General features: G+C 42.5%; 108 protein-coding genes and 1 other RNA gene (1 of these 109 cut by a window edge). 23 read left to right on the forward strand and 86 right to left on the reverse strand.

Going from position 1 to position 115,343, the window contains the following annotated elements; all coding sequences use genetic code 11:
• Positions 1 to 21 precede the first annotated feature (21 nt).
• The 6 genes from aroF to IGI89_RS13350 form a co-directional block, all read right to left on the reverse strand.
• Positions 22 to 1,047, reverse strand: coding sequence for a 3-deoxy-7-phosphoheptulonate synthase (gene aroF / locus IGI89_RS13325; RefSeq protein ID WP_005226100.1), 1,026 nt, complete (start codon positions 1,045 to 1,047; stop codon positions 22 to 24).
• A gap of 40 nt (positions 1,048 to 1,087) precedes the next feature.
• Positions 1,088 to 1,957, reverse strand: coding sequence for a shikimate dehydrogenase (locus IGI89_RS13330; protein ID WP_438735731.1), 870 nt, complete (start codon positions 1,955 to 1,957; stop codon positions 1,088 to 1,090).
• Positions 1,958 to 2,371: 414 nt separating this feature from the next.
• On the reverse strand, positions 2,372 to 3,130 hold the full coding sequence (locus IGI89_RS13335) for an ABC transporter ATP-binding protein (protein WP_008379891.1): 759 nt from the start codon (positions 3,128 to 3,130) through the stop codon (positions 2,372 to 2,374).
• Positions 3,130 to 4,014, reverse strand: a complete 885-nt coding sequence (locus IGI89_RS13340; protein WP_008379889.1) for an ABC transporter permease — start codon at positions 4,012 to 4,014, stop codon at positions 3,130 to 3,132. The genes IGI89_RS13335 and IGI89_RS13340 overlap by 1 nt, the downstream gene beginning before the upstream one ends.
• A gap of 78 nt (positions 4,015 to 4,092) precedes the next feature.
• Positions 4,093 to 5,145, reverse strand: a complete 1,053-nt coding sequence (gene trpX, locus IGI89_RS13345; RefSeq protein ID WP_010748363.1) for a tryptophan ABC transporter substrate-binding protein — start codon at positions 5,143 to 5,145, stop codon at positions 4,093 to 4,095.
• Positions 5,146 to 5,522: 377 nt separating this feature from the next.
• Complete coding sequence (locus IGI89_RS13350; protein WP_005235969.1) at positions 5,523 to 6,098, reverse strand: hypothetical protein; 576 nt, start codon at positions 6,096 to 6,098, stop codon at positions 5,523 to 5,525.
• Positions 6,099 to 6,224: 126 nt separating this feature from the next.
• On the opposite strand from IGI89_RS13350, the gene IGI89_RS13355 reads away from it, so the two are divergent.
• Complete coding sequence (locus tag IGI89_RS13355; RefSeq protein ID WP_005235970.1) at positions 6,225 to 6,623, forward strand: DUF1622 domain-containing protein; 399 nt, start codon at positions 6,225 to 6,227, stop codon at positions 6,621 to 6,623.
• Positions 6,624 to 6,731: 108 nt separating this feature from the next.
• A complete protein-coding gene (efbA, locus tag IGI89_RS13360) occupies positions 6,732 to 8,432 on the forward strand; it encodes a fibronectin-binding protein EfbA (RefSeq protein WP_005235971.1) in 1,701 nt (566 codons plus the stop codon).
• A 254-nt stretch (positions 8,433 to 8,686) separates the two neighbouring features.
• Here efbA and IGI89_RS13365 read toward each other — a convergent pair whose 3' ends face one another.
• From IGI89_RS13365 to IGI89_RS13455, 19 genes are all read right to left on the reverse strand, one after another.
• A complete protein-coding gene (locus IGI89_RS13365) occupies positions 8,687 to 9,178 on the reverse strand; it encodes a pyridoxamine 5'-phosphate oxidase family protein (protein WP_005235973.1) in 492 nt (163 codons plus the stop codon).
• Positions 9,178 to 10,095, reverse strand: a complete 918-nt coding sequence (locus IGI89_RS13370; RefSeq protein ID WP_005235975.1) for a helix-turn-helix domain-containing protein — start codon at positions 10,093 to 10,095, stop codon at positions 9,178 to 9,180. The genes IGI89_RS13365 and IGI89_RS13370 overlap by 1 nt, the downstream gene beginning before the upstream one ends.
• Positions 10,096 to 10,418: 323 nt before the next feature.
• Complete coding sequence (locus tag IGI89_RS13375; protein WP_016620153.1) at positions 10,419 to 11,096, reverse strand: carbonic anhydrase family protein; 678 nt, start codon at positions 11,094 to 11,096, stop codon at positions 10,419 to 10,421.
• 157 nt (positions 11,097 to 11,253) lie between these two features.
• Positions 11,254 to 11,889: an orotate phosphoribosyltransferase gene (gene pyrE / locus IGI89_RS13380; RefSeq protein WP_005226111.1), complete on the reverse strand. Its 636-nt coding sequence runs from the start codon at positions 11,887 to 11,889 to the stop codon at positions 11,254 to 11,256.
• Entirely contained in the window at positions 11,886 to 12,605 is a 720-nt protein-coding gene (pyrF, locus tag IGI89_RS13385; RefSeq protein WP_005235979.1) for an orotidine-5'-phosphate decarboxylase, read from the reverse strand. The genes pyrE and pyrF overlap by 4 nt, the downstream gene beginning before the upstream one ends.
• The gene (locus IGI89_RS13390) at positions 12,605 to 13,528 is read right to left on the reverse strand and encodes a dihydroorotate dehydrogenase (RefSeq protein WP_438735732.1); all 924 of its coding nucleotides are present in this window, start codon (positions 13,526 to 13,528) and stop codon (positions 12,605 to 12,607) included. Before IGI89_RS13390 ends, pyrF begins: the two co-directional genes overlap by 1 nt.
• Complete coding sequence (locus IGI89_RS13395; protein ID WP_008379873.1) at positions 13,528 to 14,304, reverse strand: dihydroorotate dehydrogenase electron transfer subunit; 777 nt, start codon at positions 14,302 to 14,304, stop codon at positions 13,528 to 13,530. Before IGI89_RS13395 ends, IGI89_RS13390 begins: the two co-directional genes overlap by 1 nt.
• A gap of 21 nt (positions 14,305 to 14,325) precedes the next feature.
• Positions 14,326 to 17,511, reverse strand: a complete 3,186-nt coding sequence (gene carB, locus IGI89_RS13400; protein WP_438735733.1) for a carbamoyl-phosphate synthase large subunit — start codon at positions 17,509 to 17,511, stop codon at positions 14,326 to 14,328.
• 1 nt (position 17,512) lies between these two features.
• Positions 17,513 to 18,592, reverse strand: a complete 1,080-nt coding sequence (locus IGI89_RS13405; protein WP_438735734.1) for a carbamoyl phosphate synthase small subunit — start codon at positions 18,590 to 18,592, stop codon at positions 17,513 to 17,515.
• 1 nt (position 18,593) lies between these two features.
• The gene (locus tag IGI89_RS13410; protein ID WP_016611753.1) at positions 18,594 to 19,877 is read right to left on the reverse strand and encodes a dihydroorotase; all 1,284 of its coding nucleotides are present in this window, start codon (positions 19,875 to 19,877) and stop codon (positions 18,594 to 18,596) included.
• Between the two features lie 36 nt (positions 19,878 to 19,913).
• Complete coding sequence (locus tag IGI89_RS13415; protein WP_005235988.1) at positions 19,914 to 20,840, reverse strand: aspartate carbamoyltransferase catalytic subunit; 927 nt, start codon at positions 20,838 to 20,840, stop codon at positions 19,914 to 19,916.
• Positions 20,841 to 20,887: 47 nt separating this feature from the next.
• Positions 20,888 to 22,168 (reverse strand): solute carrier family 23 protein, encoded by a 1,281-nt coding sequence (locus IGI89_RS13420; RefSeq protein WP_438735735.1) that lies wholly within the window; start codon positions 22,166 to 22,168, stop codon positions 20,888 to 20,890.
• Between the two features lie 19 nt (positions 22,169 to 22,187).
• Positions 22,188 to 22,724 carry a bifunctional pyr operon transcriptional regulator/uracil phosphoribosyltransferase PyrR gene (gene pyrR / locus IGI89_RS13425; protein WP_005235992.1) on the reverse strand — a complete coding sequence of 179 codons (537 nt, stop codon included), beginning with the start codon at positions 22,722 to 22,724 and terminating at the stop codon, positions 22,188 to 22,190.
• Between the two features lie 243 nt (positions 22,725 to 22,967).
• On the reverse strand, positions 22,968 to 23,876 hold the full coding sequence (locus tag IGI89_RS13430; protein WP_061054170.1) for an RluA family pseudouridine synthase: 909 nt from the start codon (positions 23,874 to 23,876) through the stop codon (positions 22,968 to 22,970).
• Complete coding sequence (lspA, locus tag IGI89_RS13435; RefSeq protein WP_005226122.1) at positions 23,860 to 24,345, reverse strand: signal peptidase II; 486 nt, start codon at positions 24,343 to 24,345, stop codon at positions 23,860 to 23,862. The genes IGI89_RS13430 and lspA overlap by 17 nt, the downstream gene beginning before the upstream one ends.
• Positions 24,342 to 25,049: a CBS domain-containing protein gene (locus IGI89_RS13440; protein WP_005235996.1), complete on the reverse strand. Its 708-nt coding sequence runs from the start codon at positions 25,047 to 25,049 to the stop codon at positions 24,342 to 24,344. Before IGI89_RS13440 ends, lspA begins: the two co-directional genes overlap by 4 nt.
• The gene (locus tag IGI89_RS13445) at positions 25,042 to 25,449 is read right to left on the reverse strand and encodes a hypothetical protein (protein WP_005235998.1); all 408 of its coding nucleotides are present in this window, start codon (positions 25,447 to 25,449) and stop codon (positions 25,042 to 25,044) included. Before IGI89_RS13445 ends, IGI89_RS13440 begins: the two co-directional genes overlap by 8 nt.
• 228 nt (positions 25,450 to 25,677) lie before the next feature.
• The gene (locus tag IGI89_RS13450; protein ID WP_429960799.1) at positions 25,678 to 27,348 is read right to left on the reverse strand and encodes a formate--tetrahydrofolate ligase; all 1,671 of its coding nucleotides are present in this window, start codon (positions 27,346 to 27,348) and stop codon (positions 25,678 to 25,680) included.
• A gap of 208 nt (positions 27,349 to 27,556) precedes the next feature.
• Complete coding sequence (locus tag IGI89_RS13455) at positions 27,557 to 27,967, reverse strand: EbsA family protein (RefSeq protein ID WP_194199743.1); 411 nt, start codon at positions 27,965 to 27,967, stop codon at positions 27,557 to 27,559.
• Between the two features lie 65 nt (positions 27,968 to 28,032).
• Here IGI89_RS13455 and IGI89_RS13460 point away from each other — a divergent pair, with 65 nt between their 5' ends.
• Positions 28,033 to 28,449, forward strand: a complete 417-nt coding sequence (locus tag IGI89_RS13460; RefSeq protein WP_005236004.1) for a ribonuclease HI family protein — start codon at positions 28,033 to 28,035, stop codon at positions 28,447 to 28,449.
• Here IGI89_RS13460 and cls read toward each other — a convergent pair.
• The 4 genes from cls to IGI89_RS13480 all read right to left on the reverse strand — a co-directional run bounded on the left by cls (position 28,429) and on the right by IGI89_RS13480 (position 35,388).
• Positions 28,429 to 29,895, reverse strand: coding sequence for a cardiolipin synthase (gene cls, locus IGI89_RS13465; RefSeq protein WP_008379854.1), 1,467 nt, complete (start codon positions 29,893 to 29,895; stop codon positions 28,429 to 28,431). The genes IGI89_RS13460 and cls overlap by 21 nt on opposite strands.
• A gap of 24 nt (positions 29,896 to 29,919) precedes the next feature.
• Positions 29,920 to 31,062, reverse strand: a complete 1,143-nt coding sequence (locus tag IGI89_RS13470; protein WP_438735737.1) for a cation diffusion facilitator family transporter — start codon at positions 31,060 to 31,062, stop codon at positions 29,920 to 29,922.
• A gap of 279 nt (positions 31,063 to 31,341) precedes the next feature.
• Positions 31,342 to 33,984 carry an alanine--tRNA ligase gene (alaS, locus tag IGI89_RS13475; RefSeq protein ID WP_005236010.1) on the reverse strand — a complete coding sequence of 881 codons (2,643 nt, stop codon included), beginning with the start codon at positions 33,982 to 33,984 and terminating at the stop codon, positions 31,342 to 31,344.
• 351 nt (positions 33,985 to 34,335) lie between these two features.
• On the reverse strand, positions 34,336 to 35,388 hold the full coding sequence (locus tag IGI89_RS13480; RefSeq protein WP_005236012.1) for a DUF7278 family profilin-like fold-containing protein: 1,053 nt from the start codon (positions 35,386 to 35,388) through the stop codon (positions 34,336 to 34,338).
• Positions 35,389 to 35,458: 70 nt separating this feature from the next.
• On the opposite strand from IGI89_RS13480, the gene IGI89_RS13485 reads away from it, so the two are divergent.
• Positions 35,459 to 35,902, forward strand: coding sequence for a GNAT family N-acetyltransferase (locus tag IGI89_RS13485; RefSeq protein ID WP_008379848.1), 444 nt, complete (start codon positions 35,459 to 35,461; stop codon positions 35,900 to 35,902).
• A 31-nt stretch (positions 35,903 to 35,933) separates the two neighbouring features.
• Here the strand turns inward: IGI89_RS13485 and IGI89_RS13490 are convergent, their stop codons facing one another.
• Together IGI89_RS13490 and IGI89_RS13495 are read right to left on the reverse strand one after the other, a co-directional pair.
• Positions 35,934 to 37,280 carry a DEAD/DEAH box helicase gene (locus IGI89_RS13490; RefSeq protein ID WP_005236016.1) on the reverse strand — a complete coding sequence of 449 codons (1,347 nt, stop codon included), beginning with the start codon at positions 37,278 to 37,280 and terminating at the stop codon, positions 35,934 to 35,936.
• A 58-nt stretch (positions 37,281 to 37,338) separates the two neighbouring features.
• Complete coding sequence (locus tag IGI89_RS13495; protein ID WP_008379845.1) at positions 37,339 to 38,502, reverse strand: VanZ family protein; 1,164 nt, start codon at positions 38,500 to 38,502, stop codon at positions 37,339 to 37,341.
• A gap of 93 nt (positions 38,503 to 38,595) precedes the next feature.
• On the opposite strand from IGI89_RS13495, the gene IGI89_RS13500 reads away from it, so the two are divergent.
• Complete coding sequence (locus tag IGI89_RS13500; protein WP_005236019.1) at positions 38,596 to 38,922, forward strand: hypothetical protein; 327 nt, start codon at positions 38,596 to 38,598, stop codon at positions 38,920 to 38,922.
• Positions 38,923 to 39,080: 158 nt separating this feature from the next.
• Here IGI89_RS13500 and IGI89_RS13505 read toward each other — a convergent pair whose 3' ends face one another.
• The 8 genes from IGI89_RS13505 to IGI89_RS13540 all read right to left on the reverse strand — a co-directional run bounded on the left by IGI89_RS13505 (position 39,081) and on the right by IGI89_RS13540 (position 44,735).
• Complete coding sequence (locus tag IGI89_RS13505) at positions 39,081 to 39,314, reverse strand: hypothetical protein (protein ID WP_005236021.1); 234 nt, start codon at positions 39,312 to 39,314, stop codon at positions 39,081 to 39,083.
• On the reverse strand, positions 39,311 to 39,691 hold the full coding sequence (locus IGI89_RS13510) for a hypothetical protein (RefSeq protein ID WP_005236023.1): 381 nt from the start codon (positions 39,689 to 39,691) through the stop codon (positions 39,311 to 39,313). The genes IGI89_RS13505 and IGI89_RS13510 overlap by 4 nt, the downstream gene beginning before the upstream one ends.
• A gap of 83 nt (positions 39,692 to 39,774) precedes the next feature.
• Positions 39,775 to 40,434, reverse strand: a complete 660-nt coding sequence (locus IGI89_RS13515) for an HD domain-containing protein (protein ID WP_008379840.1) — start codon at positions 40,432 to 40,434, stop codon at positions 39,775 to 39,777.
• Positions 40,435 to 40,581: 147 nt separating this feature from the next.
• Positions 40,582 to 42,096, reverse strand: coding sequence for a carboxypeptidase M32 (locus IGI89_RS13520; protein WP_005236028.1), 1,515 nt, complete (start codon positions 42,094 to 42,096; stop codon positions 40,582 to 40,584).
• Complete coding sequence (locus IGI89_RS13525) at positions 42,093 to 43,256, reverse strand: THUMP domain-containing class I SAM-dependent RNA methyltransferase (RefSeq protein WP_005236030.1); 1,164 nt, start codon at positions 43,254 to 43,256, stop codon at positions 42,093 to 42,095. The genes IGI89_RS13520 and IGI89_RS13525 overlap by 4 nt, the downstream gene beginning before the upstream one ends.
• A gap of 66 nt (positions 43,257 to 43,322) precedes the next feature.
• Positions 43,323 to 43,688: RNase P RNA component class B (gene rnpB / locus IGI89_RS13530), an RNA gene on the reverse strand.
• A 19-nt stretch (positions 43,689 to 43,707) separates the two neighbouring features.
• Positions 43,708 to 44,118 carry a cell division regulator GpsB gene (gene gpsB / locus IGI89_RS13535; protein ID WP_005226142.1) on the reverse strand — a complete coding sequence of 137 codons (411 nt, stop codon included), beginning with the start codon at positions 44,116 to 44,118 and terminating at the stop codon, positions 43,708 to 43,710.
• A 71-nt stretch (positions 44,119 to 44,189) separates the two neighbouring features.
• Entirely contained in the window at positions 44,190 to 44,735 is a 546-nt protein-coding gene (locus IGI89_RS13540; protein ID WP_008379834.1) for a DUF1273 domain-containing protein, read from the reverse strand.
• A gap of 70 nt (positions 44,736 to 44,805) precedes the next feature.
• Here IGI89_RS13540 and recU point away from each other — a divergent pair, with 70 nt between their 5' ends.
• Positions 44,806 to 45,444 (forward strand): Holliday junction resolvase RecU, encoded by a 639-nt coding sequence (gene recU, locus IGI89_RS13545; RefSeq protein WP_008379833.1) that lies wholly within the window; start codon positions 44,806 to 44,808, stop codon positions 45,442 to 45,444.
• Positions 45,434 to 47,755, forward strand: coding sequence for a PBP1A family penicillin-binding protein (locus IGI89_RS13550; protein ID WP_438735738.1), 2,322 nt, complete (start codon positions 45,434 to 45,436; stop codon positions 47,753 to 47,755). The genes recU and IGI89_RS13550 overlap by 11 nt, the downstream gene beginning before the upstream one ends.
• A gap of 75 nt (positions 47,756 to 47,830) precedes the next feature.
• On the opposite strand, the gene IGI89_RS13555 is transcribed toward IGI89_RS13550, so the two are convergent.
• The 17 genes from IGI89_RS13555 to IGI89_RS13635 all read right to left on the reverse strand — a co-directional run bounded on the left by IGI89_RS13555 (position 47,831) and on the right by IGI89_RS13635 (position 66,884).
• Positions 47,831 to 49,030 (reverse strand): hypothetical protein, encoded by a 1,200-nt coding sequence (locus tag IGI89_RS13555; RefSeq protein ID WP_420658132.1) that lies wholly within the window; start codon positions 49,028 to 49,030, stop codon positions 47,831 to 47,833.
• Positions 49,030 to 49,881, reverse strand: coding sequence for a hypothetical protein (locus IGI89_RS13560; protein ID WP_429961233.1), 852 nt, complete (start codon positions 49,879 to 49,881; stop codon positions 49,030 to 49,032). The genes IGI89_RS13555 and IGI89_RS13560 overlap by 1 nt, the downstream gene beginning before the upstream one ends.
• A gap of 121 nt (positions 49,882 to 50,002) precedes the next feature.
• Positions 50,003 to 50,482 carry a signal peptidase I gene (lepB, locus tag IGI89_RS13565; protein ID WP_015509748.1) on the reverse strand — a complete coding sequence of 160 codons (480 nt, stop codon included), beginning with the start codon at positions 50,480 to 50,482 and terminating at the stop codon, positions 50,003 to 50,005.
• Positions 50,483 to 50,500: 18 nt separating this feature from the next.
• On the reverse strand, positions 50,501 to 52,552 hold the full coding sequence (locus IGI89_RS13570) for a glucosaminidase domain-containing protein (RefSeq protein ID WP_438735739.1): 2,052 nt from the start codon (positions 52,550 to 52,552) through the stop codon (positions 50,501 to 50,503).
• A gap of 299 nt (positions 52,553 to 52,851) precedes the next feature.
• Positions 52,852 to 55,905: a pectate lyase-like adhesive domain-containing protein gene (locus tag IGI89_RS13575; RefSeq protein WP_438735740.1), complete on the reverse strand. Its 3,054-nt coding sequence runs from the start codon at positions 55,903 to 55,905 to the stop codon at positions 52,852 to 52,854.
• A 1-nt stretch (position 55,906) separates the two neighbouring features.
• On the reverse strand, positions 55,907 to 57,034 hold the full coding sequence (locus tag IGI89_RS13580) for a DUF916 and DUF3324 domain-containing protein (protein ID WP_438735741.1): 1,128 nt from the start codon (positions 57,032 to 57,034) through the stop codon (positions 55,907 to 55,909).
• Positions 57,035 to 57,047: 13 nt separating this feature from the next.
• Positions 57,048 to 57,860: a WxL domain-containing protein gene (locus IGI89_RS13585; protein ID WP_061054154.1), complete on the reverse strand. Its 813-nt coding sequence runs from the start codon at positions 57,858 to 57,860 to the stop codon at positions 57,048 to 57,050.
• 42 nt (positions 57,861 to 57,902) lie between these two features.
• Positions 57,903 to 58,706, reverse strand: a complete 804-nt coding sequence (locus tag IGI89_RS13590) for a WxL domain-containing protein (RefSeq protein ID WP_438735742.1) — start codon at positions 58,704 to 58,706, stop codon at positions 57,903 to 57,905.
• Positions 58,707 to 58,720: 14 nt separating this feature from the next.
• Positions 58,721 to 59,095, reverse strand: coding sequence for an LPXTG cell wall anchor domain-containing protein (locus tag IGI89_RS13595; protein ID WP_005236050.1), 375 nt, complete (start codon positions 59,093 to 59,095; stop codon positions 58,721 to 58,723).
• Positions 59,096 to 59,689: 594 nt separating this feature from the next.
• Positions 59,690 to 60,346 carry an endonuclease III gene (gene nth / locus IGI89_RS13600; protein ID WP_005236053.1) on the reverse strand — a complete coding sequence of 219 codons (657 nt, stop codon included), beginning with the start codon at positions 60,344 to 60,346 and terminating at the stop codon, positions 59,690 to 59,692.
• A gap of 24 nt (positions 60,347 to 60,370) precedes the next feature.
• Positions 60,371 to 61,072 carry a DnaD domain protein gene (locus IGI89_RS13605; RefSeq protein WP_005236055.1) on the reverse strand — a complete coding sequence of 234 codons (702 nt, stop codon included), beginning with the start codon at positions 61,070 to 61,072 and terminating at the stop codon, positions 60,371 to 60,373.
• Between the two features lie 111 nt (positions 61,073 to 61,183).
• Positions 61,184 to 61,570: a RidA family protein gene (locus tag IGI89_RS13610; protein WP_005236057.1), complete on the reverse strand. Its 387-nt coding sequence runs from the start codon at positions 61,568 to 61,570 to the stop codon at positions 61,184 to 61,186.
• Positions 61,567 to 62,007, reverse strand: coding sequence for a Fur family transcriptional regulator (locus IGI89_RS13615; protein ID WP_005226158.1), 441 nt, complete (start codon positions 62,005 to 62,007; stop codon positions 61,567 to 61,569). Before IGI89_RS13615 ends, IGI89_RS13610 begins: the two co-directional genes overlap by 4 nt.
• Before the next feature lie 167 nt (positions 62,008 to 62,174).
• Complete coding sequence (gene cysK, locus IGI89_RS13620; protein WP_005236064.1) at positions 62,175 to 63,104, reverse strand: cysteine synthase A; 930 nt, start codon at positions 63,102 to 63,104, stop codon at positions 62,175 to 62,177.
• Positions 63,105 to 63,304: 200 nt separating this feature from the next.
• Positions 63,305 to 64,174 carry a glucosaminidase domain-containing protein gene (locus IGI89_RS13625; RefSeq protein ID WP_016611726.1) on the reverse strand — a complete coding sequence of 290 codons (870 nt, stop codon included), beginning with the start codon at positions 64,172 to 64,174 and terminating at the stop codon, positions 63,305 to 63,307.
• A 372-nt stretch (positions 64,175 to 64,546) separates the two neighbouring features.
• The gene (gene tkt / locus IGI89_RS13630) at positions 64,547 to 66,544 is read right to left on the reverse strand and encodes a transketolase (RefSeq protein ID WP_061054151.1); all 1,998 of its coding nucleotides are present in this window, start codon (positions 66,542 to 66,544) and stop codon (positions 64,547 to 64,549) included.
• Positions 66,545 to 66,644: 100 nt separating this feature from the next.
• Positions 66,645 to 66,884: a DUF896 family protein gene (locus IGI89_RS13635; protein ID WP_005236078.1), complete on the reverse strand. Its 240-nt coding sequence runs from the start codon at positions 66,882 to 66,884 to the stop codon at positions 66,645 to 66,647.
• A gap of 136 nt (positions 66,885 to 67,020) precedes the next feature.
• On the opposite strand from IGI89_RS13635, the gene lexA reads away from it, so the two are divergent.
• Positions 67,021 to 67,641 (forward strand): transcriptional repressor LexA, encoded by a 621-nt coding sequence (gene lexA, locus IGI89_RS13640; protein ID WP_005226165.1) that lies wholly within the window; start codon positions 67,021 to 67,023, stop codon positions 67,639 to 67,641.
• 129 nt (positions 67,642 to 67,770) lie between these two features.
• Positions 67,771 to 67,983, forward strand: a complete 213-nt coding sequence (locus tag IGI89_RS13645) for a hypothetical protein (RefSeq protein WP_005236082.1) — start codon at positions 67,771 to 67,773, stop codon at positions 67,981 to 67,983.
• A gap of 76 nt (positions 67,984 to 68,059) precedes the next feature.
• Here IGI89_RS13645 and IGI89_RS13650 read toward each other — a convergent pair whose 3' ends face one another.
• The 7 genes from IGI89_RS13650 to obgE all read right to left on the reverse strand — a co-directional run bounded on the left by IGI89_RS13650 (position 68,060) and on the right by obgE (position 75,351).
• Entirely contained in the window at positions 68,060 to 68,572 is a 513-nt protein-coding gene (locus IGI89_RS13650) for an adenine phosphoribosyltransferase (RefSeq protein WP_005226167.1), read from the reverse strand.
• Between the two features lie 11 nt (positions 68,573 to 68,583).
• Entirely contained in the window at positions 68,584 to 70,884 is a 2,301-nt protein-coding gene (gene recJ / locus IGI89_RS13655; RefSeq protein ID WP_218193561.1) for a single-stranded-DNA-specific exonuclease RecJ, read from the reverse strand.
• Positions 70,885 to 71,030: 146 nt separating this feature from the next.
• Complete coding sequence (locus IGI89_RS13660) at positions 71,031 to 71,468, reverse strand: lipopolysaccharide assembly protein LapA domain-containing protein (RefSeq protein ID WP_005236087.1); 438 nt, start codon at positions 71,466 to 71,468, stop codon at positions 71,031 to 71,033.
• A gap of 12 nt (positions 71,469 to 71,480) precedes the next feature.
• Complete coding sequence (locus IGI89_RS13665) at positions 71,481 to 72,269, reverse strand: SDR family NAD(P)-dependent oxidoreductase (RefSeq protein WP_016612306.1); 789 nt, start codon at positions 72,267 to 72,269, stop codon at positions 71,481 to 71,483.
• Positions 72,253 to 73,209, reverse strand: a complete 957-nt coding sequence (rnz, locus tag IGI89_RS13670; protein ID WP_034872611.1) for a ribonuclease Z — start codon at positions 73,207 to 73,209, stop codon at positions 72,253 to 72,255. The genes IGI89_RS13665 and rnz overlap by 17 nt, the downstream gene beginning before the upstream one ends.
• A 72-nt stretch (positions 73,210 to 73,281) precedes the next feature.
• Positions 73,282 to 73,857, reverse strand: a complete 576-nt coding sequence (locus IGI89_RS13675) for a DUF456 domain-containing protein (protein ID WP_005236092.1) — start codon at positions 73,855 to 73,857, stop codon at positions 73,282 to 73,284.
• A gap of 180 nt (positions 73,858 to 74,037) precedes the next feature.
• Positions 74,038 to 75,351, reverse strand: a complete 1,314-nt coding sequence (gene obgE / locus IGI89_RS13680) for a GTPase ObgE (RefSeq protein ID WP_042890376.1) — start codon at positions 75,349 to 75,351, stop codon at positions 74,038 to 74,040.
• A gap of 249 nt (positions 75,352 to 75,600) precedes the next feature.
• Here obgE and gap point away from each other — a divergent pair, with 249 nt between their 5' ends.
• A complete protein-coding gene (gap, locus tag IGI89_RS13685) occupies positions 75,601 to 76,611 on the forward strand; it encodes a type I glyceraldehyde-3-phosphate dehydrogenase (protein ID WP_042890377.1) in 1,011 nt (336 codons plus the stop codon).
• Positions 76,612 to 76,661: 50 nt separating this feature from the next.
• Here the strand turns inward: gap and IGI89_RS13690 are convergent, their stop codons facing one another.
• Both IGI89_RS13690 and IGI89_RS13695 read right to left on the reverse strand, forming a co-directional pair.
• Positions 76,662 to 77,612 (reverse strand): alpha/beta hydrolase, encoded by a 951-nt coding sequence (locus tag IGI89_RS13690; RefSeq protein ID WP_086317402.1) that lies wholly within the window; start codon positions 77,610 to 77,612, stop codon positions 76,662 to 76,664.
• Positions 77,613 to 77,789: 177 nt separating this feature from the next.
• Positions 77,790 to 78,881: a DUF871 domain-containing protein gene (locus IGI89_RS13695; RefSeq protein ID WP_005236098.1), complete on the reverse strand. Its 1,092-nt coding sequence runs from the start codon at positions 78,879 to 78,881 to the stop codon at positions 77,790 to 77,792.
• 182 nt (positions 78,882 to 79,063) lie between these two features.
• Between IGI89_RS13695 and IGI89_RS13700 the strand changes: the two genes are divergently transcribed.
• Entirely contained in the window at positions 79,064 to 79,813 is a 750-nt protein-coding gene (locus tag IGI89_RS13700) for a peptidylprolyl isomerase (protein WP_008381897.1), read from the forward strand.
• Positions 79,814 to 79,864: 51 nt separating this feature from the next.
• On the opposite strand, the gene fabZ is transcribed toward IGI89_RS13700, so the two are convergent.
• Complete coding sequence (gene fabZ / locus IGI89_RS13705; RefSeq protein ID WP_005226178.1) at positions 79,865 to 80,305, reverse strand: 3-hydroxyacyl-ACP dehydratase FabZ; 441 nt, start codon at positions 80,303 to 80,305, stop codon at positions 79,865 to 79,867.
• Positions 80,306 to 80,511: 206 nt separating this feature from the next.
• Between fabZ and fabI the strand changes: the two genes are divergently transcribed.
• Positions 80,512 to 81,267 (forward strand): enoyl-ACP reductase FabI, encoded by a 756-nt coding sequence (gene fabI / locus IGI89_RS13710; protein ID WP_005236100.1) that lies wholly within the window; start codon positions 80,512 to 80,514, stop codon positions 81,265 to 81,267.
• Between the two features lie 147 nt (positions 81,268 to 81,414).
• On the forward strand, positions 81,415 to 82,332 hold the full coding sequence (locus tag IGI89_RS13715; protein ID WP_061054089.1) for a mechanosensitive ion channel family protein: 918 nt from the start codon (positions 81,415 to 81,417) through the stop codon (positions 82,330 to 82,332).
• 35 nt (positions 82,333 to 82,367) lie between these two features.
• On the opposite strand, the gene cbpB is transcribed toward IGI89_RS13715, so the two are convergent.
• The 8 genes from cbpB to IGI89_RS13755 all read right to left on the reverse strand — a co-directional run bounded on the left by cbpB (position 82,368) and on the right by IGI89_RS13755 (position 88,788).
• Positions 82,368 to 82,871, reverse strand: coding sequence for a cyclic-di-AMP-binding protein CbpB (cbpB, locus tag IGI89_RS13720; protein ID WP_438735855.1), 504 nt, complete (start codon positions 82,869 to 82,871; stop codon positions 82,368 to 82,370).
• Positions 82,872 to 82,980: 109 nt separating this feature from the next.
• The gene (locus tag IGI89_RS13725) at positions 82,981 to 83,493 is read right to left on the reverse strand and encodes a metallophosphoesterase (RefSeq protein WP_005236103.1); all 513 of its coding nucleotides are present in this window, start codon (positions 83,491 to 83,493) and stop codon (positions 82,981 to 82,983) included.
• The gene (gene rph / locus IGI89_RS13730) at positions 83,490 to 84,842 is read right to left on the reverse strand and encodes a ribonuclease PH (RefSeq protein ID WP_061054088.1); all 1,353 of its coding nucleotides are present in this window, start codon (positions 84,840 to 84,842) and stop codon (positions 83,490 to 83,492) included. Before rph ends, IGI89_RS13725 begins: the two co-directional genes overlap by 4 nt.
• Positions 84,843 to 85,658 (reverse strand): glutamate racemase, encoded by an 816-nt coding sequence (racE, locus tag IGI89_RS13735; protein WP_008381904.1) that lies wholly within the window; start codon positions 85,656 to 85,658, stop codon positions 84,843 to 84,845. It lies immediately after the preceding gene.
• A gap of 231 nt (positions 85,659 to 85,889) precedes the next feature.
• Complete coding sequence (locus IGI89_RS13740; RefSeq protein WP_005236107.1) at positions 85,890 to 86,546, reverse strand: amino acid ABC transporter permease; 657 nt, start codon at positions 86,544 to 86,546, stop codon at positions 85,890 to 85,892.
• A 17-nt stretch (positions 86,547 to 86,563) separates the two neighbouring features.
• Positions 86,564 to 87,211: an amino acid ABC transporter permease gene (locus IGI89_RS13745; RefSeq protein ID WP_005226186.1), complete on the reverse strand. Its 648-nt coding sequence runs from the start codon at positions 87,209 to 87,211 to the stop codon at positions 86,564 to 86,566.
• 11 nt (positions 87,212 to 87,222) lie between these two features.
• Entirely contained in the window at positions 87,223 to 88,032 is an 810-nt protein-coding gene (locus IGI89_RS13750; RefSeq protein ID WP_008381907.1) for a transporter substrate-binding domain-containing protein, read from the reverse strand.
• Between the two features lie 18 nt (positions 88,033 to 88,050).
• Positions 88,051 to 88,788, reverse strand: coding sequence for an amino acid ABC transporter ATP-binding protein (locus tag IGI89_RS13755; RefSeq protein WP_008381909.1), 738 nt, complete (start codon positions 88,786 to 88,788; stop codon positions 88,051 to 88,053).
• A gap of 267 nt (positions 88,789 to 89,055) precedes the next feature.
• On the opposite strand from IGI89_RS13755, the gene trpS reads away from it, so the two are divergent.
• Positions 89,056 to 90,063, forward strand: coding sequence for a tryptophan--tRNA ligase (gene trpS, locus IGI89_RS13760; protein WP_438735743.1), 1,008 nt, complete (start codon positions 89,056 to 89,058; stop codon positions 90,061 to 90,063).
• 401 nt (positions 90,064 to 90,464) lie between these two features.
• On the opposite strand, the gene pheT is transcribed toward trpS, so the two are convergent.
• The 6 genes from pheT to lepB (IGI89_RS13790) form a co-directional block, all read right to left on the reverse strand.
• Positions 90,465 to 92,885: a phenylalanine--tRNA ligase subunit beta gene (pheT, locus tag IGI89_RS13765; RefSeq protein WP_438735744.1), complete on the reverse strand. Its 2,421-nt coding sequence runs from the start codon at positions 92,883 to 92,885 to the stop codon at positions 90,465 to 90,467.
• A complete protein-coding gene (gene pheS / locus IGI89_RS13770) occupies positions 92,886 to 93,932 on the reverse strand; it encodes a phenylalanine--tRNA ligase subunit alpha (RefSeq protein ID WP_005236117.1) in 1,047 nt (348 codons plus the stop codon). It lies immediately after the preceding gene.
• A 357-nt stretch (positions 93,933 to 94,289) separates the two neighbouring features.
• Positions 94,290 to 94,610, reverse strand: a complete 321-nt coding sequence (locus IGI89_RS13775; protein WP_005226192.1) for a winged helix-turn-helix transcriptional regulator — start codon at positions 94,608 to 94,610, stop codon at positions 94,290 to 94,292.
• A gap of 67 nt (positions 94,611 to 94,677) precedes the next feature.
• Positions 94,678 to 98,355, reverse strand: coding sequence for a helicase-exonuclease AddAB subunit AddA (gene addA, locus IGI89_RS13780; RefSeq protein WP_438735745.1), 3,678 nt, complete (start codon positions 98,353 to 98,355; stop codon positions 94,678 to 94,680).
• Entirely contained in the window at positions 98,348 to 101,965 is a 3,618-nt protein-coding gene (locus IGI89_RS13785) for a PD-(D/E)XK nuclease family protein (protein ID WP_008381921.1), read from the reverse strand. Before IGI89_RS13785 ends, addA begins: the two co-directional genes overlap by 8 nt.
• A 124-nt stretch (positions 101,966 to 102,089) precedes the next feature.
• The gene (gene lepB / locus IGI89_RS13790; RefSeq protein WP_005236123.1) at positions 102,090 to 102,638 is read right to left on the reverse strand and encodes a signal peptidase I; all 549 of its coding nucleotides are present in this window, start codon (positions 102,636 to 102,638) and stop codon (positions 102,090 to 102,092) included.
• Positions 102,639 to 102,853: 215 nt separating this feature from the next.
• Here lepB (IGI89_RS13790) and IGI89_RS13795 point away from each other — a divergent pair, with 215 nt between their 5' ends.
• Positions 102,854 to 104,305: an NAD-dependent succinate-semialdehyde dehydrogenase gene (locus tag IGI89_RS13795; protein ID WP_005236125.1), complete on the forward strand. Its 1,452-nt coding sequence runs from the start codon at positions 102,854 to 102,856 to the stop codon at positions 104,303 to 104,305.
• A gap of 113 nt (positions 104,306 to 104,418) precedes the next feature.
• On the forward strand, positions 104,419 to 105,015 hold the full coding sequence (locus IGI89_RS13800) for a nitroreductase family protein (protein WP_034872000.1): 597 nt from the start codon (positions 104,419 to 104,421) through the stop codon (positions 105,013 to 105,015).
• Between the two features lie 68 nt (positions 105,016 to 105,083).
• Here the strand turns inward: IGI89_RS13800 and IGI89_RS13805 are convergent, their stop codons facing one another.
• Entirely contained in the window at positions 105,084 to 105,578 is a 495-nt protein-coding gene (locus IGI89_RS13805) for a hypothetical protein (RefSeq protein ID WP_005236128.1), read from the reverse strand.
• Positions 105,579 to 105,715: 137 nt separating this feature from the next.
• Between IGI89_RS13805 and IGI89_RS13810 the strand changes: the two genes are divergently transcribed.
• Together IGI89_RS13810 and IGI89_RS13815 are read left to right on the forward strand one after the other, a co-directional pair.
• On the forward strand, positions 105,716 to 106,243 hold the full coding sequence (locus IGI89_RS13810) for an HdeD family acid-resistance protein (protein ID WP_008381929.1): 528 nt from the start codon (positions 105,716 to 105,718) through the stop codon (positions 106,241 to 106,243).
• 120 nt (positions 106,244 to 106,363) lie between these two features.
• Complete coding sequence (locus IGI89_RS13815; protein WP_008381931.1) at positions 106,364 to 106,807, forward strand: hypothetical protein; 444 nt, start codon at positions 106,364 to 106,366, stop codon at positions 106,805 to 106,807.
• Positions 106,808 to 106,838: 31 nt separating this feature from the next.
• On the opposite strand, the gene IGI89_RS13820 is transcribed toward IGI89_RS13815, so the two are convergent.
• Positions 106,839 to 108,773: a heavy metal translocating P-type ATPase gene (locus tag IGI89_RS13820; RefSeq protein ID WP_139960490.1), complete on the reverse strand. Its 1,935-nt coding sequence runs from the start codon at positions 108,771 to 108,773 to the stop codon at positions 106,839 to 106,841.
• A gap of 184 nt (positions 108,774 to 108,957) precedes the next feature.
• Between IGI89_RS13820 and rsxC the strand changes: the two genes are divergently transcribed.
• Genes rsxC through IGI89_RS13835 form a run of 3 tightly spaced genes read left to right on the forward strand, consistent with a single transcriptional unit; the run spans position 108,958 to position 111,954 of the window.
• Positions 108,958 to 110,295 carry an electron transport complex subunit RsxC gene (gene rsxC / locus IGI89_RS13825; RefSeq protein WP_438735746.1) on the forward strand — a complete coding sequence of 446 codons (1,338 nt, stop codon included), beginning with the start codon at positions 108,958 to 108,960 and terminating at the stop codon, positions 110,293 to 110,295.
• A complete protein-coding gene (locus IGI89_RS13830) occupies positions 110,288 to 111,358 on the forward strand; it encodes an RnfABCDGE type electron transport complex subunit D (protein WP_077453450.1) in 1,071 nt (356 codons plus the stop codon). The genes rsxC and IGI89_RS13830 overlap by 8 nt, the downstream gene beginning before the upstream one ends.
• A 23-nt stretch (positions 111,359 to 111,381) precedes the next feature.
• Positions 111,382 to 111,954, forward strand: coding sequence for a hypothetical protein (locus IGI89_RS13835; RefSeq protein WP_244733610.1), 573 nt, complete (start codon positions 111,382 to 111,384; stop codon positions 111,952 to 111,954).
• Positions 111,955 to 111,990: 36 nt separating this feature from the next.
• On the opposite strand, the gene IGI89_RS13840 is transcribed toward IGI89_RS13835, so the two are convergent.
• On the reverse strand, positions 111,991 to 112,188 hold the full coding sequence (locus tag IGI89_RS13840) for a hypothetical protein (RefSeq protein ID WP_438735747.1): 198 nt from the start codon (positions 112,186 to 112,188) through the stop codon (positions 111,991 to 111,993).
• A 135-nt stretch (positions 112,189 to 112,323) separates the two neighbouring features.
• On the opposite strand from IGI89_RS13840, the gene IGI89_RS13845 reads away from it, so the two are divergent.
• Positions 112,324 to 112,596, forward strand: coding sequence for a hypothetical protein (locus IGI89_RS13845; protein ID WP_005226206.1), 273 nt, complete (start codon positions 112,324 to 112,326; stop codon positions 112,594 to 112,596).
• An 89-nt stretch (positions 112,597 to 112,685) separates the two neighbouring features.
• Here IGI89_RS13845 and IGI89_RS13850 read toward each other — a convergent pair whose 3' ends face one another.
• From IGI89_RS13850 to IGI89_RS13860, 3 genes are all read right to left on the reverse strand, one after another.
• Positions 112,686 to 113,057: a hypothetical protein gene (locus IGI89_RS13850; protein ID WP_005236147.1), complete on the reverse strand. Its 372-nt coding sequence runs from the start codon at positions 113,055 to 113,057 to the stop codon at positions 112,686 to 112,688.
• 173 nt (positions 113,058 to 113,230) lie between these two features.
• Positions 113,231 to 113,776 carry an ECF transporter S component gene (locus IGI89_RS13855; RefSeq protein WP_016612116.1) on the reverse strand — a complete coding sequence of 182 codons (546 nt, stop codon included), beginning with the start codon at positions 113,774 to 113,776 and terminating at the stop codon, positions 113,231 to 113,233.
• Positions 113,760 to 114,179, reverse strand: a complete 420-nt coding sequence (locus IGI89_RS13860) for a DUF4430 domain-containing protein (protein WP_016612115.1) — start codon at positions 114,177 to 114,179, stop codon at positions 113,760 to 113,762. Before IGI89_RS13860 ends, IGI89_RS13855 begins: the two co-directional genes overlap by 17 nt.
• Positions 114,180 to 114,344: 165 nt before the next feature.
• Between IGI89_RS13860 and IGI89_RS13865 the strand changes: the two genes are divergently transcribed.
• Positions 114,345 to 115,343, forward strand: partial view of a C69 family dipeptidase gene (locus tag IGI89_RS13865; RefSeq protein ID WP_086317380.1) — the 5' portion only. 402 nt of this gene lie beyond the right edge of the window; the window shows 999 of its 1,401 coding nt (coding positions 1-999); the start codon lies at positions 114,345 to 114,347; its stop codon lies off the right edge, out of view.

Consider the following 115,343-nt stretch of genomic DNA (forward strand, 5'->3'; position numbering starts at 1 on the left):
TTTTATTGGTTGTCTTCACGCTTAGTCTTGCAATGCTTTGATTTCTTTCATCGCTTTTTCCATGATATGGACTTCTTTCATCATGTTCATGTACGTTTTTTCATTAAGTGATTGAGGGCCATCAGACCAAGCATTGGCTGGATCTGGATGGATCTCAACGATCATCCCATCGGCGCCAGCAGCAACACCCGCTCTTGCCATTGGTGGTACAAGATCCCAAATACCTGTTCCATGACTAGGATCAACGATGATTGGGAAGTGGCTCAATTTTTTGATGATTGGTACTGCACTTAGATCAAAGGTATTACGGGTTGCTGTTTCGTAAGTTCGGATCCCACGTTCAATGAAAATCACTTCACTTTTATCTTGAACGGCGATGTATTCCGCAGCATTCAACCATTCGTCGATCGTGCCTGAGATGCCTCGTTTAAGGCCAATTGGTTTCCCGGTTTTTCCAACGGCAGCTAGCAATTTGAAGTTTTGCATGTTCCGAGCACCAATCTGTAAAATATCACTGTATTCCGCCACCATATCGATATGCCCTTCGTCCATGACTTCTGTGATGACTTTCATGCCAGTTTCATCAGCTGCTTGGCGAATGTATTTTAGCCCTTCTTCTTCAAGCCCTTGGAATGCGTAAGGCGACGTGCGGGGTTTGAAGGCACCACCACGTAAGATTTGTGCACCACCAGCTTTGGCGATTCGGGCACATTCACGAATTTGGTCTAATCCTTCAATCGAACATGGACCAGCCATCGTAACAAAGTTGCCGTCACCGATTTTCACACCATCTACATCCACAACCGTATCTTGCGGATGGAACTCACGAGAGGTCAATTTGTAAGTATTTGAGATCCGAATGGCATCTTCGACACCTTCGTAGCTGCGAAAAGCAACATCTTGGATGCGGCGTGTATCCCCTTTTAACCCGATAACGACCTGTTCTTTTCCTTGGTTGACTTGAACATCTAAGCCTTCTTTTTTGATTCTAGTTACAACAACTTCAACTTGTTCTGGCGTAGCGCCTGGTTTCATAATTACGATCATTTTATCTTCCTACTTTCGTTTTTTCTAATTTTTTTATTTTTTACATGGATTCAATAAGTGCTTTTACTTTTTCAACAGGCATTTCTTGGCCTGTCCAAAGTTTAAATGCAGCTGCACCTTGATACAGCAACATGCTTAAGCCGTTTGCAGTTTTGGCACCGACTTCTTTCGCATCTTTCAAAAGCTGCGTTTCTCTTGGATTATAGATGACATCATAGACAGCTAATGATTCCCGCAAGAGTGTTTTGTCTTTTAGAGGACTTACCGTATCATTCGGCTTCATCCCCACGCCAGTAGCATTAACTAAAAGACTGCTTTGATCGATGGCTGTTTTTAGAGCCGTCTGATCTTCTAAATCCGTTAATGTGATCTCAGAGGCGGTCTTTTCTGCGATCTGTGTCAATTTTTCCTGGATGATTGGATAAAACTCATCCTTGCGGTTAAAGACACGGATCGTTTTGACACCATCTAGTGCAGCTTGACTAATGATTGCTGTCGCTGCTCCACCTGCACCGATCACAGTCATCGTTTTTCCAATGATCGACACTTGAATGTCTTCAAGTGCGCGCATAAAGCCGATACCATCTGTATTGTGACCAATCAATCGCCCCTCTTGATTGACGATTGTATTGATTGCGCCGATCAGCTCGGCTGCTGGTGAGCATTCATCCATCAACGGTACTGCTGCCATTTTATGGGGCATTGATAGATTGACACCTAAGAGATCCAACTGACGGATGCTTTGGATACTAGCGGCTAAATCATTCGGCTCAACATCAAAGGCCAGATACACGGCGTCGATCCCTTGTTCTTCAAAAGAAAGATTGTGCATCGCTGGAGAGATGCTGTGTTTGGCTGGTTTGGCAAATAGCGCCGCCAACCGTGTGTGACCGGTTATCATTTGTTTCATCTGGTTCATTCCTTTCAACAAAAAAAGATGTCCACCGTAAATTTAAGAATCTACAGTGAACACCTTCAAACATTACATATCGGCAAAGCTAGATATGTGAATATAAAAAATAGCCACTATAGATTTTACGATCTACGTGGCTGCGAATTCATTACGAAATGCTCTAGCCATCATAGATACAAACTTAGCGTTTGTACCCATGCCTTCATGAATACAAACCTATCTAAAATAGCTAAAGTAATATTTATTCAGTTGTGTGGGGTTCGTTAGCAATAATTTTTGCATAGTCCTTCGCTCCAAACTGATGTAAGATTGACCTAAGTATAGGTTTAACTTTGAAAGATGTCAATGATTTTTTCTTATTTTTTTCATTTATTTGATTATTTTTTTTGAAAACACTGTTCTATCAAGGGTTTATAAGTCGTCTTCAAAGAACAGTAACAGTTCTGGTAAACTTAAGCGAGCTTTTTCATCTGCTGAAAGATCCTTGACGATTTCCCCTTTTCTGAGCAGGATCAGGCGGTCTCCGTATTTTAATGCATCTTCCATCCGATGGGTGATCATGAGACAAGTTAGGTTTTGTTCTTCCACGCGTTTTGCTGTGATTTGCATCAGCTGTTTGGAGGTCTTTGGGTCTAACGCAGCCGTATGTTCATCTAGCAACAACAGTTTTGGTGTTTGAATCGTTGCCATCAATAAACTTAGTGCCTGTCGTTGACCACCAGATAAACTGCCCGTTGGCGTATCCAAATGATTTTCCAACCCATTGCCGATTTCTTTACAAAGGGCATAGAACGTTTCTCTTTGCCCTTGGAGTTGTCGAAGACCTAGTGACCGTTTTTCCCCTCTTTTTTGTGCTAATAGAAGATTTTCTGCCACTGTCATACGGGGAGCCGTCCCCATTTTCGGGTCTTGGAAGACACGTGCCAAAAAGCGGGCGCGTTTTTCTTCCGAAAGTGCGGTCACGTTTTGATCATCGATCATCACTTGCCCACTCGTCAAGGGCATGGTGCCTGAGATGCAGTTGAATAACGTACTTTTGCCGGCGCCATTTCCTCCGACGACCGTGACAAATTCTCCTGGTTTTAAAGAAAGATCGATTTTATTCAAGAGTACTTTTTTCTCATTCGGTCCGTTGCCGACAACTTTAAAGGCTTTTTTTAAGGCTAACATTATTCATCCTCCGTTTCAAAACCAGTGCGTAGATGCAAGGCTTGTTTAAATTGAGGGATCAACAGGCAGATCGTCAAGACGATTGCAGAGAAGATCTTCAAGTAAGTCGTATCAAATCCAGCTTTGATCACAAATAGGATCAATAATTGGTAGATAATGCTGCCGATTACGATAGCGATCAGACGTTCCAGCAAGGTCAATTCACCATATAATACCTCACCAATGATGATTGACGCCAGTCCGATAACGATCACACCGATTCCCTTGCTTATGTCGGCGTAGCCGTCGTTTTGAGCGATCAATGCGCCTGAGAGTGCGATCACGCCATTGGAGACGATCAGTCCAATGATTTTCATTCGATCCGTATTGATCCCCATTGACTTGGCCATGTGTTCATTATCCCCGGTAGCAATATAAGCTTGACCCAAGTTGGTATGGAAAAAGTAAACCAAGACGCCCCCAATCAACAAGACCATGATCAATCCGATAATCACCGTATCATAATAATTCGGTAAATTCATTCTAGTAAAAAAATCTTGAATTTTCGGTTGGTTTAATAAAGAGAGGTTTGGTGAGCGCATCACAAACAGCATGACCGAGTTCAATGAAGACATCACCAAAATACCTGCTAAAATCACGGGAATTTTGCCTTTTGTATAAAGAAGTCCTGTCACACAGCCCGCACACATCCCAGCCAATACTCCTAACAAAGTCGCTAAGACGGGCGACACCCCATGGGTGATCGCTGTCACACAGACAGCACCGCCTAACGGAAAGGACCCTTCCGTCGTCATATCCGGGAAATTCAAAATACGATAGGTCATAAAAATCCCTAATCCCAGGATTCCCCAAAGTAGCCCTTGCCCTATTGCTGAAACAATCATCATTCTTCCTCCATATTCTTACAAGTTTTCTCTTTCAAGACTCTCTCGGTGATCGCAGGTGATTGCTGTTCCTAATTGTTACTCATCACTTGCTTCACTTTCCGGTGTCGTTGTAATCAATTTTGCCTCGTCTTTGAGGTTTTCTGGGATAGTGATTCCCAATAACTGCGCTTGTGTTTCATTAATGATCGTTTCGCCATCGCTGAATGTATAGATCGGAGTTGTCGCAGGTTCGGCCGTCCCGTCAAGAATTGCTGCCACCATCTTCCCAGTTTCGACCCCAATCGTAAATTGATCTTGCCCAACCGTTGCTAAGCCGCCTTGTTCCACCATCGTATCAACAGACGTGATGATGGGCGTTTTTGATTTATTGGCTTCTTGTACTACCGTCTGCATTGCGTTTGCGATCGTGTTATCTAACGGAATATAGATAAAGTCGACTTCTCGTGCCATCACTTGCACCATTTGAGCAATTTCGTTACTTGAAGGAACGGCATACGATTTGCTGGTCAAGCCATTTTCTTCGGCAGCAGCTTCTGCTTCTGCCACTTGGTATTTCGAATTGTCTTCAGTCGAAGAATACAAAATGCCGACTGTTTTTGCCTCTGGCAGCAAATCTTTTGCTAGTTTGATTTGTGCAGCAACTGGTGCTTTATCGGAAACACCAGTGATATTGCCGCCGGGTTGATCCATATCTGCCACGAGATTTGCCCCAACTGGATCAGTGACCGCTCCTAAAACGATCGGTACATCCTGAGTGACATTCGCCAACGCTTGTGCCGCGGGTGTTGCTACCCCAACCAAAACGTCGGCATCTTTATTTAGCAGCTGCTGGCTCATCGTTGCCAATTTGCTTTGATCCGCTTGACCGTTCTGGAATTCGATCGTCAAGTTGTCCCCTTCGGTATAGCCTGATTCTTTAAGGCCTTCTTTGATCCCCTCGGTGATCGCATCTAACGCTTCATGACTGACAAACTGCAGGATCCCAACTGTTTTTTCAGCTTTTTCTACTGGTTCCGAAGTCTCACTGGCTTGATTGGTCCCACTTCTCATTCCTAACTGATAGACAAAGGTCGCTCCTAAAAATAATAAAATAACGGCAACCGATGCAATTAATCCCTTGTTTTTCATTTTTCATTCTCCTTTTTCTGCTTACGTTTTTCGTGTTTTCGTTTTTACGGTTTTTGAGAACAAAAAAAGCAACTGCCTATGTGACGGCAATTGCAAGTAAGCAAAAGCCGCATAGAAGGTTGTCCTATGCGGCGATAAATTCAACTACCAGCATAGATACAGCACTTTAGAAGGTTCTCTAAAAAGTTGTATCTATGGAATGAGGTCCCATCAATACAACTATCTACGCCAGTTTTGCCATGATTTCACTTGCAATGGAATAAATAGTTTCATGATTGTTCCTCCTTCTCAACTTGTTTTCTTTCTTGATTGAATTCAGTTTAGCCTATTGATAAAAAAACGTCAACAATTTTCTGTCAAATTGTCAGATTTTTTTATCAATCATTGGCAGAAGAACGAATCGTCCACATGGGTAAACGATTCAATTCTGGGATGAATTCCGTCGTTGGCTGCTCAAATGAATCAAAAGTAAAGCGATTTTTCTCGACTCCTTCTTCATAGAAGACAAAGGTCACTTTATCAGGATCAATGTCATATTCATTGGAGAAAAATGCCACGTCATAGACGATCGGATAATAAAAAAATGTTCGATTCATTTCGTCTTCCTGTGCTTGGATCAGATCAAACACTTGATCCAGCTGTGGGCCATTTGGTTTACTGTACATCACAGAAATCGCTCTTGTTTCGCGAATCGTCTTATCAGCTGTCAAATATGGTAATGGCTGTACTTTTTCCGAAGGTAACTTGTCGAAAGCGATTCGATCCACTAAAGAGGCGTTGATGCGATTTTGAGAAAAAACGATCAAGCCTGCAAAAACCAGCGCGAAAAGAATGCCTCCGATCAGCGTGAAAATCGTTTTTTTCTGATCTCGGTATAGATCATCTAACAAAGCCTGCCAGCTTTCCACTGTTTTTTCTTTCGTGTAATGAACAAAGTTCCTAACTTGTTCCATAATTTGCCCACCTTTTTTAAAAATCCTACTATTAATTCATACTATCAATTCCCTTCTAGAACGTCAAGAAACTTCACATTTCTTCGATAATTCGGTAAGATAAAAGAAAACGGTAAAGGAGTCATTATGCATAATCTAGCTAGTTCTTTGATGACTGGAGCCAACCCAATCTTCGATTTCATTGTTGTCTGTTTAAACTTTCTCTCCATTTTCGTCATCGTTTGGGGTGTATTGATCGCAGGCATTGATTTCGTGCGCTACGAATTAACAGAAAAGGACCGTTTGGTGGCAGCCAGAGAGAATAATTTTATCCGCAATTATTTAGGGAGTTATGTCTTATTAGGTCTTGAGATCTTGATTGCAGCAGATATTATTGAGACGATCATCCACCCTACTTTCGAAGACATCGTACGTCTAGCTGCAGTCGTTATTATTCGAACAGTCATCTCTTATTTCTTGAACAAAGAAATTGAGCGTGCACTGCAAACCACCGATCACCAACCTAACAAGAAAAAGGAAAGCTAGCTGCCATGGCTTTTCTTTGGATTCTTCGGTATAATAGATAGGAATATTTGACATTGGAAGGATCAATCCCTCAGTCAAACTATCCTTATAAGAAAAGAGGGAAACAATATGTCTTTTGATGGTGTTTTTACCCATTTAATGGTCAAAGAATTACAAAATCAATTAACCAGTGGACGTGTGAACAAAATTCATCAACCTTATGAAAATGAGGTCGTATTTGTGATCCGTGCCCAAGGGAAAAATCATAAACTTTTGCTATCCGCACATCCCACCTATGCTCGTGTGCAATGCACAACGATCGCCTATAGCAATCCAGAAACCCCACCGAATTTCTTGATGATGCTGCGGAAATATTTAGAAGGGGCGATCTTAGAATCAATCGAACAAATCGACAATGACCGTGTGATCCATTTTCATTTTACTCGACGAGATGAACTAGGTGATTTACAATCCCTCGTCTTGATTGTCGAATTGATGGGCCGTCACAGCACGATTTTATTAATGAATAAGACGAGCGGAAAAATTGTCGATACAATCAAACACATTGGTCATTCACAAAATACGTATCGTACTTTATTACCGGGTGCTACTTATATTGCACCACCAAAGCAAACAACACTTAATCCTTTTACAGCCTCTCGCACCAAAATTTTTGAAGAATTATCGACCATCGATCCCTTGACGGCAAAAGAACTTCAACAACGATTCCAAGGCTTAGGCCGCGATACAGCAGAAGAATTAATCGCTCGAATCAATGCCAATCCCAATGAAAAACTGCGTCAGTGGGAAGCTTTCTTTACAGAGCTTACCCAGGAGCTAGCACCAAGTTATCTCCAGTCAGAGAAAAAGGAATATTTTACACCAATTCCCTATCCATCATTGATCGATGCGACCACCACTGTCACCTCTTATCAGAGTCTGAGCGAGCTTTTAGATGCGTTTTATCACGACAAGGCGGAAAGAGATCGGGTCAAACAACAAGGTGGCGAATTACTAAAGAAGATTGAGAATGAACTGAAACGGAACCAATTGAAGTTAAAGAAACGCCAACAAACGTTAATCGATTCAGAAAACGCCGAAGAATTTCGTCAAAAAGGTGAGCTTTTGACGACCTTTATGAATCAAGTCCCCCGTGGTGCTGCTTCAGTTGATTTGGAAAATTACTATGATGAGAATCGGCTTTTGACGATCAAATTAGATCCCGCTCTTTCTCCCAATCAAAATGCTCAGAAATATTTTCAACGTTATCAGAAATTAAAAAATGCAGTCAAATTGGTCCATCAGCAGATTGCCGAAACGAAAGAAGAAATCGCGTATCTCGAATCCGTGTTAGCCCAATTAGAAATCGCCTCTCCAATGGATCTGGCGGTTATTCGGGAAGAACTGATTGCACAAGGCTATGTCAAAAATCGGACGAAACAGCGTAAAAAAGCCGCTCCTTCGCAACCAGAACGATTTCTTTCTTCAGACGGAACAGAAATTTTCGTTGGAAAAAACAATTTACAAAATGACCAACTGACCTTAAAAACAGCTCGTAAGAGTGATATCTGGCTGCATACCAAAAATATTCCTGGCTCTCATGTCATCATTCGTTCGGATGATCCTAGTGAGACAACCTTAATGGAAGCTGCAGAGCTTGCCGCATATTTCTCAAAATATCGTCAATCTGCCCAAGTACCGGTGGACTATGTGCAAGTCAAACATATTCGGAAACCGAATGGTGCCAAACCTGGATTCGTCATTTATGAGAATCAAAAAACGCTTTTTGTGACACCTGATGAGGGAATTTTGAGATTAAAACAGTCCTAGCTGCTCCTCAGTCTATTCGGATCAAAAAATCATAGTGTAATCAATAAAAGAACCGACCACAAAAGCGCTGCGAAACTACACGCGCTTGTGATCGGTTTTTATGCTTTTTCCTTCTATCTACTGCTCTTTCAGCGACAATTTTGCTTAGCTTGAAACACAAAAGGCAAGCCTTCTCAGAATTTAGCCATCGACGTATCTGCTAGATCCGATAGAATGGCATTCGAAAATCACCGTGAGAAAGTAGCTTCTGCTAGCTAATAAATTCCACCATCCTCCATAGTGACTTTCTTCTCGAAATCAAAATGATACAGCTTTTCCCAGTGATTGATATTCAACGTTCCTTTGGTCAAATGGATTGCTAGAAAGCAACAGCCTTTATCATTCTCATTGTTGACTTCGTCGTACCAGACAAAGGCTTTGCGAATTTTGCATCTTAATTCTGCATTTTTAGGGTCTAGCACCCAACCTAAATTCTCCCCTTGACCGACCGCAGTAAACCATTCACCGCTAACAGCAATGGAAACTGCTGGGTTCTTTTTGATTTGCTTGATTTTATTGGATTGCTCGTGTGTCGACACGTAAAAAACGCCCTCTTCATAAAAAGCATCAACTTCTCGAACGACTGGTTGTATGTGTCCCTCTACAGTTTTGTCACAAGCTGTCGTCGCAAGGGCAATCACATTGTCTTTAAAATGTCCGAATTTTTCTTCAAGCAGCTTTATTCCTTCTTCATACTGGTGGGTCATTATTCTGTTCCTCCTTGCATCTTAATTCTTTTTTTAAAAGGAATCCATAATTCGACATGAACCACATGATTTTCCCCTTTTCGATAAAGCTCAGGAAAAAAATTCTCAGCAATCCAGCCATTTTTCTTGAGCCAAAAACGGGTATAACGCATCGCCTTTCCCATATTGATGATCAGTTGCTCTGAGACCGTATCAAAACTGCAAACAATATACTCACGTTCTGGTAAAGTCCATTCAGTGCAGTTGAGAAATTGCGAACCATCAGATATTTGACCAACAAAATAACTTGAATAGCCTTCAGGCGCATCTCCCGGAAATGAAACACCGATCAGGCAATGATCGGTGCGAGGCTGATTGGCAGTCTTTTGATAAAAATCATGCCAAATATCATCAATCGGATCAATCCCTGTTCGTTGGCCCAGCATTTTTCCATACTTAAATGGATAGTAACCAACAACGCCACAAAAAACCAGCGGTTGCTGATTTCGCTTCTTCTGAATCTCCAAAACGACTCCTTCGCTGATCAATGGATTGCCTTCTTCTGTGACAATATACCCTAAAGATAGATCCGGCTTATCAAAATTTTGCAAGCCGATCGGCGCTTTTTGGTAAAGAGAAGGTGAAAGTCCATAAACGGTCTTAAAGGTTCTTGAAAATACTGCATGGCTGCTAAAACCAACCTCAAAAGCGACCTCAATGACTCGACTTTTTCTGTCTTTTAATAAAACAGCGGCTCTGGCCAGACGACGCAGTTTTATATATTCCCTAACAGAAATTTTAACTAAGCGAGTAAATAAGCGTTGATAATAAAATACAGAAAGTGATGCGACTTGTGCTAACGTTTCGATCTCTAGCGACTCAGCAAGATTGTCTTCGATAAAATCGATGGATTTTTGGATTGCTTCCCATGCATGCATATGGATTTCCTTTCTTTCACTATAAAATACTCAGCCAAAAAAACTTTACCGTGTCTGCTCTTTTTCCAAAAAAAACTATATTTGTATTTATTTTCACAATGCATTAACCGCCGAGAATCAGCTTATTTAATATTTTAGCATAGCCTTCATGGTCCTAGAATATAAAAATAAAAAAAGACGAAGAGTTTTCGTCTTTTTCTAGTCAATGAGATTCTAAAAATTCTAACATCATTTTTATAGATTACCCTTACGAAGTGGTTTCTATACTGCCCATCAAATGAAGTCAGTGATAAACACTACGTAAAAGGATCTATTTTTATAAATTAATAGAAATAAATAGGCCGATCTTTGCGGTCTTGTAATGGGCGATTATTGTTTTCTAACACTTCTTCCCGGAATTCCAAAATGAAGCGGCGGCTCATCTCCCCGATCCAGTCAAAGACGAACCAATTGATTGGCCCTTTGGTTGGCGGTGTCGTCAACGAACCCACATAATGGAAATGGTGGGTGCGTTCTGGTAAGAACATAGTCGGATCAAACCATTGCGTATGGTTTTCAAAGTCCCAGATGCTGTCGTCTTGCTGATTGCAGATCCAGTTGAGCTTATCCGTCAATTTGAATAAGATGCCCACAACCAAGTTTTCTCCGTCCTCATTCATATGGACGAGATGAAACTCTAATTCTTGCTGTTCATCATCGATAATATGTTCAGACGGCATGTGGAAATGAATATCCGTCAAATAGTAGTTGATCCCTTTAAATGTGACATAACTTTCTTTGTTATATGGAACGAAGTGAATCGTATTTTTGAATTCTTTTTCCGTGAACCGCTCTCGTTTATAGTGAAAAGCCAAGTCCTGATCGATAGGTTCTTCGGTTTCATCGTGAACTAAAGCAATTGGGGATTGGTAAGGAAATTCGGCGCCTTGTGCATACCAATCGCACAAAGTGTGCCAATGTTCAGGTCCATTGTCTCCGGAATAACTCCAGGGAACATCCATATTTCTTTTCAAAAAAACAGCCTCCTAATTCAAGTTGACAGCAAGGAATAGCCCTTCCTATCAAAAAAACTTTCTCCCAATGCTATCAGAAAATAGGTAAAAATAAAACGAATATGCTTGGTCATTCCCTCACATATCCGTTTCTTATTTCAATTCCTTATTCACTCAACCAAGCAGCAGGATCTTTTCGCCACTCTTGTAACAGGGCAACATCAGACTCTTGAATAGCACCCGTTTCTAAAGCCGACTCGATCAACGCTGTATAGTTTGTCAAAGTCACATAGGATAGACCTGCTTGGTCAAAATTCTCTTGGACTTGAGGCAGCTCGTAAGTAAAGATCGCAGCGACGCCTAATACGTCGGCTCCTTCTCTTTTGGCTGCTTCACAAGCTTCTAAGACACTGCCACCTGTTGACAATAAATCTTCAATGACGACCATTTTTTGATTTGGCTGAATACGACCTTCAATTTGATTGCCTTTGCCATGTTCTTTTGCTTTGCTGCGAATATAAACCATTGGCAAATCTAACAATTCAGCGACCCAAGCAGCATGGGGAATCCCGGCTGTTGCGGTCCCTGCAATCACTTCTGCTTCGGGATAAGTCGTTTTGATGACTGCAGCTAAGCCTTTCGCAATGGCGCGACGTACATGAGGATAACTCATAGTGATTCGATTGTCGCAGTAAATAGGGCTTTTGATGCCGCTTGCCCAAGTAAATGGTTCATTCGGTCGTAAAAAAATCGCCTCGATGTCTAAAAGATCTTTGGCAATTTGATTGGATTGTTCTTTCATTGGCTAGCTTCCTTCCATTCTTGTTTTATTTGCAGATAACTTTCATACGGTGTCTTAGACTGGGTGATTGGACGTCCCACAACGATCATGGTAGCCCCCGCATTGCGAGCTTGTGCAGGTGTCATGATCCGTTTTTGATCGCCAACTTCACTGCCAGCTGGTCGGATACCAGGCGTCAAGCGTATGAAGGCATCGGTTGTTCTTTGCTTGATCTGTTTTGCTTCGTGTGCGGAGCAAACAACACCGTCTAATCCAGCTTTTTGGGCACAAGTGGCGTAATGGATAACACTTTCTTGCAGTGACGTCATGATCTGCTGATCATGATGCATTTGTGCCTCACTAGTGGAGGTCAATTGGGTAACTGCAATCAAATCAGGGACTTTGTGTCCTGCGGGGGTTCCTTGTTGCAGACCTTTTTTAGCAGCAGTCATCATTTCAATCCCGCCGGCTGCATGAACATTCGTCAAAGCAACACCTAAAGAAGCTAAGCGCTCCATTGCTCGTCCAACAGTATTAGGGATATCATGTAATTTTAAATCTAAAAAAATATCATGGCCAAAGGATTTCAACCAAGTGACGATCGCTGGTCCTTCTTGGTAGAAAATCTCCATTCCAACTTTTACAAATAATTTTTCTTCCACAGGAAATTGCGCTAAAAATGTTTCAATAGCCTGTTTGTTGGGGAAATCTAAGGCAATAATTGGTCGTTCACTCATCACACGTGCTCCTCTCTCACTTCTTTTATCAACTGTTCCAAAGAAGTGATCCCTAATTCTGCCATTCGGATAGGCAATTCTTCAATCAATTTTGGGCAAATGTAAGGATTGGTAAAGTTTGCGGTTCCTACTGCAACTGCACTTACACCTGCCAGATACATTTCAAGTACATCATCCACCGACATCACGCCCCCCATGCCAATAATTGGTAATTGAGAAACTTGCGCCACTTGTTTGATCAGGCGGATCGCCACTGGTTTGATTGATGGACCAGACAAGCCCCCGGTTTGGTTGGCTAAAATCGGTTTTCGTGTTTTTAAATCGATCCGCATGCCCAAAAGCGTATTGATCATCGTAAACCCGTCGGCGCCGCCTACTTCGATCGCTTTCGCAATTGGGACAATATCCGTCACATTCGGCGAAAGTTTGACATAGATCGGCACTTGCGAGACTTTTTTGACCGCTTCAGTCAATGCACCAGCAACCGCAGGATCGGTTCCGAAAGTGATACCGCCATGTTTGACGTTAGGGCAAGAGATATTCAATTCGATCGCTTTGACATTTTCTGCCTGACTGATTTCCTGACACACAAGAACGTAATCTTCGACGGTCGAACCAGCAACGTTTGCAATGATCGGTAACTCTGGATGTTTTTGAGCTAAGTCCGGCAATATTTGATTCATGACCGTTTCTAACCCAGGATTTTGCAACCCGATGGCATTTAACATACCACTAGGCGTTTCCGCTACCCTTGGGGTTGGATTGCCGAAACGTGGTTCAGGTGTGGTCGCTTTGATCATCACCGCACCTAATTGACTGATGTCATAATATTTATCATATTCTGCACCAAACCCAAAACAGCCGCTGGCTGGCATGATCGGATTTTTTAGACTCAATCCGGGTAGCTCGACGTTGATCGACATTAAATGACCACCTTTCTCGCCTGAAATACAGGCCCTTCGTCACAAACTTTGACACTTTTGGTACCTTGTTCGTCATCTTTCGTATGGCAAACACAGGCATAACAGGCACCCATCCCGCAAGCCATTCGCGCTTCCATGGATAATTGAACATCTGAAAGGTCTTCGAAAAGCTGGGCGGTGGTTTTTAAAAGACCGTTATTTCCGCAGGCAAAGACTGCCGCAGGTGTTTGCTCTGCAGCTAATAACAGGTTGCCAACATTTCCTTGTAAACCAGCGCTGCCATCATCGGTAGCGATCCTCGTATCTCCCAGTGCGCGAAATTCCTCTTCATAATACATGACGTCTTTGCTGGCAAAGCCCAAAAAGTGAATGACGTGGATCCCTTGTTGCGTCAGACGTTTCGATAGTTCGTAGAGCGGCGGTACACCGATACCGCCACCTACGATAAATGCAGTGTCCCCTTGGTTTAAATGATGATAGCGAAACCCATTTCCTAACGGCCCCATCACATCGATTGGATCACCAACGGTCATTTCTGAAAAAATTCGTGTGCCATCTCCTTCGACCCGGTAAATGATTCGGCATTCTTTTTTCTCAGCATCGATATGATTGATACTGATCGGTCGGCGAAGAAGAAAGGCATTTTGAGGAACCCGCAGGTGCAGAAACTGCCCTGGGGTCCTCATCTCATTGACTAATTCACCAGTCAATGTCATTTCAAAAATCCGTGGTGCCAGTTGACGCTGTTTGCTGATGGTCATGATTTCTTGCTTCATCAAAAAACTCCTTTATCTGCGTTAAATTGCTTTTGTTGAAAAACTGCGGGATTCCATCACTTTTAGAATTGCATCCGCTGTATCAAGAGAAGTAAAGGTCGGTACACCATGCTCCACTGCTTCTCGGCGAATGATAAATCCGTCTTCCGTTGCATTTTGGCGATCTTTGTCCATGGTATTGACTACTACTTGGGTCGTTCCTTTACGGATCAAATCAACAACCGTTTCTTCTGCTTGTTGATCAGAGATTTTAGCAACTCGTGTCACTTGCAGGCCTTTTTCTTCAAAGTAATCAGCGGTTCCATTGGTAGCCATTAAGGTGAAGCCGACCTCTACGAAACGCGCCGCCAGTGCTGCTGCCTCTTCTTTGCTTTCGTCTGCAACGGTGAAAAGTGCTTTTCCAAATTCAGGAATATGCAGGCCTGATGCCTCAAAAGCTTTATAAAGTGCTTTTGCCAAATCTTTATCTGATCCCATTACTTCACCCGTTGATTTCATTTCAGGGCCTAAGTAAGTATCGACTTTTAAAAGTTTTGTAAAGGAGAAGACAGGTGCTTTGATGTGTACTTCATTTGGTGTTGGAGCAAGTCCGTCTTGATAACCTAACGCTGTGATCTCTTCCCCGAGAATCGCCTTCGTGGCAATTTGTGCCATTGGGATCTCTGTTACCTTGCTTAAAAATGGCACGGTTCGGCTAGCACGAGGATTTACTTCAATGACATACACTTTGTTCTCATGGATGACAAATTGGATATTCATCATACCGATACAATTTAAACCTAATGCCAAGCGTTTGGTATATTCTTCGATCGTAGCGATTAGTTCATCCGAAAGATTTTGCGGTGGATAGACCGCCATTGAATCTCCTGAATGGACCCCTGCACGCTCGATATGTTCCATGATTCCAGGAATCAAAACAGTTTTGCCGTCACAGATAGCATCGACTTCACATTCTTTACCAACCAAGTAACGATCGACCAAGACAGGATGTTCTGGTGATGCTTTCACTGCATGACGCATATAATCTTCTAAATCGGCTTGGTTTTCCACGATTTCCATCGCACGTCCCCCTAAGACATAACTTGGGCGAACTAAAACAGGATAGCCGATTTTTTGTGCGATGGCGATCGCTTCTTGTTCGTTCGTCGCCGTGTCGCCTGGTGGTTGCGGAATATCTAATGCTTGTAATGCTTGCTCAAAGAGATCGCGGTTTTCGGCACGATCAAGATCTTCAATGCTGGTGCCTAGGATTTTGACTCCGGCTTTCACCAAAGGTTCGGCTAAATTGATCGCCGTTTGCCCGCCAAATTGGACGATGACCCCAATTGGCTGTTCCAAATCGATCACATGCAAGACATCTTCTAAGGTCAACGGTTCAAAATACAGCTTGTCGGAGATAGAAAAATCAGTCGAAACCGTTTCAGGATTACTGTTCATGATGATCGCTTCATAGCCAGCAGCTTGGATCGCTTTCACCGAGTGCACTGTTGCATAGTCGAACTCCACCCCTTGTCCGATTCGGATCGGTCCAGAACCTAGGACAAGAACAGATTCTTTTTCACTGCGCTTGCTTTCATTCTCAAACTCATAGGTGCTGTAGAAATAAGGTGTTGCTGATTCAAATTCTGCGGCACATGTATCTACCATTTTGTAGACGGGCAAAATCTTTTGCTCATGACGCAGCGTGCGGATCTCAGCTTCCGTGGTTTCCCACAGCTCAGCGATCTTTTTATCCGTAAAGCCGTTTTGCTTGGCTTTTTTCAACATATCAAGGGAATGTGGTTCGTTTGCTAATGCTTGTTCGATCTCAAAGATGTGAAGCATTTTATCTAAGAAGAATAAATCGATTTTCGTCATTTCATTCAAATCTTCGATAGTATACCCTCTTCGGATGGCTTCCATGACGTAGAACAGGCGATCATCTTGCGCCTTGATGACCTTCTCCATCAGATCATTGTCAGAAAGAGCTTCTAGTTCTTTCATTTCGATATGATGTGTGCCGATTTCCAATGAACGAACAGCTTTCAGTAATGACTCTTCAATATTACGACCAATGGCCATCACTTCACCAGTCGCTTTCATTTGTGTTCCTAATCGACGTTCCCCCGTTTCAAACTTGTCAAACGGCCAGCGAGGAATTTTTGCCACAACATAGTCCAGGGCAGGTTCAAATTCTGCATAGGTGGTTTCTGTGACTGGATTTTTCATTTCATCCAATGTTAAACCGACGGCAATTTTCGCTGCCAGTTTGGCAATTGGATAACCTGTTGCTTTACTTGCTAGTGCAGACGAACGAGAAACCCTTGGATTTACTTCAATCACATAGTAATTAAAGCTATGTGGATCAAGTGCCAACTGAACGTTACAACCACCTTCGATTTTTAATGCACGAATAATTTTTAATGACGCATCTCGCAACATTTGGTATTCATGGTCTGACAGCGTTTGACTAGGGGCAAAGACGATGGAATCGCCGGTGTGGATGCCGACTGGATCGAAGTTTTCCATATTACAAACAACGATCGCGTTGTCTGCAGAATCCCGCATCACTTCATATTCGATCTCTTTAAACCCAGCAATACTTCGTTCAATCAAGCATTGGGTCACGGGCGAGAGCTTCAAGCCGTTTTCAGCGATTTGGCGTAGTTCTTCTTCATTGTTACACATGCCACCGCCCGTTCCTCCTAGCGTAAATGCTGGACGAACAATGATTGGAAAGCCGATTTTTTTCGCAAATTCAACTGCTGCTTCCACCGTTGATACGATTTCGGATTCTGGGATCGGTTGATCCAATTCTTCCATTAATTGTTTGAATAAATCTCGATCTTCTGCCTGATCGATTGCCGCTAATTTGGTTCCTAGCAACTCAATTCCTAATTCATCCAAAATACCTGAGTTGGCTAATTCCATCGCCATATTCAAGCCCGTTTGTCCGCCTAATGTCGGTAAAATTGCATCAGGCTGTTCTTTACGTAAAATCCGTGAGACAAACTCAAATGTGATTGGTTCAATGTAGACTTTGTCAGCAATTTCTTTGTCCGTCATGATCGTTGCGGGATTCGAATTGACTAACACCACTTCGTAGCCTTCTTCTCGTAAAGCTAAACAAGCTTGTGTACCGGCATAATCAAATTCTGCCGCTTGTCCTATAATAATCGGTCCAGAACCGATTACCATGATTTTCTTGATATCTGTACGTTTTGGCATATTAGTTCTGCTCCTTCCATGCATCGATCATCTCTAAAAATTCGTCAAATAAGTGGACCGCATCATGCGGGCCCGGTGCCGCATCTGGGTGGTATTGGACACTGAATGCTGGGTAGCGGCGATGACGAACCCCTTCGATCGTGCCATCGTTCACTTCGACGTGTGTCACCATTAGTTTTTCAGGATCGATGGATGCTTCATCCACAGCAAAGCCATGGTTTTGTGAGGTAAAATCGATCCGACCAGTGGCGATCTCTCTTACCGGATGGTTCAATCCGCGGTGACCGAACTTCATTTTATAGGTATCTGCCCCATTCGCTAATGAGAAGAGCTGATGGCCTAAACAAATCCCGAAGATCGGTACCTTGCCTTGAATCCCTTGTATCATTTTAATTGCTTCTGGCAAGCTTTTAGGATCACCCGGTCCATTTGTCAGCATTACACCATCTGGTGCGAGGTCTAAAATTTCTTGCGCTGTCGTATTGTATGGCAAAATCGTTAAATTGCAGTTGCGGCGTGACAATTCCCGTAAAATACTGTGCTTCAAGCCGAAGTCGATGACCACGATATTGCGACCCGTTCCAGGACTTGGATAAGGTTTTGAGGTAGAAACTTGTGCCACTTGATTGGTTGGTAAAACCGCCGCTTTTAATTGATCAAAGGCATGGTCAAAGACATCTCCTGCATCAACGATACTCGCTTTCATGGTCCCATGTTGACGGATCTTTCTTGTCAGCGAGCGTGTATCGATTCCTGCGATCCCTGGAATATTTTTGCGTTTTAAAAATTCATCTAACGTCAGCTGTTTCCGCCAATTGCTCGCTAGACGCGCGTGTTCTTTCACAACGACCCCTTTACAAGTCGGTGAAATTGATTCGTAGTCGTCTCGGTTGACGCCGTAATTTCCAACCATCGGATACGTAAACGTAATGATTTGTCCGTTAAAACTTTGATCCGTAATGGCTTCTTGATAGCCCGTCATGCTGGTGGTAAAAACAATCTCGCCAAAAACATTGATACTGGCACCAAAGCCTTCGCCTTCAAAGTATGTTCCATCTTCTAAAATAAGCCAACGTTTCATATTATTGCCCACCTTTTTGCCATACTAATTTTCCATTTACAAATGTATAACTTGTATCCCCATATAACGTCCATCCACCGAAAGGCGTATTGACTCCTTTTGATAGAAATTGCTTAGGATCCACGTTATAAGCTGATTCTAAGTCAAAAATCGCGAGATCGGCTTTGTCTCCGACCATCATCGTTCCGGCGCTTAGACCAAAGATTGATGCTGGTTTCACGGTCATCCAATCCACTAGTTGCTGCAAGGTAAAGCGTCCTGTTTTGACAAAATGAGTGTACAACAATTGGAAGGCATATTCTGATCCGACGATGCCAAATGGTGCTTTTAAAAAGCTTTTCATTTTTTCTTCATAGCCATGTGGGGCATGATCCGTCGCGATACAATCGATCGTGCCATCCAGCAGACCTTCGATCAACGCTTCACGGTCTTCTTGCCCACGTAACGGTGGGTTCATTTTCCAAAAGCCTTCATCGGCAGGAATATCTTCATCGATTAGAAGCAAATGATGAGGAGAAACTTCAGCTGTCACATGGATACCAGCTTTTTTGGCATCTCGGATCACTCGAACACTTTCTTTGGTCGAGACATGGCAGACATGGTAATGAGCACCTGTTGCTTCCGCCAAAAGTACATCACGAGCGATTTGAGAAGCTTCCGTTACACTCAAGATCCCCGGTAGTCCAAGTTCTTCTGCTTTTTTACCAGCATGCATCACGCCGCCAAAGAGTAAGGAGTCATCTTCTGTATGGGCAACCAAGGCCAAGTCATTTTCGGCTGCTTGCTTCATTGCCAGATACATTGTGCCAGCAGTCTGAACACCCACGCCATCGTTCGTCAAGGCGAAAGCGCCAGCAGCTTTCATTCCAGCTGCATCCGTCAACGTTTCACTGCGTAAGTTTTCTGTGATCGGGGCGTATTGTAAGACATTGATTGACGCATCTGCGTTGATTTTTTCGTAAACAGCTGTTAATTTTTCCGGTGTATCGGGAACTGGGTCAAGGTTTGGCATTGCGCAAACTGTCGTGAACCCACCGCGAGCTGCTGCGATGCTGCCCGTTTCAATTGTTTCTTTGTACTCAAAGCCTGGTTCTCTGAAGTGTACATGAACATCCACTAAACCTGGCGTGATCAATTGCTCTTTGGCATCGATGACTTCGTCAAAATCTGTTTCGGGAAATGCTGTACCGATCCCGCGAATGATTCCTTCTTCGATCCAAATTGCTGCAGGAACACAGTGATTGTCTTTTTTGATGATTTTACCGTTTTTAATGAGTGTTTTCATGTAAACTTCCTCCTCTAATTCTTTCCTTTTTGCCTGTTAGGCCTTACCGTTCAACACCGCTTCAAGAATCGCCATTCGAACAAAGACGCCATTGGACATCTGTGTGATGATTCGTGAGCGTAAGCTTTCAACTAAGGCATCAGCCAATTCCACATCGCGATTGACCGGCGCTGGGTGCATTATGATCGCATGCTCTTTCATTCTTGCGGCGCGTTCGACGGTCAACCCGTGATTTTTTAAGTATTCTTCTTTTGAAAAGCTTTCCGTTCCATCATGGCGCTCGTGCTGGACACGAAGCATCATCATAACATCGACTTCTGCGACCAATTCGTCTAATGGTAGCCAATGACCGTATACTTCAAATTCTTCGTCATACCATTCCTTTGGACCTGAGAAGAAGACTTTCGCTCCGAGACGCTTCAACATTTGCATGTTTGATTTTGCGACCCGTGAGTGGGTGATGTCACCTACGATTGCGACTTTCAAGTCGTCAAAATGCCCAAACTCTTCATAGATCGTCATCAGATCTAGCAAGCATTGCGTTGGGTGTTGGCCGCTGCCGTCCCCGCCATTGATGATACTGCACTGGATCGTTTTGCTTTGGATCAAAGCGTCGTAGTAATTTTCATCGCCGTGGCGAATGACCGCAACGTCTACACCTAAAGCCGACATCGTCAAGACCGTGTCATACAAGGTCTCGCCTTTTTGAACAGAACTGGTGGAGGCTTCAAATTCGATGACTTCGATCCCTAGTTTTTTCTCAGCAACATCGAAGCTTTTGTGGGTTCTGGTACTGTTCTCAAAAAAGAGATTTGTTGCGAAATATTGTTCTTTTTGGGGCATCCATTTCGCCCCTCTTTTGAATTCTTGTCCTCTGCGGATGAGTCCCATCACTTCACGGTCCGTCAATGCTTCTACCGTCAAAAGATGCTTTAAGCTGATTCTTTCGGATTGAATAATCATGAATGAATTCCTCCTTTGATTCTGTTTAAACGATGAGTTGGCACAAGTTATTTTTCTTCGCTGCGAGAGCTGTCAGGTAAAATAAGATTCAAGAAGATCCCTAGGACAGTTGCTAACGCCATTGCGGATAATGTGAAGGTACCGACCGTGAAGACAAGACCGCCGATTCCTACCACAAGGATCACTGACGCAATGATCAAATTCTTCTTACGATCAAAATCGATTTTGTTGTCGATCAAAATTTTCAACCCGCTGGCAGCGATGACGCCAAAGAGCAGGAAGCTGATCCCTGAGATGACTGGACCAGGAATACTTAAGATCAATGCGCTTAGTTTTCCAACGAAGCCTAGTACGATGGCTAGAACTGCTGCACCACCGATGACGAACACACTGTGGACCCGTGTAATTGCTAAAACCCCAATGTTTTCTCCGTAACTTGTCACTGGGGGGCCCCCAACGAGACCGGCTGCAATTTGAGCAAACCCATCTCCCAATAGTGTTCGGTTCAAGCCTGGCTCTTCAAAAAAGTTCCGCTTCGTTAATTTGTTCAAGACCATCAGATGACCGATGTGTTCGGTCATGGTAACAAAAGCGATCGGCGCCATCGTAGTGATTGCATTCAGATACAGTTTAGGTTCATAGTTAATGAAGGGAATCTCGAAGCTTGGCATGCCAAACCAGTTGGCGTCAACGATGGGCTGCACATCGACGATCCCCGCTGCTAAGGCGATCAAGTATCCGCCCACAATCCCCAGAAGGATCGGGATCAATCCTAAAAACCCTCGCAGAAACATATTGAAGAAAATCGTTAATCCTAAGGTAGCCAAAGCTACCAGAATGTACTTGAAATCGTAGACTGAGTCATTGTACATTGCATTCTGGGCGGCGTTAGCGGCTAACCCTAATCCAATCACCATAATCACAGGACCGACAATGATCGGTGGTAAGATCTTATCCAACCAAGCTGCACCGGCACGTTTAATGATCATCGAAACGATCACGTAAACCAACCCAGTCGTGATGGCGCCTTGTGCGATAGCTGGGTAGCCATCAGATTTCATCAGCATCTGCATCGCTGCGATAAACGCAAAGCTGCTGCCTAGATACGCAGGAATCTTCCCTTTCGTTGTGACCAAGTAAACCAATGTTCCAATACCTGAACTAACTAAAGCGATGCTGGGGTTGATCCCAACGAGGATCGGAACTAATACTGTTGCCCCAAACATCGTGAAAAGATGTTGTAAGCTTAGACCTAACCAAGGCAGTGCTTTGGGCCGATCTTTGATGTCTAAAACTGCGTCTGGATTACGAAATTCTTGCTTCTGCATGTTGCTGTCACTCTTCTTCCTAGTCGTTTTCTTTATTGATCATGATCCGGTCAGAACCATCTGATTCTTCCATCTCCACGATAATTTCTTCACTTAAAGCAGTTGGAATATTTTTCCCAACGAAATCTGCCCGAATCGGCAGTTCACGATGACCGCGGTCAACTAGAACGGCGAGTGAGATTCGCTTTGGTCGACCAATATCCATGATGGCATCCAAAGCTGCCCGAATCGTCCGTCCTGTAAACAAGACATCATCGATCAAGATGACTTCTTTGCCATCAATGGCAGTCGGGATGTCTGATGAATGGATCTCTGGATCATCTTCTGCCTTTTTGTCATCTCGGTACAAGGTGATGTCCAATTCACCGACAGGTACTTCTACGCCTTCTAGTTGTTTTAAACGTTCTGCTATTCGTTGCGCGATATAGATGCCTCTTGTCTTGATTCCTACCAGCACCAAATTATCAATGCCGCGATTTCTTTCAATAATTTCATAGGTGATCCGCGTTAACGCTCGTTTCATTGTTACTGCATCTACTACTTCTTTCGCTGCCATATGTTATTCCCTCCTAATTTTGAACATAAAAAAACTCCTACCTGCTTGAGGTAGGAGTCATGTTTTCCGATCGTTGCCTAAAATCCCATTCTGTGGATTTTGGGTACACGTTATCATCTAGTAAGGGTTCGAATCTCCAACGCGGGAGTCGTCTGCTTACTCATTCCTTCTTAGCCTCACGGGACTACATTTAAAGGAGCTATTTAGTTGTTACAATTACTATACAGTTCTCACACAAAAAAATCAATCATTTTTCCGCAATTTTTTTAACGTGTCCGCGAACAGCTCTGGTAATGGGGCTTCAAAGACCATTGACTCACCCGTAGCGGGATGTGCGAAACCTAAAAGCTTGGCGTGTAAAAACTGGCCGTTGCCTTTTAAGGTACGCTTTGGTCCGTAGATTGGGTCACCGGCTAACGGGAACCCGATATATTGCATATGCACTCTAATTTGGTGGGTTCTTCCAGTTTCCAATTGCAATTCCACCAAGGTAAATTGATCAAAGCGTTCCAACACGGTGAAATGAGTCACTGCGGGTTTGCCATTCTCGATCACGGCTTGCATTTTCCGATTGACTTTCGAGCGGCCGATCGGTGCATTGATCGTGCCTTTTTCGTGGCTGATATTGCCATGGACTAATGCCACATACTTGCGTAACGAGGTTTTGTCTTTCAATTGTTTCGCTAACGACTCATGCGCCTGATCATTTTTGGCAATCATTAACAGACCCGACGTATCTTTGTCGATTCGATGAACGATTCCTGGCCGAACAACATCATTGATCGTGGATAAATCATCCATATGGTACAATAACGCATTGACCAAGGTGCCATTTGGATGCCCAGCGGATGGATGAACCACCATCCCTTGCGGCTTGTTGATGACTGCCACATCAGCATCTTGATAGACGATCGTCAAAGGAATATTTTCTGGCTCTAAATCTACTACTTCCGGCTCTGGCACTTGGATGACCAAGTGATCGCCTGCTTTTACTTTATAATTAGCCCGAACCGTTTCACCTTCTAAAGTAACGGCATCTTCTTTCAGCCATTGTTGAACTTGTGAACGGCTATGGTCAGGCAAGCGTTCAGCCAACACTTTGTCGACCCGCCCTTTTTCTTCTTTAATGATTACTTCAATTTGCTTTTCCATTTGATTCTCCTTGTTTCCCTTTTGCTTCGTCATCTACCAGTGCATAAATAAAAATCAAGATTACCCCAAACACTAATGACATATCAGCGATATTGAAAATTGGGAAATTGATAAAATCAAGCTGGAACATGTCCACCACAAAGCCATGCTGCAAGCGATCGATGAAGTTTCCGATAGCGCCACCTAGAACAAATGCCAATCCAAAGCGAAACCACAAACTGCTTTTTTGGTAACGAAACAATAGGTAAACAACGACGGCAACCGCGATAACGGTGATGATCGCAAAAAAAGTGATTTTTCCTTCTAGAATACTCCAAGCTGCACCGGTATTCTGAAGATAGGTCAGGGACAACACATTGTCGATCAGAGAATGTGTTTCACCTAGTTGATAATTGGCAACGATCCAAATTTTCAGCCATTGATCCAAGCCAATGACAACAGCACTTAACAAAAAAAACAACGCGATCATAAATTTTCCACTCTTTCTTCTTTAAAAATATCTCGTGGACGGATGATGCCCAAGAGATTTCCATTCGGATTTTTATCCTTGGTGATCAAAACCGCCTCAAGCAGGGCATTTTTTTGAAACAATTCTTCCACTTCTACGATGGTCGTTTCAGCCGACACGAAACAATAATTTGATCGTTTCCCATCTCCTGCTAATAATTCATCTGCCGTTCTGCCTGTCAACTTGATTTCACCATGGAGGCTTTCTTTCGCTAACCAGTATCCCAGCATCCGCAAAGTGATCAAGCCCAAAAATCGACCATTATCATAGATCGGAAATTGTGAATAGCGCTTTTGGGCAACGATTTTCAATAACTCTGGTAATGGCAGGTGCTTTTCAAAACCAGTCACTCGTTTCGCAAAACGCGGCATGACTTTTTCAGGTGCCAGTAAAGAGCGTTCAATTTCTTGAATGCGATTGACGACCCATTCATTCGGTTCAGCAATGACAAAGTTTTCTCCGATTTTTTCATGTACGATGGCATTGCGCAGCTGAGCCATTTGTAATAGATCATCTTCTGCTCTTCTGACATTGATATTTTTGCTTTTTGACAAGCGACGAACCATTTCAGAAAAACCCATATTCCGTGGATTATCCAATTCGTCACGAAGCCGCTTTTCGATTCGATTAAAACTACTCAAAAATTGATCTGCACCACTAGCCATGAGGAACCTCCTTGATAAGATACGCTTTTTTCAAATAAATCAAAACAAAGACAAAATATGCCACCAAATACACCCCGACAAAAAGCAACGAGTAAAGGGAAATAGAGAATAAGCCCAATACCCCCATCATGAGAAAAAGGCTTAAATAAAAGCCGATATATAATCTTTTAAGCGTAGGATTCATCACGATCTCCAGCTTGAGCGCTGATTGGCCTTGTGGTAGCTGAAAAGGCTGACTTTCTAAAAAAAACATGCGCACACGAATCGGTGTCTGCTCAGCTAACTCTAAAAAAATCGTTTGCTGATGATTGATGGCAGCGATTCTTTTTTTCCCTTGCATGACCTCTAAGGGACTGCCCATTCCATAAAAACCAGTCCTCCTAGTTAGTTGTAGCTCCATTGACAAAGATCACCTCAATTGGTTAAGTATACTTGATTATCAAAAGAAAGAAAATAGACTTTTGCTTGCTTCCTTGATTATTATAACAAGAATCCCTACTTTTATCTTCCATCACGTCTAATGAACGAGAAAAAGACGAATGCCGCTTGCATCCGTCCTTTCAAATCATCTCTTTCCGTTTTTTCGTTTCAAATGCAGCGAATGTCTTCTTTGCTTGTGATCACTCTTTTAGAAAAGACCGATCGCTTGGCCATCAGAAGTCACGTCCATATTGATAGCCGCAGGTTTCTTCGGTAATCCAGGCATTGTCATCACGGCACCAGTCAAGGCAACGATAAAGCCAGCACCTAATTTTGGCACGAATTCGCGAATCGTTACTGTAAAGTCATCTGGTGCGCCCAATCGCTTTGGATCATCACTGAAGGAATACTGGGTTTTTGCCATACAAATCGGCAGCTGATCCCAGCCTTGCTCTTTGAAGCTTTGTAACTGCGCTTTGGCTTTTGGTGCAAACTCAACCTCAGCTCCTCCATAGATTTCCCGCACGATCAAAGAAGCTTTATCCGCTAAAGGCAAATCGTCGGTATACAAGCGATGATAGTTGGCGGGTTTTTCCTCGATTAGTTGAACCACTGCTTTTGCTAGATCCGTTCCACCGGCGCCACCTTCTGCCCAAACGGCTGTCCGTGCGATGGTGACGTCGATTTGCTGGCACAAGGTTTCGACTAATGTTCGCTCCGCTTCTGTGTCTTGTGAGAACTCATTAAGCGCAACGACAACTGGAATACCATATTTACGCATATTTTCAACATGACGCTTTAAATTACTGAAGCCTCGCTCTAATGCTTTTAAGTTTTCTGTCCCTAAATCAGCGACAGCGACCCCACCATGCATCTTCAGTGCTCTGATCGTTGCTACCACTACGATCGCATCTGGTGCCTTTGATAAATTCGGTGTTTTGATATCAAGAAATTTCTCTGCGCCTAAGTCAGCACCAAACCCAGCTTCGGTCACCGTGTATTTGCCTAAGTGCAAAGCCGTCTCGGTTGCGATGACACTGTTACACCCATGGGCGATATTCGCAAAAGGTCCGCCATGGATCAGCGCAGGGGTTCCTTCAATCGTTTGAACGAGATTCGGTTTGAGGGCATCTTTTAAAAGTAAGGCTAAAGCACCTTGGACCGCCAAATCTTTTACGTAAATTGGTTGTTTCTCAAAAGAATAACCAATTAAAATCTTTCCTAATCGCTCTTTTAAATTATCAATGCTTGTTGCCAAGCACAAAATCGCCATGATTTCACTAGCAACGGTGATGTCAAAACCGTCTTCTCGGGGAACGCCTTGTAACGGTCCCCCTAGACCGACAATCACTTGTCGTAACGCTCGATCATTCAAATCGACAACGCGTTTCCATGTGACCCGACGTCCGTCGATCCCCAACTCATTGCCTTGCTGGATATGATTGTCGATCAATGCAGACAAGGCGTTATTGGCAGCCGTGATCGCATGCATATCACCTGTGAAATGTAAGTTGATGTCTTCCATCGGTAGAACTTGTGCTTTGCCGCCGCCGGTGGCGCCGCCTTTGATGCCCATTACTGGGCCCAATGATGGCTCACGTAAGGCGATGACGGTTTGCTTGCCGATTTGATTTAACGCATCTGCAAGTCCAATGGTCACGGTTGATTTACCTTCCCCTGCTGGCGTTGGGCTGATCGCTGTGACTAAAATGAGTTTACCCAGCGGATTGTTTGCTTTTTCGTTGATTGCTGACCATTCGATTTTTGCTTTATATTTGCCATAAAGTTCTAGGTCATCCCCTGTTAAACCAAGTGGTTCAGCAATTTCAATAATCGGTTTAGGCATTGATTCTTGTGCAATTTCGATATCTGATTTCATTTTTACCCTCAATTCACGAACTATTTAGCACTTTAAAATGTATTTTGTTTGCTATGCTCTTATTATACTTGATTTTATTCAGAAAGAAAGAGAGATTTTCCACACTTTTACAAGAAGTTTGCCGAATCCTCTATGTAAACAAAAACAACGTCCTTCCTAAGGCTGTGCCGCCAAAAGGAGTGATCGCTGTTTTCTAGATTTCTATGAATTACTCGTTGGTTTCGACCTGCACCCTTTTTTCAGGGATTTTTTCTTGAAAAAAAGTTTCTAACCATACCACATCTTTTTTACGTAACGTGAAGGTATACGTTTTTTGATGATCGGTAATGCTGATTAAATGGTTTTCAATTTGCCATTTTTCTATCTCAGGTAAAGAAACAAGGCGTTTCTTCCATAAGCGGGCATAGCGAATAAGGAGCAAATCATTCCTGATGAGTATGCTTCGATGAATACCTAACCATACAAAAAAGAAAAAGACGGCTAAAACGAGGTTGCTTTTCCAATAAGGTCTGGTATTTTCTAACGAAAGAATCAAACTGATAAATAATATCATCATAGTAAACGACCAATAAATGATCGCTGTAGCAGCTTCCGGTTGCCAATACAATTTACGCTTCATAAAAGTTCCTCACAACATAAAATTTCTAGTATACTATCTTTATCATATCAAAAAAGGGTGAGACAATGTTAAAAGTTTATCTTGATGCTTCCACGAAAGGCAACCCCGGCCCTAGTGGCGGTGGAATCGTCATTGTCGGTACTGATCTGCATGAGCAAATTGCGTTTCCGCTACCTGATTCAACTAACCACCAAGCAGAGTTCGCTGTGATGGTAAACGCGTTGCAGCTGCTGATTGACAAAGGGTTACAGGAACAGACGATTATGCTCTATACCGACAGCAAAGTCGTTGCGCAGACTATCGACAAGAATTATACCAAAAACCCTGCTTTTTCTGATTATTTAACGGAAATTCAATGCTTGTTGAAACAGTTCCCTTTAGCGATCATCCAATGGATCCCTGAGAGCCAAAACAAAGGTGCCGACCATTTGGCACGCCAAGGATTAGCAAAGGCGTTGAAATTAAAGGATCGGAGACAATAACCGAGAGAAGTTTTGTTTGAAGCGCAACCAGTAAGACTGCTTAGCTAAAATTTCATCCGTCAGTAATGTGGATTGCGCCATATCCTCTTCAAAGAAGCCTTTCAACGTTTGCGTGACATCGTGATCGTAGGCAAAAGCATTGACTTCAAAATTCAAGGCATAACTCCGAATGTCTTGATTTGTCGTCCCAAAGGAACTAATGGTATCATCCATCATGACCGTCTTCGCATGGAGGAAACCATTGTTATAGATGTAGATTTTTGCACCACGACGATGCAAATAATTGGCATAATGCTGTGTTGCCCGGTAAATGAATGGGTGGTCAGGCATACATGGGATCATGATTCGGACGTCTACACCTGAGTGGATGGCAATTTCCAATGCGTTCATCATACTGTCATCAGGAATCAAATAAGGCGTTTGGATCCAAATCGATTCTTTGGCAGCTAAGATCATTTTTACAAAACCGCCTTTGAGAATTTGGGTCTCACTTTCAGGACCATCAGCGACAATCTGCAAATCAACATTTCCAGAGAGCTCTTTCGGCGGTAGAATAAAGTAGCGATCCTCGTATTCCAGTTGATCCTCTTCTTTTTTTACAGATGCGTTCCAGTCACGAATAAAAATCTCTTGTAGTGTAAAACTGGCAGTACCTACGATTCTCGCATGGGTGTCTCGCCAATAGCCAAATTTGGCCTTTTTCCCTAAATATTGATCGCCGACATTAAAGCCGCCAGTCCACCCAATTTGACCATCGATCACAACGATTTTTCGATGTAGATGATAGTTCAATCGTGTGTTACGGATCAGGTTCTTCGAAGTGATGAAAGGCACGACTTTTCCACCGGCATCAATCAACGGTTGAAAGAATTTCCGATTGGCTTTCGGTGACCCCCATGGATCATAGACCAAACGCACTTCAACACCTTCACGGGCTTTATCGATCAAGATAGACAGAAATTGGCCACCGATCTCATCATTAAAAAACGAATAATATTCCACATGCAGATTATCTTCTGCTTGCTTCATGTCTTCAAACAATGCTGCAAATTTTTCTTTTCCATCTGTATAAAATTCTACTTTGTTTCCTTTAGTCAAGGGCGATTCATCAAGGTTTTTAAAATAGCGCTCTAATAGATGATTGTCATCTGAGTAAGGATGTTCAGGAAAAGAATAATTGTGCACTTTGATGATTTGATTCAACTCATTGATCCTACTTTGGTGGTGCTCACTAAATTTATAAATAATTTCTCCGTCGATCCCCCGACCACAAAACAAGTACAACAAAAACCCGATGCCGGGGATGAATACCAACGTCATCATCCAAGCAAAGACACTTGCAATCGAGCGTGGTTTCCGAAAAACAGTAATAAAGGCAGCAATCGTATTAATAAACAAAAGTGCCAATAATACCGTGGAAATCATGCTCATATCCATTTTTATCATAGTTTCCTCCTATATCCTGTAACCCTATAATAGGTAACTATGATCGAAAGCAAGCTTCAATTCATAGTCCCCTAGTGTTTCTTTGATTTTTTGTTTCAGCATTTCTTCGATTTCTTGATCACTATACGCCGATTTTGCGGGAATCACTAAATCAAACGCCAACAGATCTCCTTTGACCTGAAAATCATGCATCCGTAACTGCGGATCAACGAAGCGAATGATCTTTGACACTTCTTTTTTTAAATACCGATACTGCTGATCTTGAATTGGTACTGGATCAAGATGACAGACAAGGTCGACCTTTAAAGATTGGCGAAAATCTTGTTCAATAGCATCAATCACCTCATGCGCTTCTCGTAAAGACCACGTTTCATCCACTTCGATATGCACACTGGCAAAGCGATTTTTCGGTCCATAATTATGAACCAGTAAATCATGGTAACCGAGAATCGTCGGATAGTGATCCAAGCGCTGCTCCATGGCAGCTACTTCTTCTTGCGTTGGGCGTGCCCCTAATAATTCGTTGATAAAGGAACGAATCATTTTGATTCCGCTAATCAAAATATACAAGGCAATCAGACAGCCGACAAAGCCATCAATACGTAGGCCAGTCAACCACTCGATCGTCGCTGAAAACAAAACCGCACCCGTTGTATACACATCGTTGAGACTGTCTTGCCCACTGGCTTTAAGTGTTTGAGAGCCAATCAGGTTCGCCAGTTTGCGGTACATCGCTCCCTGCCAGATTTTGATCAAAATCGATAAAACCAAAACGATAAACAATAGTGGTGAAAGACGGATACTCGTCGGTTCCATGATGCGTTGCACAGAGCTGATGAGAAATTGACCGCCAACAAACGTGATGATCAAAGATACCACAAACCCACTGATGGCTTCAAATCGCTCATGTCCATATGGATGTTCACTGTCGGCTGGTTTCGCCGAGATCCGAAAACCGATCAATGTTAAAATAGACGAGGCTGTATCTGAAAGACTGTTGATGGCATCGGCCATAATCGAAACAGATTGTGCAGATAAGCCAATGATAAATTTTCCGGCAAATAATAGGAGGTTGGAAAGCAACCCGAGGCTACCCGCTAACTTCCCAATGGCTGTGCGTTCGTAGATACCATTTTTTTTGCTACGATTTAAAAAAAAGTTTAGCAAATCATCACCCTCTCAAAAAACCATCTTTCTTATTTTACCCCGAAGGAATTCAATTAAACAACTATTCGTATCGCTTTTTCGAAAAAAAAAGCGAATTCCCTTCAATTATCGAACGCATTTTCAGATAACACGTAGGAAAAAAGGAAAAAGATAACGGAAGGGTTTCCCCCACCGTCATCTTCGTTCAAAAAAGGACTGTGCTAAAGACCTGCGCTCCTCTTTCATCTATCATCTTAAACGAAAGAAATTCCCTGGCACAGATTCAACCAGTTAGTGTGCTTACTTGGCAGCTAACCACGCTGCTGCGGTCTCAAGTGCTGCTGTGATTCCTTCAGGATTCTTCCCGCCGGCTTGTGCCATATCAGGACGGCCGCCACCGCCGCCACCAACTTTAGGTGCGATCTCTTTGATCAAATCGCCCGCTTTCAATCCTTTTTCATTGGCTACTTTGTTCATAGCAGCTAAAAGATTCACTTTGCCATCATTCGCGGTAGCTAACACTAAAATATCAGAATGGTCTTTTTGTTTCCATTGATCGGCTAGTTGACGTAATTGGTTCATGTCCTTAACAGTCACTTTCGCTGTGATTAGACGCAGACCATTTACTTCTTTGACATCTTTGAAAACATCCCCTGCTTGCTGATTTGCTAACTTGCTGGCAAGAGCTTCGTTTTCTTTTTGCAATTCACGTAGCTGCGCTTGCAGTTGTTCTGTTTTGGCAACGACTTCTTTTAATTGGGCAGATTTAACGATTCCTGCGATTGCTTTTAATTGCGTTTCTTCTTCATGCAATAACGTATAGGCCTCTTGACTAGTCACGGCTTCGATCCGACGAACACCAGCACCGATCCCTGATTCAGAAACGATTTTGAAAATACCGATATCCTCCGTATTTGCCACATGGGTTCCCCCACACAATTCGATCGACCAATCGGCAACATTGACGACGCGAACGTCATGCCCATATTTTTCACCAAAGAGTGCCATCGCTCCCATGCCTTTTGCGGTATCGATATCCGTTTCGATCGTCACAACAGGGAGGGCTTCCCAAATTTTTTGGTTGACGATTTGTTCCATTTGGCTCAGTTCTTCGCTGGTCACTTGCCCGAAATGACTAAAGTCAAAGCGCAAATGTCCTGGAGCAACTAATGAACCTGCTTGGTTCGCATGGCTACCTAATACTTCTTTTAACGCTTTATGCAATAAGTGAGTCGCCGTATGATTTTTGATGATCTTATTGCGACGATGCTGATCCACTTGTAAGAAATAGTTCACGCCTTCTTGTAGTGGCGCTTTGACTGTAGCAGTATGCAAGAACTGACCGTTCGGTGCTTTTTTGACATCCGTCACTTCCGCTACGATCGTACCATCTTCTGCTACGATCGTGCCTGTGTCCGCAACTTGTCCACCCATTTCTGCGTAAAATGGTGTTTCAGCAAAAATCAGTTTTGCTTCACCTGTCGAAACAGAATCGTGTAACGCTTCGTCTTGGATGATCACTAATAATTCACTGTTAGCTTCAAGTGAATCATAGCCAACGAAACGGCTGTCTACTTTGATATCCGTCAATAAAGCGGATTGTACGCCCATTGAAAGCTCCGTTTGTCGAGCCGCACGAGCGCGGGCACGTTGTGCATCCATTTCTTGTTCAAACCCTTGATGGTCCACTTTCAACCCTTCGTCTTCCGCCACTTCTTCTGTCAATTCAACTGGGAAGCCGTAAGTATCATACAATTTGAAAATATCTTGACCAGCTAACGTATCTTGGTTGTCTGCTTTTACTTGGGCGATCACTTGATTTAAAATATCTAACCCTTCATTGATGGTTTCATGGAATCGTTCTTCCTCGTTGCGGATCACTTTTTCAATAAATTCTTGCTGCTCTAGTACTTCAGGATAGTAGCTTTCCATGATCTCGCCAACGATCGGTACTAATTTGTATAAGAAGGCAGCATCGATCCCTAATTTTTTCCCATGCATGACTGCACGACGTAATAAACGACGTAAAACATAGCCACGGCCTTCATTTGAAGGAAGTGCCCCATCGCCGATCGCAAAAGAAAGCGCACGGATATGGTCTGCAATCACTTTAAAGGAGATATCTGTCGTTTTGCTGTCGCCGTAGTTCACACGACCGCTTAAATCCGCCACTGCATTGATGATCGGCAGAAACAAGTCTGTTTCAAAATTGGTTGGTGCATTTTGAACGATGGAAACCATTCGTTCCAGCCCCATCCCCGTATCAATGTTTTTATGTGGTAGTGGTTCATAGGAGCCATCTGGTTGATGATTGAATTCTGAAAAGACCAGATTCCAGATTTCCAAATAGCGCTCGTTTTCGCCACCAGGATAGTTTTCGGGATCATCTTCCGCTACGTCATTAAACTCAGGACCACGGTCATAGAAAATCTCCGAATCCGGTCCACATGGTCCTGCACCAATGTCCCAAAAGTTGTCTTCAATCTCAACGATATGCTCTGGTGTTAAGCCGACTTCTTCTGCCCAGATCCGTTTTGCTTCTGTGTCTTTTGGATAAACCGTGACATATAACTTTTCTGGATCAAAAGCCATCCATTCTGGGGAAGTCAAAAACTCCCATGCCCAATGAATCGCTTCATTTTTGAAATAATCGCCGATCGAAAAGTTTCCTAGCATTTCAAACATCGTATGGTGTCTTGCTGTTTTCCCAACGTTTTCGATGTCGTTGGTCCGAATTGATTTTTGCGCATTGGTCATTCTTGGGTTTTCAGGAACAACACTGCCGTCAAAATATTTTTTTAGCGTTGCCACCCCTGAATTGATCCATAATAGGGTTGGATCGTTGACTGGGACAAGGGACGCACTTGGTTCAATTGAATGACCTTTTGATTGAAAGAAGTCCAAAAACATTTGGCGTACTTCTGCACTGGATAATTGTTTCACGTTATTCTCCTACTTTCTTCTGTGTTCGCTTAAGATACAGGGGCTGACAAAATTGCTGGTAAGGCGCTCTTATGCCTGTAGAGTCGTTTTGACGATAAAAAAACACCATTGCAGAGCAAGGACGTCGATACGCGGTACCACCTTGCTTGCAATGATGTGACTCATTACCTCTTAGACTCGTTAACGCGGAGTGGACGGCAACATTTCTGCTGCAGTTGAGCACCAAAGGGAGCAATCCGTCTGAATTCATGTTTTTCTCTCAGCAGTGAAAAACTTTCTGTAATGAATCATCAAACCGACCATATCCTTCGTCATTCAAAGTATAAGGAAATGTGTCGAAAAAGTCAATCCTCAAATCCGGTCTTTATTGATCAGAATCGCTTTGCGGTAACGATAGCTCTGCGGAGAAAGCTTTTGATCTGGCTGTAGCATTTTCCGTGAACGGTAATAACTGGCATAAGGCAATGCATCGAATAAGGGATGCCCACAAATTTGCCAGTTCTCCATTTTTAAAGACAAGCCATCTGTCAGCTCCCACGCATCCGCAAGCCCATAGGTGCAGCCAAATAAATTCGGTTCAAGCAATTCAGCGGTTGGCAAAGAGACACCATCGTCGCAAGACTTTTCATTGCCCCAGCGAAAAAGTCGCCGAGTAGCAGCACCGCAGACATATTCCCATTGATCCTCTGAAAGCAGCTGAAAGCCTTGTTTATCTAACTGCTGTTTCAATTCTGTTTGACTGACGGATTCGTGGGTAAATAACTGATAGGTTTCCGATAACGGCTCTAGTGCAGCAAAATAGCGATTCTCTTCGTGATAAAAAGCGGGTAATTCCCAACGCAAGCTTTCCTCAAAGGACGCTGGTGCTGTGAATTGTGCCTTTAGCTCTTTTTCGAAAACACTGAATTGATCGACTAACCCGTGAAACTCCCCAGTGATCGTATTTAACTGCCCGATATACCTTGCGCCAGCAGGCAGAGAACTTTTTTGGACTAGCATGGGATCAATCACAGCTTTACGCAAAGGGCTCGTCGACTCATTGACAAAAATCCCCCAATCCTGGCTGGTTTCTAACTCATAGATTGTTTCCAGTTGGCGAATGATCTCATTGGGTGGTGACTGCCAATTTTTACTCCAGCAAGTAGCCGGTAACCCTTGCACACCGAGATCCCAACCTAAGATCGCCTCAGAATTCCCTGGTATAAAGACAAAGTCTTCGCCATCGATCGTTAATTCAAAGGTAGCACATTTCAATCCTGCATACGTCAACTGACTAAAATGGACATCGGTGATCTCCTTTAAAGGACTAACAAAATACATTAAAATTTGCTGGATCAGCTGTTCTTTGATTTCAAAGGACAGTGTCTTCCAATTTGACCATTGTAACGCCTCAAAAAAATCCACGTCATTTCTCCTCTCATCTGCTACAATTACTATATAACGAGTATACCACGAAAAAGGAGGAAAACGACTGATGCTTTATTTTGGACGCAGTCCGTGGATGCTACAAGCGGTTTTCGCCTTGCGGCAAGCCGTTTTTGTAGAAGAACAGCACATTCCGGCAGAATGGGAATTTGATGAAAAAGACCAAACCTGTCCATACTTTCTTTGGCTTGATGGAAACACACCGATCGCTACCATTCGCTATCAATTCTCTACACCGAACACTCTGCAACCTGATCGCTTTTGCGTAGCTAAGGCCTTTCGGCACCAAGGATACGGCACCAAATTATTGCATTATCTCGAAATGCGTGGTGTCCAAGAGGGTGCCCTCCAATCAGTGTTATCCGCAGAGATCGACGCTTGTGCGTTTTATGAATCCTGTGGGTATCAAAAAACATCTGAACCCTATGCTGAAGATGGCGTATTGTGTGTAGAAATGACCAAACAATTAAAAACAGCAGTCAAGGAAGAGTAGTTCTCTTCCTTGACTGCTGTTTTGGTAAGCATTAGCTATTCGAATTTTTCTTGTTTTTGCGGGCGGTTCGAGTCGTTTGACGACGTTCGATCTTCCGTTTTTCTTTGTTCTTCTTATCAACGGCCCATTGAATTTTTTTCTTGTAGCCAGGCTTGATTTTTTTCTTCTTTTTCTTGACTAAGCCAATCAAGGTTGGGTCTAATTCGTCACGAGATTTTTCCCGCTTTTGCCGACGATTCCGATCGTAAGTCGCAACGATCTCGCCATTTTTGATTTCCTTCGGTTGGAAAACAACCCCTAGATCTTCGATGGCTTGGATTGCCCCTTCATCGCTTGGATCATATAAAGTGATCGCGGTCCCATCCATTTGATTTCGACCGGTCCGACCAACACGGTGGATAAAGAAATCCAAATCAGCTGGAATCTCGGCATTGATGACATGAGAAACCCCTTCAATATCAATTCCTCGCGCAGCTAAATCTGTTGCGACAACATATTGGTAGTCCAAATTTTGCACTTGGCGCATGATCCGTTTTCTTTCACGAGGACTGATGTCGCCGTGGATCTTCGCTACTTTTAAGCCTTGTTCCTTTAAGTAATCCGTAATTTCATCCACACGGCTCTTCGTGTTGGCAAAAACGATGGCAAGATAGGGATGGCCTGTAGTCAATAATTGATAGATCAATTTATTGGTATTTTTCCCTTTGGTAGAAATCAACCAATTCTCGATCGTATCAGAGATGACTGCTTTCGATTTGATTTCTTCGATCAATGGATTGGCCATGTATTTTTTCAAGAATGGGCGCAATTTCTCTGGAATCGTTGCGGAGAAAACCAGCATTTGTAGTTTCTCAGGCAAACGCCCCGCAATTTGATCGACTTCTTCCAAAAAGCCCATATCCAAGGTCATGTCTGCTTCATCCACGACAAATACATTGGCAGTGTGAACCCCTAAGGCTTGTTCGTTGATCATATCCAAGATACGACCAGGTGTCCCAATCACGACATGGGGCTGTTGATTTTGCAGACGGCTCAATTGGCGCTGTTTATCCGTTCCTCCAACAAAATTTGACACACGAATCTCCGGATCATGAAACCCGCCGATCTGTTTTGCGGCTTGATAAATTTGTGTGGCTAATTCACGACTCGGTGCAGTAATCACGACTTGCACTTCATCTTTTTCGGCATCAATTTTATCCATCAATGGCAGTAAAAATGTATGGGTCTTACCACTCCCAGTCTGAGATTGTCCAACAACACTACGGCCTTTTTGGATAACAGGTATCAATTTTTCTTGCACTTCTGTTGGATTAGAGAACTTTTTATCAGCAAGTGCTTCATAAATAAATGGTTGAAATTTAAATGACTCAAAAGACATTCAAACACCTTCTTTCTTTTAGCATCCTTTGGATTATAGCATATGTTGCCTTGATTTCCTAACTTTCTTTTGTCACGGGTTTTGGATCAATCGTGCTAATTGTATACGTTGCACTGCGGCGTTCATAGAAAAAGCGGCTTTCTTTTTTTATTGCAGCCCAAAAGAGATTCATGTAAAAGCCAAACTGGATCAAGCCAAAAATGACCACCATCAATAAACTGACGACCAGAAGCAGCGTATTATCCGAATCAAGAAACGGTGCAAAAAAGATGTTGACCCGACTGATGCTGGCATAAATCAGATAAAACAAACCATAACGTTTCAATAACGCAGCCAAGCTGACCCTCTGACGGGCTTCTTGCATGATTTTGATTCGTACGAGTTTTTTTCCAATCGTTTGTCCTTTGGCAAGATAAGCAAACAACACAAAGTACAGTAATACTTCAAGAGCAAAGTACCAATAGTCCCCACTAAAGTCTCGTACCGTCTGTTGAGTAAGCAAACGAACAGCGATCACCACAATGAAACTGACCACATTCAGTATTCCCCAATCGATCAACCAAGCAAATATCCTTCGGGTTACGGTTACCCGAGTACCTTTGGCGTATGAATCGGCATCCATCTCTTCTCTTGATGGCAATAAGAACGTAAATAGCGGGGCAATGCTCCACCCCAACAATCCTCCTAGTGTATTGACAAAGAGATCATTAACATCAAATAAGCGATAAGGACGGGGATAAATAAAATAAAGTCCTGTCAGCTGAGTCAATTCAAAAAACAACGTCAGACAAAACGTAATCGCCAGCGTTTTCAGAAAAGAACACTTGAAGTAATAACGTAAGTAAACGCCGAAAGGCAAGGTCAACAATAAATTAAAGAGTGGTTCGAGAAAGACCCCCTGCTTCATGGCAGGAAGATAGGTTTGCGGGTCGTGGATATTTAAGACCGTCTGTTGGACAAAATGGTGCCAGGATGCTCCTAGCTGCAATTCCATCTTAGGACCAGTCATATGAGCTACCTCTTCAATCGAGGGCAATGGCAGAATAACTAAAAAATAGGCGCATAATAAATAGAAGACAAACGAATAAAGAACCAGTGCACGAGAAAAGATAAAACGACCGTATTTTCGATATTGGATAACAAAAAAAATCATTGATATCGCCAATGCTAGAAATGGAAAAACCAGCAGAGCAACCTTTATTGGGGTAATATAAGCGGACATAAAGAACTCCTTCACGTTTTCTTTTTATCTTACACGCTATTTCCCAAAACGTAAATTTTGGAGTATCATAAAAGAAAAGGAGGTTAAAAAACCATGTTAAATCCCTATTTTGCCTTTGGCGTACCGGCATTCCTTTTGGTTTTATATGTAGCTTTTGCTCTTTTTCGCCGGTCTTCCGATATACCCTACTTAGGATTTGCCCTATTCATCATTGCTGGTTTTCTGACTGGATTTAGTTTACAAGTCATTCAACAAGCCATCAATGAAGTGGAGAAAACTTCTCTTGAACACGTGCAAGAAACCCACCTTTACTCGCCCTACTTATTAGCGATTCCATTGATTGTGGGCATTCTTTTACTTATTCTCAACTTGATTCGCGGCTATCTAAAAGTCAAAAACGTTCGTCTGCGGACAAAATAAAAGCAACCTACCTAGAAATACGAAATGATCCTGTTCCTCTTAATGGGAAATGAGATCGCTTCGTATTTTTTTTGGTAAGCTGCCTAGATTGCTAAATCCCTTCAAAAGATCCAACCACCACTCCCGTAGTAAAACAGTTTATCAACCACAAAAAGCGTTTATTCGTCGGCTAGTTCTTCATCCAGGTCTGTCTCTGACGTATCAGCAAAAGATTCTTTTACATCATCATTGACTTGTTCCAATAAATATTGCCAGTCACTATTCGACACAACCACCACATCGATATTCTTTTCTTCATCGATCAGCTCGAGATTCGAAACATCCTCTCCTAACTGCTGGAATAGGTCAATCAATGTTTTGTCTTGGAGTGTTACGTATTCAGTCCGTTTCATTCTTCTTCCCCCCATGAATCAAAAAATTCATAAAACAAGATATCGAAACTAGTAAGATCGGTCATCTTTTGTAAAGTAGATAGATCTAAACGAATAAACGCTTTTTCCACTAATAAATAATGGTTTTCTTCCAACGCTTCTTCGATAAATGGTAAAATCTCTTCCTCGTCCCCTAATGTCTCACTAGAGATTTGTTCGATTTGATCAAACAAGCGATCATCTTGCAACAAAAAGAATTGATCGTCGTAAAGATAGACTGCGATTTGATATTGCCGGATGGGTAGCTCAGCCCGAATGACAAAAAAGCATTCCCCTGAATTGGAAATCGCTGGCAATAGTTCACTCGGTTGTAATGCCTGTTGGTAGTACATTTCCATCCCTCCTTTGTACTTACTATTATAAAGAACAATAAAGGAAAAAGGAAATAATCGAATTGCAGTTTAAAAAACTCTAAACAAAGTTAGACATCCCATTCTGCATAGAATTCTTCTAAAAAATCCTTCATGAAAGCCACGCGTCGCTGAGCTTCTTTTTTGCCATAATCCGTGTTCATCTTTTCAGGGAGCAAAAATAGTTTCTCATAAAAATGATTGATCACCGTCGTCCCTTTTCGGTAATCCTCATGATTTTGAAACGTCTTTGGGGCTAAGTCACTGACATGGATCGGGTGTTGATGACTGCCACCAAAATAGCTCGTCCGTAAAATACCGATCGCACCTAAAGCATCGAGACGATCTGCATCACGAACGACGCGGCCTTCTACTGAGACAACTTGTGCGCCTTGCAAAAGTTCTTTTGAAAAAGACAGATTTTCGATAATAGAAAAAATTTCTTTCGTTTGTGCTTCACTTGCCCCTGCTGCAGTCAAACAAACTCGCACTTCGGCATAAGCCGCTGTGACATCCGCAACAACTTTGTCATCCACCGTATCATGCAAGTAAGCTGCTGCCTGTACGACAAAACGATCAACCGCCAATTCGTCGGCATCGATGATAGCTTGACTTAAGCCCGCCACCCGTTTGACATGATCAAACCCATGTCCTGTGTAATCATTCCCCAAAATACTTTCGGCATAGGCAATTACTTTGCTAAGATCGGTAACATTGTTTTCTTCCTTCATCTTTCTCCTTCTTTCGATACGAAAGCAGCAAGCCTTCCTTTTTTCAGTGGTTATCGATACAAAAGGAAAAGAAGTTCAACAAAACGAGCACCCCACGAAACAGTTAGGGCGGCAACGTCTTGCGAAGCTTCTTTTCACTCGTTTCTTTTAAGCGAAATCTTGCGTCTCGCTGATTTTATAGACACTAAAATAGATCTTACGTAAATAGTCTAATAGATATTGAGGATTCAATAATTCATCCGTTGCATCTAAAATCAATTCATTTGGTTTCTTTGATGCCCCGTATTGATGGATATTTTCAGTCAGCCATTTACGAATCGGTGAATAATCATCTGAAGCCAACACTTCATCGACATTGATTTCTTTTTCCATCGCATGCAGTAATTGCGCGGCATACATATACCCTAACGCATAGGATGGGAAGTAACCAAAGCTGGAACCTGACCAATGAACATCTTGTAAGATTCCTTCAAGGTCATTCTCTGGACGAATCCCTAAATATTCCTCGTATTTGTCATTCCAGATTTTCGGCAGTTCATCGATCGATACTGTTTCGTTAAAGATCATTTTTTCGATCTCGTAACGAATAATGATATGGATTACGTAAGTCAAACTGTCAGCTTCAATACGGATCAAGCTGGCTTTAGAATGCTTCAAAGAATCATAGAAGGTGTCAAAAGACACATCATCAAACGAGCCTTCCGCACATTCTTGGAAAAATGGGTATTGCTTGGCCCAGAAATTGCGATTACTGCCGATAATGATTTCATTAAAAAGCGATTGAGATTCGTGGATCCCCATAGACGCTCCTTCATGAACCGGTGTTCCTTCGTATTTTTCGTCAATATTTTGCTCGTACATTCCATGTCCGGCTTCATGAATTACACCGAATAGTCCCATTGAAAAATCGTTTTCGCTCCAACGAGTAGTCAAACGCACATCGTTGTGATTGATCCCCGTAGCAAATGGGTGGACCGTATTATCCAAGCGGCCGCGAGAAAAGTCATAGCCTAAGTCGGCAATCACTTTTGAGATAAATTTACGTTGCTGCGCTTCGGTCATCTTACGTGACAGGATCGAAGTATCTGGTGCTGTTCCTTTTTCAGCCAATTGACGACGAATATCCATGATACCGTCTCTCACTTGTGAGAAAACATTATCCAAGATCTCAACCGTCATATTTGGTTCGTATTGGTTTAACAACACATCATAGTTTGTCAGCTCATTCTTCTTCCAATAAGGAATCAATTCTTTCGTCAAGCGAATATTTTCAGAAAGTGCGTCTTTAAATAAAGAAAAATCTTTTTCTTTACGGGCTTTGAGCCAAGCAGTATGTGCTTTTGACGTTGCTGCGGAAGCCGCCATCGCCAACTCATTTGGTACATCTTTTTGCAATTCATACTCTTCTTTGACTAGCTGATAAGCCGCTTTCCCAACTTCTGATAATTCTTCTGGGTGTTTCCCAAAATAGCTGATTGCTTCTTGGATCGGCTCTCCAATTTTTTTGTCAAAATAGAGGCCATATAAATAGCTGTCAACTTCCGCCCGGTAATCACTGGCTTTTTCTGGCATCCCCGTTTGATTGTCCCAGCCTAAGATCCCCATTGCTTGTTGTAATAGATCGATTTCTTTTAATTCTTTCAGAAATTCTTGTTCTTTCATTCAGCAAACTCCTTTTTGCGTGGCGGACGTTGTCCCCAGTATTGGAAGAGATCGGTACGAATCGCACCGTTGTATAATTTGCGTTTTTTTGTCGCTTTTTCGCCGTAATGGGTCTCAAAAGTCAAGTCACTGGTCAAAAAGTACTTGCTCCAGGTTTTAAGCGGTCGAAACACTTGGCCCATTTCTTGATACAGTCGCTGAACAGACTCTTCTTCTCCTAAGCGTTCGCCATAAGGAGGGTTAGCCACAACGACACCATACTCTTTTTCTGTTTTAAAGTCTTTAACAGCTTGTTGTTTGAAGGTGATCGAGTCTCCTAGACCGATTTCTTCCGCATTCCGGCGGGCGATCTCAATCATTCGACCATTGATATCCGAACCGGTAATATCTAATTCGACATCATAATCTGCTGCTTCATCTGCTTCTTTCCGTACTTTTTCAAATACTTCTGCTGGGAACCAATCCCACGTTTCGCAAACAAATTCCCGATTAAATCCAGGGGCGATATTATGGCCGATCAAAGCTGCTTCAATACACAATGTGCCTGATCCACAAACGGGATCGACAAAAGGCTTGTCTTTGTACCAATTTGTCAGCATCACTAAAGCCGCAGCCATGTTTTCTTTCAGAGGTGCGCCCCCTTTTTCTAAACGATAGCCGCGTTTAAACAAACTAGGGCCAGTCGTATCCAATGTGATCATCGCATGGTCTTTCAATAAAGCGACTTCTAATTGGAAAAAAGCGCCAGTTTCAGTCAGCGGCACACTTGCCGGACGATGATATACTTCTCTTAAGCGATTGACGATTGCTTTTTTGGTAATCGCTTGGCAGTCAGGTACACTATACAATTTTGATTTGATTGATTTTCCGGCTACTGGAAATTCAGCGTCTAACGGTAAAAAGTCTTCCCACGGTAACGCTTTAACTTCTTCAAACAGCTGATCGAAAGTCAATACGTCAAATTCCCCAACGACGATTTTGATACGGTCGGCTGTACGGAGCCACAAGTTCGCGGTAGCAATGGTCTCCATTGTCCCTTTAAAGCGCGCTCGGCCGTTTTCAACCTCACACTCGATCCCTAAATCCCGTAATTCTTTGCCCACTAGTGCTTCTAAACCGCTCGCAGCGGTGGCAATACAATTAAATGTTTTTTCAGTCATAACGCTCTCCTTCTTGGTATAAAAAAACCTTCCGTTGCTGGAAGGATTCCCTGATAGGTTGTGATTTTCTATAAGCCATGTTTTGTCCGTATTTTCCTCAGGGAGAAGAAAACACTGGGTAATTATCTATCTGCAATTACTTGCCTTCTTGCTCCGTTCATTTCCGTGCAAAAAGTGCCCCTACCATTGTTTGGGTTGCTCGCTCGAGGGGTTTACCGCGTTCCACCAAGACGGTTTCCCGGCTTGCTTCGTCACTGTGGCACTTTCAAGGATACTTTGGCATAGCTTGCACCTTAGCCATTTTTCCTGCCGTTACTTTCTTAAGTACCCTAGCTTATGGTTTCGCTAGGCACGAACACTACAAGCGTCTCAGCTTGTGCGAGCATGGACTTTCCTCAGCATAATCGAGTTATGCCGCAATTACCCGAAAATCACAACTATCTTTTCTACATTAGAATTGACGGGTTTTTTCGTTGTCGTCTTCAAAATCAGCATTTGTATAGTTGCTGTTGTATGAAGAAGAACGAGTGACAGGTTCTGATTCACGATCAAGCTTTTTGCCAAACACTTCTTTTTCAAGATTAGACAAACGTTTTAAAATATCAAAATTTGTGACTGTTTGGCTTTTCGGTGCTTCTTGTTGAACACGAGAAGCGATTGCTTGGTTTTTCGACAATTGATCGATTTTCGCTGTCAGACGATCGTTTTCTTCTTGCAGGGCTAAGATCTCTTTATTGTAGCTTTCGTAGTCTTTAATGATATTATCTAAAAACTCGTCCACTTCCACTGGATCATATCCACGCATTTTTGTTTTGAATTCTTGTTGCAGAATATCTTTTGGACTATAAATTAAATTTGCCATTATTTACACCTCATTGTTTATTCCAAATGGTTTTCACTTTCTAAACCATTCTATCAAAAAATATACGAAAATCAAAGTAAATTACTATCAAATGTTGCGTTTTGTAAATCATCCATTGTTATTTGATGAATAAAGTAGGGATTTTGCTCACTATAGGCTTTCGCATCTCTTAAGAAATAATTAGGTTTTCCTGGAAATTCGTCATCATATAACACAAGTGCACCTTCAGTATGCTCCAGTAAAAACGCTGTGTGATTTCTTAATTGACTGGGGTCTTGGTAAGGCTTATGGCTGGTGGCATTGACATAATCGGCAAATGACTTCGCTGTTTGCAGTGCCTGCTGATTCGTTTCGTTCCAATTTTCACCAAACCCTTCAAAAGGAAAAATAATTCCTAGTTTCAGTTCCGGGTATGTTTGTTTTAATTGTTCAATGGCTTCGGCACACCACAGCTCTGCTCCAAGATTCCCGCTGATCAAGAGCCATTCTAGCCCTTCTTCGACATAATTGGTCAATGCCGACATTATTACTTTCTTAATAACTGCAATCTTGGGATCTTTTGCTTGAAAGACACCTAATTCATAATTACGATAGCCAGTAAAGTATAAGGTTTTCATTGTTTCTCTGGTCATCTCTTTTCTTTCCAAACGACTTTTTGGTATAATGTTGCCTAGGAGTGTGAACAACATGGTTATTCGTTACCCGAATGGACAATCTACTACCTATGATGACGGCAAAAAACAAAAAATGCAAGAAAAACTAATAAAGCCAAAAACGTATGCCAATCGTGGGATGCGTTTTGAAGAAGCGATCAATGAAAGCAACCTTTATTATTTAAATCGCAAACTTGCGGTCATTCATAAGAAACCGACACCAGTTCAAATCGTCAAGGTAGATTATCCGAGAAGAAGCGCCGCAGTAATTAAAGAAGCCTACTTTCGAGAGGCCTCTACCACCGATTACAATGGGGTTTATCAAGGGCAATATATCGACTTTGAAGCGAAAGAGACTCAAAACAAAACGTCATTTCCCTTTAAAAATTTTCATCCACACCAAATCAAGCATATGGAAGACTGTTTGGAACAAGCGGGATTATGTTTTGTTCTTTTATGGTTTTCTAGTCTACAACGCTGCTTTTTTCTAGATAGCAAGTGCTTAGTTTCTCAGTGGCACCTGCAAAAGGAAACTGGAAAAAAATCAATGACGTTGGCCTATATCGAAACCAATGGGATCGAAATCATCCCCACTATTGCGCCGCGTATTCCCTATTTAAAAGCAGTTGATCAATTTTTAACGATGAAGGAGAATGATGAGTATGGCAAATGAATCACAATCGAGGACCTCTCGGCATGATTCTAAGAAAGGCACTGCTAAAAAAGCACCAAAGCCCCCTAAAGCCAAAGGCAAACGAAGTATTGGGAGTATTCTTTTAAAAGTGTTTATGGGCCTATTTTTCTTAGGCTGTATCGGGATTTTATCAGGAATGGGGCTGTTTTGGTGGTACGCCAAAGATGCACCAGCACTTGATGAAACACGTTTGGATTCGACTGTTTCTTCGCGCTTTTATGCCTCCAACGGTGAATTGATCACTGAATTCGGAAGTGAAACGAGAGAAAAAATCACCGCAAGTGAGATTCCCCAACTGCTGGAAGATGCGATCGTCTCTGTCGAAGATCGTCGGTTCTATCAGCATATCGGTGTCGATCCGATCCGAATCGTTGGTTCTGCATTATCCAATGCCACAACCGGCGGTATGCAAGGCGGAAGTACGTTGACTCAGCAATTGATCAAGCTGTCCTTCTTTTCTACCAGCGCCGAAGATCAAACGTTACGAAGAAAAGCACAAGAAGCTTGGATGGCGGTACGGCTTGAACAAACCAAATCAAAGCAGGAAATTTTGACTTACTATATTAATAAGGTATATATGTCCAACGGGGTTTACGGAATGCAAACAGCTGCTATGAAGTTTTACGGCAAACCTTTGGCTGAACTAGACCTAGCGCAAACCGCTTTGATTGCTGGTTTACCAAATGCCCCTTCTGCGTTTGATCCTTTCGCTCATCCTGATAATGCGAAAAGTCGTCGAGATGTGGTTTTAGGCGCAATGCTTGAAAACGAGAAAATCACGCAAGCGGAATATGATTCGGCCGTTGCCGAAGATATTCAAGAAGGATTGCAAGAAAACCCGCGAGAAAACCAAGAGTGGAAGTACTTTGATAATTACTTCAACGAAGTGATCGCAGAAGTCAAAGAAAAAACCGGCAAAGATGTTTATACCGATGGCTTAGATATTTACACCAATGTCGATATCGATGCGCAGAAACGGTTATATGACATCGTCAACAGCGATGATTATGTTAATTATCCAGACGACAAGATGCAAGTTGCCGCTACTTTAGTTGATGTCAATACGGGCAAAGTCACGGCTCAAATTGGTGCCCGCAACGTTGATGACGTTCTCGCAAACAACCTGGCTGTCAACGTCGCTCGGGACTTTGGATCGACCGTTAAACCGATCACAGACTACGGCCCTGCCTTCCAATTTCTACAAGACTCTACCGGTAGAATGATTTTAGATGAACCTTATACTTATAAAGGAACCGATATTCCTGTGTACAACTGGGATCGCCAATATATGGGCAATATCACGCTTCGAACTGCTTTAGCAGAATCCAGAAATGTACCAGCAGTGAAATTGTTTGATGAAGTTGGCGCGGATAATATCGCCGACTTTCTTAGCGGGTTGGGTATCGAATACCACACGATTACTCAATCTAATGCGATTTCTAGCAATACGGATAAATTAGATGGCACAAAATATGGGATCTCCAGCCTGAAAATGGCCGCTGCTTATGCTGCGTTTTCAAATGGTGGCACCTATTATGAACCTCAGTACGTCAACAAAATCGTCATGCAAGATGGGACCGAAGATGAAGAATCCTTTAAAGTTGATGGTCAAGAAGCAATGGATGATACGACGGCTTATATGGTGACCGATATTCTGAAAGATGTTATTTCTGTCGGTACTGGGACCAATGCGCAAATCGATGGGTTATACCAAGCAGGGAAAACGGGAACTTCCAATTACACCGATGACCAGCTAGCACAACTGGATACATCAAACGGTGCTTATCCGGATATAACTTTTGCCGGCTATACTCCCTCCTACTCATTGGCGGTATGGACCGGATACAACGACAAAATGACACCAATCACTGATAGTAGTACCCATGTGGCTTCAGATGTCTATCGTGAATTGATGCGCTATGTTTCTGCTTCTGTAGAAAACACGGACTGGACAATGCCTGACGGATTGACACGGATCGGGAGAGAGCTTTATCTTGAAGGGACATACACGCAGCCAAGCTATTCAGCACCAAGTTCTTCCAGCAGTAGTTCGTACGTTGAACCGACGACACCTTCTACAGAAAGTAGTGAAGCAACACCATCAAGTACAACAGAATCATCAAGCGAAGTGACACCCCCAGTGACAACACCTGATGAGGATGATTCATCTTCGGTCGTTACACCTCCTGCTTCTAGTCAGGATCCTGGCTCAACAACGCCTTCCAGCAGTGAAGAAAATCCTTCTTCACCGCCGGATCCACCAGAACCAAATGATGGTAACTCCGAATAACTGAGAATAGTGAAAAACAGTAGATCAGATTTTGATCTACTGTTTTTTTAATAACGACCATATAAATGTAGAAGCTTACTTTTCAAGCTCTTCAAAAAGCAATTTTTTATCTGAAAGCTGATAAACTTGATTATGCAGATCGTCAAACAAATGAATCACATTTTCTTTCGTCTCGTTCACTTCAAAAAGAATCTCCTTGGCACGATCATGAATGCCATCGATTCGCATTTCTGTCGTACGGATCATTCGTTCAGATTCGATCTTCGCTTCTTGAATCGTGCGATTTGCTTTTCTTCTAGCAAAGACTAAAACCTCACTGATTTCTGTTTGGAACTGCTCGTTTTCGATTTGTAGGGTTGCATTTTCTTCCCTTAGTGCTTCGATCTTCGCCTGAAGCTCTGCGACTTCTTCATTTGATTCGCTAGCTGAAACTTTTGCTGCAAGCTCTTCTTTTTCTGCCAATTGCTGTTTCAAATCAGCAATTACTTCTTGCAACTGCTGGATTTCTTGCCGCTTCAACGTCCATTCAGCGCGTTCCTTTTCGTAATTTTGTTTCTCTTTTTGCTCTTTTTCTTGCTGAACAGCTAACTTAGCTTCTAATTGCTGGATCTTTGCTTCAAGTTTTTCTGTATCTACTTTTGTAAGCTGTTCTTCTAGGTCTTTGACTTTCTTATTCGCTTCTACTAGCGAAGCTTTTAATTCTTTTGCCTCTGCTTCTTGTTGAGCCACTACCTTCTGCTGTTTTTTTAACTGTTTTTTTTCTTCCTGTAGTTGCTCATTTTCTAAAATCAATTCTTTAATTTCAAAAGATAAATTTTCAATCATATGATCCTTTTCTTGTTCTTCTGACTCTTGCTTATGTGTCTGGTTTATACTCAATTCTTTCTCCATACGTTCTCCTTTGTCTTCAACGAGTTGACTATCTTTGGCGTGGTTATCACGGTTCCCAGAGGATTTTTGCTGCACTGCTATCTTTTTGACACTTTGATCTGTCTGTTGATCAACAGACACTCTTTGGTGAGAAATCGGTTTTGCTAAAGTCTGTGCGACAGGTTTCGCTGTTTCTTTCTGGGTTTTAGGGGGTTCATTGTCCGCTTGTCGATTGGTTCCTTTCTCTTTTTTTTCAGGCGTAGCCTTTGCGGACCCTTGATCCTCAATGATTCCCTCTTCTTGATTTGTCTCCTCAAATTCATTCAGCTCTCCTATGGATAATTGATTTACTTCATCCATTAGCTTTTGGACAGAAAATAAACCTTTGTTTTTCTTTTTCATCATTAATTTTTCACACTGCCTTTTTGTTCATTTGTATTGATCGTTTCACTTTGATCCGTTTGAGGAGTAGAGGATATGCTTTCGCTCCCCTCGTTATTAGCTACTTCTTGAGCGTCAGTGTTTGGAAAGCTGCGTTCTAAAAGGGTCCAAACTCCATTCTCATCACGAATGATCGTCTGCTCAAAGGACTGATCAGAATCCTTGGAAAATTGAACAGAGAAGGTTCCTTGGGTGATCAAGGGAACGTTCTGCATATCATGTAGTAGACTAGAAAAATTTTCTTCCCATCCGTTTAAGTCATCAATTGATGGTAATTTGCTAGATAGAACAATCGAGATTTCTTGCAAGGGCTGATCAACAAAAATCATCGCTACGGTGCGACCTAGATATGGTGATAACTGATAGGCCAACTCATATTCAGCTGCAAACTGTGCTTCACGATCATTGGATACGAGTAAATGCTCCCAATCAATCGCTTCAAAAGCAAAGCCGTTCTCAGGATAAGCAAAAATCGGCATACGCATCCATTCCGTTTGCTCAGTTCTTAGCGCGAAGACTTCCTCTTTCAATTGACTAGTTTCTTCTTGCAGCCTTTGCAAATGAATGCCGCCTGTCAGCTGAAAAACTGTTAGTAGCAAGACACTTACGATTATGGCACTACTGCAGCCCAATACAATTAGCAGGTGCCCACTGCGCAGGTTGTGCTTAAATAAACGCAGTTTCCTTTTGGCTAAAGCATCTGACGACAGCTGCTTTTCAACTTTTCTTAATAAATATTCTCGATACAATCGCCAACCGATGATACTACCTGCTCCAATGGCAAGCAGTATCATCCCAATATAGATAAAAATCACAGTCTCTTCCTTCCATCAAAACTAAAATTCGTTTTATTCATCCCTTTTGATACAAACTTAGTCTCGTTGATATGTTGCAAGAAATGAATCATCGCAAACTTCCTTTCAAGAAGCTGATGTGTCAGAAGAACGTGGTCACCACACCATAAAAGGTTTTACTTGAAATGATTCCAAATTCTCTACTATCACTTGAAGTGAGCAGTGCATCGCCAACGACAAAGTACTCATCTTCTTTGAGGTACCCCCGAATCGGCAACGCCTCAACGGCTTCATCCTTCACAGTGATCATAAATGAAAAATCAAAGTCAGTATCCTCCGCCCCAATCAACAAACGCTCCTGTGTACGAACGAAGGAATCCCCCGGCACACCAATCACTCTCTTGATCAAAAATTTCCCTTCCTGTTCGAAAGCGATCAGCTGATAGCGATTTGGCTGGCGCTTTTTATGGATCAGCACAACTTGTCGATCCTCGATCGTCGGCAGCATGGACGTTCCTCTGACTAACGCCAGTCGATACGGCTGAAGAAACGCAATAAGCAAAAGGACCATCAAAAAGATACCGCTGATAGGAAGACCTATTTGTCTATGCCTTTTACTCATATTGCCAGCCCTCCATCCTTATTTTGGCATAATATATGAAACACTTGATGAGTGCGCCAATTCATTGCTGATCACGCGATAAGAGATTGTGGTTCCACCATAGACATTTCCTTCTGAAACCAAAATACCATTTGGACCAACGGCTTCAACAAAAGCGACATGCCCATAACGAGGATCAGATCCAGCTGTTCCAGGTGCAAAAGAGATCATACTGCCTGCTTTAGGTGTTTGACTGACGTTGTAACCTAAACGTCGTCCGGTATTGCCCCATTGACCACCATTTCCCATGTAGTCATCTACTTGACCGCCTAATTGACTCACGCGATTGAACACATACCAAGTACATTGTCCAACAGGATACGAACCAGAAAGATTGTAGTCACGACCGTTGTATTCTCGAAATGTCATGAGGGAGCGATACTCTTCTGGAATTTGTTCTTTTCCTTGGATAAACAAGCCTGTTTCTGTTGCGATCACTTGGTCATATTGCGTCAATCCATAGACCGCAATCAGTGAATTGATTTTTTTACTATAATTAACATCGGTCGCATAAGTGCCCGTCAAAGCATCTGCTGCCCGAAGATAGTTTTTTGATTCAGAGCGCCACACGTCTTGATAAAAGGTTGGATTTCCAGTGATTCCTCCGCGAATCAATTTGACATAATCAGCCATGGAATCTCGATAACTTGAATAGGAACGAAAGGCGGCTTGAATTTGGAATAGTTCTCCGTTGCCTTTATCTTCCATTGTTGGTAAAGTCACGCTGTTTCCTTGATAACTGCCTTTGATCCCAAAAAGGTTATAATGGGGACTGCTGGAAAGCCCGCTGTCGCCACTGCCGCTTTCAAGGATCGCTTGCGCGATCAATACAGAAGCAAAGACATCGTATTCTTGCCCTAAGCTTTGGGCTTCTTGTGCCAATGTTTCAATAAACGTCTGGGTCTTTTGATTCACTGTAAATTCGTAAGGGGCTGGATATTCAGTAACTAGCTTTTCGCCATATGTAGCCAATTCAGGATTTGATAGCCGTCTGATCGATAGCAGCTCTTCGATAGAAACCCGCTGAACTTCGATGGCAGTTTTCGTTGGCTCTTCTTGATTTGTCACTAAACTTGCTTGGTAACCATCTGCGAGGTAGATACCGATTAACTTATTTGCGTCATATAAAAGATCCCCCGGTTGTAATTGTTCAACCTGCTGTTCTTTTTCTATCCAGCTAGCTTCTCCTTTTATAACCGCTTTGATCCGTTCATTGATCCATTCGTCCATCGTCAATGGTTCTTCTAGTTCACCAATTTGCCCGATGATCTCGTAGACGAATGCCGCTTGCCATTGCGCATCATAATCAGCTAATATCGGCAAGGTGAAATCTAACAGATTCGAATCTGCGATCTTTGCTGCCCGAAAACTCTCTGGTAAATCAATGGTACGTCCATCATAAAAAGAATTTTTCAAGTCAGAAGTAGCATCTGGTGATTGAACGACAGGGTTTATTACTTGCTCAGGTGCAATAATCGGAGGTGTTTTCGGCTCCTCTTTTTTTGCATTTTCAGTATTTTCGTTGCTCTCAGTTGAAATTTCATTTTCTTTTGGTGCCAATGACTCATCAATCAAGTCGGTCTCTTTTGGCTTGTTCTCTGTTTCTATTTCTAGATCGTCCGTTTCAGCATCTTTTTTTTCCTCTTCCTCGGAAGGTTCCTTGGACTCTGATTCCTCTAGTTCGGTCGTTTCCGCTGACTCGGTCGTTTGTGTTGAGTCTGCTTCTTCAGACGAATCAAGAGATTCTACAACGGTATCTGCTGTTTCTGAATCCATAAGCGGTTCATTTGATTCGGAGGATAACTCGGTCGAGTCCTCCGTTTGCTCTTTGCTGACGTCTTCTTGACTTTCTTGGTCTTCTGCTGCCGATGAATCTTGGTCATCAAGTTGCTGTTCGGCATTTGTATTTTCTGAATAGTTATCAGGCTGAGGGCTTTCTTTCGCCAGTAATACGGGAGAAACAAAAAGTTGGCTTGCTAAAATCCCAGCACTGAATAATGTTAAATATGACTTCTTTTTTCTACTCTTCATACAGTTTCCTTTCTCTTGTTTCAGCCGGCATCATTGGTTTTGATCAAAACCTGACGAACTGATTCAAAGTTGCTTGAATAGTTTTTGCACGAGTTTAGGTGAACTCTGTATCTTCGCGATTATTTTTGAAGCAAACGATTGATTTAGCCAGCTTAAGCAGATTTTGCTCAGCAGCGTGATCTACCATAAAAAAGCGTTAAAATCCACTGCTTTTCAACCGATTTATTCACTGTCTTCCTATCAAGAATGGAAGCTGTCATAGGCGTCAACAGCTTCCATTTGATAAGATTGAGCATCGATCATTCGGTAGATGGGACAAAACTTAACTCCCATTCAATCGTTGCTTGATAGGTCATGTTACGCGGATTTGATCCAATGGGTACTTCAAGTTTGACACTATCCCCCATCGTCCCCATATCCCCGTAGCGCTGAATCCAGGTACCGCTTCCTTCATTTGCATCCGCTTCAGCGATCAAAGCGGGTACCCCAGGATCAAGGATCATTGATTCACTATAAGTGGGAGGAATTGCTGAATTGGCGGCATTCGTCAGCATAACTGCATTTTCTAAAATAATTCGTGCACCCCGAAGTTCTTCTCCTCGATCATTACGAAATCCTGCAGCGGATAATGTCGCGTTTAATTCCCAGCCGGTAAATTGAGCGCGCCGGTCAGAAATCTGCACGTAATTTGGCCGTTCCTCAGTTACTGAGCCATCAGCACTGCTAAGACGTTGTGGCAATGCCTTGTACTGTTTGGTATCTGCACTTATTGATACATCTCCAAAGCTATACTGGGAGATGAAATCGATACTGATAAACCCTAAATGTTCTGGTATATCCGGTTTATTTTCTGGATTCACTTCAATATCTGGCGCGATCGGATCTCGTGGATTCATTGTGGCAATCTCTTGAACAACTGTTTCAGCTGTATCAAATTTTCCATTTAAGAAAGCGTAAGCCGTCACCGTATTATGTTTTGTAAACCGATCCCCCTCGGCTAAGGTCAAGCTGAAATCACCATTGGCATCTGCTTGAAGATGAAACAAGCTGTTATCATCAAAAGAGGGTGATTGCAGTTGCGGTGCGGGAATCGCTGGATCTCCGTCAAAACGAATCACACTATATGGTGTGGCTTTTCCCCTAATGATTCTTGAGCCTTCCAGTGCCGGATCTTCCGTTAATGGTTCTAAATGAACCTCGACATCTGGAATATATTCAAATAGAATACGTTGTGCTCTTGTGGTAAAATTCGCGCGAAAATGATCAACGATCTCTTGTGAGATGGAAGAAACATTCGAAATCGATGACAAGGTAGAGGCAAAATTCACTTTTAAATTGAAGATTGGACTCCAACTGAAGTCTGGTTCCTCCGTCAAGTTTCCATGCCGCCATTGCTTCGCAGCTTGAATATCCACATCTAATAGCCCGCCGCTGCCGGAAATCGAAATAAGGCTACTATTTGCTGCATTTCCGGTAACCGCCCTTGTTTTCTCTAAATTGATGCGTTGTGCATCCGCAAAAGTGAAGGTTGAGGCCGAGCTCAAAAATGTCATCAAGGAATGAGAGGGATTGGTTCCGTCCGACTTAATATCCAAGACTCCTTCTTTAGCAACAATAAATGTGGCGGCACCGGCTACATGGATCACTCCGGAGGTGGTGGTCCCTTGATTCACTGCATCAATTTCGACACTGCTTTTATTTCCAATAAGCATCGTGCTTCCAGCACCCATGTAGATAATGTTATAGCCCCATCCATTGAGGCTTGTGGTACGTCCGTCAGCTTTGATTACCACTTTGCTATCCTCAGACATTTCAAAGTGGGCGCCGCTAGCATACATACTGATTGCGGGGGAGTTGGCTCGGGCAGTCAAATGAAGCTCTGATCGATTACCGATATTGATCCGTCCATTCGCAATATAAATATTTGCTCCAAAAGCCTCACCGGCTGTTCCAGCTGCACGCAGAGACATCTTTGCATCATTGCCAATAGTCATACGCCCCGTTGCATAATATAAATAGATATTGCCGGAATTTATTGTCGACATGTCAACTGTTGCGTTATCAAGAATTTCCAATTGTGTTACTTCCATATTCGCTTGGTTGGTTGCATTGATCGTTTGCACACGTCCAGATCTGGAAGTATATGTCGGAGTTTGATGCGATATTACTTCGCCAGACATAATAACAGGTGTCGCTAACGAGTGGATCAACTGATTGCCCGCGTTGGTTAAATTGTGGTAACGCATTCTGGATAGATTTTGTTGCGGAATACTCATATTCGTAAAATTCATGAAGCCATAATAGTTGCCATGAACGATATCGATATTTTGGTACGTGATATCCCACGGCGTTGCACTATTGACGGTACTATCATAAAATCCGACAGCAACAGCTCTAAAGTCGATTTGATACCCATTGCCTTCGATCACAAGCGTTCGCGAAATTCCAGAAGCATTGGTCCAAATATAGGCTACCCCATTCGACGGGTTGGAAGTTGCACTTCCCGCAGCCACTCCGGAAACTCCTTGAGTAGGATTGTTTGATGATTCAAAGTCATTTACGATATTGATATAATTTACTTCTCTATTCACGATTGCCGCCATAAACTCTTGCCAGTTGGAAACATCCCGGTGACTGATTTCGTCTAACGGTGTGACAGGTTCTGTCAATTGGGCAATTGCTTCTGCTTGGTCAGCTTCTGTGTCTTGCTGATTCTCATTTAGGTTCGCGTCATTAGAAGGTTGCGTGGTTCGTTTCCCTTCCTGCGGCGTGTCTGATGGTGAGACCTCTGTCTCGATCGTTTCATTATCTGCATCATCATCCGAGTCCTCTTCCCCGTCATCTTCTGCCTGTACTTCGATCGTTAGTTCCGCTTCACCTATAAAAAGTCGATAATCGCCTATTTTATTAAAGACGATAGGAATCTCGAACTCCATTAGCTCTTCATCAAAGGTAAGCGTCCATTCCTGTTCTTCTTCAGACAGCTTCTTATTCTTCAATTCTGCAGCAAATTCTTCTTCCACGATCGCTGCTTCTTTCGCTACAACTAGCGTAATCTCATTTAAAGGTTGGCTTGATACGACGAAAACGTCGATCGGTTGATCCACGACACCTTCAATCACACTAACTGGAAACTGAAAAAAAGGTTGATGGATGTCAAATTCTTTTGTTTGGATCGGTTGTGTTGCTTTATCAAGCAAGGACATATTCTGCGTTTCGTCCAACGGTTCAATCGTGTGATCGATGGCGTGGATTTCCGGCAATAGGATACTGCTCAGACTTGGAAAAAAAGTTTGCACACTTAGTAATCCAATAATGATCGCAATTATTACCTTGTGCGGGGTATTCTTCATTTCAACTTTTCCCACCTTCCTTTGCATTTTTTTTCTTATGAACAATTAGGATGATCGCAATAATTAGAAGCAAGCTGATTAGACCAGCCGTGGCGATCATCCACCAATTGAGTGACGTATCTACAGTGACATCGAGTTCATTTAAGCGGCGAGCATCTTCTGCCTCTACGCTAAATATCTGTTCCCAAGACCACTCTTCCTCTCCTGACCGCGCAGTAAGATTCAATACATACTCCCCATTACGAAAACGATCGCCATCCAAGGGAATTGGGAAATGCATATGTGAATTAGGAGCCATTTGCATAGATGATTGACTTGTTTCATATAAGATCGTCTCACCATCAACAGAACGAATTTCAGCTGTTACTTCCAATTGATTGACAAATGTTGCTGTATAATTTTGGATAACAGCACTAAATACGTTTCGGTAGTTTACTTGATCCGCAAAAACATCAAGCAGTTCCAATCCCGGATCCGTTGCGGACCGATTGTTGCTTACTACCACACCAATGACATAGGAAAATGCGTTCCGAATGCCTAATCCTTCTTCAGCAGATTGTGTTTGCTCCTCTTCCGAAATAACCTCTTTGATTCGAATGCCACCTGCCAAAACCCCTTTGAATTCCTCTTCTGGCATCGTAATCGGTAAAGAAATGATTCGTTTTTCTAATGGATCGAACAATAAGGTTTCAGGCACCTCTACCAGTTCATCAATTGATGCAGGTAAAGTCGGATCAGGGGATTCTGCATCCCTGCCATATTCCACAACACCATTCACATTCGTAAATGCCGTATGGGCAGAAATTTCTATTTCGATCGCTTGATCAGAACCATTTTCGATCTCTAAAGCCAATTCATCACGTTCTCCTGCCCCAAGATTTAAATCGAAATACCCCAACGCCCCTCCTTCCAGCTGACTTTCCGGTAAGATAGGCGTCACATAAAAGTTTAATTCTGATTCTGTCTGAGCATAGCTCATTCTTGGTGAAAAAAAGAATGATAGTAGGATGACCGCACAGGTAACCGTTTTCATCCATTTCATTCTCATACGTTGTTCAGTCAAAAGTGGTTCTCCTTCCAAAAAAGGCAGGAATAATTTACTATTCCTGCCAGTTGTTTCTTGTTGCAAGCTATGATCCTTCTTACGGATTTACTGTTTCGCCGCCACTATCAACAGAAGCAGTTAGCGTCCATGTCATTTCAGCAGTATAGTTAGTTGCTAGCTGCGTGGTAGAGCCTGGTACAAATAGTTGAATATCATCATTTCTGATAATTTCGCCTTCTTGTTTATTAAGATTTTGTTCTGTCAATTTTTCCTGATCTCCCCAGTAAATCGATGAAGCGCCCGCGCCTTGACCGACCGAAGCACGCATGACAGGAATGTCTTGATCGTTGACATCTAGGATCAACGCATTTTGTTCTTCATTATTGATAACGGCACTTGGCTGTAAGTCTCGATCACCCTCGCCTTTGTTGAACACGATTTCAGGGTTTGCCAACTTGATTTTTGCCCCAGTCAAGACATCTCCTGATTCAGAAGTAAAATCAGTTAGACTAACATTTAATGTCCAACCAGCATGCGTTCCTCGGGTATCTTGCACTTGGGCAAACGATACGTACGGTGTCGTCCCTGATTGATCAGCCAAATTACGCTCATCAGCAACGATTGAATACCAACGATCACTGGTAGAAATAGCATTCTGACCAAAATCGAATGTTTGTGGTGCATAAGCAATGGTAAATGGGCCCGTTTGTCCTGGCGGTGTTGGTTCGATTGTTTCTACTTCTGGGTGCACGACTGGCGGTTGTACCACTGTTAGATCGCTTCCGTCTGAGGTAAACCCTACAACGTTATCGGTAGTCGTTTCTAATGAAGATTGGGCAAAGGCTTGAACGCCTCCTGCTAGTAAAGTGGTGGATAATACAGCGACCGTAGCTAAACGAATCTTTTTCATTTCTAGTTCCTTCTTTCTTTTTTTATTCAGTACAAAACCAAGTTACTCAACCGTTTCTCCGTCCGGTCCAGCTGTTGCAGCCAAAGTCCAAGTAAGAGTTGCTTCATAAAGAGCAGCGTCTTTTGCTGTTGATCCAGGAACAAGTAACTCGATTCCAGCATTTTCAACAACCTCTGCACCTGCTTCTACTTGTCGATTGATTTCTTCCTGATCGCCCCAAACGACTGACGATACGCCAGCACCTTTTGTTTGAGCAGCAGTCAGAACCGAACGTTCACTATTTGTAGCATCTAAAATCAATCCATCCGCATGAATTTGTGGCTCATTTTCTTGGTTGCTTCCGTTATATTCCAATTTTGGCGAATTAAAACGAATTCTTGCTCCAGTCAGTTCATTATTCTGTGTTCCTGATTCAAAAGCACTTAAGGAAACTTTTAAGTCCCAACCAGCATTTGTCCCACGCGTATCTTGGACTTGAGCAAATGAAACATATGGAACTCTTTCTTCACTATCTTCCGCGTCTTTTAGCTTGTGTAATTCAGCCACTAGCTTATATTCTTGATCGGTATTAGAAATCACTTGCTCACCGAAATTAAGCGTAGGTGCGTAAGCAATCGTCAATGGTCCCGTTTGTCCTTCCGGGCCGACTGGATTGATCTCTACATCTGGACCATTAGGACCAGGATTTGGTGGTTGAACCACTGTCGCTTCGCTATCGTTTGGTACAAAGAGAACTTTCCCTTCTGTATCATGGTTTGTTACACTTTCAGTAGCGAAGGCTTCCGCGCTAATAATAAATAAAGTTGCAGCTAAAACAGCTGCCGATGCAAATCGTACGAATTTCAAATTAATCCCTGCTTTCAAATTATTTGTCTTTTCTTTTTAACCATCACAAATTTTGATCGATGTTTGGTATATTGCACATACAATACAACCAGTACAAGCAGTAATCCAAGAAAGATTACGCCGTAAGTTCTTGTCTCGTTGGTCTTTGGTAAAATACCACCTGGTTTTGCTACCTTGTTTGGTGGCGATATATTCTCTGTAGGGCCTGCTGGCGGTGCTGGTTCGGGTTGCCCAATAGGCTCATAAACACCGGTAAAGAGCACAGAGCTTTCTGTTTCAACCGACTGCACTTCCTGAGCATTCACCGCTGCCGTAGAAATAGTTATCCCATAAAAAAGAGTGCAAAACAGAACCATACGAACTAATTTCCATACCTTTTCTCCTTTCATTCTCCCTCCTCCTCTATACTTGCCACGTCTTATAAGTGATCTTTTCAAAACAGCGTTTGCCTAAGACCCGTTAACAAAAATGATTTTGAGATCGTTTCAGAATCATTTGAAGTGTGCAACGCTTTTTCTGTCATTCGTAAAATAGCAGAGAAAGACTTATAACTTTTGACAAAGTTCACTATACTGATGATTTTCACAGATTTGAAATATTATTTTTCACCAATGGGTGAATTTTCTTATTAATATTCCTTTTTATTGACCAAAAATAAGCATTTTTATAAAAAGAAAGGGTAAAAATTTTGCGAAAGAAGCCCATCATACTAAGCTTACAAATAGTTTCAAAAAAAAGGCGTATTGGAAGGTTCATTTCGCATCGAGCATCACCCCTCACACGATCTATTTGTGAAAAAAACCTGATTTTGAGTGGTGTAATCAAAAAAATTCAGTAAGCTTATGTTTTTCCAGTTACTTGAAAGGGCTTTAATAAAGGGTATTACGTTAATTACCTGTTTTTTTATCAAATTGTGCAAAAAAAAACGCTAAGCGATTTCGCTTAGCGTCTTGATCCTAGATACTTTTGGTCTATGTTCACCATTAAATGGTTTTCTTCCCCTTCATGCGAAGCTTTCCTTCTTGGCACATCGCCAACAACGGGCAAATCTCACACTTTGGCGCCCTCGCGGTACAATGATAACGGCCAAAGAAAATCATCGTATGGTGGGTTTTGACCCATAATGGTTCGGGAATCTTTTTCATCAACGTTTGTTCAACTTCTAGTACATTGGCATCTAATTTACAAATGCGCAATCTTTTTGACACCCGTTCGACGTGGGTATCGACAGCGATTGCCGGTATCCCATAGGCATCACCAAGTACCACATTCGCAGTTTTTCTACCGACACCTGGCAAAGAAACCAAATCTTCTCTTGTTTTCGGCACTTCACCACCAAAACGTAGCAATAGTTCCGAAGCACAAGCTTTGATATTTTTTGCCTTGTTTCGATACAGACCGATCGACTTGATTTTTGCAATCACATCTTCTAAAGGTGCTTCGCTCAAAGCTTGCGGTGTAGGATAAGCCTCAAAAAGTGCCGGGGTGACTTTATTTACCGAGACATCTGTTGCTTGCGCACTTAAAATGACTGCGATCAATAATTCAAACGCATTTTTGGATACCAATTCACCATGCGCTTCGGGAAACATCTCGTACATTGTTTCGATGGCGATCATTGTTTTTTCTTTGCTGATCATAGGACTATTTGAACTCCTTGTCTGTTACTCTCCTTCTAACCAATTATGCATAGGGATTTTGGGCATTGGCCCTTCTTCCTGTGAAATATTCTCATTTTGAAGAAATTGTTTTTTTCTTCTTTTTTGTTCTTCCTCAACTTGCGCTTTCGACGTGATATTCTTACGTTCCCAAGAAAGTAAGATACGATCGATGTAATTTAAGCTATAAGCCTGATTCAAAACCGCTTCTCGCAAAGCAAACTGAATCAGTTCCGGATCGTAATGGTCCTCATCCAACCACTGCCCGATCCGCTGGTATTCGATTGCTGACAATGGCCGACCAAACTCGCCTTCAAACAAGCGATATAACCCACGGATTTTTTCTTCATTTGATTCTACTGCCTCATTTTTCGATTGCTGTGTCAAGAGAAATTCTAAACGGTCATAGATTCCTGTGAAATCATAATAATCAACCATTTTTCCGGCAGCATCTTTTTTTGATTCCATTCGCAGTACATCTTTTTTAAGTAATTGATTTAACCAATGATAAATTTCTTTTTGATCACTCCCCATCACAGAGGCAATCTCACGTAAATCGGGGAAATCATTTCCTTGCTCATGACTGCGATACAACTGCAGCCATAACAAAAATTCGTCATTTGTCAATCCAAGATGATGGTAATTTTCTAAAAGCAAATTTGATATCGTTGTTTGCCCTTTTGCTAAATAGTCCTTTAACGAAACCATACTGTATCCTCTTCTCCTTGATTCACCTGAAACTCTATGATCCTTTGGTCCAAGATCAATCCAATAAAAAGGGGACGACGCAAAGGCGGACGTCCCACGATTCATTCTTGGTTACGCTTTTTCTTTGACTGCTGCGATGATCTCAACTTCAACCAAAACATCTTTTGGCAAGCGGGCAACTTCTACAGCAGAACGTGCAGGTAACTCTTCATTGAACAATGTGCTATAGGTATTATTGAAAGGAACGAAATCATTCATATTTTTTAAAAAACATGTCGTCTTAACGATGTCATCTGGCGTAAGTTCCGCCGCTTCAAGAATCGCGTTGATATTTTTCAATACTTGCTGAGTCTGTACTTCAATCGTCGTACCGACAACTTCCCCCGAAACAGGATCTAATGGCACTTGACCAGAAGCAAACAAAAAGCCGTTTGCGATTTTTGCTTGAACATAAGGACCGATTGCTTGTGGTGCTTGATCTGTAGAAATTATCTTCATTTTGTTTCCTCCTCTTTCACTTGGCATTCGGGACATAGACCATAAACTTCTAGTCGATGGTTATTTATTTGATACCCAGTTAATTTCGAAGCCGCCATTTCGACATCTTCCAATCCTGGATAGTAAAAATCAGCGATCTTTCCACACTTTTGGCAGATAGCATGATAATGAGGCTCCGTTGTAAAATCAAAACGACTGGAGGCATCTCCATAATTCATTTCTTTTACAAAGCCAATTTCTGTGAACAAACGTAAGTTATTGTATACCGTTGCGACACTAATACCAGGAAAATGAACTTCAATCGCTCGATAAATCTCTTCAGCGGTCGGATGGGCATCGTGACTGGCTAAAAACTCTAATATCGCTACTCGCTGCGGTGTAATACGAATATTTTCATGTTTTAATCGTTTGATCGCTTCATCGTAGATCGTACTCACAGGAGTTCCTCCATTTCTCTTATCTCACCTATCATACTATGTAAAACCTAAAAATTCAAACAGCTTTCCTTATTTTTTCAAAGGCAAAACGCTTTTTTCAGCCCGCTTCCGTCCCCTTTTTTCGAGAAAGAAAAGCAGACATTTCAATGCCTGCTTTCTCTCGATTGTTAGTCTTCAAACTGATACAGTGCTGTGGACAAATAACGTTCGCCATTGTCAGGCACGATTGCTAAAACTTTTTTGCCTTTGCCTAGTTCTTTTGCTACCTGTAAAGCAGCTTGGATCGCAGCCCCTGAAGAGATTCCAACTAAAATCCCTTCTTTCATCCCAACTTGCCGTGCAGTTTTCATCGCATCGTCACTGGCAATTGCAATGACTTGATCATAAATTTCGGTATCTAATACTTTAGGGACAAATCCAGTACCGATCCCTTGAATCTTATGCGGTCCTGGCTTACCACCTTCTAAAATCGCAGATTCAGCAGGCTCAACACCAACTATTTTCAAATTAGGATAGACGCGCTTCAGTTCTTTGCCCGCTCCAGTGATCGTTCCACCAGTGCCGATTCCAGCGACAAAAGCATCTAAACCTTTTGATTCAAATGCATCCTCAATTTCTTTTCCTGTCGTTTTTTCATGAATTTCTGGGTTAGCTGGATTTTCAAATTGTAATGGCATATAGTAGCCGTCTTGCTCCGCTAATTCTTTTGCTTTGTTAATGGATCCTGTGATCCCTTCAGACCCAGGCGTCAAAATCAACTCTGCACCATAAGCTTGTACGATTTTCCGTCTTTCGATACTCATCGTTTCTGGCATAACCAACACAACCCGATAGCCTTTTGCCGTACCGATCATGGCTAAACCGATCCCCGTATTTCCTGAGGTTGGCTCGATAATCGTATCGCCGGCTTTCAATAAGCCGCTTTTTTCGGCTTTTTCAATCATGGCTAAAGCAATTCTATCCTTTACGCTACCCCCAGGATTGAAAAACTCTAATTTCACATACACATCAGCAGAACCTTCTTCTACGATATGATTTAATTTGACGATTGGCGTATGACCAACTAATTCATTGACCGATTGATAGATTTTTGTCATTGAAAATCCCTCCCGTTCTTATTCTTCCATTCTACCTAAAATACCTCGGAGTTGCGAATAAAAAGTAAGCAATTTCAAATTTTTTTTCATATAGTTTTATACTTTGTTCTATTTCCACTGACCAGAGTTTGATTGCCACGTCAAAAAAACCTTAAGATTGGCTGCAATTGTAGCAATCCATCTTAAGGTTTTTAACTTACTTATACGATCAACTCTTGTCCGATAACGATGATCTCACTGGATAATCCATTCGATGCCATCAACGCATCAACGGTTGTGCCAAATCGGTTGGCGATATCCCAAAGCGTATCCCCAGAAGCAACTTGATAGCTCTGTGCTGAAGATGTACTACCTGAATACGTGGTCGTCGTTGTTTCGCTGGTCGTTGTGCTAGTTGTGTTTGTCCAGGCTGTATTTTGTGTCGTTCCTGTATCGAACCGTGTAAGCTGATAGGTTTCGATCAACCAGTTCAGTTTTTGTGCGTAACCTGGATCGGTAGCATAACGTCCCGTCAAGTAATTCGTTGCATCATAAAATGAGGTTGTTTGGCTTTTCCAGACACCACTGTAATGAGCAGTCCCTGTCGCGAAACTTGTACTTCGCAAGACGTTCGCATGATCCTGAAACGATTCCCAATAAGAGTTATATTGACGAAACGGTTCATTCATCTCTACCCACTGACCATTCAAATACTCTTGGGTAGGCATATACACACTTTGTCCGTTGTAACTGCCTTTGACCCCAAATAAATTGTAATAGGGGGCATTGGATAATGCGGAAGAACCATAGCCGCTTTCCAAAATCGCTTGAGCGATCATCACAGAAGCATATAGATCATTGTTGGCAGCAACATCTTGTGCTGACCAGCCAATTTGTTCGATGAACCCTGAGATGTCCTGCGTCGCATATTGATTCTCAGCAGCTTGTACCTGTTGAGGAACGAAAGTGACCGTCATTGGCGCTAACATCATTCCTGCACCCATCAAAGAGACCACCGCCTTTTTACTAGGTCTTTTCATCGTCTTCTTTGGTTGATGATGTCTTTCACTTCTTGTTTGATAACTTCCCATCTTTTTCCTCCAGTAACTGTACGTTTTTTCAAATAAATCAATACAGCTATTATACGGAAAAATGCCTAGCAGTGCAAACAATGTTCACTTCCGACCCGACAAAAGACTTTTAAAAAACTTTCTGGACATCCCTCTCAGTTTGTTAATTACTGAGAAGTTTTTAAAAAAACTATTAGAATGGAATTGTATTGCTTCTCTCTTACTATTTAAAAGAGTCTATATCTTGTGGTGAAACCATTTTTCAGAAATCTTAGCCACTACTACCTTAAATAAGTCACTCTGGCACTTTCAGAGTGAGCAGTACTCGAAAAAAACACGCTCGAAAATCGAAAAGATTCTCGAACGTGCTAGCTTTGATTGATTGTCGATCAATTAATCGATTGATTTAAAAGTATTCACAACATTTTCAACACTAAAGCCGAATTCTGCTAATACTTTGTCGCCAGGTGCTGATGCACCGAAGTGATCGATCGCGATCACTTTTCCATGGCAACCGGTGTAACGTTCCCAACCAAATGGGGAAGCCGCTTCAATCGCTACCCGTTTCTTCACTGCTTTTGGCAAGACGCTTTCTTTGTATTCTGAGCTTTGCGCTTCAAACAGATCAAAGCTTGGTAAGGAGACCACCGATACATCGATGCCTTCTTCTGCCAATTTAGCTTGTGCTTGAACCGCAAGATTCACTTCAGAACCTGTGGCGATCAAAATCCCCGCTGGTGTTTCACCAGCTTGTTTTGAAATCACGTAGCCACCTTTTGCGACATTTTCATCCGCACCGGTTTGCGTGCCTTCGATCACTGGTAGATTTTGTCGGCTTAAGACTAAGACCGTTGGTTTATCCGTTGTCGTCATGGCCAATTTCCAGGCAGCACGGGTTTCATTGCCGTCTGCTGGACGAATCACTTGGACATTTGGCATGCACCGGACGCTGGCTAATTGCTCGATTGGCTCATGCGTCGGTCCATCTTCTCCCACCGCCACGGAGTCATGCGTCAAGACATAGATCACAGGTGCATGCTGGATCGCAGACAAGCGCACCGCTGGACGCAAGTAATCAACGAAGACGAAGAAGGTTCCGCCATAGATTCGCGTACCGCCATGCAATTGGATTCCGTTCATCGCTGCCGCCATCGCAAATTCTCGGACACCAAACCAAATGTTGCGGCCTTCGTATTGGCCAGGTTCAAAGTCTTTTTCTGCTGCCACCATCGTGTTGTTGGATCCAGAAAGGTCAGCCGATCCACCCCAGAGACTAGGGACGGCTTTGGATAAGGCTTGGATCATCTCTTTGCTGGATACTCGACTAGCTTGTGAGCTGCCAACTTCGTAGCTTGGTAATGCTGCATCCCAATCTGCTGGCAATTCACCCGCAAAGGCTTGTTTGAATTGCGCCGCAAGTTCTGGGTAGGCTGCTTCATAGGCATGGAAAGTTTCGTTCCAAGCGGCTTCAGCTTTTTGTCCTTCATCGATCATGGTTTCTTTGAAGCGCGCGGCAACTTCTTCAGGTACGGTAAATTCTGGGTATTCCCAGCCATAAATCGCTTTAGCTGCAGAAATGCCTTCGGCACCGATCGGCGCACCATGAACGGCAGAGGTGCCTTGATTTGGCGCACCGTATCCGATCACAGTCTTGATTTCGATCAAGGTTGGTTTGTCGCTTTCAGCTTTTGCTTCGTCGATCGCTTTTGAGATTGCTTCTAAATCATTGCCGTCTTCAACGAGAATGTGTTGCCAGCCATACGCTTCAAAACGCGCACCGACATTTTCTGTAAAGGCTTTTGAAGTTGGGCCATCTAGGGAAATGTCATTTGAATCGTACAAGACGATCAGTTTGTCTAATTTCATGTGACCCGCCATGGATGCAGCTTCTTGCGAAACACCTTCCATCAAGTCCCCATCGCCACATAAAGCGTAGGTATAGTGATCAATGACTTGATACTTGTCGCGATTGTAGGTTGCAGCCAAGTGGGCTTCGGCCATTGCCATACCGACTGCCATGGCGATCCCTTGTCCTAAAGGTCCAGTGGTTGCTTCCACGCCGTCTGTGTGATCGACTTCTGGATGTCCTGGCGTGCGGCTATCCCATTGACGGAAGTTTTTTAGATCCTCAATGGTCACATCGTAACCAGACACATGCAACAAGCTGTACAATAGCGCCGAACCGTGTCCAGCAGACAAAACAAAGCGGTCACGATCCACCCAGTTGCGAGAAGTCGTTGGATTGACTTTCAAGTGTTTGGTCCACAAGGCATAGGCCATGGGTGCTGCCCCCATCGGTAATCCTGGATGTCCTGAATTGGCTTTTTGTACGGCTTCGATACTTAATGTACGAAGGGTGTTCACTCCTAATTGATCGATTTTATCAAACAATGGTAGTTCCTCCTAATTTAGGTTTTTTTTACCTTTATTACATCTTTTATTATACGTGATTCAGATGCTTATTTCAATAGCAATGAAAAGGAATTCACAATTATCTGCCGTGGAGACCTTTTTTCTTTTGAATCTCTTTTAATTTCTCTGGTGTCACATCAGCACCTTCAGGATCAACGATCTTCATTCCTTCGATATGGTGACGCATTCCTCCACGAAAGGCGGTTAAATACTCGTCACGTAGAACTTTTTGTTCGTTCGTTTCTGCCTCAGTCAAACCCTCTGTTTTTTTCTTGTTGGCAAGTTCATTGATTCGAGCTAATTTTTCTTGAGATAGCATATTCGTTCCTCCTTTTCCCTCTTGATTTTACTACAAACTAGCGAATAAAAACAATAGTGTAAAAAGCGAACATTTGTTTGAATATTCGATATACCTATGGTACACTAATGTTATCAAATGAAAGAAGGTGTCAGTTTTGGCAAAACGAACAGAAAATCGACAAATCGAAATTCTTAAGTTCATTCATACCCGTGTCACTGAAAAAGGCTATCCGCCGACTGTTCGCGAAATTGGCGAAGCCGTTCAGTTATCTTCTACCTCAACTGTTCATGGCCATTTGTCCCGACTTGAAAAAAAGGGGTTGATCTTGCGAGATCCTACAAAACCCAGAGCCATTGAATTAACTGCTTCCGGTCTTGAAAAAATCGATGTTCAGCCAGCATCCATTCCGATGCTTGGTGTCGTAACTGCGGGAGAACCGATTTTAGCAGTGGAAGATGCATCCGATTTCTTTCCGATTCCGCCAGATTTAGCAAATAGTACCGGTAGTTTGTTTATGTTGACGATCCGAGGAGAAAGTATGATCAATGCTGGCATCCTTGACGGCGATCAAGTGATCGTTCGCAAACAACAAAGTGCGCAAAATGGTGATATTGTGATCGCTATGACAGATGAAGATGAAGCTACTTGCAAACGATTCTATAAAGAAAAGAATTACATTCGTTTACAACCGGAAAATGATTACTTAGAACCAATCATTTTGCCTGACGTAACGATTTTAGGATTGGTTGTTGGGTTGTATCGACATCTGCTTTGATGCTCAACGAGCTGACTAGGAAATCTTCGTTTTTACGAAGATTTTTTTTCTTTCCTCTTTACAAACCGAACAAACATTCGTATAATAAGTATACAAACATAAGTTCGTATTATTTAAGGAGTGAATGAGATGAAAGCAGTTCGTCGATTTGGTTTTATGTTATGGGTTTTATTGATGGGTATTGTTATTGGCTATTTTGGCGTTCTAAGTGCTGTTCTGATTTTTTGTCCTCTAATGATGCTTTGGTTCATGCTATGGGATGAAAAGAAATTCCGCCAAGCAGAGCGCAAACGTAACCGCCATTATTATCACGATCATGATTTTTATCGTTACGAACCATGATCCTTCCCCTACATACGCCATAAGGCAGAAGAAACAAAAAAGGACTCCTGCGAGTCCTTTTTTTGTTTCTTCTTTTTTAGTATTCCATTAACGTCTTGATTTCAACACCTTGGATTTTATCTCTTCCATGTAAATCCATTAGTTCGATCAAAAAGGCACAGCCCACAACGATACCGCCTAGTTTTTCTACGAGTTCAATCGTTGCTTTGATCGTTCCACCAGTTGCTAGTAGATCGTCACAGATCAAGACACGTTGTCCTGGTTTGATAGCATCGGCATGCAACGTCAAAACATCCACGCCATACTCTTTTTCATACTCTGCTTCAATGGTTTCCCGTGGCAATTTGCCTTTTTTACGTACTGGGGCAAAGCCGACACCTAACTGGTACGCAACTGGACAACCAACGATAAATCCGCGGGCTTCTGGTCCTACCACCATATCGATGCCTTTTTCTTGTGCATACTCAACGATCTGCTGTGTCGCATAACGATACGCTTCTCCATCAGCCATTAACGGCGAGATGTCCCGAAAAATAATTCCCTCTTGGGGATAATCCGGAATACTAGCAATATACTCTTTTAAATCCATTTTTTTTCCTCCTAGACTGTCAACCACTGACGTAGGGTTGATAAATCACTCATTAATAAAAATTCTTCTGTTTTGATCATTTTTTGTCGTTGCTGATACAAATGACTCTCTGTCAGCGGACGAGAAACAGGATCAGCCGTTTTATTCAAAACACCATCTTGTATTGTAACAAATTCCAGCTCAGAAAACACCTGAATCATAAAAATAAGTAATTTTTCTGGAATTTTTAGATAGTTAGCGACCATCTTTAATTTGTAGCGAATATCCAAACGAGGCTGCTGCTTGATCAATTGAAAAAGCCGACCATATTGCTCTCTGGTGCCTCCCCCGTCTAAATAGGCATCTTCCGTCGAGTAAAACACAAACGCAATTCTTGAAGCATGAAGCGCTTGAACGACCTCTTTGATCACAGCAGAATCAGCAGGACAATCTAAAAACGCGATCTCTTGGAACGGACCAGCACAAAATGTATCTTTCACAGCAGCCACCGAGTCGAATAAGATCGTTTGTCCACAAAATCCTTGCAGCTCTCGAGGCAGTTTCTTATTGAAAACGACCCCTAATGTTTCATTTCCCAGAGAGACACCTTGCCGACTCCTTTTCGAACGATAATCAAACAACTGCAGCCCTTCCACTGCAAAGTCATCCAACATCAGCTGCGGTTTTTTGTTGCCATTCCATTCATTGATTGAAAGCTGACCAACGATCGATAGTCGATCATTTTCAAACTCTACTGAGTCTTTTCCAAAACCAAAGCCAATCACATCTAGCTGTAGATTGGACTCATCTGTCATCACTAACTTCAAGTGCTGGTTTTCGGTACCAATCTGGCGGGCATTTTGAGTCGATAAATTGGAAAACAGAAATTTCGGTAACGGATTGTCCGTTCCGAAAGGCGCTAAAACGTTTAAAGACTCAATAAAGTTGATCGATACTTCCGCCAATGGCAGTTCCTCATCGATCGCTAAGGGGATTCCCTGACTAAGATCAATTCCATTTTCTTCCACATAGCGATTCATCTGAGCTTGTAACATGTCCAAATGATCAATCGGGATACTTAAGCCGACCGCCGCATGATGACCACCAAAACTGGTAAACATGTCTTTCATCGTAGCCAACATTTCAAATAGATTCAACGCAGCGACACTTCTACCTGACCCTTTTGCTAACCCATTTTCTTTTTTGGTCAAAACGATCACGGGCTGTCCGGTACTTTGCATGATACGTCCAGCTACGATTCCTAAAACCCCTTCGTGCCAGTTATCACCTACGACCAGATGAACATGATTGGCAGGGTCGATTTTTTCTTGCGCTTCTTTCATGATTTCTTCAACGAAAGTTTTTCGCTGCTGATTGATCGTATCTAATGTCTTGGCTAAGGTTACTGCTTCTTCTTCATCAAATGTGGTTAACAAACGAACAGCAGGATTAGGATCTTCCAACCGACCAATTGCATTGAGGCGGGGGCCAACAGCAAAACCAATATCGGTTTCGTTGACTGTTCGTTTTTTCAATCCACTGACCGTCAACAACTCATTCAAACCAAGCCGATCAGTTTGTTGGATCATTTTCAGGCCATTGCTGACTAGTAGTCGATTCTCATCTGTCAAAGAAACCATATCAGCAATCGTCCCAATTGCAACAAGGTCCAGCAGTTCGACGGGCACTTCTTCTAATAGGGCACAAGCCACTTTAAATGCGACACCGACTCCCGCTAAATCACCAAACGGATAGTTTCCTTCAGGGTGACGGGGATGAACGATGGCAAAGGCTTCTGGGAGTTCTGCAGGAAGTTCATGGTGATCCGTCACGATCACATCGACCCCTTGCCCTTGAGCATAAGCAATTGCCTCATGTCCAGATACCCCATTATCAACGGTGATGATCAATTGCGTCCCTGCCGCAATTTTATCTTTATAGACAGTTATGTTGGGACCATACCCATCTGAAAAGCGATTGGGCAGATAATATTCAGCTTCAGCCCCTAGCAACTCCAGTGTTTCTTTTAATACGGTGGTGCTCGTAATCCCATCTGCGTCATAGTCGCCATAAATCAAGATCCGCTCACCATTTAAAATGGCTTCATGGATCCGTTCCACGGCCTTATCCATATCATGAAAGAGAAACGGATCATGAAGGTATTGCAGATCCGTTGATAAAAAAGCGTCTAGCGCTTCTGCTGTTCGAATATTTCTCTGCCATAGCAACGCGCCGATGCGCTCAGGAATCTTTCTTGCTTGGATCAATTCTTTAAATACAGGGGTAGCTTCGCTATCTTGCGGTAGCACCCAATGAAAATTTGCACGTTTCACCAAATCACTCCTAACTAGGTTATTATAGCAAAGTTTATGTAAAAAGGAAAAACAACGAAAGAAACAATTTATTTTTCATGTCACAAAAAAGAGCTTGCAGCGAACGATGCGCCGGCAAACTCTTTTCTTAATTGCTCTCATGTATTCTAGGCTTGCGATTCAAAAGACTTCATTTCTTCATCAATCGTTGGCGGCGTTGAGGCGCCTGCAGCACGTGACGAAAGTTGCGCTTCTTGATCGTCGAGTTGTTGCTGCCTAGCTGCTAACTCCGCCTGCTTGTTGATATATTCTCGTTCCAAGGCTTCTCGTTCATCTTGCAGAACTTTCTCGTTATTCGTGCGATAATCCGAGAGCTCTTTTCTCAATTGTTTTAGTTCTTTTTTTTGACGGAACATTGCACTTGTGGAAACCAGCAACAAAATCAATGCGCCTAACAAAGCAGAACCAATAATGACTAAGATCAGTGGCGATTGAATCGTTGTGAAGCCAAAATTGATCGGAACAGTCATATTGTTTGCAACCGCAAATAAAACGATCACTAAAATCAGTAAAATACCAACGATAACACGCCATTGATTTTTCATGGGTTTCAACTCCTATTTTTTGTTGAACATCGTTCCTGCCATATAATCCCCGATTGCAGGAAACAGTGTATACAGTTTTGCTGCCGCCCCTAAAATATGTGGGCGATTGATTTCTCGTTTTGGATGAATCATGGCTTTGACGATCGTTTGTGCCAATTTGTTTGGTTCAAGGACAAGGCTGCCCACCGATGATAAGTAACTACCGCTAGGATCTGCTTGGTCAAAGAATGCCGTTTCGATCGGCCCTGGGTTGACCGTTGTTACGTTGATCCCCAGTGGTTTTAGTTCTAAACGTAAGGCGTTAGAAAAACCAAGTACAGCAAATTTCGTTGCAGAGTAAACTGCGGTCTTCGGCGTAGCTATCTTACCCGCAATTGAAGCAACGTTTATGATATGACCATGCTTTTGTTCAGCCATTTGAATCGCAACTTGCTGAGTCAAAACCATCATCCCAAGTACATTGACTTCAAACATATTACGGATGACCGCAGGATCCATCTCTGTAAACTCTTGAAAGATCCCGTAGCCAGCATTATTGACAAAGACATCGATCTTTCCGACTTTCTCACTGATTTTTTCTAATAAGCGCTCCACGCTTTCAGGATTTGCTACGTCCAATTGAAACGCATACGCTTCTTTGCCGCTTAATTCCATACATTGTTCTTTGACTTTTCCGATCAAATTCGTCCTCCGGGCACAAGTCACGACGATCGCACCACGTTTTGCGGCTTCATAACAGATTTGTTCTCCAAGTCCGGCAGAACCACCTGTTACAACGACAACTTTATTCTCCAAGTTCATCTGATTCTTCCTCTCCGGCAAAAGGGATCTCGACAATATCAAAATCTTTGACGATCAACGTATTCGGAAATACTTCTTTTGCTTCATTTACTAAATTTGTAATATCTTTGCCAACATAGCGCGCGCTGATATGGGTCAATAGCAAACGCTTGGCGTGAGCTTCTTGGGCAACTTCAGCAGCTTGTCGCGTCGTCGAATGAAAATAAGCGCGAGCCAACTTGGCTTCTTCTTTGTTGAAGGTACTTTCATGTACCAAAACATCCGCATCTTTCGCTAAAAGCACGGCGTTTTGACATTTACGGGTGTCACCTAATATTGTCACGATCCGTCCTTTTTTGGCTTGACCTAAAAAATCTGCCCCATTGATTTGACGACCATCATCGAGGGTAACTACTTCACCTTTTTTCAAACGTCCGAAGACAGGACCAGGTTTCAGCCCAAGTTCAAGCAATGCTTGCACTTGCAACTCCCCTTGATGGCTTGCTTCGACAATACGATAGCCAAAACTATCAATCCCGTGATCAAGGCGCAGACAAGATACTTCAAATTGCTGATCTTTAAAAAGAATCCCTTCTTCTTCAATCTCAAAAAAATGCAATGGATAGCTGACTTTCGTCTGAGAAATCCGCAAAACGGTTTGAATGTATGCTTTGATCCCCTTGGGTCCATAAATCTCTAGAGGTGTGTCTCCGCCTTGAAAGGAGCGGCTGCTGATCAATCCTGGCAATCCATAAATATGATCACCATGAAGATGGGTAATAAAGATTTTTTCAATCTTTCTCGGTCTAATCGTAGAATGCAAGATCTGCATTTGTGTCCCTTCGCCACAATCAAAAAGCCAAACAGCATTGCGTTCATCTAATAATCGTAACGCAGTGCTGGTCACGTTTCGATGTTTCGCAGGCACTCCAGCACCTGTTCCTAAAAATTCTAATTCCATAAGCTTCTTTCCTTTCATCTCTTTCCAATTTTAGCGGAAAAGAAATCAAGTTGCAATTGAAGCTTGCGGTTTTTATTTCTCGGATTGGCTATCGGATTCATCGTTATGGGAATTTTTCCAATCCTCTTGAACACGTGCCTTGGTGGATTCTTCGACTTTTTTGGCCGTCTCGATCTCTGCCTCGACATCATCGTAGTCAAAACGAGTGATGTCACCGCCTAATTCATTCATGATCAGTTGGTTCAAAGGACGATTGTCCTCTTCATCGGCAATCAATAATAACCCCGTATCGCCTACACCAATTTGGTTTCCGACGTGTTCGAAGAGCATTTGCGCATTTTGGATCTCTTTTGCGTCACGAGTAGCACCGATCATACTACCGCCAAACCAGCCCAGCATGATTCCCAAAGGCCCACCTAACACACCAACGAGCATCCCGATCAAACCACCAGTTGATGTCTTATTGTTTCCAGTAAAATCAAGAAAATCCTCGACTTTAAATTGATGCACGCCTTCATTGGTGTGGGTAAGAACCGCCATTTGCTCTCCTTTGATCTTTCGTTCCATATGCATCCGTTTCACTTCAGAAAAGGCTTGATACGCTTTGGCACTAGCATCAAAGTTCATTACAATGACTCGTTTTGACATAAAAATCGCTCCCTTTGGTTTATTTGTTCTTTTCTTTATTTTAACAGTAAATCATTTAAATAAAAAAAGAAACCAAAAAGACTGCTGATCATTGATTTCTTAGAGAAAATCAATGATCGGCAGTCAAAACCAATTCAACTATGAAGGATTTTTTTAAAAAAATGATGTTCTTTTAAACGCTTATTCGACAAACTCAAATTCAAAATTACCGATACGCACAATATCACCGTCTTTGGCACCTCTCGCACGCAATGCTTCATCGACACCCAATCCACGTAATTGACGAGCAAAACGCATCACAGTCTCATCGTGATCAAAGTTCGTCATTTGGAATAGTTTTTCGATTTTCTCACCGCTCAAGATCCAAGTTGCATCAGGATCGCGATCGATTGCAAACTCCGGTTCATCCGATTGGAAGCCGTAATGAACCACATCTTCTTCGATTTCTTCATCGTACAAGAGGAACTCAGGAGTGACTTCCAATAGATCCGCTGTCGCATTCAGCAAGGCATCGATTCCCTTACGAGTGACACCAGAGATTGGGAAAATCATTGGTTCATCCGCGAACTCATCCGTTTTTTCTTTTGCCAGCTGCTCTTTGAAAAGGGCTAGGTTTTCTTCAGCATCCGGCATATCCATCTTATTGGCAACGATGATCTGTGGGCGCTCTAGTAAGCGCAAGTTATGGGTCGACAATTCATTGTTGATGGATAAATAGTCTTCATATGGATCGCGCCCTTCCATGCCGCTCATATCGATCACATGTAAAATGACCCGCGTCCGTTCGATATGACGTAAAAACTGAGTCCCTAAACCAACACCTTGCGAAGCACCTTCGATCAAGCCAGGCAGATCGGCTACTGCAAAACTACGACCATCAGTGGTCGTTACCATGCCTAAATTTGGCACCAGTGTTGTAAAATGATACGCGCCGATTTTTGGACGAGCAGACGAAATCACAGAGAGTAATGTTGACTTCCCAACTGAAGGGAAACCAACTAAACCAACATCTGCTAAGACTTTTAGTTCGAGCTCGATCTTTCTTTCTTGACCGGGTTCTCCGTTCTCTGCTAATTCTGGGGCTGGATTTTTTGGAGAAGCAAACCGAATGTTCCCACGGCCGCCCCGCCCGCCTTTTGCGATTACTAATGTTTGACCTTGCTCAATCAAATCACCTAATAAGGCACCTGTTTCAGCATCACGAACGGTGGTGCCTTGGGGTACTTTGATGTAAGTATCATCTGAGCCACGGCCGTGCATTCCTTTACTCATGCCATTTTCCCCGGGTTGCGCTTTAAAATGACGATTAAAGCGAAAATCCATTAATGTACGCAAACCTTCGTCTACGACTAAAATGACATCACCGCCACGTCCCCCGTCCCCACCTGCGGGTCCGCCGTCTGGGACATATTTCTCTCGGCGAAAAGCAACCATTCCGTCGCCGCCTTTTCCTGCTTTGACATCGATTGTCACTTGATCTAAAAACATGGACATTATTTGTCCTCCATTCTTTTTTTACTACCTTCTATACTTTTTGATTATCAGTTATCTCACTTTAAGTGGTTACTATTTCTCTAATAAGAAAGTCTATTTTATTGTAACGACCGAAACGCCTTTTGTCTATCTTTTCTCATGGGTTTCCGTAAGAAATCGCGAATTCTTAAGGGTTATTCTTTGACAGTCACAGGAAATCGTAGCAAACTTTTAAGTGTACCAGTACACAATCAAAGGAGGAAACAAGAAATGACAGTAAAAGTTGGAATCAATGGTTTTGGACGAATTGGACGTTTGGCTTTTCGTAGGATCAGAGAAGTTTCTGCCGATATTGAAGTTGTGGCAATCAATGATTTAACAAGCCCCGTAATGTTAGCACATCTATTGCAATTTGACTCGACCCACGGCACGTACCCTGGAACTGTTACTGCAACGGATAATGCTATCGTTGTCGATGGCAAAGAGACCCGAGTGTACGCTGAACCAGACGCAAGCAAAATCCCCTGGGCAAAAGAAAATGGCGTCGATATCGTATTAGAATGTACGGGTTTTTACACTTCCGCAGAAAAAGCCCAGGCCCATCTTGATGCAGGTGTCAAACGAGTCGTTATCTCCGCACCAGCTGGTAATATGAAAACGATCGTTTACAATGTCAACTCAGACACGTTAACACCGGATGATACTATCATATCCGCAGGTTCTTGTACGACCAACTGCTTAGCTCCAATGGCCTACTTTTTAAATGAGGAATTCGGGATCGAAGTTGGTACGATGACGACGGTTCATGCGTATACTTCTACTCAAATGCTATTGGATGGTCCTGTAAAAGGCGGAAACTTAAGAGCCGCTCGTTCCGCTGCTGACAACACGATCCCTCACTCAACGGGTGCCGCCAAAGCAATCGGTTTGGTTATCCCAGAATTAAATGGCAAATTACAAGGCCACGCCCAACGGGTTCCGGTCGTCGATGGTTCTTTAACAGAGTTAGTCTCAATTTTGAAAACCAAAGTAACCGCCGATGAAGTCAATGAAGCGATCAGAAAACACACCGTCGATAATCCGTCATTCGGTTACGATGACCGTGAAATCGTCTCTGGAGATGTGATTGGTACCACTCAAGGGTCTATCTTTGATCCGACACAAACAGAAGTAACCACTGCTGGCGATTTCCAACTGGTGAAAACCGTCGCTTGGTATGATAATGAATACGGCTTTACTTGCCAAATGATTCGCTTGCTAGAAGAATTTGCTCGTTTATAAGCTAAAGGTCAAGCAAAAAGTGCCGGTTCTTTTTTAGAACCGGCACTTTTTTATTCACTTGCTGGATGATCGTATTTGTCCAAAAAAGCTGCAATGTTTTCTTTATAAAGGTCTGGATCTGTTTTGTAGCTTTTCGCATGCTCGGCACCTGAAACAACCCACTTTTCTTTTGGTGCGTCGGTCGCGTTATACAAAATATCCAGCATCGAATAAGGAACAAACGTATCCGCATCGCCATGGATAAAAAAGATCGGACGCGTATTCTTTTGCAGTTGTTTGACTGCATCTGCTTCACCGAAGAAATACCCCGCTCGGATTTTTGTGACAAGACTAGTGACATTCATCAATGGAAAGGCCGGTAGACCAAACAATTGATCGAGTTGATAACCCAATTCTTCATTGACGTTGGTATACCCACAATCTTCAATAATAGAAGTGACATTTTTCGGTAAGTCTTCCCCACTGGTCATCATTACCGTGGCAGCCCCCATACTGATGCCATACAAAGTGATCGTTTCTTCAGAACCATTTTTTGTGAGTACTTCATCGATCCATTGCAAATAATCCTTACGTTCGTGCCACCCAAAACCAATATAATCTCCTTCGCTTTGACCATGCCCTCGAGCGTCTGGAACCAAGACATTATAGCCTAAATCATGATACATCTTAGCGTAGTCCGCCATCGTTTCTGCGTTCCCCATATAGCCATGCGCGATGATCGCCGTTTTCCCGCGATTCTTCTCCTCCGCCGGTAGATAAATGGCGGATAATTTTAAATCATCTTCAGAAGTTAGCTGCCACATCTCACGATTTGCTGGATCTGTAAACCAATTTTGCGATTCATTTCCCGTCTGATTTTCATCCGTACCAGGGGTATCTCCTTCCAAAAAATCTTTTTCTGAAGGAACCACCGCATAATCATAAAAATAGTTTCCTGCATACCCTAACCCCGCAATTGCTAATACAGCCACTCCGATGGCAATCTTCCAGCGCAATTTCACACTTGTCACGTCCTCTTGTTATATAGTTTACATAATATTATTATGGTTTCATCATTCCTCAAGGAAAGAACCCACTACATAAATTACCGTTTTTTGCTCATGTTTGTCAATCGCAAGCGCCCAAAAAGAAAACCATTGCCAACAATCTTTGTTGGCAATGGTTGATTTTCGTGGTAATTAGTTATTTTCGACCAATTTAAAACTTGACCAAGGTTTCAAAAATTCTAATAAGAATAGTTCCTCATCAGCGATCTTACCAACGACATTGACTCGACCATCATTTTTCATTGCTTTCAAGGCGATTTGCGTCTCCCCTTTGTATTGTCCATAGCCAGCATTATCGATCAAGACATCCCCTCTTACCATATCACGGGTATCATGAGGTGGAAATTCCTTGTCTTTATAATAGATCCGCGTCATCGTTGAACGCAAGATATATTCCGAACGATCTCCTCGATAGCTGTGCAGATTATCGAAGAGACAAATTCGTTCATCTTCAGTGATTCCGTCAACGACATCGACTCTTAATGTCGGATAATCCGCGTGAAACGCTTCAGCCATTGCTGCCAATTCTGCTTCTGAAGCATAGGCATTTCCAACAGAGATATCATCGATCAAACCCGTCAACACTAAATGTTTGACTTGCGTAGCTAGTGGCAGATCACGATGATCTTCCAAAGAGCATAAACCATCTTGTGTTGGCCATGGACCGAAATCAGCTTCGTGAGAATTCACGAAAGCCATCGTATTTAAATTGTATTTGCGGAATTTTTCCGAACAAAAAACGAAATGGTCGTAGCCCAACCCTGAATAGCGATGAGGATAGAAGTTATGCGAGCCGAGTAAATTTTCAGTATTAGGTGAATAACTCATGATGTTATCCACGTAGCTCGTACCACTGCTCATATTGATTTCGATTTTAATCCCGTAAGGATTACGCGTCATTTTGGCTTCTTCTGAACCAGTAAAACCAATATCTAACCGAACACCGTAAGCGCCCATCTCATCAAAGAAGGATAAATCATCATAAGAAATACCTAGCTGTTCGAATAAACCAGGATTGATATCTACCATGACTTCCATTCCTAACTGATTGGCATAATCCACGACTTGTTTAAAGTCTGCCAAGACTTTTTCTTTGTCATCGTTGATTTGCAGCAAACTGGTAAATACCCGTTTAAAGCCGTATTTGTGTGCCAAGTCTAAATACGCTTTGTCCTTTTCAAACGTTGAGCGCTCTGGATAAATCGATATCCCTAATTTTCCCATCAAAAAAACCTCCTGTAAATTCTATCCGTTTATTATAATGAATCCTCTTTCATTATAGCAAACATCTAAAAAGTGGTCTACACCTTTCCGCCTGTTTCTTTCTCATTCCACAAAATCTGCGCTTTCTTCTATGTCTCTTTTTTGTTATGATTATCATTAAGAAAACTGGAAGGAATGAAAGAATGAAAAAAATCCTATTCACACTGACAGCAGCTGCTAGCCTTTTATTATTAGCTGCTTGTACAGGTTCAAGTACCACCGATCCCTCATCAAGCAATTCGGCAGAAAGCACGTCGACCTCAGAATCCGTTGACTTGAATGCCCTGGAATTGCCGCAATTATCAACGGATGTGCAAGAGAATGAAGCTTTAGTTGAAATGGTGACGGAGGAAGGCTCGATCAAAATCAAACTTTTCCCAGAGATTGCACCCAAAGCAGTCGAAAACTTTTTGACCCATGCCAAAGATGGTTATTATGACGGCTTGACTTTCCATCGTGTCGTAGAAGAGTTTATGATCCAAGGGGGCGACCCTAATGGTGATGGCACTGGCGGAGAAAGCATATGGGGCGAAGGATTCGGCGAAGAATACTCGAACCAGCTTTATCACTTGCGAGGCGCATTGGCAATGGCAAAATCAAGTGCGCCAAACAGCCAAGGCAGTCAATTCTACATCGTTCAAAATGATCAAGACGTATCCGACGGTCTAGCGATCCAACACTATCCTGAAAAAATCATCGAAGCCTACAAAAATGGTGGAACACCACAATTGGACGGTAGCTATACCGTTTTTGGTCAAGTGATCGAAGGCATGGATGTCGTAGATAAAATTGCGCAAGCAGAAACCCAAGACTCTGGCAATGGTGAGAATTCTCAACCGGTTGAGCCAGTGAAGATCGAAACGATCAAGGTCTTACAAGAAGCCAAAGAATAAATAAAAAAACCGCTGAAGTCTCCGATACTCGGGAATTTCAGCGGTTTTCTTTTACTTTTGGTCGCCTACGATAAAGGTAAATTCGCACTCAGCAGCTTTTTTGCCATCCACTGTCGCTACCGCATCAGCAGTTCCAACGGAGCCTTTGATTTTGGTGATCTCAAAAACAAGTTTCATAGTATCTCCCGGAACAACTTTTTGACGGAATTTGGCTTTGTTGATGCCGCCGATATACGCCGTTCTACCTTGGAATTCCTCGGATTTCAAGATCAGGATCGATCCTGCTTGTGCCAATGTTTCTAAAATCAAGGCACCCGGCATTACTGGATTTCCCGGAAAATGACCTTGGAAAAAGTCTTCGTTGATAGTAACATTTTTCGTTGCGATAATCTTTTTGCCAGACTCGATTTCATCGACATAATCAATATATATAATTGGGTAGCGATTTGGAATCAAATCCATGACTTCTGTTTCAGTCAATAGTTTTTTCATGGTTTCCCTTCCTTGCTTAAGAATTTATTATAGTTTGATTATCAAAGTATCATAGTTCAGCGGAATTCGCAACTAAATATTTATTAAGAAAAAAATAGTTTGACAATCAAACAATTATGCTTAATAATTAGAAATCAAGATAGTTTGATTTACTATTTGTCATTATACGTATTTTATTATTGTTGAATTTATTAAGGAGTGGAATTATGAGTTTTTTAACCGGTAAAAAAGTTGTCGTCATGGGCGTTGCCAACAAACGCAGTATCGCTTGGGGCTGTGCACAAGCATTAAAAGCACAAGGAGCCGAAGTGATCTACACGTATCAAAACGACCGCATGAAGAAGCCTTTAGAGCGCTTATTGGAATCTGATGAATTTGTAGTGGAGTGTGACGTCGCTAATGACGAAAGCATTGCTGCCGCCTTTGATACAATCAAAGAATATGCTGGAGAGATCCATGGTGTCGTCCATGCCGTCGCTTATGCTAATAAAGAAGATCTTTCTGGCGACATTTTGAATATTTCTCGTGACGGTTATGCTTTGGCGCAAGACATCAGCAGTTATTCATTGATTGCCGTCACTAAATATGCCAAACCAATCTTAGCTGAAAATGCTGGAATCGTTACCCTTTCCTACTTAGGTGCCGAACGGGCAGTACCAAACTACAACATGATGGGTATTGCGAAAGCTGCTTTGGAATCAAGTGTTCGCTATTTAGCTGCCGAACTTTCACCGCAAAAGATCCGTGTCAATGCGATTTCAGCTGGCGCCATCAAGACGCTGGCAGTAACTGGTGTAAAAGACTATCAAAAACTGATCCAATTGTCAGAGGATCGAACACCAGATCATATTGGTGTAACGATCGAAGAAGTCGGCAATGCTTGTGCCTTCTTGATCAGTCCTTTATCAAGCGGGATTATCGGCGAAGTGATTTTTGTTGATAAAGGCGTTCATTTATCTTAATCAATAATTGTCATAGAAAAGTCTGCTATTTGCCTACCCGTTGGCTGAGCAGGCTTTTTCTGAAAAAAACAGGTATTTCAGAAAACCTCCTTTGCATTTCTATTTTATCTTCGTTAAAATAGATGCAGTAAGACTTGGAGGGATTTTATGAAACAACTGCTACTCGCAGCTAGCACGACCGATTCAAGTGGTTCCAGCATTACTGAACCAGCAGCTGCTCAGCTCAATGCATTGCAAAAATGGTGGGCGTCCATCGACTGGGAATCGATCATTGGCCTACTGATTCAAAAAGCATTGATGTTGCTTTTTTTATGTATCCTATTCGGTATTTTATTGAAAATAAGCAATATGATCATCGATCGGATCTATCGTTCCTATGAAAAAAAAGCCAGTTTCAATGTGAGTCGAATCAACACGATCCATACCCTGATCCGCAATACGGTTCATTACACATTAGGCTTCTTTTTTGTCTATGCACTCCTTTCAACCATCGGCGTACCTGTAGGCTCGCTACTAGCCGGTGCCGGAGTCGTCGGTGTCGCCCTCGGTCTCGGCGCCCAAGGCTTTATGAATGACTTGATTACTGGCTTCTTTATAATTACCGAACAACAAATCAACGTTGGTGATTACGTCCGCTTGACCAACCTGACGCTTGAAGGTACGGTGACGGCCGTCGGTATTCGGACTGTTCAATTAAAATCCGTGGACGGAACCGTTCATTATATCCCAAATCGTAACATCACGACCATCAGTAATACATCCAGAGCCAATATGCAAGTCGTGGTAGACGTACGTATCTTACCCTCTGAAGGCTTAGATGAAATACGTGCCATCATTGAAGAAGTCAATGAACAGATTGCTAAGCAGCATGAAGAAGAGATTCAAACGGCCCCTACGGTCTTCGGTTTGGTGGATCTAGGAAACAACAACTTTGCAATTCGCACGACCATGTATGTGACCAACGGTACGCAATGGAAAATCAAAGAGGAATTTTTGGCCGCATCGATCGATGCATTAACTGCCAAAGGCTATACGATCCCCAATGCGCCGATCGTCGGTATTTAAAAAAAGGTTATCCCGAAACTGGGATAACCTTTTTTCTATACCACATGCAGTTCATCTGTCATCTTTGGGGCATCTTCTTTAGAAATCAGCAAATAGCGTCTTTCAATTTCGTGCGCCAAATGATTGACGGATTTTAAAATCTCTTTGCGGGTGATAATCCCAACAAAGACATTGTCATCATCAACGATCGGCAAGAATGCTTGATCTACTAACAAATGCAGCATACTTTCCAACTCATCGTTTTCTTTGATGCAATTCACATTGACTTCCATGACATCTGCCACAGTCAGCCCTTCAATATTTTCCATACTGAAGCCAGTGAGATCCATCATGCGTTCTACGATGTTTGAGAGGCTGATTAAGCCGACTAAATGGTCCTCACTATCTAGTACAGGGATCTTTGAATAGCCCACTTTTGATAAAACAAGCAATGCGTGACTCAAAGGGTGGTTATAAAATACCGATGCCACATTTTCTGCCGGCACCAAGAAATTTTCTTGGTTCTCGAGTAATATTTTTTCTACGATCTGTCCTATCAATCTAATTGCCTCCATTTCACAGCTACTCTTCTATTTTACTTGAAAATGAGAATAGAAAGTTGAAACCTGCAAAATTATAATGAAATTTTTACTTTTTGATTCCGCTTACTTAGCGTGTGAAAACAAAAGCTAGCTCAGGGACTTTATGAAAGGAACGATCATAGTATTGGATTGCCCATTGTTCTGGCGTACTTTCGATAATCGCAAAGCTTTTGATTTGAATTTGCCCTCGCGGTTGGGAAATACTGCCGGGATTCAAGAAAAGCCGATTCCCAACTTTCTCACAAGCAATTTGATGCGTGTGACCAAACAGTGCGATCGAGGCATCGGCTTGTTGCGCTTGCAGCCCTAATTTCGTTACACCAAAACGGACATCTGCTAAGTGGCCATGAGTCATATAGATGGTGTCCAGCGGCGTTTTGATGATACGCTCATTGGGAAAACCACCGCCATAATCGCAATTGCCGCAAACGACTTGAAAAGTATCCCACAAAGGGTCTGTGTCAGGTAGTTCGGAGTCCCCACAGTGCAGGAATAAATCGACTTGATTTTCGAATTCATTTTTAAGATCAACAAGAATTTCACGATCTGAATGATTGTCACTGACAACTAAATATTTCATACATTTTCTCCTTCTAACCACTCCTGCCACTGTTCCTGCAGCTTTTTGATTGCTAGACCACGGTGGCTGACTCGGTTCTTTTCTTCTTGACTCATTTGGGCTGCGCTTTGCTCTGAACCATCAGGAATAAACAATGGATCGTAACCGAACCCATTTTCTCCACGGGGGATACGGCCGATTCTTCCCGGCCATTGAGCTTCAACCACCAAACTATCTTTTCCTGGCGCTGCGAAAACTAACGTACAGTGAAATTGAGCACTGCGCTTGTCATCTTCGACATCCGTCAATTCGTAAAGTAATTTTGCATTATTGGCAGCGTCACTTTTTTGCTCACCAGCAAATCGAGCAGAGTACACCCCTGGTCGCCCCCCTAATGCATCGACTTTCAGTCCTGAGTCATCAGCTAACACCGGTCTTCCCAAAATTCTGGCGATGGTTTCCGCTTTAAGGCGGGCATTTTCTTCAAAGGTGGTGCCGGTTTCTTCAACATCCGGCAAGGAAGGATAGTCTTTTAAGGTGCGGACATCGTAACCTGCTGCGCCAAATACGGCTTTAAACTCCTTGGCTTTTCCTGGATTGCCTGTAGCAATGACAATCGTTTTTTCGGGAATCTCATAAGGGGGTTCATCTGGTAAAAACAGTGCCTCTTTTTGATAGGCGATCAATTCTTCGATGGCCGTTTTTCCGTAGATCAGCATCTCATTCAACTGCTGACCATCAAAGGTCGCTTCTTCCCCAGTTCCTTGCAATTCGACAAATCGACCAGATTCCGTCATCACCAAATTCATGTCAACAGCAGCTGAAGAATCTTCTTGATAATCGAGATCAGTCACACAGGTACCATCTGGTAAGATCCCGACACTAATTGCTGCCAAATGCTCCTTGATTGGATCTTCCGTCAATGCTTTGTCACGCAACAAGGTATCGATAGCTAAACGCAACGCGACAAAAGCGCCGGTAATACTGGCTGTTCTGGTACCGCCATCCGCTTGGACGACATCACAATCGACGACGATACTACGTTCCCCTAATTTTTCTAAATCAACTACGGCTCGTAAGGAACGAGCGATCAGCCGTTGGATCTCCATCGTACGACCAGAAAGCTTGCCTTTGGCACTTTCTCGACGATTACGAGTGTTGGTCGCTCGTGGGAGCATACTGTATTCGGCTGTGACCCAGCCTTTTCCCGTATCTCGTAAAAACGGAGGGACCCGATCTTCAATCGTTGCCGAACAAATCACGGTTGTGTCACCAAAAGAGATCACAACCGATCCTTCGGGGTGTTTGTAGACGTTGGTTTGAATGTTGACTGGTCTTAACATTGTTTCTTTTCTGCCATCATGTCGCATTTAAAAGCCTCCTAAATCAGTGTGAATCGATGAGATCGTATCTAAATCAAGCCAATCATTGGCGATCTCATCAAATATTTTCGGTGAACCAGTAGTAAAGAATGCATGTTGCGGATGCGGATCGTCCTGACTCGTTGCTGCAATGGAAAAATAGTCCAACAAGGTACTGACTTCCCCCACCGTTTCTGCCCCTGAATCAATCAGCTGGATATGGGCGCCTAATTCATTTTGGATCAAAGGGCGCAATAAAGGATAATGAGTACAGCCCAGAATCACTGTATCTAACCGCTTGTTTTTCAATGGACGCAACGTTTCCGCCACGATTTTCTTGGCGACCGAGCTATGGTATTGTTTGCTTTCTACGATCGGCACAAACTTTGGGCAAGCCAAACTGACGACTGACGCATGGGGCGCTTTGCCATGAAGAGCGCGCTTGTAAGAGTCGCTTTTGATCGTTCCATTTGTTCCGATGACACCGATTCGCTGGTTTTTGCTTGCTTTGACTGCTGCTCGACTACCGGGCAGGATCACGCCAATCACCGGGATCGCTAGTTTTTCTTTGATTTCTTCAAGGGCGACCGCTGTCGCTGTATTACAAGCGATCACCAACATTTTAATGTTTTTTTCTAATAAAAAACGGGTCATTTGCCACGTATACGCGATAACTTGCTCAGCAGGTCTCGGACCATACGGGCATCTGGCTGTATCTCCCAGATAAAGAATCGATTCGTTGGGTAATTGCTTGATTGCTTCTTTGACGACCGTCAACCCACCAACACCAGAATCGATAAAACCAATTGGTCTGTTGTTTGTCATAGTTTCCATCCTTTACATGAAAAAAAGAGTTTGGTGCGTTTTTCTCTCTTATTCATTTTGGACTTTTTTTGTCTATTTTTCAAGTATTCCTTTCGTTTGCTAAAAAAGCTTTCCCAAAAAACACGAAACGGTCAAAAAGAAAAAAAGCCCCAACGATTGGCTCACAACCCACAAGTTGCACTTGCATGGGTAAAAGACCGATCGTGGGGATGATTTTGTCGATTATTCTTTTTAGTAATCGTACTGACGTTTTTCCAAAAAGCCAGAAAGCAATGATAATGCATAACAAACCAAAAAGTATAAAACAGTCATTGCCAAAAACATAGGCAAAACATAGTTTGTATTTTGACCATAAATGATTCGAGCATGATGAGTCAGCTCTGGTAAAGAAATAATCACGGCTAATGACGTATCTTTGATCAAAGAGATCAACTGACTGACGATCGCTGGCAACATCGCTTTAAATGCCTGTGGCACGACGATACTCCGCAATACTTCGACATAGCTTAGCCCTGTTGACAAACCAGCTTCCATCTGCCCTTTTGGCACAGCATTCAAACCAGCACGAAAGATTTCAGAGAGCATCGCTGATTCAAAAATCGTCAACGCCACAACCGCTGACCAAAAAATATTAAAGCGGATACCGATCTGCGGCAATGCAAAGTAAGTGAAAAAGATGATCAAGAGCAAAGGCAAGTTACGAATAACATCGATCACGACACCTAATACTTTAGAAAAGACCGGGATCGAGCTGAAGCGCAAAATGCCGGCGATCCCTCCGATAATAAAGCTAAATAAAATCGATAGGATCGACACTTCAACTGTTACCCGCAAGCCATCGATCAAGAAGCGAATGTTAATCGCTGAAAAAGCTTCAAAAAAATCCATAGTTCGTTAGCTCCTTTCTATGAGCGGACAGCCCAACGCCGTTCCAAGTAAACCATCAAATAAGACAATGGTAGGGTAATGATCAAATAGAAAAGACCAACAATGATATACGTATCGAATGTATTGAAGGTCTCACTTGCGATCAAATCCCCTTGATACATAATATCTAATCCTGCGACCATCGCCAAAATTGATGAGTTTTTAACAAGATTGATAAATTGATTGCCTAACGGCGGTACGACGATCTTAAAAGCCTGAGGCAAAATAATGTAACGCATCGCTTGGCTGTACGTAAAACCAGAAGACAAGGAAGCTTCCATCTGGCCTTTAGGAACCGTTTGAATCCCTGACCGGATCGTCTCAGCGATAAATGCCGATGTATAGATCGTTAAGCCAATCGTTCCCGCTTGAAAACCGTCAAAAGAAACCCAATACATTGGCACAACGACATAAAAGAACATCACGATGATCAATAAGGGAATATTTCTAAAAAACTCAACATACGCTTTGGCAATCCCTTTGATGAGGCGATTGTCTGACAACTGAAAAATTGCCATTAAGGTTCCGATCAAAAGACTAAAAAACAGTGCGATCAAACTCGCCATGACTGTGTATTTAAAGCCTTCAATAAACTGACCGGTATACGTTTGAAATAATTCAACCATTCAGTTTCCTCCTACTCTACTTTTCCTGATTCGTCTTCAGGGAACCACTTGTTGTATATCTCATCATAGGTTCCATCTTCACGCATTTCCCGCAAGGCTTGATTCACTGCATCAAGAAACGGCTTTTGTCCTTTATTGATGGCAATCCCATAAGGTTCTTCTGTAAAAGTTTCGCCAACTAAATGGTAATTGGGATTTTCACTCGCCATCCCTAATAAGATCGCATTATCCGTGGTCATAGCATCCCCTTGACCAGATTGTAAAGCAGTAAAGGCTTCCGCATAATTCTCAAGTTCTAAAATTTGCGCTTCTGGTGCTGCTTCACGGATGTTCACAGCTGAGGTAGAGCCTTTAACGACCAATACAGTGGTGTCTGCGGTCAAATCTTCGATCCCTTGAATAGGACTGTCTTTGGCAACTAATAAAGATTGACCTGCATCAAAGTAGACATCGGAAAAATCGACCTGTTTTTTACGTTCTTCTGTGATAGTCATCGTGGCGATGATTGCATCGATGTTGCCGTTTTTCAAAAGAGGAATCCGGGTTTTTGAGGTAACTTCAACAAAGATGGCATTGCCATCACGACCTAAAATTTTCTCAGTGATTGCACGAGCGATATCAATATCGAATCCCCGTACTTCTCTAGTCGCGATATCCATCAATCCAAAAAGACGGGTATCGTTTTTTACGCCCCAAACGATCTGATTCGTCTCTTTGCTGTTTTCTAAAATATCGATATCTGCGGCACTTTGTCCTTTACAACCTGAGAAAGTCACAAGGGCAAAGGCTAAGACTAGAAAGGAAAATATTTTCTTTCTCATAAGGGTTCCTCCTATTGCTTAATGATTTGTGACTTTACTCAAGAATTGTTTTGCACGTTCGTCTCTTGGTGCATCAAAGAATCCATCGACATCGCGCCGGTCTTCTAAGACTTGTCCTTCCGCCATAAAGACGATTCGATCTGCTACTTCACGGGCAAAGCTCATTTCATGGGTAACAACGATCATGGACATACCTTCACTGGCAATTTTTTTCATGACATCCAATACATCACCAATCATTTCTGGATCCAATGCTGACGTTGGCTCATCAAAAAGCAGCATCTCTGGTTTCATCGCAAGCCCTCTGGCAATTGCGACCCGCTGCTGTTGTCCGCCGGATAACATGGAAGGATAGGAATCTTTTTTATCTAACATCCCTACCCGATCAAGAAGTTTTTCCGCCAAATTGATGGCTTCTTGCTCATTTTGTTTTAATACTTTAATCGGTGCCAACGTAATATTTTCTAACACGGTTTTATTTGGATACAAGTTGAAATGTTGAAACACCATGCCGATGTTTTTTCTAATTTCTGTCATTTTGACATCTTTGTCAAACAAGTTCTTACCATTGACCAATAATTGACCACCTGAAATGGTTTCTAGGCCATTAATCGTACGGAGCATTGTACTTTTACCAGATCCTGAAGGCCCGATAACAACAACGACCTCACCTTTTTCAAATTCAAGGTTGATGTTTTTTAATGCATGGAACTTTCCGTAATATTTCTCTACGTTCTTAAATTCGATCATTGCCATTGATTCACACTCCTAGCTTTTTTTAAAATTAAATGAGTAATTGGAAAGATTTGATTCATATTATAGCTCAATCTTTTTTCATTTGTAAAGGTTCTTTTCCAATGTTCCCCCCTTATTTCTGAAAAGACAAGTGCTATTTTACTTTGATGTGAGGTTTTTGTCCATGAAAATTTTTCTCACCCCATCAGATCACAAGGAGAACCGGTTGTTTCTTTTGCTAAAAAAAGGTAAGATAAACCATATAACAAAGGAAAAGGTGGAAAAAAAGTGAATACGATTTTAACTGGCGACCGCCCAACTGGCAAATTGCATCTTGGCCATTATGTGGGGTCTTTAAAAAAACGGGTCGAAATGCAAGCTGACCCTGAAAATCAGCTTTATATCATGGTCGCTGACATGCAGGCACTAACAGATAATGCGAAAACACCTGAGAAGGTCTCAGCGAATATTTTAGAAGTTGCTTTGGATTATTTAGCCGTTGGATTGGATCCAGCAAAAACAACGATGTTTATTCAATCGCAAATCCCTCAGCTCTCTGAATTGACGATGTATTATCTCAATCTAGTCAGTGTTGCTCGAGTACGACGCAATCCAACCGTTAAAGCCGAAATTGAACAAAAAAAATTTGGTGAAGGCGTTCCTTCTGGTTTCTTCATCTATCCTGTCTCTCAAGCAGCGGATATCACCGCTTTTAAAGCAAATTTAGTCCCAGTCGGCGAAGATCAAAAACCAATGCTGGAACAAACGCAAGAAATCGTGCATAGTTTTAATTCTACGTATAGTGAAGTATTAGTCGAACCAAAAGCGGTTTTACCGCCAAAAGGCATGGGACGTTTAGCGGGGATCGATGGGAACGGGAAAATGAGCAAATCATTGAACAACGGCATTTACTTAGCTGATCCAGCCGATGTATTACAAAAGAAAGTGATGAGCATGTACACGGACCCAAATCACATTCATGTCAACGACCCCGGACAAGTTGAAGGCAATATGGTCTTCACTTATCTTGATGTATTTGGTAGCGAAAAAGAAAAAATTGCTGAATTAAAAGAACATTACACCCGTGGTGGATTAGGCGATGTCAAAATCAAACGCTATTTGATCGATGTTCTAGAAGCCGAATTTGCACCGATTCGTGAACGCCGTGAAGCTTTTGCCAAAGATCCCGGTGAAGTGATGAACTTACTAAAACTTGGTAGTGAAAAAGCTGAACAAGTTGCCGCTCAGACGTTAGCTGAAGTCAAAAATGCAATGGGCATCAATTACTTTGCTTAAAAAAACAAGCCTTTACGGCTTGTTTTTTTGTTTACAAATCGGAATGAATTCTTTCATGCAAAACCTATGTACAAACTCTGTGTTAGATTTCACGAGAACACTTCCTCCCCAGACTGACACTTTGTGTATTTTGATTTGATGCTGTTTCTTGCGCAAAAATCGAGGAGCTGTCCTAAAAAATAACTTCATAAAACGCTGATTAGAAAATGCATTTTTTCAGCCTAGCCAGTGTTTAAAAAAGGTTGTACCAAAAAAGCTGGAATGCCTTCTATAGAGAAATCTTTTAAGGCTTTCACTCAACTCCTAACATTTTTGTGTCATCTGAGCATCTATTATAATAGTAGAAAACGTTCCCCACCCAACTTCTTTGTATGGTGGAGAACGTTTTTCTACTTATTTGATTAGCGGATTTCTGCTTGAACGTTTTCTTCTAAGTTACGAGTAATTTTCGCTATTGCTTGATTGATCTCTTCATCCGTCAGGGTAGCTTCCGGATTGCTAAAGGTCAGACTGTACCCTAGAGATTTTTTACCTGCTTCAATGTTTTTCCCTTGATAAACATCGAATAAACGAATATCACTTAAGAAGCGACCTGCACTTTCACGAATGATTTCCATCACGGATTGGTTATCGATCGTTTCATCGAGCAAGAGTGCCATATCTCGGGTCACTGATGGGAACTTAGAAACTGGTTGATAGACCAATTGTTCTGTTTTAGCTGCTAATAACTGATCTAAGTTCAATTCAGCAACATAGGTTTCACTCACTTCGTAGGCTTTGGCGATCGATGGGTGGACTTGTCCCAAGAAGCCGATTTCTAGGTCATCTAGCAAGATCATTGCCGTACGCCCAGGATGCATCTCTTTGATATCTGCCGTTTTTTGATAACGAATACGGTCGGTTAATGCCAACGAATCAAAAAGATTTTCTAAAATGCCTTTCAAATGGAAGAAATCAACTTTTTGAGCTTGGGTTTGCCAGTCTTTCTCATGGATATTTCCTGTCAATGCTAGCCCTAAGTGATTGACTTCTGTTGGCAGTTCGTGTTTACTGTCGCCCGTTTGATAGAAGACGCGACCAATTTCATATAAAGCAACACGATTGTTTTTACGTGCCAAATTGTACGCAACGTCGTCTAACAAACCTGAAATAAGATTCAAGCGCAAGACGGCACGCTCTTCGGTCATTGGCCAATCCAATCGAGTCACTTGGCTCGATTTATCCGTAAATTGTTGTGCCTTCTCTTCCGTTGTCAAAGCATAGCTGATGGCTTCACTGACCCCGTTGCCTTCCAAAAGAGTCCGAACTTCTCTAGTCAGACGTTGCGCTTTGGTTAAATGACCGGCAACCGTTTCTCCTTGCGGTAAAGTCGATGGCAAACGATCATAACCGTAAATACGCGCCACTTCTTCAATGATATCTGCTTCGATCGTAATATCCCAACGACGAGGTGGGACTGAAACAATATAGCTGTCTGCTTCTTGACGATGACCAAAGCCTAATGCATCAAAGATTTCTTGCACTTCTTCATTAGTGATTTCTGTGCCTAAATAGCTATTGATCCGTGCTAAAGTAATCGCAACCTCCACAGGTTCTACTGCTACTTGGGAACCTATTACTGCCTCTTTCAAGACCGTTCCGCCAGCAAGTTCCGCAATCAGTGCTGCTGCTGCATCACAAGCTTTTGCAACCGTTGCTTGGTTGATCCCTTTTTCAAAACGAGCGGATGATTCGCTTCTTAAATTGAATTTTTTCGAAGTCAAACGAATCGCTAATGGATCGAACAAGGCCGCTTCTAAAGCGACTGTGGTCGTCGTTTCCGTGATTTCAGAATCAAGACCTCCCATGACGCCTGCGAGCGCAACGGGTGTCGTTCCGTTGGTGATAACGATGTCTTCTGGGGAAAGCTGACGAGTTTCTCCATCTAAGGTAACCAGGCTTTCATTTTCTTTGCCGCGACGTACCAGTATTTCCTTGCTGTCTAGCTTTTGATAATCAAAGGCATGCAATGGTTGACCAAATAACAGTAAGATATAATTCGTCACGTCCACGACATTATTGATTGGACGAATGCCTTCATTCATCAAGCGATTTTGCAGCCATTGTGGACTTGGGGCGATCGTTACGCCATCAATGATTCGAATTTGGTAGGCGGGTGCATCCGTTGCTTCAGTGACCTTCACCTGAATTTTATCGGCAGCAGCTACTTCACTTTCGGTAAGCGCAATTTCAGGAAACTTCGGTGTTTGCCGATAGATTGCACCGACTTCATAAGCAACCCCCCGCATGCTCAACGCATCCGCACGATTCGGAGTGATCGATAATTCGATAATGTGATCATCCATATCAAGATAAGGAAAAACCGGTGATCCTGGTTCTGCTTCTGCTGGTAAATAATAAATTCCTTCTGCGTATTCTTTGGGAATCACGCTATCGGCATATCCCAACTCTTGCAACGAACAAATCATGCCGTTGGAAACTTCTCCCCGCATCTTGCCCTTTTTGATTTTTACGTTGCCCGCGATTCGAGAGCCTGGTAATGCCACGATGACTTTGATGCCGCTTTTGACATTCGGCGCACCACAAACGATCTGTGAGTCTTCATCCTCGCCAATATTTACTTGGCAAATTGATAGATGATCAGAATCTGGATGTGGTCGGCAGTCGGTCACTTCTCCGACAACGATTTTTTTTAAACCCTCTTCAGGCACGTCAATACCTTCGACTTCGATCCCCGTCACTGACATTTTATCCGCCAGCTCTTTGGGTGTGATCTCAGACAGATCAAGGTATTCATTTAACCATTTGTATGATACTAACATTTATTGTTCCCCCTTGAACTGGCGAATGAAACGCACATCATTTTGATAGAATTGGCGAATGTCGTTCACGCCGTAGCGCAGCATTGCCACTCGATCAGGACCTAAACCAAAAGCAAATCCTGAATATTGGGTTGGATCGATCCCTGACATTTCTAAGACGTTAGGATGCACCATTCCAGCACCGAGGATCTCGATCCAGCCAGTTTGTTTACAAACATTACAACCGGCACCACCGCACTTGAAGCAGCTGACATCGACTTCGACCGATGGTTCTGTGAAAGGGAAATAGCTTGGTCGCAAGCGAATTTGGCGATCTTCCCCAAACATTTTTTGCATCATGACTTCTAAGGTTCCTTTTAAGTCACCCATCGTAATATTCTTATCGATTACCAAACCTTCAATTTGATGGAATTGGTGGCTATGGGTCGCATCATCTGTGTCACGACGGAAAACTTTCCCGGGTGAGATCATCCGCAGCGGCCCTTTAGAAAAATCATGAGTCTCCATTGTTCTCGCTTGCACTGGTGACGTATGGGTTCGAATCAGCACTTCCTCTGAAATATAAAAAGTATCTTGCATGTCTCTGGCTGGATGATCCTTTGGCAGATTCATCCGTTCGAAGTTGTAATGATCTTTTTCCACTTCGTAACCTTCGACTACTTGGTAGCCCATACCAACAAAGATATCTTCGATTTCTTCCATGATTTGCGTTAGCACATGGCGTGTTCCTCGGTCCATCTTTTTACCAGGCAACGTCACGTCGATGGATTCTTCAGCAAGAGCTTTTTCCAAGTTTGCTGCTTCGATAGACGTCTTGGCTTCTTCGATCGCTTCTGTCAAGATATCACGAATCTCGTTGGCATAGCTCCCCACCTTCGGCCGTTCTTCCGCAGAAAGATCTTTCATTCCCCGCAGAACTTCTGTTATGGGACCTTTTTTTCCAAGCACTTCCACTCGAATCTGATTTAAGTCATTCATGGTTGGACTTTCTTTGATTTTAAGCAATGTCGTTTCCTTCAATGCTTCTAATTTCTCTTGTAAAGACATGTATTTCCTCCTTCTATGCTGTGAATAGTGTAAGAATAAAAAGACTGGATTGACTGAATAAAGTGAGTATCATTCGTATAAAGACAAAAAAAGACATCATCCCTTAAAAAGGAACGACGTCTCGTGTTACCATCCTCATTCGCGAAAAAAACCGCGCACTCACTTCGGCTAACGACAGCAAAACTGCCGACTGACTGTAATCAGCAAGCTCCAGAAGTGAAATTCATTTTTCGAATACAGGACTTGCTTTCAGTCTGTGACAAGTCTCCCTTTTTCTGATTCAGCCAAATTACTAGTTTCTATCAACGCTTTTTATTTATTCATTTAAGCTTAGTTTACCTAATTTCCGGTGAGAAATCAACTGCATTCTTCCTCACGCACCCAGGTTTCTGCCCAACGCTTCACACTCATCATACTCTTTTCAAGAGCAATACCTCTTGGCGTCAAGCAGTAAAGATTGTTTTCTTTGCAGACAATTTCTTCCCGCTCTAATTCTTTCAAGCGTTCGACTAACACCCGATCACTCACTTGAGGAATCTTGTTTGCTAACTCAACAAATCTTTGTTTGCCGTCTTCAAGAAGGACATCAATGATCAAGCCGTTCCACTTTTTGCCTAAAATAGAAAAAGCTTTTTCAAATTTAGGACAAAGGGCGTAATCCGATTCTACTTTTATCATTCTCCATCACCTCTTTTACCTATTATAGCATATGACTTACGAATTGTAAGAAACTAGGATCGATCAGCTAGAATGCCACGATCATTTTAGGTTTTAACAGCACTAAATAGGTCTGTTTCACTGGTTTGTTCAATGCTTTCTCCAATGCTTGGCAGTAGAGTTTCAATTGACCATAATATCGTTCGCGCATTTTCTTTTCAATCTGAGCCTGACTGCCGAAAACATCATCTGTTTTAAAGTCATATAAAATGATTTCATCCGCCAATTCAATATAGCCGTCGATAATACCATGGATCAAAAGCGGCGCATCTGGTTCGTCAAACCCTTCAAAGATCGTATCAGCCTCTTTTAGCATCGAAAACGGCTGCTCCCGCTTCACCACATCAGAGGATCGGTTCAGCAGTTCACCTAGTTCAGTTTGATAAAACCACAAAATGCTCGATCGGTCAATTTTTTTGGCGATTTCTTCAGAAAAAAATTGCTTTTTCACGAGTTCAGCAATCAGGAGCTCCAAAGTATCTTGTGTTGGCGTCATTCCTAATGGAATCATTTGCAAAACCGTATGTGTTGCTGTCCCGATACTGCTGGCGAGAGGCTTCGTTTCCTGCAGAAATTTTGGTTTCGCCAATTCATCCTGTACGTAGCGATATTGCTGAGGATTCGTCTTCTCGGAAACCGACCGCCATTCCAACAAAGTGGTCTGTTGATCATCGGGATCGTTATAGAGTCTTTTCAATTCTGATACAGATTGATAACTAGTCGTTTGGGTCGCTTTTTGATAAGGATAGCGATATGCTAGGCGTTTCAAAAGATCATCGATATTGCTATCTGGCGCAAGCAATCGTTTAGACTCCTCGACTGGCACAAGGGTCTCTTGGACTTGTTGCGTGATCGTTTCTTGATTCCACCATGACAGACGAAAATGAGCAGGATGATCGATCGTCCGCTTGCGCTCTGACGCTTCAGAGAATACTGCTTCCATATCTGGATGGCGCATCAGGGTCCGTCCGACCCAATCCATCAAGCTCCCCCGGGCAACAAGCCGTAATGCAGGATCAAGAACCATCTCGGCTTGTGTCAGGCCAGATTGCCAAGTCTTAAAGGCATCCGCTTGATTTTTATAGGAGCCCACTAAGAAAAGCTTCTGCTCTGCTCGTGTCAATGCTACGTATAATTTTCGCATTTCTTCTGACAAGGCTTTTTTCAAACGAACTTGCTTGATGGCTTGAAACGGCAGTGTCTCAAATTTAAGGTTTTCTGCTGGATTCACATATTGGATCCCAGCTCCCAGCTGTTCTTCAAAGATATAGCGTTTTTGAAAATCTTGGTAGTTAAAGAATTTTGTTGTATCCAGTAAGAACACAACAGGGAATTCCAAGCCTTTACTTGCATGAACGGTCATCACTCGAACGGCATCTTCTACAGGAGTAGCCACAGGCTCCGCCAAATCTTTGTTTTTTTCTTGCATTTTTTCGATGAAGCGAATGAATTGGTACAAACCACGGAAACTGCTCTTTTCGTATTTTTCAGCTCTGTGTATCAATGCCACTAAATTTGCATAACGCTGCTGTCCTGCAGGAAGTCCCACAACATAATCCAAGTAAGCAGTATCTTCATAGATTTGCCATAATAAGGTTGGGATCGGTAATCTGCGTGCTTCTTCGCGCCATTGATTTAGTTTGGCTAAAAACCCATCCAACGTTTGCCACAAGGGTGACTCTTCTTGTTGAACATGATAATCCAATACTGCATCATAGTAGTCGCTGGAACGATTCGCTAAACGGATCTCAGCCAATTGATCTTCTGTTAGGCCGACGATTGGCGAACGCAAGACCGCCACAAGGGGGATATCTTGGTACGGATTGTCAATGATTTGCAGCAAAGAAACGACGGTTTGGATTTCCGTTGCCTGAAAATAGTTTTGAGCATCATTGACCGCCATCGGAATCCCAAACTGCTTAAAGACATCCAAAATGACAAGATTGTTTTTACGTGTAGGGGTCAATAAGACGATATCGTTGTAAGTGATTGGTCGATTTGTTTTGGCTTTTTTGTCATAGATCATGAATTTTGATTCAATCAACTCTCGAATCTTCAATGCAGTAATCTGCATTTCACCCTCTGTTTTGTCATCGATCAATTGTTCTTCGGATTCATGCTCTTTTTCATATAACAAGAGCTCTGTGGCAAAGGCGTCGCTTTCTGGAAAATGAGGAAAACCGGTAATCAAGGCTGCCGCCTCATCATAAGGGATTTGTCCAACCCGTTCATCCATCAGCTGTTGAAAAACTAGATTCGTAAAATCCAATACGTCGGAGCGAGAACGGAAATTTTCTGCTAAGACGATTCTCCGCCCACCATTCTCCGTTTCAAATGCCAAGTATTTTTCGATAAATAGCGTCGGATCTGCTAGTCGAAACGAATAGATCGACTGCTTTACATCCCCCACCATAAACATATTGCCGGGGTTATGATCGACTTGTCTCACCCAATATAAAATTGCCTCTTGCAGCCGATTGACGTCTTGATATTCATCGACTAAAACTTCTTCAAAGCGATCACGATAATAGGTCGACGCTTCACTTCCGCTACCGTCTCCTTGTAAAATCTGCAAGGTGAAATGTTCCAAATCATTAAAGTCTAAACGGCCTTTTGAAAGTTTCCTTTCTTGGAATGCTTTCATAAACGCTTCGGTCATAGCTGCCATTTTTTCAACGACAGGTGCGGACCGATGAAGCAGCTCCATCATTTCAGCCGGTGGGTATGGAAAGGCCGCTTTCAATTGCTCAACCAATTTTTTCGCATCATCTCGCAAAGGTTTAATTTCTTGAGAGAGTTCCTTTTGTTCTGGTTTGCGAAAAGCTGGGTAGCGAGCAAAACGCAACACTTGGATTTGCTCATAGAAGCCATCAACATCGTCTGAATCAAGCAGAGCCTTTAAGGTTTCCACCATTCCTAATTCGGTATCGATCAATAGTGCCGCTTTTTCCATCGCTTCATCAGAACGGGCATAGTCTTGCGCCGCCTGCAGCAAATGCGCCGCTGTCTTCAAGTTTTCTTGCAAAGTCGGCTTGATTTGCGATTGGTACAGGGTATTTTCAGCAAAGGTTTCTTTGCCGATATAGTGATCACTTAGATGAGCTAACCAGTTTACTGGATCCGGATTTGCTCGGGCAAAGTCATAAAGAGACAGGATCAGATCCCCGACGCCTTCATCGGAACGATCACTAGAAAAATTTTCCGTCAAACGAAAGAACGCTTCATCATTGGCTTCATATTGTTGATCTCTCAGCTGTGTCCAGATTTCTTCTTTCATCAATAAAATTTCGGTTTCATCAGTCATCATGCGGAAATTTGGATCTAAATCGATCAAATAATAAAAACGCCGAATCACAGTTAAACAAAACGCATGCAAGGTAGAAATGTTAGCTGTCGGCAATAGCTGCAACTGACGGACGAAGTGCTGACGCTTTTGCTCGTCACTTTCTTGATTGATGGCCTGCTGCAATGCCGCTTGAATCCGTTCTTTCATTTCTCGAGCAGCTGCTTCGGTAAAGGTCACGATCAGTAAAGAATCGATCGTCGTTCCTGCTTTTAGCTTTTCAATCACTCGCCGAACCAAAACGGTGGTTTTGCCTGAACCCGCTGAAGCGGAAACGAGGATATTATCCCCTTTATCAAAAATGGCTTGCCATTGGGTATCCGTAAAGGTTTCATTTTGCGGTTTTAAAGGGGTCTTACTCATCTTCTTCCTCCCTTAAGCGATGGATAATCTCATCTTTAGATAAGTTTTCTAAACGGTGGTACTCATTTTCTTTCAACAATACATCAAAGTCACAGATGCTGCGAAACGGACAAAACTCACACGCCCTTTTTTTGTCTTTTAATTTATAAGACGGGTTTAAGGCGATTTCACCGCTCAACAGCTTCTCACCACTTTGTTGCATATTTTTCCGATTGTGTTTTCTTAATAGTTCAAGCTCTTCTTCTGTATAAAACTTGTTTTTCGCCTGTGTTGTTTTTTGATAATTGCCGTTTTTGTCTTTCCGAACAGGAAATACCGGCGAATTTTTGCTGGCTTCAACTTCCTCATCGAGTAACGGGAAAACAGCCGGTTCGTCAATAAACAACCCGTCATACTTGAAACGTTTTAAACGTTCTTCTTCACTGGCTTCTTGTCCGTCCAAAAGCGGATTATGCACATGCAGATAATATGCCCCCGCTGGTCGAACCTTTGGCGAACCAACCAGTTGGACAGCATCCGTCAATGCGACGTCGAGATACGTGATCAACTGCATCGCAAGTCCGTAGTAGGCTTCAGAAAGGTCAAAATCTCGGCTGCTAGATTTATAGTCAACAACGGAAAGCCATTGTTCTTCTTCCGTTTTCGCCGTATCGACACGATCAATCTTCCCCCGCACATGTAGTTTCCCGCCAGAACTTAATGGTAATTCGATACCGTTAATCCCATTTGAGCCAGCGATCTGGCCGAACAGCACCTCCGTCTTTTCAGGACTAAAATGCATTTTTTGTCCTTGTTTCGCTAATGCCCACGCTACTCGCTGAATCGTCTTGCCTAATTGATACCGAATAAAATTCATCCGAGCAGAACTCGTCAGTAAGCGATAACGGCTTTCGCCAAAAATTTCCTGCAAAACGACTTCCACAAATTGCACGCGTTGGTCAGCAGTTAACTGGGTCAAGGAAATATTTTCAGCAATTAGGACTTTGACAAAGCGGTCCAACGCATCATGGAAAAACTCACCGGTCATTGCTGGATTTAAGCCATAAACTTCCCGTTCTTTTAACCGTAATCCGTAGCTGACGAAATACTTGTATTCACACTGATAGAACGTCTCCATCTGAGAAATGGAGCTGTAGATCGACGGGCCATATAGCGCCGCAGCTTGTGCTTGAGACAAAGGAATCGGAATATTTTGATGGGTTTGGCTTTCAAATACTTGGGCAGCTAAATCTGTCCATTCCGAACGTAACAGCGCTTGTTTCAGTTGCTCCCACACTCGAGGCAAATTCTCTTTGTTTTTTTGCGCTTGCTGACTGAGATTATTGATTTGGTAGATCAGGCCACGATAACTGCCAACATAGTCTCTCGGGTCACTGACTAGCGTCAAGATCCCCCGCTCTTGCAGTGGTACATCCAAATGCTTGACCACGCGGTCTAAATAAGGCGACATCTTGATGTTTTGCTGTGTATCAAAATTAACGGCATAGGACAGTGATAAGTGCTCTGTCGCTGAAAGCAAGACAGAATAAAAGGCAAATGGTTCTTTGACACTGCCTTCCACCACTGTGTCTCTAAGGTATTTCTCACCATTGAATAACTGATTGAAATGCTGACGTTCTTCATTCGTCAACAATGTTTTATTTTCCATTTTTCTTGGCAAAGCCGTTTCATTCAATCCCGGTGCAAATGTGATCTTCGCTTGTTTCGGACGTGCCAAATCAAGGCGGTTGATGTTGACTTGGTCGATCGCTGTTGGGATCTTTCCGAATGTGACATTTTCTAAGCCAGTCAATAAGACATCTTCAAAGAGCGCAAAATCAAAGGGCTCATCTCCATAGATCGTGGCATACTCATCCAGCAGATCCATTAAAGCTTGCCATGCTTGTTCATGATTGCGGGCTTGATCTAATTTTCCTTGTTGGATTGCCTGGTCTCGCCAATGCCTCAGCTGTTGCTCGACACCCGCATTCAGTAAAAAGCGATACAGCAGTTCTACGGCATCTCGATTTGTTCTAGCTGCTGTCAGCCAATCGAGTGTATCCACGACATCTTGCTTGAAAGCCCTGCGAAGCTGATTGGTGTACGCCGTCAAATCCACTTTGTCCACTGCTTCTTCTTCCGATTGTAAATACTCGATCAGTTCCCAATCTTCGTTTCTCGTCCAACTCGCTCCTTGGAAATCATGAGCCAGCGCTTTGTTCTCGGTAATATCCACCAACTTACGAAACTGGTCACGCCCAACAAGCCAATCTGCTTCGGAGCGATAGGCTGCCGGTAAGTAAAGTTCCGTTCTAAGCAACCGTAAAATATCATTTAAGCGAAAGCCATAGGATTGACAAGCAAAAAAAGCATTCAAAAACTCAACCAATGGATGTTGCGCCATCATCTGCTCTTCATCGATATAAAAAGGAATCTCAAACTCAGTAAAAATTTTAGGAATATACTGATGATAGACTTCTGGTTCGGCGATCAGTAATTGGATATCACGATACCGTAATGTTGGGTACCGTTTCTTATCACTCATCATCCCGCGGATCGACGCTGCGATTTGACGAATCTCTTCTTCGGGATTCCCAACTTTCCAGACAGCCAAGAAGTCTTTGACGGACGTCTGCTGATGATAATTGGCTTGTGATTGGGTCTGCCGCCAAAAAGTTTCTACTTCCTTGTATGCCTGCGGGATCGATCCCTCGTCTTCTTTGTCCACCTCTTGGTTGACGGAAAGTTTCTGATCTAAGTAAATGTTCACTTGATTGTCACGAGCAGAACTGATCAACTGATAATAGGTCCGTCCTGCTTCGTAAAATAAATTCAATGGCGTGGGCATCTCTTGTGGGTACCCGCGATCCAAAATAAGATCAATCACTACATGACTTCTCTTCATCAGTACTTGAATCAACTGTTGCTCTTGTGTTGAAAAAGCGGAGAAACCGCTGATAATAAATAAGGCGTGGGAAAGATCTGGCGCTTTGTTCAAAGAAACAGTGGTTGGCATTGCATGATCCACCGAGGAATCGCCCAGCAAGGAACCTTCCAGAAAGCGTGTCAGTAAGGTGATCGGTTGTTCGACTTGCAAGGCACGCTCTAGAAGTTCTTGTTCAAATCGTTGAAAAATTATCGCTAATTCACTGTATTTTTTTTCTTCGTCTTGGGTTGCGCTTGGTGCAGCACCACCTGCTAATAAATCTTCGATCCCCAATCGACTTGTATGCATTTCTTGATAGAAAGCCAATAATTGTTGGATAAAACCCGCTTTGTTGATCTCACCACGGTATAAGACGAGTTCTTCTTCTAGTTCCAAAAGCAGCTTACGCATGATCATGGAGGCACCATTTTCAGTGATGGCATTTTGAGAAAGCAAGCCGGTTTGCTGCAGATAAAACCAAGCCAAACGGTGAAAACTATACACTTGCGCGCGAATAGAAGCAAAATCTTCTACGCGATCCTCTTTCAGTAATTGAAGGATCTCGCGCTCTCGTTCAAATTTGTTGTAGTTAGGTACCAGGAAAAATACTTCTTGATGGTCTTTTTCTAACCAGCTTTTTGCATTTTCTATCACTGCTTGATCATGACGACAACGGCCATCGCCAAGAATAAATCGTAAACTCATGAAAGGACTCCTTCTCTCCATCGTCTTTTAAAAAAATCCACTAAAAAATCAGCGACACGCTTTTTCGAATGCGTCTTTATTTTTAAGAGACTCTCCTTAAAAACAAAATAACAATCGCAGAATTTCATTCTTTGCCTACCATACCAAAATCGGCAATTGGCCAGAAAACAAATTTTACATCCCCCAAAATTGTTGATTCATCGATCAGACCTAATTGACGACTATCTTTGGAAATTCGACGGTTATCCCCTAACACTAAAATTTGACCTTCAGGAATGACTTCAACACCAAATAACCCCATATCAAAATCACTAGTCAACGGAAAGCCATCTGCGACAGCTGCTTTGAATTCATCCAAGTAGGGTTCATCATATGCTTGTCCATTGATATAAAGGGTATCGTTTTGATAGGAAACCTGGTCGCCAGGTAATCCGATTACGCGTTTGATATAGTTTTTGCCTGCTTCATCCGGTGCTTCAAACGTTATGATATCGAAACGTTCGATCTCGGTATTTTTCAAAGCAATCACCCGCTCACCATCATGTAATGTGGGGTCCATCGAATCTCCTTTTACGATCACAGGGGTAAAGACATACTGTCTTAATAACAAGAGGAATAAAGTAAAGATCACGACAAATCCTACTGTTTTTAAAAGCTCTTTTACTTGTTGCACGCGTCCCTCACTCCTTGAATGTTTTAACTATATTTCCCAAGAATCGAACAAACATTCTTATTTTTCTATTCTACCATAAAATGAAAGGAGCAGGACATCTCCTCTCTGGTTCTTTATGAAAATTTGGGGAATCATTGGACTTGCGTATGAATTGTCATCTTATCTAATCCGTGCTACGGTTGAAATAGAACCCATTATTGAAAGGAAGTGCCAAAATGAACCAACAGTTACCACAAGTGCCCACGAAGTTATTGATTGACGGAAAATGGCTTGAAGGAACAAAAGAGTCGGTTTCGGTTACCAATCCTGCCACTAATGAAGAACTGGTAAAAGTCAGCCAAGGAGGCATCGATGAAACAAAGCAAGCGATCGATGCCGCCGCGAAAGCCTTCACAGATTGGTCAAAACGTTCGCCTCGAGAGCGAGCCGATTTGATGAACAAGATTGCTGATTTAATGGAACAAGAAAGCGACCGTTTGGCAAAAATTATGAGCATGGAACAAGGAAAACCATTAAAGGAGGCAGAGGCAGAAATCCAATCCAACGTAGACAATTTCCGTTGGAATGCCGCCGAAGCACAACGGGTCTACGGCGAAGTGATTCCAGCTCCTGCACACAATCATTGGCTGGTGCGAAAAGAAGCCATCGGTGTTGTTGGTGCGATCACGCCTTGGAACTTTCCTTCCAATATGATTGCTCGAAAAATCGCTCCTGCCATGGCAGTTGGCTGTACCCTTGTTATGAAACCATCTAAAGAAACACCCCTATCAGCATTGGCTTTAGGTGAACTTTTTCAACAAGCGGGCCTTCCTGACGGAGTCGTCAATATCGTCTTAGGGGATTCTTCTGAAATCGGGAAAGAGTTGACTGAGAACAAACAAGTTAAAAAAATCACCTTTACCGGCTCCACGAAAGTTGGGATGAAATTATACGAACAAGCTGCACCAACTCTGAAAAAAGTTTCATTGGAGTTAGGCGGCCATGCCCCGTTTCTTGTTTTTGCTGATGCTGATTTAGATTTAGCTGCTGAAAAATTAATTGCAGCAAAATTCCGCAACAACGGTCAGGTCTGTACATCCCCCAATCGAATTTTTGTCGAAGAATCCATCAAAGAAGCCTTTACTAAAAAGCTATTAGGGCAAATGGAAGCCGTAACTGTTGGTAATGGTTTAGAGAACCCCACCGTTGGTCCTTTGATCAATCAAGCAGGCGTTAAAAAAATCATCGACCAGCTGGAAGATGCGGTAAATAAAGGGGCTAAAGTCTTATTCGGTGGGAAGAAGCTTACTGAAGGTGAATACGAAAAAGGCAACTTCTTTGCACCAACGGTCATCGACGGCATCACTCCTGACATGACTATTTACTATGAAGAAACCTTTGGACCCGTGATTCCATTGATCTCATTTACGGATCGACAAGCAGTCATCGCCGCGGCAAATGATACGGAATTTGGATTAGCCTCTTACTTCTTTTCAACGAATCTGCAAACAATCTCGGATGTAGCCCAAAACCTCCAATATGGGATGGTTGGGGTCAATGACATTGCGATCTCAAACCCAGCGGCTCCCTTCGGCGGCGTCAAACATTCCGGTTTTGGTCGTGAAAACGGCAAATATGGTCCTGAAGAATACGTGACTGTCAAATTTATCGCCATTGATGCCCAGTAAGAAAAAAAGTCAGGCGCGTTTGCCTGACTTTTTTCTTACAAAGCATTTTGTTTTACTAACATTAAGTAAGAATGTATACTTCATTCTATGACAATAGAAAAGGTGGGAATACTATGACAAAATTTCTTGATACGATCAAACAGCGCCGTTCAATCTATGGATTAGGCAAAGATGTTTCACTCTCAGATACAGAAATCGAAGCCATCGTGAAAGAAGCAGTAAAAAACAGCCCAACTGCTTTTAACGCACAATCGCCACGTGCCGTGATTTTATTTGGCGATGCCCACGAAAAATTATGGACGTTAACGGAGGCTGCTTTAGAACCATTGACACCACCGGAGGCGTTTGAAGCAACGAAACAAAAACTTGCTGGCTTTAAAGCAGGTTATGGAACCGTTCTATTCTTTATTCACACAGATACCGTTAAGAACTTGCAAGACCAATTTGCCCTTTATGCAGATAACTTCCCGGTCTGGGCAGAACAATCGAATGGGATTGCCCAAGCGAATGTTTGGGTAGCTTTAGAAGAAGCCGGATTAGGCGCCAACTTACAACATTATAATCCAGTAATTGATGATGCTGTTGTAGCTGAATGGTCAATTCCTGAAAATTGGCAGCTGCGGGCCCAATTAGTTTTTGGTTCAAAACAAAGCGAACCAAATGAAAAAGAATTTTTAAATGATGACGAACGTTTCCGCGTTTTCCATTAAAAACGATTCCCGATTTTTAAACAAAAGACCCTTGATTACGGCCACATACGGCAGCAATCAAGGGTCTTTTAGTCATTTTTTCCTTGATCATGATCGACCAGAATATCGATCGGTGTTCCTTCATTCAAGTGCTCCGACAAAAATACCACCAATTCAGCTAACGGTTGTTTGAATTTCATTAATGGTCCCCGCATCCCTTTTCGAAAATAGTTCATCTTGATGGGCTGCCCTTCCTTTTCTTGAAATAATACGACCCGATCAATGTCTTGGTACAGTACCCCTTTAATACTCATTGGATGGACAATAATTCGATCTAGGGCTAACCCGCGGCTGTCTAGCACAAAGCTTAAAAAGACAAAACCTGAAACGATTCCTCGCACCTGATTATCCAATTGGTCATCCATCATCAACATGGATAGGATAATCATTACTGAAAAGATCGTAATAGCGATTTTGCTTAGTTTGCGCTCAACAGCAATAAAGTGAATCTCTTTGCGTACCACCAATAAATAGAGGTACAAAACGATCGTAAAGGCACACATCAATAGCGTTAACCCACTCATAAAACTCTCCGTTCTGTTTTCTTTTCCCTATTTTACCAAAAAATGATCTGTTACAAAAGGCTTAGCCTATTTCCTAGGTTTTTTGATATCTATTTTCACCAGAATTCGGTACAATAAGAAAAAAAGGAGGAATTATCATGAATGCATTTTTTGATAAATTACAACGCTATGACTTGCTTCGTGCCGTCGTATATATCGTCTTCGGCTTCATTATCTTGATTGCACCACGATCTGTTTTCAACACGATCGTTTATCTCGTTGCCGGATACATCGCATGTCTAGGAATCATCAGCTTGTATACGAGCTACAAAGAAAAACAAAAGGGCTATCGCAATGTGCAGTCGGTCTCTGGTATCTTACTGTTGATTGCTGCAGCTGCGATTTTAGTTTTTGCTAAAGGATTACTTGCCATCGTGCCATTTTTCTTAGGGATTATGATCACCATCAGCGGATGCACCCGCTTAATGGCAAGCTTTAACCAAAAACGCATTGGTTTACCTTACATCACGAGCTTAATCATCAGTCTTTTGATTATTGCTGCTGGACTCGTTCTCGTATTGAATCCATTCGCCACTTGGCTACTGTTCTTCCAAATTTTTGGCGGTATCTTGATTTTCATGGGGGCATCCGACGCTATTAATCATTTTCAACGAAAAAGAGCCTAATAAATGAGAATGTTTTAAAATTTTCTACGAATCTAACATCTACATGTAGACTTTTCCCGCTATTCCTTTTAAAATAGGAGATATCAAACAGTCAGTCCATTGAGAGGCGGGAGGTGCGACATGAAGAAAATTAAGCAAGAAGCAAAACATCCAAATGATGTGCCGGTAATTTTTTTGACCGATGCAACTGGCAAAGTCGTACGAAAAATCTCGATCAATGAGTGGCGTGCGTTAAAAGCGAATCCAGAACAAATCGAAGAACTCGATATCAAATTGTATCGTGAAGCGATCAGTTTCTATCTTCAAGAAGACTATGCGAAAGCAAAAGATCTCTTGCACTTCTTGATCAATAAAACGGACTATAGTCATTACGAATATGTTGAACGATTAGCCAATATCTATCGCATCGAAAATCGTCCTGCTAAAGAAAAAGTCCTATTGCTGACTGCTTATCATGCAATCAAACCGTTAGAATCCTCTGAAGGAATTCTAAGAAGGATCGAAAATCGATTACAAAAAATCGATGCCTTTGATTTTCCAACTTCGACACAATTCAGTCATTAAAAAAGCAGCTATCTTTCGATAGCCGCTTTTTTTATGCTTCTGGCAGTTTACGCAAAAGACGTAACCCGTTAAACAATACGATCAATGTACTGCCTTCATGGGCAAATACCCCCAACCCAATGTTCATCAAGCCGAATAGATTCAAGCCGACTAATAACGCGACGATAAACATGGAGAAAAAAATATTTTGCCAAATGATCCGATCCATCTTCTTCGCTAAGCGATAGGCATATGCAAAACGCGAAAGATCATTCTTCATGATCACTGCGTCTCCTACTTCAATCGCAACATCTGACCCTTCCCCCATCGCAAAGCCGATGTCTGCTTGAACAAGTGCAGGGGCATCATTGATACCATCACCCACCATGGCGGTTTGTCCGTATGCTTCTTGGAGTGCTCGTACCGCTTCCGCTTTGTTCTCAGGCAAAACATTGGCAGCCACTTGGTCAACCTTTAAGCGCTGACCGATTGCTTCACCAGCAGAAGCACTGTCTCCGGTGATCATAACAGTATGGATACCTTCATTTTTCAAATAATGAATCACAGAAGCTGCCTGTTCGTTCGGCTCATCCATCAATGCGATGATCGCCGTAACCTCTTCGTTGATGGAAAACACGACCATTGTTTTTCCTTGCGCTTCCAATTGACGGTACTGTTGCTCCATCAAACCTGTTAACTGGGTGTTTTCGGTTCTTTTTCCTAATCGATAGGTTTTTGTTCCTGCGACGGCACCTAAACCGGAACCAATCTCGTTTGTGACAGTCAACTGTTCGATTTCTCGTATTTTCTCTGTCTTCTCGAAATAAGTAACGATCGCATCTGCTAATGGGTGGTTGGCTTGCTTTTCCATCGAAACGATGACCGCTGCTGCCTCTGCTCGATCGATCGTATCAGCGAAAACGGCTTCCGTGACTGTAGGTTTTCCGACGGTCAAAGTTCCCGTTTTGTCAAAAGCCACCGCTTTGATCTGAGCGAAATTGGTCAAGTAATTGCTCCCTTTAAAAAGAATCCCTTTTTTCGCTAGATTCGAGATCGCCGATAAACTAGCAGGGACGGCGCTTGCCGCTAAAGCACAAGGAGAAGCCGCAATCATCATTACGATCCCACGATAAAAACTTGTATACCAATCCCAACCAAAGAGAAACGGTGCAGTCAAAATGAACAAAGGAACTGCAATGAAAACAACTGTTACATAGATTGGTTCGATTTTTTTGATTCGTGTTTCGGTCGGTGATTGATTTGATTGCGCCGCTTCCACCACTGAAAGAATTTTTGCGAAGACTGTTTCAGAGCTGTCTTTCGTGACTTCCATCAAAAATGTGCCGTTTCCATTAATCGTACTCCCATAGACTTCGTCTCCTGTAGTCTTTTCTCGAGGAATACTTTCCCCATTGATCGAAGCTTCATTGATGGCACTCGTTCCAGAAAGGATTACGCCATCTGTTGCTAACTGATCACCAGGTAGCACTTGCAAAATATCTCCTTTTTTTATCTCAGAAGCGGCAATTTTTTTGGCTTTCCCATCCGGACCCACCAAACGGGCTTCCGTGGGATTCAATTTGAGAAGATTGGTGATTTCTCGTCGACTTTGTCCCTCGGCGTATTCTTCTAAGAAGTGAGCGCCTGCAAAAATCAAAATCAACAAAGCTGCTTCATTAAAATTTCCTATGACCATGGAACCAATCGCTGCCAACAACATCAAAAGATGTACATTCGGTGTGAATCGCCGATTGGCTCTGGTACTCTTTATGGTATCCTCGATTCCTTCCCACGAAATGTGATAACCTGCTAATAAAACCGCAGCAAAATAAAACCCATCTTTCACCCATTGGTTCGGAACAAAAAGTGCCAGTATAAAGAGCAGTAAGCCTACAAAATAAATGTTACGTGGGAGAGTCCCATGATCGTGAGTATGAGAATGCCCCTCCGTTTTTGTGTGATCATGTTGACAAGTATGTTCAGCCATCATTAAAACCTCCTCTAGTCCATCTGTCATATGAACGATCAATCATATTTATAGACTTATTATATATGAATAAACAATCATATGTCAACCGAAAGAAGTTTTTCTTGTGAAATGTAAGCGTTTTGGGTTTTGTGATTCCTTATGGCATGCTAGAATAAACTTAGGAGAGAAAGGAGTGTTGGTTATGAGAACATTTACTGGCGGCATTTCACTAAGTCCCCCATTAAAAATGTTAAAAGAAAAATTAATGATCGAACAAGATGAAATTCTTACCTTTTCACCCACGATGGTCTTTATCCCTTTAGCACAACATATTGGTGCTCCGGTGGAACCGATTGTTTCCGTTGGTGATTACGTCAAGCAAGGGCAAGTGATCGCTGAGTCTGATGCGTTTGTTTCTGCCAAAATTCATGCATCTGTTTCGGGTAAAATCGTCGACATGGTCGATTGGCCGAATCAAAACAATGAAGAAGGAAAAACCATCATCATTGAAAATGATTATGCTTATCAAAATGATTTTTTGTCAGCCCCCTTCGACTGGCAATCTGCTGCTAACGAAACCATCCTCAACAAAATCCGTCAAGGCGGCGTCGCCGGCAAAGGCGGTGCAACGTTTCCCACCCATGTCAAATTCAGTATTGATGAAACCAAAAAAATCCATACTTTGATCTTAAATGGTTCTGAATGTGAACCGTTCTTACGCAGTGATGCTTTCTTAATGCAAAAAGAAGCCCAGAAAATCATTCACGGTGCAAAGATTGCCCAAAAGTTACTGGATGGTCCAAAAATCATAATAGGCATCGAAGATGACAAACCAAGAGCCATTTCAGCCATGCAAGCCGCAAGTGCAGAGGATGACACGATAGAAGTCGTTACTGTCCCAACTGTTTATCCAACCGGTGGTGAAAAGCAGTTAGTAGAGTTATTGACCGATCAAGAGGTGCCGTTAGGTGGTTTGACTGCCGATATCGGTATCGTCTTGATCAATGTTGCCACCAGCTTTGCCATCGCCGAAGCGGTCTGTTATGACAAACCGTTGATTGAACGCTATACAACCGTTACCGGCGATGTTCAAAATCCCTGCATCGTCAAAAATCCGTTAGGAACACTCGCAGGAGAATTGATCGACTTTGCCGGCGGCTTTCAAGGAGCCCCCAGCAAATTGATTCTTGGTGGACCAATGATGGGAAAATCCGTCAATACCTTGAAAGTTCCGGTCACCAAAGGCAGCAACGGCATCGTTGTTTTTAATGAAGAAACCGATTGGCTCTATGCCGAAAACCCCTGTATTCGCTGCAACAAATGTGTCGAAGCTTGTCCAATGCGCCTCATGCCAATGGAGATCGATCAGTTTTATCGAGCGGGGGATTATCAAAAGTGTGAAGAATTATTGGCAGAAGCATGTATCAATTGTGGTGCCTGTACCTTCGTCTGCCCAGCTAAACGTTCCTTAGCTGCCAATATCACTGCCGCAAAAGGCAAAGTTGCCCAGTTGCAAAAGGAGGCGAAGGAAAGTGCCTGATTATTACAAGGATTCCGATAGCGAACGTCTCTTTCAGCAAAGGAAAAATCAAGAAACACCCCCAAGCCCCCATATTCGCAGCAATGACGAGACCATTAAAATCATGGGGTGTGTAGTATTAGCCTTGCTGCCAGCAGTTTTATTCTCTGGCTACCTTTTTGGATTGAAAGTTTATGGCTTGTTTTTCATTGCACTAGCCACGGCGTTTTCTGCCGACGGACTTTGGTCCTATCTTGTCAAACGGCCGTTTCGCTTCGATTTAAGCATCGTCGTGACGGCCTTGCTTTTAACGATGAACCTCCCACCAACCGCACCTTGGTATTTTCCCGTGATTGGGGTGGCGTTTGCCGTAATCATCGTCAAAGAATTTTTTGGCGGTATTGGTTATAATTTTCTAAATCCAGCCCTCGGCGGTCGAGCCCTGTTGATTGGCTTGTTTTATAACCAAATGTTTCTAATCAGTTGGCCTGATCCACCTTTTGGCAGCATCGCACCTGATGTCGTTTCGCAGGCTACAGCGAACGATGTTGTTTCTGGTGCCACACCATTAGCTGTCATGAAAGCAGGAGAAACGTTGAGTGGCTCTGAACTAGTGGATGCCTTTTTAGGATTTACCGGAGGACGAATCGGTGAAACCAGTGCCTTACTTTTACTGTTGGGTGGGATTTTTCTCGTTTACAAGAAAATCATCTCCCCTCGTATCCCACTGATTATCTTTGCGACGATCGGGCTCTTTGCTTTTATCCTTGGTCCAGAAGGACTTTTTACTGGCAGTTGGCAAACGGTCATCGGTCATATCATCAGTGGTGGTGCCATGTTGGGTGCGATTTATATGGCGACTGATTATTCTTCGACACCAGGAACAAAAGCAGGAGAAAATCTTTTTGCCTTAGGCGTTGGCCTCCTCGTTGTGCTCTTCCGTTTCTTTGGTTTTACAAATGAAGGCATGAGTTATGCCATCTTGATCATGAATTGTTTTACCCCACTTATTGATCGCTTCTTACGCCTTCGCATATTAGGGGAAGGAAAAAAGACCCCGTTCAACCTTAAAATCATGAGCTAAATCGCAAAAAAGGAGGGTTCCTTATGATGATCGCCAATCGGCTAGTGGTCTTTCTAGTCATTCTACTCACAAATTACGCCTGTCAAAATTTGGCACCGACCGTCAAAGAGAAAAAACCGAACGTGACGACACGGGTGGTTTTCCTCTCAGGGATCATTGCGGTCGCTTACTTGTTCAGTGGGTTAAGCTTTTATCTTTTACTTCAAAATCGTTTCGTCTATGGCAATCAAGTGGTCACCAACTTGGTAAGTGCTGCCATCATCGCCTTGATTGCGGGGGGCTTGTGTTTACTGATCGTTCCAGCAAAAAACCGTTTCTTGACGAATGATCTAAAAAAGACGACCCTAGTCAGTGTCTTCTTGCTGACGATCGCCACCGTGACCCAATTTCCCTATACCGATTATTTAACCAATTTATTTGTTGCTGTAGGCATGTATTTCCTCTTTTCTTGTGCTTTGTCAGGGGTTCATACACGGAATCAAATTGCCACGATTCCGCCAATTCTAAAAGGTTTACCACTGGATATCGTAACACTTTTTCTATTCTATCTAAGCTTTTCCTTTCTCAATGGTGTCTTCTTCAATTATTTATTCTAAACAAAAAGCAAGTCCCGCTTTGGAAGCGGAACTTGCTTATTTTTTGCGGAATAACTCTCTGAAGGAACCGATCAAAAAACCAGTCGAAAAAGCACTTTGTGCTTTTTGCTCTTTTTCAGCAGCGATTTTTTGTCGGGTTCGCAGCCCCTTATTGGCATTTTTGGACTTCTTCCCTTCACGGAGTTCTTTCGAAGCCTTTTGAAACTCATTTGAGAAACGATTATACCCAACCATGTCGTTTCCCTCCTTTCTTTGTGCTTGACCTATAATAACGAGGATTTATTATAGGAATTGCCTTTCTGATGCAAATCAGGTAACATAACAGACAGAAAGATGATTTATCCCAGGTTTATCAGAAAGGAAGATCCCATGAACGAAACCCACACTGGATTGTTAGTCAATAGCCGCGTTTTTCAAGAAACGCCAATGATGCTGACAGGTATCCAACTTTTAGAAGACCACAAAATCGTAAATTGCATTATTAAGGATCGCTACTTAGCCAGCTATGTCTTACGCCTTCCATTAAATAAATACCAATTAGAAGTTGAAGGAAAATGGAACAAGCGGGAACAGTTAGTGATCAAACATATGAAGATCAAGAATATCGATGAATTTATTAAAATCGTCGGTACGCCAGAATAACAGGACTCACGAAAAGCAAGTGCAGACAACTGCCCTTGCTTTTTTTCTGAAAAAATCCAGCTGATTTTTCCCGCGTGTTCCTCCGATGTTTATCGCGACATTCTGGTAAACCGATCGATCAAGGCTTTTTGCTCCTCTTTGATACCGATCGCCAACGGTTTGATCATTAATTTGACAGTGGACGAAGGTGTCTGAATCTGAACTTTTTTATTTACCACACCGCCTAGTTGTAATTTTGTGATCTCATGGATCATAATTGTCTGCATCCCTTTTTCATGAAATTGCAGATCTAACTGAATCAAGTGGATTTTTTCTTCGTCAACCACCACGATAAAATACTTTGGTGTTGGCAGGGCAATCATTTTGGCTTCCTCGGCATAACCAGCCAGTTTTCCATGGAACTTCGCACGGTAGCTTTCTAAATCATCTTTTTTCACGATCCATTTCATCAAAAGCCACATCCTTCCTTAGATACCTTAAGGATACCTGCAGAAAACGCTTTTGCACAACAATATGCCTGCTTGTTTCCTCACATAGCCCCATTCAACACGTTTGATCATCAAAGACTTTTCCTCTAGACATAGACGTTTTTGTCACCACGACTGCTGAGTCAAGCAAAAAGACAGCGAGGCGCTTAGTGCCCTTCGCTGTCTTTATTTGGATAGTAGTGTTGGAAAAGTCGCAGAAAAATCGGTGCCAGCATCAAATAAAAGATGCCATTCCCCGCTGCATGCAACGCATCAAAGCTCACTCCTTGAAAATAGTAAGCCCAAAAACTAGGAAACCCATAAAGCTTGACACTGATCCAAGATATCACAAAGCCATACGCAAAACCTGCAAATACACTATAAATGACTTGTAAATACAACTTTTTCATAAACAGTTTGCTTTTTGATAATAGATACATTCCAAAAATTACGACGGCATAGCTAATCAATTGGGCAATCGTCCATACCCCCATTCCCATGTAAAAATTGGTAATCAGCATCGAGAGCAGACAAACGATCAATCCACGACTAAGACCTAAATGGATGGTTACTAATAAAAAGATCACCGTCATTGGTTGAACATTGGGTAAAGGTTGAAAAAGTGTCCTGCCGACGACGGCTGCTGCTACAAGCAACCCTAAATAAGCAATTTCTTTTCCAGCAAATACAAGTGGTTTATTCGAATTTTTCATAGGTGAAAACCACTTTATCGTTGTTTCCTAAAAAGGTATCATCTGCCCCAGTCGTAATCATTTCATCATTGATCGTATATGTCCAATAATAGCCAGCTTTTTCATCTTGGGCTAAACCGTCGATGCTGGTGATCATCCCTTGATTTTCTTCCAAGTCAAAGTTCTCTTTCATGATAGTCATCAAAGAAACCCCTTCTTTAAAAGTGACCGTTTTGGTTTCGATCTCCTGGTCTTGCTCTTCACTTTTATTATTGAAGCTGATTTGGGCAGTGCGCTCTTCGGCATTTTGTTGGACTGACGAAGAGTCACTAGAGGAGTTACCCGCATCCATCGATGGTTTGGCACATCCGGCAAAAACCAGACTTAGTAAAAAAATATAACTAAAAATTACTGTTTTCTTCATAATAATGGCTCCCTTGATTTTTTTTACAACACCTTATTGTACTAAAAATAAATAAAAAAGGCGAAATTTTTTTGTTCCCCTCTATAGAAAGCATTGTAAATCCATGTGACTATGGGTATACTAGCTTCAATCATTCGTAAGAAGAAATGAAGGAGTGTTGGAAAGATGGATAGAAAAAAAGCGTCCTGTACCACTTTACTAGTAGGAAAAAAAGCATCGATTGACGGCTCGACCCTGATTGCCCGTAATGAAGATTCAGGGAGCGGTTCGGAACCGCAAAAATTCGTCGTCATCACTCCAGAACAGCAAGGAAATGAATTTTACGCCGTTTTAAGCGGCTGTCGAATCCGTTTACCTAAGGATCCCTTACGTTATACTTCGACACCTGAAGCAGATGAATCCCAAGGAGTCTGGGCAGCTTCAGGAATCAATGAAGTAAATATCGCCATGACTGCGACAGAAACGATTACGACCAATTCACGCGTTTTGGCCATTGATCCATATGTGGAAGATGGTATCGGGGAAGCTGATTTCGTCAGCATTGTACTGCCTTACATTCATTCCGCTAAAGAAGGTGTTCTTCGCCTAGGGGAACTCTTAGAAACCTATGGGACCTACGAAGCCAACGGGATCGCGTTTTCTGATGCCGAGGAAATTTGGTATATGGAAACCATCGGTGGACATCACTGGGCAGCTGTTCGCATACCAGATGATGCCTATGTCGTGGCACCCAATCGCTTAAACATTGATCACTTCGATTTCGCCTCAGAAATGACGTTGTGTTCGCAGGATCTCGAACAGTTGATTGAAGACTATCAATTAAATCCTGATTTTGAAGGCATTAATCTACGCCATATTTTTGGCAGCTCCTCAGAAAAAGATACCCGTTACAACAACCCGCGGGCATGGTACATTCAAAAACACTTTAGCGGAACAGTTGCTGAACCGATCGATCAAGAGCTCCCGTTTGTATGCTACCCAAAACAAAAGCTATCCGTGGAAGATGTAAAATGGGCATTGAGCTCCCACTTCCAAAATACGCCTTTTGACCCTTACGGTACAGGGACCGAGACACAAAAAACACAATTTCGATCGATTGCTCTCAATCGCAACCAGCAAGTCCATATTTTGCAGATCCGCAACCACGTGCCTGCAGCAATCGCT

Source organism: Enterococcus sp. AZ141 (assembly GCF_051714385.1).
Lineage (GTDB): Bacteria > Bacillota > Bacilli > Lactobacillales > Enterococcaceae > Enterococcus_D > Enterococcus_D entomosocium.

Coding starts and splice junctions, on each gene's coding strand:
- lepB (WP_015509748.1), bottom strand. CDS start 50,482: ATGAGTAAAAGGCATAGACAAATAGGTCTTCCTATCAGCGGTATCTTT.
- IGI89_RS13395 (WP_008379873.1), bottom strand. CDS start 14,304: ATGAAGCAAGAAATCATGACCATCAGCAAACAGCGTCAACTGGCACCA.
- IGI89_RS13450 (WP_429960799.1), bottom strand. CDS start 27,348: ATGAAATCAGATATCGAAATTGCACAAGAATCAATGCCTAAACCGATT.
- IGI89_RS13540 (WP_008379834.1), bottom strand. CDS start 44,735: ATGAAAACCTTATACTTTACTGGCTATCGTAATTATGAATTAGGTGTC.
- IGI89_RS13495 (WP_008379845.1), bottom strand. CDS start 38,502: ATGTCCGCTTATATTACCCCAATAAAGGTTGCTCTGCTGGTTTTTCCA.
- IGI89_RS13625 (WP_016611726.1), bottom strand. CDS start 64,174: ATGGGAAGTTATCAAACAAGAAGTGAAAGACATCATCAACCAAAGAAG.
- IGI89_RS13340 (WP_008379889.1), bottom strand. CDS start 4,014: ATGATTGTTTCAGCAATAGGGCAAGGGCTACTTTGGGGAATCCTGGGA.
- efbA (WP_005235971.1), top strand. CDS start 6,732: ATGTCTTTTGATGGTGTTTTTACCCATTTAATGGTCAAAGAATTACAA.
- IGI89_RS13455 (WP_194199743.1), bottom strand. CDS start 27,967: ATGAAGCGTAAATTGTATTGGCAACCGGAAGCTGCTACAGCGATCATT.
- pheS (WP_005236117.1), bottom strand. CDS start 93,932: ATGTCTTTACAAGAGAAATTAGAAGCATTGAAGGAAACGACATTGCTT.
- IGI89_RS13570 (WP_438735739.1), bottom strand. CDS start 52,552: ATGAAGAGTAGAAAAAAGAAGTCATATTTAACATTATTCAGTGCTGGG.
- IGI89_RS13575 (WP_438735740.1), bottom strand. CDS start 55,905: ATGAAGAATACCCCGCACAAGGTAATAATTGCGATCATTATTGGATTA.
- IGI89_RS13335 (WP_008379891.1), bottom strand. CDS start 3,130: ATGTTAGCCTTAAAAAAAGCCTTTAAAGTTGTCGGCAACGGACCGAAT.
- IGI89_RS13350 (WP_005235969.1), bottom strand. CDS start 6,098: ATGGAACAAGTTAGGAACTTTGTTCATTACACGAAAGAAAAAACAGTG.
- IGI89_RS13420 (WP_438735735.1), bottom strand. CDS start 22,168: ATGCAGAAGCAAGAATTTCGTAATCCAGACGCAGTTTTAGACATCAAA.
- IGI89_RS13755 (WP_008381909.1), bottom strand. CDS start 88,788: ATGGCAATGATCGAATTTAAGAACGTAGAGAAATATTACGGAAAGTTC.
- IGI89_RS13415 (WP_005235988.1), bottom strand. CDS start 20,840: ATGATTATTCAATCCGAAAGAATCAGCTTAAAGCATCTTTTGACGGTA.
- gap (WP_042890377.1), top strand. CDS start 75,601: ATGACAGTAAAAGTTGGAATCAATGGTTTTGGACGAATTGGACGTTTG.
- IGI89_RS13460 (WP_005236004.1), top strand. CDS start 28,033: ATGTTAAAAGTTTATCTTGATGCTTCCACGAAAGGCAACCCCGGCCCT.
- rsxC (WP_438735746.1), top strand. CDS start 108,958: ATGAGAACATTTACTGGCGGCATTTCACTAAGTCCCCCATTAAAAATG.
- IGI89_RS13595 (WP_005236050.1), bottom strand. CDS start 59,095: ATGAAAGGAGAAAAGGTATGGAAATTAGTTCGTATGGTTCTGTTTTGC.
- IGI89_RS13750 (WP_008381907.1), bottom strand. CDS start 88,032: ATGAGAAAGAAAATATTTTCCTTTCTAGTCTTAGCCTTTGCCCTTGTG.
- IGI89_RS13445 (WP_005235998.1), bottom strand. CDS start 25,449: ATGGAGCTACAACTAACTAGGAGGACTGGTTTTTATGGAATGGGCAGT.
- IGI89_RS13835 (WP_244733610.1), top strand. CDS start 111,382: ATGATGATCGCCAATCGGCTAGTGGTCTTTCTAGTCATTCTACTCACA.
- IGI89_RS13635 (WP_005236078.1), bottom strand. CDS start 66,884: ATGCTATCTCAAGAAAAATTAGCTCGAATCAATGAACTTGCCAACAAG.
- IGI89_RS13550 (WP_438735738.1), top strand. CDS start 45,434: ATGGCAAATGAATCACAATCGAGGACCTCTCGGCATGATTCTAAGAAA.
- IGI89_RS13805 (WP_005236128.1), bottom strand. CDS start 105,578: ATGAGTGGGTTAACGCTATTGATGTGTGCCTTTACGATCGTTTTGTAC.
- recU (WP_008379833.1), top strand. CDS start 44,806: ATGGTTATTCGTTACCCGAATGGACAATCTACTACCTATGATGACGGC.
- IGI89_RS13840 (WP_438735747.1), bottom strand. CDS start 112,188: ATGGTTGGGTATAATCGTTTCTCAAATGAGTTTCAAAAGGCTTCGAAA.
- IGI89_RS13485 (WP_008379848.1), top strand. CDS start 35,459: ATGCTTTATTTTGGACGCAGTCCGTGGATGCTACAAGCGGTTTTCGCC.
- carB (WP_438735733.1), bottom strand. CDS start 17,511: ATGCCAAAACGTACAGATATCAAGAAAATCATGGTAATCGGTTCTGGA.
- IGI89_RS13660 (WP_005236087.1), bottom strand. CDS start 71,468: ATGAAAAATCAATGGCGTGTTATCGTTGGTATTTTACTGATTTTAGTG.
- IGI89_RS13405 (WP_438735734.1), bottom strand. CDS start 18,592: ATGAAACGTTGGCTTATTTTAGAAGATGGAACATACTTTGAAGGCGAA.
- IGI89_RS13430 (WP_061054170.1), bottom strand. CDS start 23,876: ATGGAAAAGCAAATTGAAGTAATCATTAAAGAAGAAAAAGGGCGGGTC.
- IGI89_RS13845 (WP_005226206.1), top strand. CDS start 112,324: ATGAACGAAACCCACACTGGATTGTTAGTCAATAGCCGCGTTTTTCAA.
- trpX (WP_010748363.1), bottom strand. CDS start 5,145: ATGAAAAACAAGGGATTAATTGCATCGGTTGCCGTTATTTTATTATTT.
- IGI89_RS13860 (WP_016612115.1), bottom strand. CDS start 114,179: ATGAAGAAAACAGTAATTTTTAGTTATATTTTTTTACTAAGTCTGGTT.
- IGI89_RS13745 (WP_005226186.1), bottom strand. CDS start 87,211: ATGGTTGAATTATTTCAAACGTATACCGGTCAGTTTATTGAAGGCTTT.
- IGI89_RS13510 (WP_005236023.1), bottom strand. CDS start 39,691: ATGGAAATGTACTACCAACAGGCATTACAACCGAGTGAACTATTGCCA.
- pyrE (WP_005226111.1), bottom strand. CDS start 11,889: ATGAAAGAACAATCCAATCAAATTGCCAAAGATCTTTTAGACATCGAG.
- IGI89_RS13410 (WP_016611753.1), bottom strand. CDS start 19,877: ATGAAAACACTCATTAAAAACGGTAAAATCATCAAAAAAGACAATCAC.
- obgE (WP_042890376.1), bottom strand. CDS start 75,351: ATGTCCATGTTTTTAGATCAAGTGACAATCGATGTCAAAGCAGGAAAA.
- IGI89_RS13850 (WP_005236147.1), bottom strand. CDS start 113,057: ATGTGGCTTTTGATGAAATGGATCGTGAAAAAAGATGATTTAGAAAGC.
- IGI89_RS13855 (WP_016612116.1), bottom strand. CDS start 113,776: ATGAAAAATTCGAATAAACCACTTGTATTTGCTGGAAAAGAAATTGCT.
- IGI89_RS13370 (WP_005235975.1), bottom strand. CDS start 10,095: ATGCATGCATGGGAAGCAATCCAAAAATCCATCGATTTTATCGAAGAC.
- rnz (WP_034872611.1), bottom strand. CDS start 73,209: ATGGAATTAGAATTTTTAGGAACAGGTGCTGGAGTGCCTGCGAAACAT.
- IGI89_RS13800 (WP_034872000.1), top strand. CDS start 104,419: ATGACAAAATTTCTTGATACGATCAAACAGCGCCGTTCAATCTATGGA.
- cls (WP_008379854.1), bottom strand. CDS start 29,895: ATGATAAAAATGGATATGAGCATGATTTCCACGGTATTATTGGCACTT.
- IGI89_RS13715 (WP_061054089.1), top strand. CDS start 81,415: ATGAAACAACTGCTACTCGCAGCTAGCACGACCGATTCAAGTGGTTCC.
- IGI89_RS13490 (WP_005236016.1), bottom strand. CDS start 37,280: ATGTCTTTTGAGTCATTTAAATTTCAACCATTTATTTATGAAGCACTT.
- pyrF (WP_005235979.1), bottom strand. CDS start 12,605: ATGAGTGAACGACCAATTATTGCCTTAGATTTCCCCAACAAACAGGCT.
- IGI89_RS13645 (WP_005236082.1), top strand. CDS start 67,771: ATGAAAGCAGTTCGTCGATTTGGTTTTATGTTATGGGTTTTATTGATG.
- IGI89_RS13525 (WP_005236030.1), bottom strand. CDS start 43,256: ATGACTGAAAAAACATTTAATTGTATTGCCACCGCTGCGAGCGGTTTA.
- IGI89_RS13695 (WP_005236098.1), bottom strand. CDS start 78,881: ATGGGAAAATTAGGGATATCGATTTATCCAGAGCGCTCAACGTTTGAA.
- aroF (WP_005226100.1), bottom strand. CDS start 1,047: ATGATCGTAATTATGAAACCAGGCGCTACGCCAGAACAAGTTGAAGTT.
- IGI89_RS13675 (WP_005236092.1), bottom strand. CDS start 73,857: ATGTCAAAACGAGTCATTGTAATGAACTTTGATGCTAGTGCCAAAGCG.
- IGI89_RS13365 (WP_005235973.1), bottom strand. CDS start 9,178: ATGACCCACCAGTATGAAGAAGGAATAAAGCTGCTTGAAGAAAAATTC.
- IGI89_RS13785 (WP_008381921.1), bottom strand. CDS start 101,965: ATGAGTTTACGATTTATTCTTGGCGATGGCCGTTGTCGTCATGATCAA.
- IGI89_RS13440 (WP_005235996.1), bottom strand. CDS start 25,049: ATGGCTAGTGGTGCAGATCAATTTTTGAGTAGTTTTAATCGAATCGAA.
- IGI89_RS13815 (WP_008381931.1), top strand. CDS start 106,364: ATGAAGAAAATTAAGCAAGAAGCAAAACATCCAAATGATGTGCCGGTA.
- IGI89_RS13605 (WP_005236055.1), bottom strand. CDS start 61,072: ATGGTTTCGTTAAAGGACTATTTAGCAAAAGGGCAAACAACGATATCA.
- IGI89_RS13740 (WP_005236107.1), bottom strand. CDS start 86,546: ATGGATTTTTTTGAAGCTTTTTCAGCGATTAACATTCGCTTCTTGATC.
- IGI89_RS13555 (WP_420658132.1), bottom strand. CDS start 49,030: ATGATGAAAAAGAAAAACAAAGGTTTATTTTCTGTCCAAAAGCTAATG.
- IGI89_RS13330 (WP_438735731.1), bottom strand. CDS start 1,957: ATGAAACAAATGATAACCGGTCACACACGGTTGGCGGCGCTATTTGCC.
- IGI89_RS13520 (WP_005236028.1), bottom strand. CDS start 42,096: ATGAAAGAACAAGAATTTCTGAAAGAATTAAAAGAAATCGATCTATTA.
- IGI89_RS13665 (WP_016612306.1), bottom strand. CDS start 72,269: ATGAACTTGGAGAATAAAGTTGTCGTTGTAACAGGTGGTTCTGCCGGA.
- nth (WP_005236053.1), bottom strand. CDS start 60,346: ATGATCAGCAAAGAAAAAACAATGATCGCCATCGAAACAATGTACGAG.
- rph (WP_061054088.1), bottom strand. CDS start 84,842: ATGCGACATGATGGCAGAAAAGAAACAATGTTAAGACCAGTCAACATT.
- IGI89_RS13375 (WP_016620153.1), bottom strand. CDS start 11,096: ATGGATGTTCCCTGGAGTTATTCCGGAGACAATGGACCTGAACATTGG.
- IGI89_RS13500 (WP_005236019.1), top strand. CDS start 38,596: ATGTTAAATCCCTATTTTGCCTTTGGCGTACCGGCATTCCTTTTGGTT.
- lspA (WP_005226122.1), bottom strand. CDS start 24,345: ATGATCGCGTTGTTTTTTTTGTTAAGTGCTGTTGTCATTGGCTTGGAT.
- IGI89_RS13725 (WP_005236103.1), bottom strand. CDS start 83,493: ATGAAATATTTAGTTGTCAGTGACAATCATTCAGATCGTGAAATTCTT.
- racE (WP_008381904.1), bottom strand. CDS start 85,658: ATGACAAACAACAGACCAATTGGTTTTATCGATTCTGGTGTTGGTGGG.
- IGI89_RS13585 (WP_061054154.1), bottom strand. CDS start 57,860: ATGAAAAAGATTCGTTTAGCTACGGTCGCTGTATTATCCACCACTTTA.
- IGI89_RS13355 (WP_005235970.1), top strand. CDS start 6,225: ATGCATAATCTAGCTAGTTCTTTGATGACTGGAGCCAACCCAATCTTC.
- IGI89_RS13515 (WP_008379840.1), bottom strand. CDS start 40,434: ATGAAGGAAGAAAACAATGTTACCGATCTTAGCAAAGTAATTGCCTAT.
- IGI89_RS13775 (WP_005226192.1), bottom strand. CDS start 94,610: ATGATAAAAGTAGAATCGGATTACGCCCTTTGTCCTAAATTTGAAAAA.
- pheT (WP_438735744.1), bottom strand. CDS start 92,885: ATGTTAGTATCATACAAATGGTTAAATGAATACCTTGATCTGTCTGAG.
- IGI89_RS13390 (WP_438735732.1), bottom strand. CDS start 13,528: ATGTCGATCAACGTCGAGCTACCCGGATTGAGTCTAAAAAATCCGATC.
- IGI89_RS13810 (WP_008381929.1), top strand. CDS start 105,716: ATGAATGCATTTTTTGATAAATTACAACGCTATGACTTGCTTCGTGCC.
- cysK (WP_005236064.1), bottom strand. CDS start 63,104: ATGACAAAAATCTATCAATCGGTCAATGAATTAGTTGGTCATACGCCA.
- fabZ (WP_005226178.1), bottom strand. CDS start 80,305: ATGAAAAAACTATTGACTGAAACAGAAGTCATGGATTTGATTCCAAAT.
- IGI89_RS13610 (WP_005236057.1), bottom strand. CDS start 61,570: ATGAAGATAATTTCTACAGATCAAGCACCACAAGCAATCGGTCCTTAT.
- IGI89_RS13795 (WP_005236125.1), top strand. CDS start 102,854: ATGAACCAACAGTTACCACAAGTGCCCACGAAGTTATTGATTGACGGA.
- fabI (WP_005236100.1), top strand. CDS start 80,512: ATGAGTTTTTTAACCGGTAAAAAAGTTGTCGTCATGGGCGTTGCCAAC.
- IGI89_RS13650 (WP_005226167.1), bottom strand. CDS start 68,572: ATGGATTTAAAAGAGTATATTGCTAGTATTCCGGATTATCCCCAAGAG.
- addA (WP_438735745.1), bottom strand. CDS start 98,355: ATGAGTAAGACCCCTTTAAAACCGCAAAATGAAACCTTTACGGATACC.
- IGI89_RS13700 (WP_008381897.1), top strand. CDS start 79,064: ATGAAAAAAATCCTATTCACACTGACAGCAGCTGCTAGCCTTTTATTA.
- IGI89_RS13820 (WP_139960490.1), bottom strand. CDS start 108,773: ATGGCTGAACATACTTGTCAACATGATCACACAAAAACGGAGGGGCAT.
- pyrR (WP_005235992.1), bottom strand. CDS start 22,724: ATGGCAGCGAAAGAAGTAGTAGATGCAGTAACAATGAAACGAGCGTTA.
- gpsB (WP_005226142.1), bottom strand. CDS start 44,118: ATGGCAAATTTAATTTATAGTCCAAAAGATATTCTGCAACAAGAATTC.
- IGI89_RS13505 (WP_005236021.1), bottom strand. CDS start 39,314: ATGAAACGGACTGAATACGTAACACTCCAAGACAAAACATTGATTGAC.